94 protein-coding genes, 1 tRNA gene and 4 pseudogenes (2 of these 99 only partly in view) are annotated in these 115,343 nt (G+C 39.9%); 59 read left to right on the top strand and 40 right to left on the bottom strand.

The window, feature by feature from the left end:
• The 4 genes in view from wecB to GNP35_RS14950 are tightly spaced (at most 20 nt apart) and all read left to right on the top strand, a layout consistent with a single transcriptional unit that may run on beyond the window.
• A protein-coding gene (gene wecB, locus GNP35_RS14965; protein WP_155697080.1) for a non-hydrolyzing UDP-N-acetylglucosamine 2-epimerase crosses the window boundary here: on the top strand, window positions 1-607 show its 3' portion. It extends 518 nt beyond the left edge of the window; the window shows 607 of its 1,125 coding nt (coding positions 519-1,125); its start codon lies beyond the left edge, outside the window; the stop codon is at window positions 605-607.
• 1 nt (window position 608) lies between these two features.
• Window positions 609-1,859 (top strand): UDP-N-acetyl-D-mannosamine dehydrogenase, encoded by a 1,251-nt coding sequence (gene wecC / locus GNP35_RS14960; protein ID WP_155697079.1) that lies wholly within the window; start codon window positions 609-611, stop codon window positions 1,857-1,859.
• 20 nt (window positions 1,860-1,879) lie between these two features.
• A complete protein-coding gene (locus tag GNP35_RS14955; RefSeq protein ID WP_155697078.1) occupies window positions 1,880-2,923 on the top strand; it encodes a hypothetical protein in 1,044 nt (347 codons plus the stop codon).
• A gap of 4 nt (window positions 2,924-2,927) precedes the next feature.
• Complete coding sequence (locus GNP35_RS14950; RefSeq protein WP_155697077.1) at window positions 2,928-4,001, top strand: FemAB family XrtA/PEP-CTERM system-associated protein; 1,074 nt, start codon at window positions 2,928-2,930, stop codon at window positions 3,999-4,001.
• On the opposite strand, the gene GNP35_RS14945 is transcribed toward GNP35_RS14950, so the two are convergent.
• Window positions 3,993-4,856 carry a glycosyltransferase gene (locus GNP35_RS14945; protein ID WP_155697076.1) on the bottom strand — a complete coding sequence of 288 codons (864 nt, stop codon included), beginning with the start codon at window positions 4,854-4,856 and terminating at the stop codon, window positions 3,993-3,995. The genes GNP35_RS14950 and GNP35_RS14945 overlap by 9 nt on opposite strands.
• Before the next feature lie 421 nt (window positions 4,857-5,277).
• Between GNP35_RS14945 and GNP35_RS14940 the strand changes: the two genes are divergently transcribed.
• The 4 genes from GNP35_RS14940 to GNP35_RS15935 all read left to right on the top strand — a co-directional run bounded on the left by GNP35_RS14940 (window position 5,278) and on the right by GNP35_RS15935 (window position 10,293).
• Window positions 5,278-6,585 carry a GNAT family N-acetyltransferase gene (locus GNP35_RS14940; RefSeq protein ID WP_155697075.1) on the top strand — a complete coding sequence of 436 codons (1,308 nt, stop codon included), beginning with the start codon at window positions 5,278-5,280 and terminating at the stop codon, window positions 6,583-6,585.
• Between the two features lie 34 nt (window positions 6,586-6,619).
• Window positions 6,620-8,263 carry a tetratricopeptide repeat protein gene (locus tag GNP35_RS14935; protein WP_155697074.1) on the top strand — a complete coding sequence of 548 codons (1,644 nt, stop codon included), beginning with the start codon at window positions 6,620-6,622 and terminating at the stop codon, window positions 8,261-8,263.
• 10 nt (window positions 8,264-8,273) lie between these two features.
• The gene (locus GNP35_RS14930; protein WP_196492542.1) at window positions 8,274-9,260 is read left to right on the top strand and encodes a tetratricopeptide repeat protein; all 987 of its coding nucleotides are present in this window, start codon (window positions 8,274-8,276) and stop codon (window positions 9,258-9,260) included.
• A gap of 136 nt (window positions 9,261-9,396) precedes the next feature.
• Window positions 9,397-10,293, top strand: coding sequence for a PEP-CTERM sorting domain-containing protein (locus GNP35_RS15935; RefSeq protein WP_230961446.1), 897 nt, complete (start codon window positions 9,397-9,399; stop codon window positions 10,291-10,293).
• 88 nt (window positions 10,294-10,381) lie between these two features.
• Here the strand turns inward: GNP35_RS15935 and GNP35_RS14920 are convergent, their stop codons facing one another.
• Entirely contained in the window at window positions 10,382-12,025 is a 1,644-nt protein-coding gene (locus tag GNP35_RS14920; protein ID WP_155697072.1) for an FAD-binding oxidoreductase, read from the bottom strand.
• An 18-nt stretch (window positions 12,026-12,043) separates the two neighbouring features.
• Window positions 12,044-12,895, bottom strand: a complete 852-nt coding sequence (locus GNP35_RS14915) for a PEP-CTERM/exosortase system-associated acyltransferase (protein WP_330997843.1) — start codon at window positions 12,893-12,895, stop codon at window positions 12,044-12,046.
• Window positions 12,896-13,186: 291 nt separating this feature from the next.
• On the opposite strand from GNP35_RS14915, the gene GNP35_RS14910 reads away from it, so the two are divergent.
• Genes GNP35_RS14910 through prsR form a run of 7 tightly spaced genes read left to right on the top strand, consistent with a single transcriptional unit; the run spans window position 13,187 to window position 20,426 of the window.
• On the top strand, window positions 13,187-13,873 hold the full coding sequence (locus GNP35_RS14910) for a hypothetical protein (protein WP_155697071.1): 687 nt from the start codon (window positions 13,187-13,189) through the stop codon (window positions 13,871-13,873).
• Complete coding sequence (locus tag GNP35_RS14905) at window positions 13,867-14,127, top strand: hypothetical protein (protein WP_155697070.1); 261 nt, start codon at window positions 13,867-13,869, stop codon at window positions 14,125-14,127. The genes GNP35_RS14910 and GNP35_RS14905 overlap by 7 nt, the downstream gene beginning before the upstream one ends.
• Before the next feature lie 3 nt (window positions 14,128-14,130).
• The gene (locus GNP35_RS14900; RefSeq protein WP_155697069.1) at window positions 14,131-15,030 is read left to right on the top strand and encodes an HprK-related kinase A; all 900 of its coding nucleotides are present in this window, start codon (window positions 14,131-14,133) and stop codon (window positions 15,028-15,030) included.
• A complete protein-coding gene (locus GNP35_RS14895) occupies window positions 15,027-16,124 on the top strand; it encodes a nucleotidyltransferase family protein (RefSeq protein WP_155697068.1) in 1,098 nt (365 codons plus the stop codon). The genes GNP35_RS14900 and GNP35_RS14895 overlap by 4 nt, the downstream gene beginning before the upstream one ends.
• A complete protein-coding gene (locus GNP35_RS14890; protein ID WP_155697067.1) occupies window positions 16,108-16,998 on the top strand; it encodes a S1 family peptidase in 891 nt (296 codons plus the stop codon). Before GNP35_RS14895 ends, GNP35_RS14890 begins: the two co-directional genes overlap by 17 nt.
• An 18-nt stretch (window positions 16,999-17,016) precedes the next feature.
• Entirely contained in the window at window positions 17,017-19,068 is a 2,052-nt protein-coding gene (gene prsK, locus GNP35_RS14885) for an XrtA/PEP-CTERM system histidine kinase PrsK (RefSeq protein WP_155697066.1), read from the top strand.
• Window positions 19,068-20,426 carry a PEP-CTERM-box response regulator transcription factor gene (gene prsR, locus GNP35_RS14880; protein ID WP_155697065.1) on the top strand — a complete coding sequence of 453 codons (1,359 nt, stop codon included), beginning with the start codon at window positions 19,068-19,070 and terminating at the stop codon, window positions 20,424-20,426. The genes prsK and prsR overlap by 1 nt, the downstream gene beginning before the upstream one ends.
• Here prsR and GNP35_RS14875 read toward each other — a convergent pair.
• The 6 genes and pseudogenes from GNP35_RS14875 to GNP35_RS14845 form a co-directional block, all read right to left on the bottom strand.
• Window positions 20,423-20,644 carry a helix-turn-helix transcriptional regulator gene (locus GNP35_RS14875; protein WP_155697064.1) on the bottom strand — a complete coding sequence of 74 codons (222 nt, stop codon included), beginning with the start codon at window positions 20,642-20,644 and terminating at the stop codon, window positions 20,423-20,425. The two genes, prsR and GNP35_RS14875, sit on opposite strands and share 4 nt — an antisense overlap.
• Before the next feature lies 1 nt (window position 20,645).
• Window positions 20,646-21,068 (bottom strand): hypothetical protein, encoded by a 423-nt coding sequence (locus GNP35_RS14870; RefSeq protein WP_155697063.1) that lies wholly within the window; start codon window positions 21,066-21,068, stop codon window positions 20,646-20,648.
• 209 nt (window positions 21,069-21,277) lie between these two features.
• On the bottom strand, window positions 21,278-22,417 hold the full coding sequence (locus GNP35_RS14865; protein WP_155697062.1) for an XrtA/PEP-CTERM system-associated ATPase: 1,140 nt from the start codon (window positions 22,415-22,417) through the stop codon (window positions 21,278-21,280).
• An 84-nt stretch (window positions 22,418-22,501) separates the two neighbouring features.
• Window positions 22,502-25,284, bottom strand: a pseudogene (locus GNP35_RS14860) (efflux RND transporter permease subunit).
• The gene (locus tag GNP35_RS16155) at window positions 25,241-25,528 is read right to left on the bottom strand and encodes an efflux RND transporter permease subunit (RefSeq protein WP_155697059.1); all 288 of its coding nucleotides are present in this window, start codon (window positions 25,526-25,528) and stop codon (window positions 25,241-25,243) included. Before GNP35_RS16155 ends, GNP35_RS14860 begins: the two are co-directional and overlap by 44 nt.
• A gap of 7 nt (window positions 25,529-25,535) precedes the next feature.
• Window positions 25,536-26,483, bottom strand: coding sequence for an efflux RND transporter periplasmic adaptor subunit (locus GNP35_RS14845; RefSeq protein WP_155697058.1), 948 nt, complete (start codon window positions 26,481-26,483; stop codon window positions 25,536-25,538).
• A 243-nt stretch (window positions 26,484-26,726) separates the two neighbouring features.
• Here GNP35_RS14845 and rimK point away from each other — a divergent pair, with 243 nt between their 5' ends.
• The 5 genes from rimK (at window position 26,727) to GNP35_RS14820 (ending at window position 30,451) form a co-directional block, all read left to right on the top strand.
• The gene (gene rimK / locus GNP35_RS14840) at window positions 26,727-27,632 is read left to right on the top strand and encodes a 30S ribosomal protein S6--L-glutamate ligase (protein WP_155697057.1); all 906 of its coding nucleotides are present in this window, start codon (window positions 26,727-26,729) and stop codon (window positions 27,630-27,632) included.
• Window positions 27,632-28,663, top strand: a complete 1,032-nt coding sequence (locus tag GNP35_RS14835) for a succinylglutamate desuccinylase/aspartoacylase family protein (protein WP_155697056.1) — start codon at window positions 27,632-27,634, stop codon at window positions 28,661-28,663. Before rimK ends, GNP35_RS14835 begins: the two co-directional genes overlap by 1 nt.
• An 11-nt stretch (window positions 28,664-28,674) precedes the next feature.
• On the top strand, window positions 28,675-29,106 hold the full coding sequence (locus GNP35_RS14830; protein WP_155697055.1) for an ATP-dependent zinc protease family protein: 432 nt from the start codon (window positions 28,675-28,677) through the stop codon (window positions 29,104-29,106).
• 42 nt (window positions 29,107-29,148) lie between these two features.
• On the top strand, window positions 29,149-29,826 hold the full coding sequence (locus GNP35_RS14825) for a tetratricopeptide repeat protein (RefSeq protein ID WP_155697054.1): 678 nt from the start codon (window positions 29,149-29,151) through the stop codon (window positions 29,824-29,826).
• Between the two features lie 70 nt (window positions 29,827-29,896).
• Window positions 29,897-30,451: a hypothetical protein gene (locus GNP35_RS14820; RefSeq protein WP_155697053.1), complete on the top strand. Its 555-nt coding sequence runs from the start codon at window positions 29,897-29,899 to the stop codon at window positions 30,449-30,451.
• Between the two features lie 85 nt (window positions 30,452-30,536).
• Here the strand turns inward: GNP35_RS14820 and GNP35_RS16425 are convergent, their stop codons facing one another.
• The 4 genes from GNP35_RS16425 to GNP35_RS16420 form a co-directional block, all read right to left on the bottom strand.
• Window positions 30,537-30,797 carry a PepSY-associated TM helix domain-containing protein gene (locus GNP35_RS16425; RefSeq protein WP_330997842.1) on the bottom strand — a complete coding sequence of 87 codons (261 nt, stop codon included), beginning with the start codon at window positions 30,795-30,797 and terminating at the stop codon, window positions 30,537-30,539.
• Window positions 30,790-31,611 (bottom strand): PepSY-associated TM helix domain-containing protein, encoded by an 822-nt coding sequence (locus tag GNP35_RS14815; protein ID WP_330997841.1) that lies wholly within the window; start codon window positions 31,609-31,611, stop codon window positions 30,790-30,792. The genes GNP35_RS16425 and GNP35_RS14815 overlap by 8 nt, the downstream gene beginning before the upstream one ends.
• Before the next feature lie 67 nt (window positions 31,612-31,678).
• On the bottom strand, window positions 31,679-33,124 hold the full coding sequence (locus tag GNP35_RS14810) for a TonB-dependent siderophore receptor (RefSeq protein WP_330997840.1): 1,446 nt from the start codon (window positions 33,122-33,124) through the stop codon (window positions 31,679-31,681).
• A gap of 38 nt (window positions 33,125-33,162) precedes the next feature.
• Window positions 33,163-33,906, bottom strand: coding sequence for a TonB-dependent siderophore receptor (locus tag GNP35_RS16420; RefSeq protein ID WP_330997839.1), 744 nt, complete (start codon window positions 33,904-33,906; stop codon window positions 33,163-33,165).
• A gap of 196 nt (window positions 33,907-34,102) precedes the next feature.
• On the opposite strand from GNP35_RS16420, the gene GNP35_RS14805 reads away from it, so the two are divergent.
• Complete coding sequence (locus GNP35_RS14805; RefSeq protein WP_155697052.1) at window positions 34,103-34,534, top strand: organic hydroperoxide resistance protein; 432 nt, start codon at window positions 34,103-34,105, stop codon at window positions 34,532-34,534.
• Between the two features lie 122 nt (window positions 34,535-34,656).
• Here GNP35_RS14805 and GNP35_RS14800 read toward each other — a convergent pair whose 3' ends face one another.
• From GNP35_RS14800 to GNP35_RS14785, 4 genes are all read right to left on the bottom strand, one after another.
• Window positions 34,657-36,534, bottom strand: coding sequence for a cation:proton antiporter (locus GNP35_RS14800; RefSeq protein ID WP_155697051.1), 1,878 nt, complete (start codon window positions 36,532-36,534; stop codon window positions 34,657-34,659).
• Window positions 36,535-36,725: 191 nt separating this feature from the next.
• Window positions 36,726-38,165: a YdgA family protein gene (locus GNP35_RS14795; protein WP_155697050.1), complete on the bottom strand. Its 1,440-nt coding sequence runs from the start codon at window positions 38,163-38,165 to the stop codon at window positions 36,726-36,728.
• 49 nt (window positions 38,166-38,214) lie between these two features.
• Entirely contained in the window at window positions 38,215-46,074 is a 7,860-nt protein-coding gene (locus tag GNP35_RS14790; RefSeq protein WP_155697049.1) for a choice-of-anchor L domain-containing protein, read from the bottom strand.
• Window positions 46,075-46,410: 336 nt separating this feature from the next.
• Window positions 46,411-47,598, bottom strand: a complete 1,188-nt coding sequence (locus tag GNP35_RS14785; protein WP_155697048.1) for a BaiN/RdsA family NAD(P)/FAD-dependent oxidoreductase — start codon at window positions 47,596-47,598, stop codon at window positions 46,411-46,413.
• A gap of 233 nt (window positions 47,599-47,831) precedes the next feature.
• Here GNP35_RS14785 and GNP35_RS14780 point away from each other — a divergent pair, with 233 nt between their 5' ends.
• The 3 genes from GNP35_RS14780 to GNP35_RS14770 are packed head-to-tail and all read left to right on the top strand — an operon-like array spanning window position 47,832 to window position 49,402.
• Window positions 47,832-48,185, top strand: coding sequence for a DUF481 domain-containing protein (locus GNP35_RS14780; RefSeq protein WP_155697047.1), 354 nt, complete (start codon window positions 47,832-47,834; stop codon window positions 48,183-48,185).
• Complete coding sequence (locus tag GNP35_RS14775; RefSeq protein WP_330997859.1) at window positions 48,128-48,619, top strand: DUF481 domain-containing protein; 492 nt, start codon at window positions 48,128-48,130, stop codon at window positions 48,617-48,619. The genes GNP35_RS14780 and GNP35_RS14775 overlap by 58 nt, the downstream gene beginning before the upstream one ends.
• 42 nt (window positions 48,620-48,661) lie before the next feature.
• On the top strand, window positions 48,662-49,402 hold the full coding sequence (locus GNP35_RS14770) for a DUF481 domain-containing protein (protein ID WP_155697045.1): 741 nt from the start codon (window positions 48,662-48,664) through the stop codon (window positions 49,400-49,402).
• A gap of 35 nt (window positions 49,403-49,437) precedes the next feature.
• Here the strand turns inward: GNP35_RS14770 and GNP35_RS14765 are convergent, their stop codons facing one another.
• Both GNP35_RS14765 and GNP35_RS14760 read right to left on the bottom strand, forming a co-directional pair.
• Window positions 49,438-50,430 carry a diacylglycerol/lipid kinase family protein gene (locus GNP35_RS14765; RefSeq protein ID WP_155697044.1) on the bottom strand — a complete coding sequence of 331 codons (993 nt, stop codon included), beginning with the start codon at window positions 50,428-50,430 and terminating at the stop codon, window positions 49,438-49,440.
• A gap of 9 nt (window positions 50,431-50,439) precedes the next feature.
• Window positions 50,440-52,086 carry a DUF342 domain-containing protein gene (locus tag GNP35_RS14760; RefSeq protein ID WP_155697043.1) on the bottom strand — a complete coding sequence of 549 codons (1,647 nt, stop codon included), beginning with the start codon at window positions 52,084-52,086 and terminating at the stop codon, window positions 50,440-50,442.
• A gap of 151 nt (window positions 52,087-52,237) precedes the next feature.
• Between GNP35_RS14760 and GNP35_RS14755 the strand changes: the two genes are divergently transcribed.
• Window positions 52,238-54,979: a choice-of-anchor B family protein gene (locus tag GNP35_RS14755; RefSeq protein ID WP_155697042.1), complete on the top strand. Its 2,742-nt coding sequence runs from the start codon at window positions 52,238-52,240 to the stop codon at window positions 54,977-54,979.
• A gap of 75 nt (window positions 54,980-55,054) precedes the next feature.
• Window positions 55,055-55,131, top strand: a tRNA-Ile gene (locus GNP35_RS14750).
• A 102-nt stretch (window positions 55,132-55,233) separates the two neighbouring features.
• Here GNP35_RS14750 and GNP35_RS14745 read toward each other — a convergent pair.
• The gene (locus GNP35_RS14745; RefSeq protein WP_155697040.1) at window positions 55,234-55,995 is read right to left on the bottom strand and encodes a DUF6602 domain-containing protein; all 762 of its coding nucleotides are present in this window, start codon (window positions 55,993-55,995) and stop codon (window positions 55,234-55,236) included.
• A 149-nt stretch (window positions 55,996-56,144) separates the two neighbouring features.
• Here GNP35_RS14745 and GNP35_RS15340 point away from each other — a divergent pair, with 149 nt between their 5' ends.
• The 3 genes from GNP35_RS15340 to GNP35_RS14735 are packed head-to-tail and all read left to right on the top strand — an operon-like array spanning window position 56,145 to window position 57,898.
• Complete coding sequence (locus GNP35_RS15340) at window positions 56,145-56,498, top strand: HAD family hydrolase (RefSeq protein WP_196492539.1); 354 nt, start codon at window positions 56,145-56,147, stop codon at window positions 56,496-56,498.
• Between the two features lie 10 nt (window positions 56,499-56,508).
• Entirely contained in the window at window positions 56,509-57,015 is a 507-nt protein-coding gene (locus GNP35_RS15930; RefSeq protein WP_196492538.1) for an HAD family hydrolase, read from the top strand.
• A 46-nt stretch (window positions 57,016-57,061) separates the two neighbouring features.
• Window positions 57,062-57,898 carry an SH3 domain-containing protein gene (locus GNP35_RS14735; protein WP_155697039.1) on the top strand — a complete coding sequence of 279 codons (837 nt, stop codon included), beginning with the start codon at window positions 57,062-57,064 and terminating at the stop codon, window positions 57,896-57,898.
• Between the two features lie 109 nt (window positions 57,899-58,007).
• On the opposite strand, the gene GNP35_RS14730 is transcribed toward GNP35_RS14735, so the two are convergent.
• The 7 genes from GNP35_RS14730 to GNP35_RS14705 form a co-directional block, all read right to left on the bottom strand.
• Window positions 58,008-59,615 carry a DUF5906 domain-containing protein gene (locus GNP35_RS14730; RefSeq protein WP_155697037.1) on the bottom strand — a complete coding sequence of 536 codons (1,608 nt, stop codon included), beginning with the start codon at window positions 59,613-59,615 and terminating at the stop codon, window positions 58,008-58,010.
• A gap of 171 nt (window positions 59,616-59,786) precedes the next feature.
• Window positions 59,787-60,005 carry a helix-turn-helix transcriptional regulator gene (locus GNP35_RS14725; RefSeq protein ID WP_155697035.1) on the bottom strand — a complete coding sequence of 73 codons (219 nt, stop codon included), beginning with the start codon at window positions 60,003-60,005 and terminating at the stop codon, window positions 59,787-59,789.
• Between the two features lie 147 nt (window positions 60,006-60,152).
• Window positions 60,153-61,055 carry a hypothetical protein gene (locus tag GNP35_RS14720; RefSeq protein ID WP_155697033.1) on the bottom strand — a complete coding sequence of 301 codons (903 nt, stop codon included), beginning with the start codon at window positions 61,053-61,055 and terminating at the stop codon, window positions 60,153-60,155.
• 226 nt (window positions 61,056-61,281) lie between these two features.
• Window positions 61,282-62,196 (bottom strand): hypothetical protein, encoded by a 915-nt coding sequence (locus tag GNP35_RS14715; protein ID WP_155697031.1) that lies wholly within the window; start codon window positions 62,194-62,196, stop codon window positions 61,282-61,284.
• A gap of 44 nt (window positions 62,197-62,240) precedes the next feature.
• Window positions 62,241-63,248, bottom strand: a complete 1,008-nt coding sequence (locus tag GNP35_RS15925) for a tyrosine-type recombinase/integrase (protein WP_330997838.1) — start codon at window positions 63,246-63,248, stop codon at window positions 62,241-62,243.
• A complete protein-coding gene (locus tag GNP35_RS15920; RefSeq protein WP_230961445.1) occupies window positions 63,226-63,489 on the bottom strand; it encodes an Arm DNA-binding domain-containing protein in 264 nt (87 codons plus the stop codon). The genes GNP35_RS15925 and GNP35_RS15920 overlap by 23 nt, the downstream gene beginning before the upstream one ends.
• 679 nt (window positions 63,490-64,168) lie before the next feature.
• On the bottom strand, window positions 64,169-65,449 hold the full coding sequence (locus GNP35_RS14705) for a DEAD/DEAH box helicase (protein WP_155697028.1): 1,281 nt from the start codon (window positions 65,447-65,449) through the stop codon (window positions 64,169-64,171).
• A gap of 276 nt (window positions 65,450-65,725) precedes the next feature.
• On the opposite strand from GNP35_RS14705, the gene GNP35_RS14700 reads away from it, so the two are divergent.
• Window positions 65,726-66,241, top strand: coding sequence for a PEP-CTERM sorting domain-containing protein (locus tag GNP35_RS14700; protein ID WP_155697026.1), 516 nt, complete (start codon window positions 65,726-65,728; stop codon window positions 66,239-66,241).
• Between the two features lie 80 nt (window positions 66,242-66,321).
• Here GNP35_RS14700 and GNP35_RS14695 read toward each other — a convergent pair whose 3' ends face one another.
• Window positions 66,322-66,504 (bottom strand): hypothetical protein, encoded by a 183-nt coding sequence (locus GNP35_RS14695; RefSeq protein ID WP_155697024.1) that lies wholly within the window; start codon window positions 66,502-66,504, stop codon window positions 66,322-66,324.
• Between the two features lie 321 nt (window positions 66,505-66,825).
• On the opposite strand from GNP35_RS14695, the gene GNP35_RS14690 reads away from it, so the two are divergent.
• The 7 genes from GNP35_RS14690 (at window position 66,826) to GNP35_RS14665 (ending at window position 72,624) form a co-directional block, all read left to right on the top strand.
• The gene (locus GNP35_RS14690; protein WP_155697022.1) at window positions 66,826-67,383 is read left to right on the top strand and encodes a sigma-70 family RNA polymerase sigma factor; all 558 of its coding nucleotides are present in this window, start codon (window positions 66,826-66,828) and stop codon (window positions 67,381-67,383) included.
• The gene (locus tag GNP35_RS15915) at window positions 67,380-67,844 is read left to right on the top strand and encodes a hypothetical protein (protein ID WP_230961444.1); all 465 of its coding nucleotides are present in this window, start codon (window positions 67,380-67,382) and stop codon (window positions 67,842-67,844) included. Before GNP35_RS14690 ends, GNP35_RS15915 begins: the two co-directional genes overlap by 4 nt.
• Complete coding sequence (locus GNP35_RS15910; RefSeq protein WP_330997837.1) at window positions 67,844-68,149, top strand: anti-sigma factor; 306 nt, start codon at window positions 67,844-67,846, stop codon at window positions 68,147-68,149. Before GNP35_RS15915 ends, GNP35_RS15910 begins: the two co-directional genes overlap by 1 nt.
• Window positions 68,150-68,317: 168 nt before the next feature.
• Entirely contained in the window at window positions 68,318-69,910 is a 1,593-nt protein-coding gene (locus GNP35_RS14680) for a DUF4331 domain-containing protein (RefSeq protein WP_155697020.1), read from the top strand.
• 10 nt (window positions 69,911-69,920) lie between these two features.
• On the top strand, window positions 69,921-70,421 hold the full coding sequence (locus GNP35_RS14675; RefSeq protein WP_155697018.1) for an Ig-like domain-containing protein: 501 nt from the start codon (window positions 69,921-69,923) through the stop codon (window positions 70,419-70,421).
• Window positions 70,422-70,505: 84 nt separating this feature from the next.
• Window positions 70,506-71,525 carry a tetratricopeptide repeat protein gene (locus GNP35_RS14670; protein ID WP_155697016.1) on the top strand — a complete coding sequence of 340 codons (1,020 nt, stop codon included), beginning with the start codon at window positions 70,506-70,508 and terminating at the stop codon, window positions 71,523-71,525.
• The gene (locus GNP35_RS14665) at window positions 71,518-72,624 is read left to right on the top strand and encodes a HupE/UreJ family protein (RefSeq protein WP_155697014.1); all 1,107 of its coding nucleotides are present in this window, start codon (window positions 71,518-71,520) and stop codon (window positions 72,622-72,624) included. The genes GNP35_RS14670 and GNP35_RS14665 overlap by 8 nt, the downstream gene beginning before the upstream one ends.
• A 46-nt stretch (window positions 72,625-72,670) precedes the next feature.
• Here the strand turns inward: GNP35_RS14665 and GNP35_RS14660 are convergent, their stop codons facing one another.
• Genes GNP35_RS14660 through GNP35_RS14650 form a run of 3 tightly spaced genes read right to left on the bottom strand, consistent with a single transcriptional unit; the run spans window position 72,671 to window position 78,274 of the window.
• Window positions 72,671-74,155 (bottom strand): hypothetical protein, encoded by a 1,485-nt coding sequence (locus GNP35_RS14660; protein WP_155697012.1) that lies wholly within the window; start codon window positions 74,153-74,155, stop codon window positions 72,671-72,673.
• Window positions 74,156-74,211: 56 nt separating this feature from the next.
• On the bottom strand, window positions 74,212-77,100 hold the full coding sequence (locus GNP35_RS14655) for an ATP-binding protein (protein ID WP_155697010.1): 2,889 nt from the start codon (window positions 77,098-77,100) through the stop codon (window positions 74,212-74,214).
• The gene (locus GNP35_RS14650) at window positions 77,087-78,274 is read right to left on the bottom strand and encodes an ABC transporter substrate-binding protein (protein ID WP_155697007.1); all 1,188 of its coding nucleotides are present in this window, start codon (window positions 78,272-78,274) and stop codon (window positions 77,087-77,089) included. Before GNP35_RS14650 ends, GNP35_RS14655 begins: the two co-directional genes overlap by 14 nt.
• 208 nt (window positions 78,275-78,482) lie before the next feature.
• Between GNP35_RS14650 and GNP35_RS14645 the strand changes: the two genes are divergently transcribed.
• Entirely contained in the window at window positions 78,483-79,409 is a 927-nt protein-coding gene (locus GNP35_RS14645; RefSeq protein WP_155697005.1) for a GGDEF domain-containing response regulator, read from the top strand.
• 59 nt (window positions 79,410-79,468) lie between these two features.
• Window positions 79,469-80,098: an Hpt domain-containing protein gene (locus GNP35_RS14640; RefSeq protein ID WP_155697004.1), complete on the top strand. Its 630-nt coding sequence runs from the start codon at window positions 79,469-79,471 to the stop codon at window positions 80,096-80,098.
• A gap of 68 nt (window positions 80,099-80,166) precedes the next feature.
• On the opposite strand, the gene GNP35_RS16150 is transcribed toward GNP35_RS14640, so the two are convergent.
• From GNP35_RS16150 to GNP35_RS14630, 3 genes are all read right to left on the bottom strand, one after another.
• Complete coding sequence (locus GNP35_RS16150) at window positions 80,167-80,295, bottom strand: hypothetical protein (protein ID WP_269139953.1); 129 nt, start codon at window positions 80,293-80,295, stop codon at window positions 80,167-80,169.
• Window positions 80,296-80,369: 74 nt separating this feature from the next.
• Window positions 80,370-80,528: a hypothetical protein gene (locus GNP35_RS14635; RefSeq protein WP_155697002.1), complete on the bottom strand. Its 159-nt coding sequence runs from the start codon at window positions 80,526-80,528 to the stop codon at window positions 80,370-80,372.
• A gap of 13 nt (window positions 80,529-80,541) precedes the next feature.
• Window positions 80,542-80,796, bottom strand: coding sequence for a hypothetical protein (locus GNP35_RS14630; protein WP_155697000.1), 255 nt, complete (start codon window positions 80,794-80,796; stop codon window positions 80,542-80,544).
• A gap of 353 nt (window positions 80,797-81,149) precedes the next feature.
• Here GNP35_RS14630 and GNP35_RS14625 point away from each other — a divergent pair.
• Window positions 81,150-82,746: pseudogene (locus GNP35_RS14625) on the top strand (ABC-F family ATPase).
• A 661-nt stretch (window positions 82,747-83,407) separates the two neighbouring features.
• Here GNP35_RS14625 and GNP35_RS14620 read toward each other — a convergent pair.
• Window positions 83,408-85,438: a DEAD/DEAH box helicase gene (locus GNP35_RS14620; protein WP_155696998.1), complete on the bottom strand. Its 2,031-nt coding sequence runs from the start codon at window positions 85,436-85,438 to the stop codon at window positions 83,408-83,410.
• Between the two features lie 384 nt (window positions 85,439-85,822).
• Between GNP35_RS14620 and GNP35_RS14615 the strand changes: the two genes are divergently transcribed.
• From GNP35_RS14615 to GNP35_RS14605, 3 genes and pseudogenes are all read left to right on the top strand, one after another.
• Window positions 85,823-86,863, top strand: coding sequence for an efflux RND transporter periplasmic adaptor subunit (locus GNP35_RS14615; protein WP_330997836.1), 1,041 nt, complete (start codon window positions 85,823-85,825; stop codon window positions 86,861-86,863).
• 5 nt (window positions 86,864-86,868) lie between these two features.
• Window positions 86,869-90,067: pseudogene (locus GNP35_RS14610) on the top strand (efflux RND transporter permease subunit).
• Window positions 90,068-90,230: 163 nt separating this feature from the next.
• Entirely contained in the window at window positions 90,231-90,857 is a 627-nt protein-coding gene (locus GNP35_RS14605) for a LysE family translocator (protein WP_330997835.1), read from the top strand.
• 10 nt (window positions 90,858-90,867) lie between these two features.
• Here GNP35_RS14605 and GNP35_RS14600 read toward each other — a convergent pair whose 3' ends face one another.
• Complete coding sequence (locus tag GNP35_RS14600) at window positions 90,868-91,779, bottom strand: alpha/beta fold hydrolase (protein WP_155696996.1); 912 nt, start codon at window positions 91,777-91,779, stop codon at window positions 90,868-90,870.
• 124 nt (window positions 91,780-91,903) lie between these two features.
• Between GNP35_RS14600 and GNP35_RS14595 the strand changes: the two genes are divergently transcribed.
• The 15 genes and pseudogenes from GNP35_RS14595 to GNP35_RS14525 all read left to right on the top strand — a co-directional run bounded on the left by GNP35_RS14595 (window position 91,904) and on the right by GNP35_RS14525 (window position 108,983).
• Window positions 91,904-92,836: an AAA family ATPase gene (locus GNP35_RS14595; protein ID WP_155696994.1), complete on the top strand. Its 933-nt coding sequence runs from the start codon at window positions 91,904-91,906 to the stop codon at window positions 92,834-92,836.
• The gene (locus tag GNP35_RS14590) at window positions 92,823-93,305 is read left to right on the top strand and encodes a hypothetical protein (protein ID WP_155696992.1); all 483 of its coding nucleotides are present in this window, start codon (window positions 92,823-92,825) and stop codon (window positions 93,303-93,305) included. Before GNP35_RS14595 ends, GNP35_RS14590 begins: the two co-directional genes overlap by 14 nt.
• 68 nt (window positions 93,306-93,373) lie before the next feature.
• Complete coding sequence (locus GNP35_RS14585) at window positions 93,374-93,895, top strand: DUF58 domain-containing protein (RefSeq protein ID WP_155696990.1); 522 nt, start codon at window positions 93,374-93,376, stop codon at window positions 93,893-93,895.
• Window positions 93,892-96,171 (top strand): transglutaminase TgpA family protein, encoded by a 2,280-nt coding sequence (locus GNP35_RS14580; protein ID WP_155696988.1) that lies wholly within the window; start codon window positions 93,892-93,894, stop codon window positions 96,169-96,171. Before GNP35_RS14585 ends, GNP35_RS14580 begins: the two co-directional genes overlap by 4 nt.
• Before the next feature lie 217 nt (window positions 96,172-96,388).
• Complete coding sequence (locus GNP35_RS14575) at window positions 96,389-97,978, top strand: hypothetical protein (RefSeq protein WP_155696986.1); 1,590 nt, start codon at window positions 96,389-96,391, stop codon at window positions 97,976-97,978.
• Window positions 97,979-98,062: 84 nt separating this feature from the next.
• Window positions 98,063-100,747 (top strand): TonB-dependent receptor plug domain-containing protein, encoded by a 2,685-nt coding sequence (locus tag GNP35_RS14570; protein WP_155696984.1) that lies wholly within the window; start codon window positions 98,063-98,065, stop codon window positions 100,745-100,747.
• A gap of 156 nt (window positions 100,748-100,903) precedes the next feature.
• Window positions 100,904-102,208 (top strand): succinyl-diaminopimelate desuccinylase, encoded by a 1,305-nt coding sequence (dapE, locus tag GNP35_RS14565; RefSeq protein ID WP_155696982.1) that lies wholly within the window; start codon window positions 100,904-100,906, stop codon window positions 102,206-102,208.
• Window positions 102,209-102,311: 103 nt separating this feature from the next.
• Window positions 102,312-103,133, top strand: a complete 822-nt coding sequence (locus tag GNP35_RS14560; RefSeq protein ID WP_155696980.1) for a mechanosensitive ion channel family protein — start codon at window positions 102,312-102,314, stop codon at window positions 103,131-103,133.
• A 209-nt stretch (window positions 103,134-103,342) separates the two neighbouring features.
• On the top strand, window positions 103,343-104,101 hold the full coding sequence (locus GNP35_RS14555) for a DUF3450 domain-containing protein (protein WP_155696979.1): 759 nt from the start codon (window positions 103,343-103,345) through the stop codon (window positions 104,099-104,101).
• A gap of 35 nt (window positions 104,102-104,136) precedes the next feature.
• The gene (locus GNP35_RS14550) at window positions 104,137-105,549 is read left to right on the top strand and encodes a MotA/TolQ/ExbB proton channel family protein (protein WP_330997858.1); all 1,413 of its coding nucleotides are present in this window, start codon (window positions 104,137-104,139) and stop codon (window positions 105,547-105,549) included.
• Window positions 105,550-105,573: 24 nt separating this feature from the next.
• A complete protein-coding gene (locus tag GNP35_RS14545; protein WP_330997834.1) occupies window positions 105,574-106,101 on the top strand; it encodes a MotA/TolQ/ExbB proton channel family protein in 528 nt (175 codons plus the stop codon).
• Between the two features lie 28 nt (window positions 106,102-106,129).
• Window positions 106,130-106,541, top strand: a pseudogene (locus GNP35_RS14540) (ExbD/TolR family protein).
• An 11-nt stretch (window positions 106,542-106,552) separates the two neighbouring features.
• Entirely contained in the window at window positions 106,553-107,164 is a 612-nt protein-coding gene (locus tag GNP35_RS14535) for an energy transducer TonB (RefSeq protein WP_155696975.1), read from the top strand.
• A gap of 15 nt (window positions 107,165-107,179) precedes the next feature.
• On the top strand, window positions 107,180-108,472 hold the full coding sequence (locus GNP35_RS14530; RefSeq protein WP_330997833.1) for a tetratricopeptide repeat protein: 1,293 nt from the start codon (window positions 107,180-107,182) through the stop codon (window positions 108,470-108,472).
• Window positions 108,473-108,563: 91 nt separating this feature from the next.
• Complete coding sequence (locus tag GNP35_RS14525) at window positions 108,564-108,983, top strand: BLUF domain-containing protein (RefSeq protein WP_155696973.1); 420 nt, start codon at window positions 108,564-108,566, stop codon at window positions 108,981-108,983.
• Window positions 108,984-109,015: 32 nt separating this feature from the next.
• Here GNP35_RS14525 and lexA read toward each other — a convergent pair whose 3' ends face one another.
• Window positions 109,016-109,633 carry a transcriptional repressor LexA gene (gene lexA, locus GNP35_RS14520; RefSeq protein ID WP_155697155.1) on the bottom strand — a complete coding sequence of 206 codons (618 nt, stop codon included), beginning with the start codon at window positions 109,631-109,633 and terminating at the stop codon, window positions 109,016-109,018.
• Window positions 109,634-109,776: 143 nt separating this feature from the next.
• Here lexA and plsB point away from each other — a divergent pair, with 143 nt between their 5' ends.
• A complete protein-coding gene (gene plsB / locus GNP35_RS14515) occupies window positions 109,777-112,212 on the top strand; it encodes a glycerol-3-phosphate 1-O-acyltransferase PlsB (protein WP_155696972.1) in 2,436 nt (811 codons plus the stop codon).
• A 118-nt stretch (window positions 112,213-112,330) separates the two neighbouring features.
• Here plsB and tesB read toward each other — a convergent pair whose 3' ends face one another.
• The 3 genes in view from tesB to GNP35_RS14500 are tightly spaced (at most 15 nt apart) and all read right to left on the bottom strand, a layout consistent with a single transcriptional unit that may run on beyond the window.
• Complete coding sequence (gene tesB, locus GNP35_RS14510; protein WP_155696970.1) at window positions 112,331-113,203, bottom strand: acyl-CoA thioesterase II; 873 nt, start codon at window positions 113,201-113,203, stop codon at window positions 112,331-112,333.
• Between the two features lie 8 nt (window positions 113,204-113,211).
• On the bottom strand, window positions 113,212-114,288 hold the full coding sequence (locus GNP35_RS14505) for a potassium channel family protein (protein WP_414153704.1): 1,077 nt from the start codon (window positions 114,286-114,288) through the stop codon (window positions 113,212-113,214).
• 15 nt (window positions 114,289-114,303) lie between these two features.
• A protein-coding gene (locus GNP35_RS14500; protein ID WP_155696966.1) for a DUF885 domain-containing protein crosses the window boundary here: on the bottom strand, window positions 114,304-115,343 show its 3' portion. It continues 778 nt past the right edge of the window; 1,040 of the gene's 1,818 nt are visible here — the last part of the coding sequence; its start codon lies off the right edge, out of view; it ends in the stop codon at window positions 114,304-114,306.

Raw genomic sequence — 115,343 nt, 5'->3', positions numbered from 1 at the left:
CGTTATTGATGCGCTACTTTGGGTTAAAAACAAACTTGAAACAGACAGTCAATTACAAACACAGTTTGCTAAAAAGTTCGACTTTTTAGATGCGTCGAAAAAGTTGATTTTAGTGACTGGTCATCGCCGTGAAAGTTTTGGTGGTGGGTTTGAGCGAATTTGTGCTGCGCTTGCTGAAATTGCCGAACAACGTGAAGACGTACAAATTGTTTACCCAATGCATTTGAATCCAAACGTTAGAGAGCCAGTGAATCGCCTGCTGTCAAAACACAAAAACATTATTCTTATTGAGCCACAAGACTACTTACCGTTTGTTTACCTTATGAATCAGAGTTATTTGATTATTACGGACTCTGGTGGCGTGCAAGAAGAAGCACCATCGTTAGGTAAGCCTGTTTTAGTGATGCGCGATACCACTGAACGCCCTGAAGCGGTAGAAGCAGGAACCGTTAGATTAGTCGGTACCGACGTTCAAAAGATCACAGAAAATACATTCGAATTATTAAACGATGCCGCCGTGTATGAAGACATGGCTCGCGCCCATAACCCTTATGGTGATGGTGAAGCTTGTCAGCGCATTGTAAACACGCTTTTAGAGGAATTATAAAATGGAATTTAAAAAAGTTTCCGTTATTGGACTAGGTTACATAGGTTTACCAACGGCTGCGGTAATTGCTTCGCGCGGTATTAAAGTGGTGGGTGTTGAAATTAACCAAAAGGCGGTAGACACCATTAACGCCGGTAACATTCACATTGTTGAGCCTGATTTAGATATTGTTGTAAAAAGCGTTGTTTCCACTGGCAACCTTCGCGCTACCACACAAGTTGAACCTGCTGAAGCCTTTATGATTGCAGTGCCTACTCCGTTTAAACATGGCGAAGATGATTCCCACAGCCCTGATTTGAGTTACATAGAGTCGGCGGCTAAAGCCATTGCTCCGGTATTGGAAAAAGGCAATTTGGTTATTTTAGAATCGACGTCTCCCGTTGGTGCGACAGAAAAACTAGCGGGCTGGTTAAAAGAAGCGCGTCCAGACTTAACCTTCCCACAAGATGTTGGTGAGCAGGCCGATATTAATGTTGCCCATTGTCCAGAACGCGTACTACCAGGATATGTTTTACAGGAATTAGTATCGAACGACCGTGTTATTGGCGGCATTTCTCCAGCTTGCAGTGCTAAAGCCGTTGCGCTTTATCAAACTTTTGTTCGTGGCGAGTGCATTATTACTAATGCTCGTACCGCTGAAATGGCGAAGTTAACAGAAAACTCATTCAGAGACGTTAACATTGCCTTTGCCAATGAGCTTTCAACAATTTGTGATCAGTTACACATTAACGTGTGGGAATTGATTAAATTAGCGAATCGTCACCCTCGTGTGAATATTTTGAATCCAGGCCCTGGTGTTGGCGGTCATTGTATTGCCGTTGATCCTTGGTTTATTGTTGATAGTTGCCCAGAGCAAGCCAAACTAATCAAACAAGCTCGCTTAGTGAATGACAACAAACCTCATTATGTTATTGATCAAATAAAAGAAGCCGCTGACCAATTTAAAAAGCCTGTGATTGCTTGTTTAGGTTTAGCCTTTAAAGCGGACATTGACGACTTACGTGAAAGCCCTGCAGTACAGATTGTTGAGCACCTAGCAAACGACAATATTGGTGAATTATTAGCGGTTGAACCTAACATTAGTGAATTACCAGAGTCGATGACAAGCAAAGGCGTTGAGTTTGCTTCATTAACTCAAGCGTTAGAGCGCGCCAACGTGATTGTTGTATTGGTTGATCACAAAGAGTTTAAGTCTGCTGATAAAGCGGCCTTTGCGAAAAAAGTAGTGATTGATACACGCGGTATTCTTTAATTCAAAAAAGGAGGTTTAGTGTGACACTTCGTAATTTAACATCCATTGGTTTTGTTGGTTTACTGCTGTTATCTAACCTCTTTGCTGCTTACTCTTATGCTAAACAAGTGTTTGTAGATGGTCAGTCTTTTAGTTCATTAGCGGAAGCTAAACCGGCTATTAAAGACGGCAGTCGCATTTATTTAGAAAAAGGCATTTACACTCAAGGTGTGTACTTAACCGCTAGCAACATTTCAATTTTAGGCGAGCCTGGCGTTGTATTTGATGGTGCTACGGCCGATGGCAAAGCCGCATTAGTATTAACGGGCAACGATGTTGTTGTTGAGTCAATTGAATGCAAAAACATAGCGGTGCCCGATGGCAATGGCGCCTGTATTCGATTTGAAGGCGAGAACATTACCATTCGAGACTTGTATGCACACGACAGTCAGTCTGGTGTAAAAACAAGCCGCGTAAAAGGCTTTGTTCATATTGAGTTTTCTAAATTTGAACGTATTGGCAATCGCAATGGCTTTTCCCATAGCATGTATATTATTGCCGATGAATTAGTAGTGCGTTATAGCCAAATTTTAAGCACAAAAAGCCAAGGGTCTGGCATTAAGTCTCGTTCTAAAAAAGTGGTTGTTGAAAATAGCCTGTTGGCTTCCCTAGACGGTGTTGATAGTCGTTTAATCGACATGGCGGAATACGGCGAATTAATTGTTCGTGACAGTATTTTGCAGCAAGGCGATAACTCCTCAAACAGCCAACTCATTGCTTACGGACTTGAAAAGAAAGCCAGGAAGTTTGCCGTTAATCGCATTGAGCTGCGTAATAATTTAATATTTTTTGATCGTACTCGCCCAAATGTGCTTATTTCAAAACGTTTAGACGACGGTTTTGTAAGTAGCGGTAATATGTTTATTGGCGATTTAAATCACCCTGACCAAATGGTGCCTTACAATGAATGGTTTTTAAGCCGACAAGACGCCAAGTTAGAACCTTACCCTTATTTACCTAAAATATCGGAACGAGAGAAAGTAATGACTTTTGTTCGGGTAGCGGGATCACAGAAGAATTTATAATTAAATGGATATTTCAACATCACACTCAGCCGTTAGCGTATCGTTATTATCGCCTACCGACCATGACCTTTGGGATAAGTATGTACATACTAAACCTGAAGCAAGCATTTACCATCAAAGTAAATGGCTTACACTTATTGAGTCTTCTCTTAAACAAAACGGCTTTTATTTTATTGCAAAAGACGCAACCAATAACGTTGTGGGTATTTTGCCTATTATTAATTTGAAAAGTTGGCTGTTTGGCAATTACATGGTGTCCATGCCGTATTTTAATTACGGGGCTGCTATTGCAGATTCACCTGAAATTGAAGCGCAACTTATGCAAGCCGCCATTAAACAAGGCGAAACACTTGAGGTAAGCCACATACAGTTTCGTGCTTCTGAGCCTTTTGTATCATCGGCAACAACCGATGCGATGACGGTATCGACGCAAAAAGTAAATATGATTTTAGACTTACCTGAAACGCCAGAGTTGTTAGGCAAGGCGATAGGCTCTAAGCGTCGTTCGCAAATAAAAAGGCCAATTCGTGAAGGTGTGTCTCATAAGTTTGGTGGCGTGGAGTTACTTGAAGATTTTTACGAAGTGTTTTGCTTGAACATGCGCGACTTAGGTACACCGGTTTACAGCAAACTGTTTTTTAAGGAAATATTAGAAACCTTTGCCGACAATGCCCTGCTATGTGTTGTGTACTGGGAAGGCAAACCTGTGTCCACCGGCTTTTTACTGCACAATAATGGTCGTATGGAAATTCCATGGGCCAGCACAGTGCGTTACGCTAACCGAATTTCTGTGAATATGTATTTGTATTGGCAGATTTTAAGTTATGCCATTGAGAATGATTTTAAACAGTTTGATTTTGGTCGCTCAACCATTGACGCAGGCACTTACAAATTTAAAAAGCAGTGGGGCGCAGAACCTCAACAATGTTATTGGTATCACTGGGTTCCAGAAGGTGCACAAGCGCCCGACTTATCGCCGAGCAGTGGTAAATTTGATTTAGCGATTCAGGTTTGGCAGAAGTTACCGTTGTGGGTCACTAAGATGATAGGCCCACCAATTGTACGGAACTTACCGTAACTCTACTTGATATAACCCCAAGTAGGCATCGACCATTTTATCCATGCTGTAATTATCAAATACAAGTTGATGGGCAACACCGGTTTTTTGCAATCGTGCCTGCTCATCTAACAGTATGTTGTTTAGCGTTTCGGCATAGGATTCCACGTTTTTACTTTCAACAAACCAGGCATGACTTTCGTCGATAAACTTGGCAATACCGCCCACGTTTGTGGTGATTACCGGAACCTTTAATGCCATGGCTTCCAAAATGGTCATTGGCATGGCTTCATAATTTGATGACAGCGCAAATAAATCGGTTTTGGACAAAATGTCGGCCACATCAGATCTAAAACCTAAAAACTCAACATCTTTGGCGCTACTTAGTGAATTGTTGAAATCCACTAACTCTTGATAAATAGGTCCATTACCCGCCAGCTGAAGTTTTACATTTTCCCAATTAGGGTAGGTCTTTTTAGCCAAATCAAACGCCGACAATAGTAACTTTTGATTTTTAATTGGGTCTAACCGGCCAACCGTTGTGATCACAAACGGCGCATTGCCAGACGCGGAAGTGACAGAGGTTTGGTTTTCTGACGTTTGGTGTTCTGAGGTTTGGTTTTCTGAGGAACCGTTTGTCACGACTTGTTTTCCTGCAACTTGTTTAACAGCAACGTCTTTTTCAACTGTGACGCCATTAAAGATAAGTTGGACTTTGCTTTCGCTGATTTTTAAAGCTTCCGTCACCCATCTATATAAGTCATACGACACTACAATATAGTGGTCGATAAACTTGGAAATCAGTTGTCTGAAGCGATTGTTAAATTTGTTCTTACCTGCAGGGTCATCGCCGCCACGGCCATGGTCGCAATGCACAGTGACAGGAAACGCCCGCCAATTTTGCCGCTAGATGATATTCAATAGTGCCAAAGTTATAAGAGTGAAACGCCGCCGGCTTTATTCGTTTAAGTAATTTGAAGAGTTTGAGATGACTGAAAATGTCATTACCTGGCTGCTTGCCTAAACAATAAACTTCAACCGGTACGTTAATTTCTTTGGCGAGCTCAAAGTCTGTTGTTAGCGAAATGAGCACGTGTTTTACATTGTAATGCGCAGAATTATTTATGAGATTTACCACTACCTTTTCAAGGCCGCCGCAGCCAAAACTTGGCACAATATGCACGACTTTTTTCTTGTTCAGACAGTTATTTATAGGCTCTTTGTTCATATAATCATGGCATTAAATTAAGACTGACTTTACTATAACACCAGACTAATCAAAATTTCAGTAATCAAATTGTTAAATCCTACTATTCAGGTTATTCCGCTGTCGGATTACCCGCTAGACAAATTGGAGCAGGAATGGAACTCGCTGTTTAATCGCAGTGCTGACTGCTTTTTTCTGTCTTGGAATTGGATTGGCAGTTGGCTTTCTATTTTACCAACTTTTGATGACGTTTATGTTGTTCGCGCCGTCAACTGCAGTCACTCTAATACGAATATGAACGGCACAATTGTCAATAAGCCTCCATTCGATACTGGAGCTTTAAATGGTTATGCGTTGGATGATTTGCTTGGTTTTGGTATTTTCTGTGAAACTAAAGTTCGTCGCCACGGTTTTGTAAAATCAAAACAATGGCATTTACACCGCACCGGAAACGAAAAACTCGATCAAATTTGGATTGAGTATAATGATTTCCTGCTCGCAGAAACTTCAGCCGTTAATACCGAGACCATTTCCAGCATTAGTAACAAAAGCCTTTCCAGCCAACAAATTAGAACTTCTATGTGGCAATCGCTGTTAACATCTCAGCCACGTACACAAAATGTAGATGAATTTATAGTAAACGTAGCCCAAACCAAATGGTTTGAGCAGCTGCAGTCAGATTTAACATCCGGATCAACGACTGATTTAACCAATGATTTAGGCCGCTTCAAGTATTTAACATCATCGCGACAGCCTGGTTATAAGCACAACATTGAAGGAGACTTTAGTGAGCAGTACCCTAGTCTAATCTCTAAGTCTGCGTATAAAAACATTGCTAAAAGTCATGCTCTATTGAAAGGCCAGAGTAAAATAGAGTGCAAATTAATCAACGACATTGAGCAAGTAGCTCAGATTTTAGAAGAACAAAAGGGCTGGCACGTTGCCAAATGGCAAAACTCACTGACGCCTAGCGGTTTTGAAAATCGCTCGTTTCTAGACTTTCATCAGCAGTTAATTAAACAAAACGCTCAATATAAAACCACTCGCTGCCAGACTATGCTCAACGTTATGTACCTAAATGATGAAATAGTCGCCATCAATTATTTATTAGTTAATAACACTACGATGCACTTTTATTTGAGCTGTATAAAACCACTAAAAAACAATAAAATTAAAATCGGCTTGCTGCTACATCAGGAATCTGTTCGCTTGGCCAAGTCGGAAGGGCTATTATATTACGACTATATGGCTGGCGAAGCTCGCTATAAATCACAACTTGCAGAAGAACTTACGTCATTTGGTTTATTAACCATTCAAAAGCCTAAAATATCATTTTTTATTGAATCGACATTGTCTTGTGCGAAACATTTTTGGTTAGATATTAACCAGCGCAAATGATATAAATGACTCATATCGTTTTAAAGGAATAATTATGAACACTCTACACAAAATCGCAGTTGCGTCGCTAGTGATTGCCATGGCAGGCTGCGGTCAAAAAACCACAACAGAACACTTGTCTGATGCTAAACAACTCATTTCGGAAAAAAACTTCAGTGAAGCAACTATTGCCCTAAAAAACGCAGCTAAAAATGCACCGGAAGATGCCGATGTTCGTTTAGAGTTGGCGAGCGTATATTTAAAAATAGGGAATATAGAAGCGGCTGAAAAAGAACTGATGATGGCACTCGATAAAGGTGCAGATATTAATTTAGTCTTTCCAACGTTAGGTCACTTGTTGTTCCTTCAGAATAAACTTGAAGATCTGGAATCAATAGATTTAGAAGATGTAGATGTTAATCCTGAAGTTCGAGATCAAATTAAGTTTTACCAACTTTATACTCTAATAAATAGAAGCCTAATTGACGATGCGTTAACCCTCATAGCACAGCCAAACGCGAGCAACTCTGGTCATGCCCAGCTGATCGATGCATTAGCACTCTACTCAAAAGGCGATACTGACAAGTCTATTTCCCTGACAAACACACTATTAGAAGAAGATACGGATTTTAACGATGCAAGGCTAGTTTTGGTTAAATTGTACACTAGTAATAACGAAGCTGATAAAGCCGACAGTGTATTACGCGTTTACAACGAGAACGTACCTTATGATTATAGAAGCAAACTTCTTCATGCTCGTGTTTTAATTCAAATTAATAACTTAGATGATGCTAAAAAGAAGCTTACCACGCTTCAAAGTGGACGTTTATACAGTCCACTGCAAGATCAAATGCTTGCACAAATCCACTACCTAAAAGGTGATTTTGAGACGGCTGAGCTTAATATACAAAACGCATTAAAAAATGGCTTGTCCGATGATTTTACAAACTCTCTTGCTGGTGCCATTTTCTTAAAAACAAATAAACCGGAACAGGCGTTACAACGCTTATCTTCAGTTTCAGAGAAAGGCAAAACGGAAAACAACCAACAGCTTTTGATTATGGCGTTGGTTAATGTAGGTAAAGATAAAGAAGCTGCGCAGTTATTGTTAGAGCAAGAAAAAGTAGATGACAATATGGTATCTATGATGACCCTTTCAGCAAATAAGTTGGTGAACCAGGGGCAGTCAACTTTAGCACTAGAAACGTTATTAAAAGCAACGGCTGTAGAGGACTTGAACGTTACTAACGCTGTAAATTTAGGTCTACTTAAATTACGTCTAAACGACTTTAGCGGACTACAAGACCTTAAAACCATAGTTGAGGCGCACCCAAGTAAAGCAGAGTCTAGACTAGGTTACGTTTTAGGCCTAATGAAAGCCCGAAAAATTGATTCAGCAAAAGCTGAACTAAATCAGTGGCTAGCAACTCCTGGCATTTCCGTTAACGATGAATTATTAATCGCTAAACTGATGCTTAAAGTTAATGAACCAGATTCAGCGATTAAAACACTAACAAAGTTAACGACGGTAGATGCGGTATCTAGAGACGCTAAAATTGAGTTGGTTCGATTAAATAGAAAATCAGATTTATCACAAAACGTGAGGTTTCTCTCTGAAATTTTGGAACAGAACCCTACTGACAAGCTAGCATTACAGTACTTGGCCTCGAAACCGAGACTATCTAGCGCTGTTGGATGATGCTGAATCTTTGTTTATTGAAGCATCTGTAGCACAAGACCAACATCCTGAGTACGTGGTTTTGCACTCACTCTTTTTAATGCAGGAGCTTCAACCTAAAAAAGCATTACAGCTTTTAGAAAATATTAAAAACAGTCCTCAACTACCTGCTAACTATTGGCCTTTATTTGCTGAATTAAATTTAAAACTGGAAAACTTTAACGAAGCAATTGCAGGATATGAAAACTGGAGCGCAACCGAACAAAATGCATTGGCTAGTTTACGTTTAGTATATCTTTATCAGTACTCTAATAGGTTAGAAAAAGCGCTTGCAACGGCTAAATTGGGCACCCAACGATTTAATAATGTTGTGTTTAAGTACCTCACCGTTGATATGTTATTAAATAAGGCAAGTGTTCAAGAAGCTAAACAGGTGTTCAATTCAATTCAAGCTGGTAAATACGCTGAAATGCTTGAATGGCAAACTCTTAAAGGCCGATTTGCAGCAATCGATGGTGATTTTAAATTAGCCCTGAGTACTTTTAAAAAAGTTTATGATGAAACCCACAGCCCGCTGTTAGTTAAGTTTATTACTGGTGTTTACCGAATGACTAATAACTACCCTGCCGCCTCTGCATTTTTGGAATCGCACTTAGAAATGTATCCTGCTGATCTAAATACATGGCAAGTTAAATTTAATGTTGAAATTCAAAAGGACCCACTAAAAGCAGAATACGCAGCACTTAAAATTACTGAGTTGGCTCCTAACGATTCAATTGCCTTTAACAACTTAGCATGGTTCGAACTGCAAAATAACAAAATTGCTCTTGCGGCCAAACATATTGAAAAAGCAATTGAGCTCAATAATAAAAACCCTGAGCTTTTTGATACTGCTAGTCAAATAGCAATGAAGCAGGGCAACAAAACAAAAGCCATTGAATACATTAAAAGTGCAATTACCCTTGCACCTAACTCAGCTACTTACAGAGCAACTCTTAAAGAGATTGAGTCAAAGTAACTGTCATTTTTCTTTACAATGAACAAACGGAATCAAATAAAAAACAGCAAAAACAGCAAGTTAAATAGTGGCACGGTTACTGCTTAGTAGAGTAAGAAGTGTGAGATTACTTATTTTGCTTTTAAAGGATAACAAAATGAAAAAATTATTATTGATGGTACCAGTATTGTTGGCAAGCGCGTCAGCATCAGCTGGTGTTGTTTCAGCAGCAGGCGGTGTATCTTGGAACACTTTACCAAGTGAACCAAATTTCGGAACAGCGGTTGAATATACTCAGTGGTGGACAACTACCAACACAACAGGTATTTCTGACCACAATGTAGCGTTAGACGGTGCATCAATTGCCCCTACTCTTGCATCACTTGGTACTGCTATTGCGAATGGCGACAGCCCTGAACTTGTAGGTGTTGGTCAAGTTTTACTTGGTGGTGGTTTAGGTGAACCTAACTGTGGCAACTGTGAGCTAACGTTCTCATTTGGTGGCCTTTACTTTGACGGTATTCAAACTGTAGGTACTGGGGCATTTGCACCTGACGGCAACGGTGGTTTCGTAGAGATCATGGCCAACGTTCCGGTAATCAATTCACAAGACTCTTGGTTAAACATTTATATTGATTACCAAGCAAACGAATTTGATGAAGGCGTTGTCGTAGATCAGGCATCTGCAAATAGCGAAGGCGCAGAAGCAGTAGATGGTACTTTATGGTTATCTGCTCAAAACGAGAATTTCGAATTTACTCCTGATGGAAGTTCTGGTGCAGAGCCGCTTACTGTAGGTTCAAGTTCATTTGTATCAAACATTGTTGGTGGAATCGCTCAGTTTAACTTTGAGTCAAACTTCTTCCAAAACATGTATGACGTTTCTGCGTTTGGCTTAACATCTAGCTTTGTTAGACCTGACGGCACTATCTCTAACTACAGTGAACGTGGTACTGGTAACTTTACTGCTCAAACAGTATCTGAACCTGGTACAATGGCACTATTCGGCTTAGGTCTTTTAGGTCTAGCTGGTGTTGCACGTCGTAAAGCGTAAGCTTTATTACTAATAAAAAAACCAGCGTACGCTGGTTTTTTTATGCCTAAAATTTACCGTACTAATATAAGTAACTAGCTTGGTTTGTTTATGGATTATATCTATTAGGCGCTAATATATTGTGAGGGTCCATTGCTAGCTTTATCGCTTTAGCAGTTTTCCAATGGTTACTATCAGGCGCTAGCTTTGTTATTTGTTGCTCCACATTTAAACGATAAGGCACAAAGCCTAATTTCACACCTTCATCAAATAGTTCATTTACACAATCCTTCGCCGATTTCACAGCGTCAGTATTTTTTACATCAAAAACAATTGGTATAGTTGCATCAATACAGTCATGTTTTAAATTAGTGAAGGTAATTAATGGCTCAATATTATATTTAGGCGTGGTTTCCCTTATGAAGTTAACAAACTGATTAATTTTTGTTTTATTCATAGGGATAAGCGGTGCGTACCACAACAAACCACATTGATCAGAGTCAGGATTTAGTACATTAGCCTTGTTTGGAAGAACTCTCGGGTTTCTCCAATAAGCGAGTGGCAATGCGACTTGGTTGGGTTTCCCTTTAGCAATATTAATGCCTTCAAATAAAGAATCAATTTGTGACTTTATCCCTTTAGGTAACACCCAAGCTAAGTTGTCGCGAACCCATTTCCCTAATTGAATTTTGGCTCCATCTGAAAACAAAACTTCATCTGCAAATTTGCTACGTTGATTTAAGTAGGACTTAATCGCGTTCACAACTTTGCTTTTGCCACTAATGGACCCAACTATCATCCATTCTGGAATATCATTTGCTCGTTTTAATTCTTCTATTTGGCTATTCGACATATTTGTATGGCTTTCAGTGCCATTTGGATTTGCCGTTACCATTGATAATAAACGGCGTTTATCCATCAAGTTTGTTGCGCTCACAGAACCTTCAAAATCGCGTAAGCTATCTCGAATGAAGTCGACTGCATCATTCAGTTTATCAGCGTCTTTTATTTTTAGATAAAACATCACTGTCTTTTCCGGCTTTGGCGCTAACCTGATTGTTGCTGCTGTAACGATCCCCATTCCTGATTGAGTAAATAGTCCGTCGATATACGGACCTATATCCCACTTAAAAGAATGATGAATAAAGTCTTCATCGCTTTTATCCAATCCCTCTATGGCAGATTCAAATATATGTCCGTTAAGTTTATCGTCGAGATTCCAAAGCTCTGGGTTGGGTACAATTGTTCTTAAACGGTTTACCGCATAAAAGTGGTCTGTGCGTTCTGTTATGCCGTACCCTCTTTCCAGTGCATTGCTAAGAATACTACAAGAAGGCCCAGCGCCTGTAACTGGAGTGATGAACTGTAGGTTATTATCTTCTAAAAACTGCTTTAAAGCGCCCTGTGTTACACCCGGTTCAACAGAAATCAAACCAAGCTCTTTATCTATTACTTTTATGTTTTTTAAATGTTCAAGGCATACTAATACAATCTCTCGACCATCATCTGATGCAATGGATCCGTAACCCCAGTTTTTGCCGGAACTTATTGGTTGTAAAATAAAATTGTTATCTATTGCTAGTTGAATGAGAGCAACGATGTCTAACTCTGATTGGACGTAAATCGCAGAAGAGATTTTGATTTGTAGCGCTAATGTATTGTCGTGATATAAAGATGATGCAGTTGACGAATCTAAAAGCAATTCGTCACCGTAATTAGGGAATTTGTTCTTTAAACGTTCATAAATACTCATTTGAGATTTACCTTTTACCTATAAGTTGGGTATTTTTATTCCATCTAGTATTTCTGGATCACCGCAAACTTGAATATCTAACTCTTCCCTAACCTTCTCAAATAGCTTCTTAAAACCTGGCGTCAGTCCATCTAGTAACATTTGAGAGCTGATATAAAACGGCGCCCTTTTACCATGATAGTCTACTACTGGCCCAATTTGCTGAAATTCGATGCCAACAAATCGAAGACTACGAGCCAACCTTGGCTCCATCATCACAAATGCATGTTCAATTTCTTTGTTCATCGCAATACTCGCGGCTGACATGTATAAACCAATGGCTATAAAAGGAAAACATCTCAATTCTTTTTCAGAGTATTCATTTTCATTAATAGCACCAGTAGCTGCACCTTTAAACTTGTCGCTTTGTCTTCTTCTAAATTCATTTGGCACGGCTAATCTAGATATTTCGCAAATTTTATGACGAGGAAAATTAACCGGATTTAAAGTAGGGTGATCGATTGAGTCTAGGCAATACTTCTCTAATGGTAATTGTTGCTTGTCACCCAACGAATAAACAATCCGAACCGTACCTGCAAACCGCTTAGTACTTCTGTGTTGCATTACGCAATGAATAGAATGAATATCAAACTCGTCCTTCTCTTGCTTATCTTCATTGCACTCTTCAAAGCCGAGTTCTTCACAATAAACGTTATGCCTAATGCCAAAGGATTTTTCTTTCAAGTATTCGTTGTGGGCAATCACCGGTTGTAGATAAGCAGAAAAATGACTCGCTATTTTTTTAGCTTGAAAATTAGCAACTAACTTTATTATCACTTTTACAAAGACACCAATTATTGGTTGCTTAGACAACTTCTTTAACGTATTCACTTGAACTACCCTGAATTTATATCCGATTTGCTTACAACAGTGCCAATAATCGAAAAAAATGTAAATTTATATTTTCACTTATTTCATTAAAAACAGTAAGTTTTTATAATAGTCCACGGTTGCCATATCAACCAGTGTCAGTTTCTTTTACAACCACGCCTCGAAATATTAAATTAATCAATAAAAACATATACTTAAAATTAGGCTCGTTAATTGCAGATGCTTCTTTATAAATTTATTGAGTCTGGTTATAATTAGACCAATAGCGATTAATATTCTGGTGGTACAAATATGGATAAGCAGATCAAAGATTCCAAAACTGAATTACAGTCTTCAAGACGTAAGCTTTTAATTAAGAGCGCTAATATTGCGCCTGTAATTACAGCCGTGGCTGCAGCTCCAGTTTGGGCTACATCTAGCGCAACCTCTGGAAACCAGTCAGGTGCGATGTCTAGAAGCACTAATTTGACCAAATTTAATGGCTTTAGTCCTGGTTATTTTCACGAGCATAAAAGTAAGAAAAACAAGAAAAACAAAGCAAAAGGTTCTTCGTGGGCTTCTAATAGTCAAAGTGCCCAAGCTTCTAATGGATGTGAGTCAATAAGCGGAAGCAGCAAACTGCCTGACTATTATTATGATAAGTTTTATGGCGGTATTGGCGGCATTTTTCCAGGTTCAATGCTTGCAGCTCAAGTACGAGACGTACTAAGCCCTAGCAATTGGAGTGGTTCAGGTGAAACTGCAAACATTAACGGTCACTCTGTTACTCAGGTTGATAGATTTATGTTAACGGCTTATTTAAATGCTGACCCTTTGTATGGCGCTGTTGGTTACCCTTATACTCAAGACGAAATAAGAGCATTTTGTAAAGATTACGAGCAAGGAAGAGTTGCTTACAGAGACGCTAAACTTATTTTGGTAAATTTAGTACACGAAGGCCAGGGTGACTTGGGCTGGGAAGCTGATACAGTTTGCTAAAATTTAGATCAAATACCGTGACTCGAACTCATGAAGGTCACGGTACTTATATTTATAATATAAAACTTTCCGAAACATTGTTTATCCCTATAGATGTTGAAACCTTTTTTACAGCACTATCCTCTGGTGTTGAGAACAAATCAGAGCTAACTGAAGTTATTGTTCAAGACCTCGACTGCAGTGAAGAACACGCTATGTTAGCTGTCGATAATACGTTAAACTCTTTACAACAGAGAGCACTTATAGAGAGCTAGTAGTTGAAACTAAAGGATTTAGCTAAGTCAAAACTAGAGTCAGGAAAAACGCTAAAATTTGATGTTGGCCCGTTTTCTATCGCCGTCAAAAGCGACTTCCAAAATGTATATGAAGAAATTGCAAAAATATACAGCGAATTTGAAGTGTTATCTGATGAGCATTTTGTAGATTTTGAAATCACACTGAGAAATTCCCACTCCTTAATACGAAAATTTTTTCGAAAACAGTGCTTTTTCCAGCTAGGCGACCAGGAGCCATTTACTCCTATTCCTGCAAATCAAGCTTTCCCTATGTTTGAATGGGGCCTAAATTGGTGTATTTCTTCTAATGCACACCAATATCTTATGATCCACGCGGCCGTTGTCGAAAAAAATGGTATTTGTGTTGTATTGCCAGCGCCACCTGGTTCAGGTAAAAGCACCCTTACCGCACTTTTAGTTTTTTCTGGATGGCGCCTTTTGTCTGACGAGCTTACTTTAATTGAAACCAGTTCAGGCCTAATTCAGCCATTAGCGCGCCCCATTAACCTAAAAAACCAATCTATTTCTGTCATTAAACAAGCTTTCCCAAATGTGGCGCATTCAAATATTGTAAAAGATACTCACAAAGGTGACGTTTGCCTGTTTAAAGCTCCGGACGCTTCAGTGGCAAACATTGATCAAAAATCTAAAGCAACTCATATTATTCTGCCTAAATTTAGTAAAAACGAAGCCTTGTCAACGGACCCTATGTCACAAGATAGCGCTTTTTTTGAATTAATAGCCAACTCTTTTAACTACAATATTTTAGGGTTATCCGGATTCAATACTTTAACCGAATTTATTGATGGCACCTCAAGTTTTAATTTACGTTATGGCGACAACAAAGCCGCTTTAGAATGGTTTGAGGCCCTAACTTTATGAGCAATTTATTAATATCTTTATTTAATAACCCTGAGTTGGCCAACAAGTTATCTATGTATGATTGGTCAAAAGTGGTTTCCCATGGCCGTGACCAAAATATGCTTGGCCGTATTTGGTGGCGCTTACAGTCAAACAGCGTCGAAAAACATGTACCAGACAGAGTGGTTCCCCATTTCACGAGCTGTAACTTATTTGTAGAGCAGCAAGAGATCAATATTAATAGAGAGCTAGAAGATATATCTAACACTTTAGTAAGTAGAGGTATTGATACGACTGTATTGAAAGGTGCTGCGTACATCGCTGTTTCGTCTAACTGTAAACATGGCCGTATTTTTAACGACATTGATATACTTGTGGACCACTCAAAAATCCGTGATGCTGAAATTGCGTTGATGACACAGGGCTGGTTCCACAAAAAAGAAACTGACTACGACAAGCGTTACTTTAGAGAATGGATGCACGAAATACAGCCTTTAATTCACAAAGACCGTTTAACAACTATCGATTTACATCACAATATACTGCCGCTGACCAATAAAAAGCACTTCAATGCGGACAAGTTAAAAACAATCAAACTGAAACAAGTCCCACTGCTGACCTTTGACTTAGTTGATAGGTTTATTCATAGCGCTACACACCTATTTACCGAAGGTGAATTCCCCCATGCAATAAGGGACATAACCGATTTAATTATTCTTTACCAGGAGCTTGATGGTGAGGAAGAAACTGAGTCAGCGCATAAATTAATATTAGAAAGAAGTAAGGCACTTGGCTTAGATGATTATGTTCACCTCGCGTTGCTTTTTGTTTTAAAAAACTTGGACAAAGAATTGGAACATAAACAAGTAGAAAGCTTAGTTAGTAAAAACGCTATTACCTTCTATGTGACAGTTCCAGCATTTAAATTTGTGTTTACTGCAGACAGCATTGCTCAAGGCAATTTTATTAATAACGTTGGGCTGTTTTGGCTATATATGCGAAGCCATTTAATTAAGATGCCGCTTCATGTATTAATTCCACATATTTGTAGGAAATTCATACATAATATGAAAGAGAAGTTTAAAGAGGAGCCAGTCAATGGCGCTAACAAATAGAAAAGAATTTAATTCATTGATGTCAGACGTTAGTGTACGCGTTGGTTATTCAGCTGTTACTAAAATTGAGTCAGCTTTAACGTCAGCTAAATCAGCTGTTTATTTTGCGTTAATGCTTATTATTTCGTTAGTTATGTTTTCCTCTCCAAGTTTTGCTCAAGGCTCTAATTCCTTACCCGCGATTGCCGCACAAACTAAACCTTCAGTAGTTGGCGTTGGTGTTTACAATCCGCTAAGTGCACCGCGTTATCAGCTGCTTGGTACAGGGTTTGTGGTTCGTTCTTCGGCAACTAAGAGTATTATTGCCACTAATCATCATGTTGTTAACGGTAAGGCCTATGATCCCGACAAGGCTCAAATATCGGTGCATGTTGGTGAAGGTAAAAAAGCACGTTTTTATACTGCAAAGTTGATTGCTCAAGACGAACGTGCAGACGTGGCCATTATTGAAATTGATGCCGTATTGCCTGCTTTAACGTTAAGTGATAGTGATTATAACGCCCCTGCTGGCAGTCAAATCATGCTTTCTGGTTTGCCTATTGGTTCTGTTTTGGGACTATTTAAGGCGATACATATTGGTTATGTGTCTGCTTTTGTTCCGCAAGCTATACCACAGAAAAACGCCAGTCAGTTGTCGATTGAAATGATTAAACGCTTAAGAAATCCACTTTACGTGTATCAACTTGATGTTACTGCGTATCCTGGCAACAGTGGCAGCCCTGTTATTGAAACTGCTACGGGCAAGGTTGTCGCGATTATTAACAGTGTGTTGGTGAAATCAACACGGGAAAATGTATTATCAGATCCTAGTGGGATTAGTTACGCCATTCCTGTGTCGGAAATACATAAGTTACTTAAACAAACTAGACAATAAAAATAATAGGAACTAGTTTTGGAAATTGCATATTTTGTAGGCCTTTCGTTATGTTTGATTGGCTATTTATCAACCTCAGCACTATTGTTTGGTAGCAATGCAAAAGGGCCTCTTCGCGCGGTCTTTTTAATCACCTACGTCATGATGATTGTATGGTCTGTTGGTTATGCTCTCGGCGCTACCTTCTCTTCATCTCCATTCTTTATTTCTCCGTTTTTAGAGTCGTTACAAATTGGAATGTGGTCATTGTTATTGTTGTCTATTTTAGATAACCAGCCTATTTCTATGAGTAAAATGCTCAGAAGTAAGTATGTACTTACAATCATCTTTTTAATTGTAATTTTTAACTTTGCTATCTTCTCACCGTTTTTTGATGAAGCGATGGAGTTACGTTTAGTTATCGGTGGCGGTTTATTAGGCAGCATTATTCAGCTTATTTTGATTGAGCAAATATACCGAAGTGCCGGCGAGCAGAAGTGGGCCTACAAACCATTAGTGCTCGGTCTTGCTATGGTTAATATATTTCACCTAATCATGATGTCTAACGCGTTATTACTTAGTGCCGTTGATGTGAATTATCTGGCCTCTCGTCCGTATATTTATGCCATGTTAACGCCTCTTTTACTGCTTAGTATGAAGCGAGTATCAAGCTGGAACTTACGCGTATTTATTTCCCGAGATGTGGTTCTTAACAGTTCATTATTGCTGTTTTCTGGCGGTTATTTGTTAATCATGGCCATGACAGGGTATGTGATACAGCAAATTGGCGCCGCTTGGTCCGGTATTTTACAAATCGTTTTTGTTGCTGGAGCTTTAGTAGCGCTAGCGTATATTTTTATCTCTGAGTCTTTAAGAAAATACTTTAGAACCTATATTCAAAAGCACTTTTATGCCAACCAGTTTGATTATCGTGAAGAATGGCTCAAGTTAACCAATACTTTAAGTGAAACCGACGCCAACCAAGACTTTTATCAAACTAGTTTAAAAGGGGTATGTGGCTCTCTGCACTATTCCACTGGTGCTTATATTATGTTGCAACATGAGCATTTAGAGCTAGTTACCTCAGATGTATTTGGTTTGTCTCATAAAAGCTTATTAGAACTACACTGCTTAATTCCAAACCTAGAACAAAGCCATTGGATTATAGATTTGCCAGAGTTTCACCGTACTGAATACGAAACACACTTTAATGATTGTAAAGTAGCGGGTTTGTTGTCTGATGGTATTGAAATTATTTTGCCTATTTTTATCAGCAATAAATTACATGGATGCTTTTTATTATCGAGTAAAAATGCCGACCGCATTAAAGTTAACTGGGAAATAAAAGATTATCTCACCGCTGTATCGTCTCAAGTTGCTGGCTTTATAAAGTCTAATGAGGCAAAAGTAAGACTAGAAGAAAATGCGAAATTTGCAGCCTTCAATCGAATGTCAGCCTTTGTTGTTCATGACTTAAAAAATGTCATTGCTCAAATTGGAATGATCGTTAGTAACAGTAAAAAATATAGAAATAATCAAGAGTTTATCGATGACACTTTTGAAACTCTAGAGCATACCAAAGAGCGAATGGATAAAATGCTCTCACAGTTAAAAGAGAAGCAACAACAACGAAGTTCGGCGGCGCTCATTGAGCTAAACAAGACGTTATCGGAACTGGTTGGTGATTTCCAAGATAGAGCGCCTAGCCCTATTTATGTTGCACACCCAAATGAGCTGTCACTGGACTTGGACAAAGACAGGTTTAGTTCCGTTATCGGCCACCTCATTGATAATGCGCAACAAGCGACAGACGAAAACGGATCTGTGTTGGTGAAGCTAACGCTAGACAGTGCGAAACAAAATATAAAGATCATAATTTCGGATACAGGCATTGGAATGAGCAAAGATTTCATTAATAATCTACTCTTCAAGCCTTTTGAGACAACTAAAGGCAACGCAGGAATGGGCGTTGGCGTATATGAAGCCAAAACTTTTGCGTCTGAAAACGGCGGCATTCTCACTGTAAATAGCGATTTGGGCATAGGCACTACATTTGTAATGTGTTTACCTCTTGCAAGTAAGGAAAACTAATGGACAAGTTATTAATCGTTGAAGACGATTTAGGAATTCAAAAACAGCTAAAGTGGGGTTTGTCAGGATACGAACTGATTTTTGCTGAAGATCGCCAAAAAGCTATTTCCCAACTTCGCCGCCACGAGCCTAAAGTCGTGACTCTAGATTTAGGCTTACCGCCTGATCCAACTAATGCTTCTGAAGGCCTTGCTGTTTTAGCGGATATCATGAGCCTTGCACCCAATACTAAAGTTATTGTAGTCACCGGCAACTCTGATAAAACAAACGCATTAAAAGCCATAGAGCTTGGTGCATATGACTTTTATCAAAAACCTATCGACATGGATACCTTGTCTATTATTGTTGGTCGTGCGTTTAATTTAGCTAAACTAGAAGATGAACATCGTTCGTTGCAACAAAGCCACAATCCATTTGGTGGCATCATTGGTAACAGTCCAGACATTCAAAAGGCTTGTCGACTTGCTGAGAAAATTGCCAAAGCAGACATTACTACGCTTTTGCTTGGCGAAAGTGGTACTGGTAAAGAAGTATTTGCTAAAGCCATTCACGAATCTAGCCCAAGAAATAAAGGCCCTTTTGTTGCCATCAACTGTGCATCAATCCCAGACAACCTGCTTGAAAGTGAGCTTTTTGGTTATGAGAAAGGCGCATTTACAGGTGCCGCGAAAACCACTAAAGGTAAAGTTGAATTTGCCAACGGCGGTACTTTATTCTTAGATGAAATAGGTGATATGCCTTTAAATCTGCAGGCTAAAATGCTTCGTTTTTTACAAGAGCGAGTCATTGAGCGCGTAGGTGGACGAAATGAGATTTCAGTAAACGTAAGGGTTATTTGCGCTACACACAGAAACCTTCCGGAAATGTCTAAACGCGAAGAATTTCGTGAAGATTTATATTATCGCGTTGGTGAAGTGACTATTGAGATTCCGCCTTTGCGCGCTCGAAGTGGTGACGTGGTGGTATTAGCAAAACATTTCCTTCATATATTCAATCAAGAGTTCTCGCAGAATGTAAGAGGTTTCACCGAAGACGCGATACAAGCCATGTTGGCACATGATTGGTCGGGGAATATTCGTGAACTTCAGAATAAGCTAAAATCTGCGGTTATTATCTCTGATGCTAGTTTAATTTCAGCTGAAGACTTAGGCTTTTATAACGTTCAAACGAATAACGACGAAATCACTGAGCTAAACTTAAAAACAGTGAGAGAGAACGCTGAAAGTCAGGCTATTAGAATGGCGTTTGCACAGTCTAAACATAATATGTCGAGAACAGCCGAGTTACTTGGTGTTACCCGACCTACTCTTTATTCGTTAATTGAAAAGTACAATTTGAAAGACATAAAGCCAGATTAACTCTGGCCTTGCCAAGTAAAAACATCATCTAAGCCAACGCCAAATTCACGCGCGATCCTAAATGCAGTTTCCAAAGACGGTGAGTAACGGCGTTGTTCGATGGCAGCTACCGTTTGTCGAGTTACCCCGACTAATTCACCTAACTGCCCTTGCGTCATATTGTTGTGGCGCTCACGAAGCTCTTTCACGTTGTTATCAATTGGGAGAAGTTTCGCCATTTTAATAACCTCGGCGGTAAAGCATAATTTGCATTAAGTACTCAATTAATTGACTTATTATTAAGCTTCCAAAAATAATATAAAACAACATGCTTCCTTGATTAAAGGCTAGATAGTGAATTAATCCCGTTACTGCACCAAACCCTAAAACGTAACCTGACCAATGCCCAGCTTTAGTCTCAATGATTTTGTCACGCTCATCTGAGCCCGCATTTGCATCTTTAGGAGACGACAATGCAATCAGGGTTTGCCCAACAATAGACAAGACCACCAGAATAATGGTGTACATAATTAACTTTGGAACGGATGGCTCAATTAAATAGCCGAGGGCTGCAGATAAGTAATACACACTACTAAAATACAACCCTGTTGGAATAAGTAGGACGATAAACATAACCCAAGCCGATTTTTCGTTAAATGACATAATAATTTCCTTTTCAGCTAGTAAAAGCACGTATTGAATTCGGTGTTAAATATTTTTAACATCCGCCATCACAGGAATATAGTGTCATTTTTTAACCATGTCAAATATTTTTAACATCACTCAAGTATCTCGGTTGGGTATAACCTTTTACATTAACTACTAAGCTCACCTTTAATATAGCTTTTGGCTTTTGGCTTTGACCTTTTTCTTTAACTACTTGGCTTAGCTTTGTTGCTCTCGTTGCCGCCAGCACTTTTGCCTTCATTCTGAATTTTTAGCTCTTTCAAAATTTGGCTTTGAACAAGCAAAGAGCGACGATTCATCATTAGTAACGATTCCAATAATGTTTCGATTTTTTCACTATTAAAACCACCGTCCATCAGTGCTGAATTTAAATCAGCCAGTTCGGAGTCCGTAGGATTAAAATCTTTGTCGCCACCAGCAAGTTGTGCTTTAACACCACCGGCATTTGGGTTGGATGCTGTTGCGGGAACTTGATGACTTCTCATCATGTCGAGCCCATCGTCTACTTGATGGTTTAATTCGCTGGATACTTCTTTGATTACATCATTAATCACTTCAACATCGATTGCGTGTTTTTCTTCCATGTAGGTGAATAACAAAACGCGATCTAAAAAGGTATTAATTTTTCGTGGAATACCGTCGGTAAACTTATGGACTACAGATACCGCTTCCTCAGAAAACAGAGGTTCACCCTGCCAACCTGCTTTATTCATTCGAAAGTTAATGTAGTTAGAAAGCTCTTGTTCACTAAGTGGCGTTAAGCTTGCCGACGCAATGACACGTTGGCGAAATTGCTCCATGATAGGTGCACTTAAAATGCCTTCTAGTTCCGACTGCCCCAATAAAAAGCTTTGAATAATAGATTTACCGTCTACTTGAATGTTCGATAACATTCTTAGCTCTTCAATAGACTCTACCGGTAAGTTTTGCGCTTCATCAATGATTAGTAGCATTCTGCGACCCAGCGCGTTTAAACGCCTCATGTAGTCGGTCAGCTCTGCAATGTGAGCGGCTTTTGTATTGCCTTCAGGATGAAGCTTAAATAGCTTAGTGATAGCAACGATTAAGTCATCTGGTGATAAATTTGGCGTCACTAACTGACGTGCAACAATATTTTGTTCTTCAAGTTGTGAAATAAGGTGATTAGCGATAGTTGTTTTACCAGTACCTACGTTACCAGTAATAACAATAAAACCTTCGCTTTGAGTTAATCCATATTGCAAATAAGACAGCGCTTTTTGATGCCCTGTACTCGCGAAAAAAATCTCTGGATCTGGGGTCAACTGAAACGGCTTTCTTGATAACCCAAAAAACTCCTCGTACATTACTTTATTTCTCCATCGAAAGTAATTCTCTAAAATTAGAGTGCATGCTGCTTAAATTAACTAAAAGCTTACCATATAAGGCGGCTAGTTTTTACGCCTAGACAAAATTAGTGTGAACGCCGGAACCCATATTAATGAGGCCAACGTTGTGAAAGCTAAACCGGTAATAATCACTATTCCCATAGGTTGCCATAAGTCACCACCGTAAAGGGTAAGCGGCAGTAAACCTACAATCGTGGTTAACGACGTTAAAATCACCGGAGTGAATCGACTTGCCACCGACGACACCATGGCTTCTTTGGCTGAATTAAAGCGATATCGACCTCGATTAAAACCGTCAACAACAATAATTGCATCGTTTACCATAATACCTATTAAGCTAATTAAACCAATGAAGGCCATCATGGAAAAGCTGAGGTTTGTAGCAAACATACCAAACACAGCGCCAGCAAAAGCAATAGGTAACAAGCTAATAATTACTAACGGCTGGGCAAAGCTATTAAATTGAATGAACAGCAGTACAAAAATACTCACCACCACCACAATTAATATTTGTGATAGGCCGCCAAAGCTTTCTTTTCTGGCTTCTTCTTCACCACCAACTTTGTAACTTAAGCCATTTTTCCAGCTTAACTCATTCATGTAGCTTTCAATGTTTTGAGTAATTTTGGCAACGTTTCCAGGCTTAATTACGTCGGCTGAAACGCGCGCCATTCTTATACGTTGATAATGATAAAAAGCCGGTTTAAGTCTTGAAGCCTCTATTTTCGCAATAGACGAAAGCGGTATATCTAACCCCTGCCTATTTTTAATATACATTGACTCTAACGCGCCTACAGACTCTTGTTTGCTGCGAATGAGTACAGGGAAGGCTTGACCAAAGCGGTCGTTAATTTCAGCAGCAAATTCACCGTCTATTAACAGACTAACTTGTTGTTCCGCTGACTGCAGATCAACATCGCGTTGATGAGCTTTTATTTCATCGATTTTAATATCATATGCAAAACCCGACTCAGCGGTGATATTGCGCACATCAAAAGTATGTTCAAGGCTGGCAATGTATTTTTGTATTTGTGCGGCTCGTTGGCCTATTTGGTCTAAGTCATCGCCTAAAATACGAATGGTTATTGGTCTGTCAGTGACTGGACCTTGCTGGAATTCAAAGACGTTTACCTTGCCTAAACTAGAGCCTGAATACTTTTCTCGTATTGTATTGATCATGTTTTGGATTTTGTTTTTTTCATAATCGTCAGCAATGACTAACAGTTGAGCAAAGTTCGCACGGCCTCGGTCTGAGGTATGGTTATAGTAGATTCGTGGACTTGTTGCGCCCACCGTTGTAACTACACTTTTTACGTGTTTAAGCTTTTGTAGCTCTTCGCTTAATTGCAAAGCAGCGGTCTCGGTATATTTTAACGACGACTGCATTGGTGTTTCTAAATTAACCACCAGCATGCTTTTTTCAGCTTTTGGAAATAAACTCACGCCCACTTTAGACATTAAGCTTATGCAGCCAGCCACACCAATAACAAAGACTAAAAGTACCAGTGCAGGTCTTTTTAATAAGCGATTCAGAAGCCTTGAGAACCAGCCATCTGCAAACTTGTTTAACTTGTAAGCTAAGGTCCAACTGGACTCTTTTGATACGCCAAATACGCTCATTAATACTGGCAAAACAATTAACGCCACCACTAACGATACCAATAACGATATGGAAACAGACACTGGCAGTGCACGCATAAAGTCGCCGGTATCACTTTGAAGCAATAACAAAGGTAAAAACGCAAACACCGTTGTTAACGTACCGGAAACCAGAGGTAAGCCCACATCGGTAATCACCTGTTTAATCGCTTCCATTCGGTTGGACACTTTGTCTTGCACCTTAACAAACTGCTCAACCACCACTAGGGAGTTATCAACCAGCAAACCTAGTGCGACTATCAAGCCTGCAATGGTCATTTGCTGCATAACAAATCCCATTAAATTCATAATAGTGAGGGTGGCAAAAATAGTGATTGGTAATGCTAAAGATACCCAGAATGATTGTTTGAAACCCATGAAGAAAAATAAGCAAAGCAGTATTAGTAATAGGCCGCTGGCTAGGTCTCTTAAAAAGCCGTTAATACGATAATGAACACTGTCTTCTTGAGCAAATATGGTTTGAATTTGTAAGTCGCCATGGGCTTTTTCAAACTCTTGTAAAACACCTTCAACTTGCGAGCCTAGTTTGTATATGTTGGCGCCCATTCGTTGTTGTGCCGTCACAAATACCACAGGCTTGTCGGCTACAAAGGCAATGTTGTCTGGTTTATTAAAGTCTATTTCAACGTTAGCGACATCGGCTAAGGTTATTTGCGCCGCGTCGTGCATCTTAATCACAGTTTGTTTTAGTTGCTCAACGTTCTTATATTCCCCGACAGATTGATGGTAAAACGAACCTGCTTGTCATCTAAATATCCCGCATGACTCGCTTCACCTCGGTTGGCTACTGCTTGCATCACTTCTTGGATATTGACTTTATATTGAATGAGCTTGGCAGGGTCGACATTTACCGCGACCACTAATTGAGGCAGTCCCCATACTCCAGCTTCTTGCACATTGGGCAATGCTTGCAGTAGGTTTTTTAATTTGGTGGCACCACGTTTTATGGTTTGCCAGTCATTATCTGGATGTGAAACCGCTAATTGCAGTACATTTACCGTTGTTGGCGATGCTTTAAAGTAAACAATGTTTTGCACTGAGTCTGGCAACTCACCACGTATACGAGTCACGGCACGAACAATCTCATCAAAGCCATCTTGCGGGTTAGTACCATGAATAAACTTAATGAGTATGTTGACCGAAACCGTGCCTTGCGCGGGATTCAATAGTTTTAATATCTTCAACTAAATCAAGGGAGCGCTCTATTGGCTCAATAACTTGCGTTTCGATTAATGCCGGTGACATGCCTGGCGCTATAATTTCAACAATGCTAATAGGCAGCATGAATTGAGGATCTTCCGCTTTGGGCATATTCAACAGCGAATTACCGCCCAACAAAAAGACCATGGCTAAAAACAATCCTAATAAGCGAACGTTTTTAGACAAGTATTGATTTACCGAATGCAACATATTGGCATTAATCCATTTTTTCTATTTTTATAGCGGACTGAGAATCTGCCTTTATGTAAATAAGGTCAGGACTATGATCAATAACCTTCAGTCTTTTTGGTTTTGCTTTTTCTGTGCCGCTGTTCACCATTAATATAGCCGTTTGGTTAAAGTCGAGTTGCACATACTCCGCAGGAACCGGATACACCATATTCATCGATTGCGTTAACGTCACATTATATAAAGAGCCGACGCGGGTATTTTCGGTGTCAGTGACCATTATTTTCACAACAAACAGTCCTGTACTGGCGTCTGGCATTTGCGGTACGGTTTTAACTTCGCCAAGTAACTTTCCTTCTGTTGTTCTATTCTCCAACATTATTTTCTGGCCCACAGCCAAGTGAGTGAGAAGCTGATCTTGTACCGCTACTTCCACCACAAAATTCTCATTTATTGGTGCAATAGACAACACCGCTTGCCCAGCACTAACAAACTCTCCAGCATCAATGGGACGACTAATTACTACGCCATCAAAAGGCGCAACAATAAGCGCGGCATCAAGAAACTCTCGTGTACGAATGATTTGTGCTCTAAGTTGTGATGACAGTGAACGCTGTCGGTCGACATCACTTTGAGAAACGGCGTTCACTTTCTTTAATTTTTTAAGTCGTTCAATTTCTTTATTTACGAACGCTTTTTCAGCAATCAACTGATTTAACTCTGAAGAAAGATCGTCAGTGTCGACCTTGGCAAGTACATCCCCTTTTTTGAAGGTTTGACCTTCTTCAAGAGTAAGTTCGGTGACATTTCCGGCTGATTTGAAGGACTGTTGATAGGTTTTGAAAAAGGCTAATTGCCCTACCCGAGTATTGGTTTTAACATAAGGCTCAGCCTTTATTTCTAAGACTTCCGAGGCAAATGCCCATGATGAAAAACAGACAACCATGGTAAGTAAAATGACCACTCGAGATATCAATGCAGACTCCTTGTTATTTTGGGTTATTCAGCCTCTGTTATTCCTTGAGAGTCACTGAATTTTAAAGCTATCTCTTAATATAGTATGTGACCGACTTTTTTTTATCCATTAATGCGTTAATTATTTTTAAAAATAATGAAAAAAAAGTTCCGTTATTTGACGCTTTTGTTCTAGTCTTGAGTAACTAACGAGCACCTTTGCTCAACTAATTTTTCTTTATAAATTAATTTATTAAGGCTACTAATGAAAATCGCCATCTTGTCCCGTAATAAAAACCTGTACTCTACACGTCGCTTAAAAGAAGCGGGTGAAGCGTTAGGCCATGAAGTTGATATTATTGATACTTTACATTGTTACATGGACATTACTTCGAGCCGACCAACGGTTAGATATCATGGTAAAGAACTGCCTAAATACGATGCGGTTATTCCTCGTATTGGTGCGTCAGTAACGTTTTACGGTACAGCGGTAGTTCGCCAATTTGAAATGATGGGTACTTACTCTATTAATGAGTCGGTTGCGATTAGCCGCTCGCGTGACAAGTTACGTTCATTACAGTTGTTATCACGTAAGGGTATTGGCTTACCTCGCACTGGTTTTGCAAGTCGCCCAGACAAGATCAAAGATTTGATTAAAAACGTTGGTGGCGCACCACTGGTTATTAAGTTACTTGAAGGTACGCAAGGTATTGGCGTGGTTTTAGCCGATACGAACAAGGCGGCTGAAGCTATTATTGAAGCATTCATGGGCTTAGAAGCAAACATATTAGTGCAAGAGTTTGTTAAAGAAGCAGGCGGCGCAGACATTCGCTGTTTAGTGGTCGGCGGTAAAGTAGTTGCAGCCATGAAACGTCAGGGTGCTGAGGGTGAGTTCCGCTCTAACTTGCATCGCGGCGGTAGCGCAACCTTAGTGAAGCTAACAAAAGCAGAACGTGAAACTGCTGTAAATGCGGCTAAAGCGATGGGATTAAATTTCTGTGGTGTTGATTTACTGCAATCCTCTAATGGCCCTATGGTTATGGAAGTAAACTCTTCTCCGGGCCTTGAAGGTATTGAAACAGCAACCGGAAAAGACGTTGCATCTATGGTGTTTGAGTCCATTGCTAAAAACGCAAAACCAAACAACAACCGTACAAAAGGTAAAGGCTAATGGCACAAGCTCCGTTGGTTATTGACGGTAATGAAATTTTGCCGGGCACAAACGTTAAGTTTGAATTGCCAGTTGCAAAGTTATACACAGACTCTGATGTGTCATTGCCGATTCATGTTTTTCGCGCGAAAAAACCTGGCCCTACTATTTTTATTAGTGCGGCCATTCATGGCGACGAACTAAACGGCATTGAAATCATTAGACGTGTTATTTCAAATCCTAAATTTAAGGTACTTTGCGGAACGTTAATCGCGGTACCCATTGTGAATGTATATGGCGTGGTAAACCAAAGTCGTTACATGCCTGACCGACGTGACTTAAACCGAAGCTTTCCAGGCTCGGCAAAAGGTTCATTAGCATCACGAGTTGCGAACAAGTTTCTAACTGAAATTGTGAGCAAGTGTGATTACGGTATCGATTTGCATACGGGCGCTATTCATCGCTCAAACTTGCCTCAAATTAGAGCCAATTTAAAAGATGAAGAAACAAACCACTTAGCACAACTGTTTGGTGTTCCTGTGGTACTCAATGCGGACATTTTAGAAGGGTCGTTGCGTGAAGCAGCGAGTCATACTAAAACCAAAGTATTGTTGTATGAAGCAGGTGAAGCACTTCGTTTTGATGAGTTTTCAATACGAGCGGGTGTGAAGGGCGTTAAAAATATTTTGCGCCATTTTGGTATGTTGCGTAAAAATAAACAAAAGAACCCGTCATGTGCTGTTGCTAATAGCAGTAAATGGTACAGAGCAAACGCTAGCGGCATTTTTAATACAAAAGTGAAGTTGGGTGACAAGGTTGAAAAAGGCGATGTGCTAGCTGAAATTGGCAGCCCTTACGGTAACGTTATTAATAAAGTCATTGCCGAGAAAAATGGCATTATTATTGGTCAACAAAATATCCCTTTAGTACAAGAAGGTGAAGCTATGTTCCATATTGCCTTTTTCAGTGAAGAAGATGATGACATTGTTGAACATATTGAAAACGTACAAGAACAGCTGTTGCCAGAATTATCTGGTGGCTTAGATCAGTAATAGAGAACACCATGACAGATAAATTAATTATCGGAAATTTAGAAGTATGCCAACTCCCTGAGTTGGCTATTTCTGAACTTGAAGTGCGTGTAGATACGGGCGCAAAAACCTCGTCTTTACACGTTGATAACATTACGAAATGCAAAATTGATGGCAAACGTGCGGTTCAGTTTGATATTCATCCAGATATTCATAACGTAAGTAAGATAGTTACTTGTAAGGCTGAAATTCACGACTTACGTCGAATTAAGTCTTCAAACGGCACATCGGAGCAACGTTATGTAATTAAAACGCCCATGGTCATTGGTGGGTTAACGTTTGAAATTGAAATCACATTAACGGATCGCTCTGATATGAGTTATCTAATGTTATTAGGGCGAGAAGGGTTAAGCGATCGATTTTTGGTTGATCCATCGCAGGTATTTCTTTGTTCTGATAAATAAGCTAAGGTTAAAAAGTGTTTATTTATCAAACAAGGAATTAGTATGAAAGCACTTTTTTTAACTTTAATATTGGTTTTCTCCTTTCAGGCTCAAAGTGATAACTTTGAGATAATAGATTTTTGTAAGAGCGACTGCTCAGCTGAAAAAAATCAACTTAAACGACTTGCCAATGAAGGCTCTGCACTCGCTAAAGTTGCTTTAGGCATCATGTTTATTGACGGAACAGGCGAAGAGCCTGAAATAAAGAAAGGCTTAAACTATTTACGCTCTGCTCTAAGACAAAAAGAGCCTTCTGCAATTTTCCAAATGGGCCACTTTTACCACAGAGGCCTTTATGTTGAACAAGACACAGACTTAGCACTTAGGCTCTATAAAAAGGCTGTAAAATTAAAAGTTCCTGAAGCCAAGGAACAACTTAAAATTTTACAAGCCGAGTTATCGGAAAATCAGAGCTCTAAAGCCCCACATGCAAGCACGCAAATTAGCAGCGAAGATAAAAGTGCAATTGAAGCGCAGCCATCAAGCATAAAACAAAAACCAAGTGCTTATGGGCAAAGTAAAAAAATTCGTAAAATGGAACGTATTCGTATTTCAAAAAGAATATCTTTTGATCACGTTATTGACGCTGCAAACTCGCAAACCTGCACACCCGGAATGTCTTGTCCTTTCCCTTGGAGGTGGGTAAATATGCCACTTATTATTGAAGACGCAAAAAGTTAACAAAACCTTATTGCAAATGAGAATCATTACCATTAAGATAGGTTTATTGCTTACTTAATAGGAACCTCAAATGAAACTATTCAACCTTTCAGCTCTAGCTGCTGTGTTAGCTAGTAGTGTACTTTTATCTGCTTGTAATAGTGGAGAGTCTAATACTGATACACTAATCGCTGAAGCAGACTCCAGCATAAGCAACCCTGATCAGTGGCTAAAGTATGAAAACTTAGCCACGCAAATAAAACAAAACCACAACTCTGCTTCTTTTTCAGAGTTAGCCACTCAAGCTTCTAACTTAACGCGCCTTTCTACTGAGTTACTGCCTCAATTTATTGAGCAAAATGCTGAATGCAAAGAGTACCTAACGGTTGCTATGGATTCAGTGGAAACCATGTTTTCACTTACGTTAGAGCAAATTGAGTCTGATTATCACGCCGATGGCAAACTACCAGCGATGAACGACGTGAAATGTTATCACGCAAAAGACCTGCTAGTTCACCCCGCTACAGTTGCGGTTATTGCTAAAAAATTACCTGAGTCTACTGAATCAAGAGAAATGATTTTAGACGAAATTTCTGAAGTGCTTGAGCACTTAAAGCAGGTTCAACACGCTTCTGTTCAGAAGTAAGTCAACACTGTCTCCGTTGCACTTAAATTGAACATCAGGGCAGTTAATAACTGCCCTTTTTTTCTACTTTTTAACTAATTTTTTGCTAGCCAATTCGTCGACTTCTTACCAAGTATAAATACAAACCCGTAAAGCCTAGAATTAATGGGCTCAAACCAATCACGCACCAGATAATTTTAGACGTGAGTCCGCCAAAATAACCAAAGTGCAGCTTCCTAAAACTATCTACAATGACGTGTAATGTTGGACTTGAACGTACATCGCCCACATGAAGCAACTTGCCGTTTTGCGGATCGTAAGTCAGTGTACTTGCATATTCACTATGCAAAGGATTTGCGCTATCCACTTGGCCATAGAAGGTGATATTTAGGCCAGGTTTCGTATGGTAAAACCATGTATGTCGCCTTAAAATTACTAAGATGCTGAGTTTGATCATCAAGCATGCCTTGCAGTGACAGGTCAGTATTGTGCAGTGGAGCTTCAATCAAATAGTGTTCTTCAAAGGCATGTTCCGTTACTTCGTGGATACTTTCTGCAATATTCCAGTAACCACCTGTAAACGCTAATATTAGAATGATTGGCGAACTAATAATACCCGTAAATTTATGTATATCGCTATACAGGATTCGTTTTGCTTTGCCCCAGCGTAAGGTGAAAAAGTTCTTCCAAAAGTTACGGTATAAAACAATTCCTGAAATGCCTAGAAACAAAAACAAAATGCTAATAACCGCACCAACGATTGCTCCCGTTGTGCCTAATAAAAATCGATAATGTAAGTCTAATAACCAGTCGGTGAAATAATGTGAAACATCAACCGGTGCAGCTAAAACCTCACCTGTATATTGGTTTATATACATTTTATGCCATTGATCAGTGCCGTGTTTAATAACATAAATAGCATCAGCTCGGTGCTGGTTATCAAATAGCTCCCAACTTCCAATGGCAAAGCCTGGGTGCGTATTTTGCGCCGATTCAATTAGCTCATCTATTGGTAATCGCTGTGCAGACGGCTCTACTTTTACTGTAGATTTTTCTGGCATTAAGAGGTGATCAATCTCTACTTTAAAAACCAACAAACTGCCGGTAATTGAAATTACAAACAGTGGAACCATGGCCACAAGTGCAAACCATGAATGCCATTTAAATAGTGTCTTTCTCATTTTAAAATCCTCACGAAAAAAGGCACGACACAGAAAACCATGTCGCGCCCTACTTTATTTTTTTTATTTAGAAAGACAGACTAACTGTCGCCGAGTAATTAGCCGGCGCACCGTAATAACCTTGCGCCCAGTACAAGCTGTTTATGTACTTTTCATCGGTTACATTGTTGGCGTTTAATGAAACACTGACTGTGTCGTTAATTTCATAGTTGGCCATTAGGTTAACTAACGCATAAGCATCTTGCTCTGTCACAATTACCGAGCCAATAGCATCGCCTGCCGTAGTTACGCCTTGAACACGGCTTGTGGCACTTTGATAATTGACGTTTGCGCCAATTGTTAAACCATCAACGGCCTCTAAATCATGAGTAATTGCCAATTTAACAAGCGTCTCTGGTGTGTAGTCTTGTACTTCTTCATCGCCTTCAATTTCAAAGTCGGTAAAACCAAAGCTGACTTGAGTGGAGTCGCCAATTTGACCGGCCAGTTCAATTTCATAGCCTGTACTGCTGATCCCATCAGTGCCAATATGACGCTGTAATTCAGGACCTAAGTTAGCTGTTAAAGGGTCTAGTTTCGCAACGTTGACTTGCTCTACGTCAAAGTAAGCTGCAGAGGCAATAAGACGACCATCAAACAACTCAGCTTTAGCACCAATCTCAGCACTTTCACCCGTAATTGGGTCTAGAATATTGTTGTTAATGTCCATTTCAGTTTGAGACAAGAAGGTTTCTGTATAACTTGCATAAGCCGACACTTCTGGGGTTACTTGATAAACAGCACCTACATATGGAATAAATACGTTGTCACCACGATCTTGAACCACACCGTAACTTGAACCTTCTACGTTCCAGTCGTTAAATCGCCCACCAATAATGGTGTGAAAACCTTCTGCTAAGTTGAGTCGAGCAGTAAAGTACGCCGCCTTTTGAGTCGTTTTAATATCAGCGCCTGTTTTAGCGTCTAAAAATGTTGGTTTAGGCGTGTTGCCATCCCAAGTCGGTAACGCTGGCATCACAGGGAAACCGTATGGCGTTGAGTAGTCGTATAAAGACAGATCTGAATAATCCATGTTTGCATAGCTCAAACCAAACACAACTTGGTGCTGTAGGCCAAATGCATCAAAGTGACCAGTTGTATATACATCTAACAAGTCATGTTCATCATCATGATCATATTCACTTGCGTAACCTAGCAGACCAAGCTCTGTGGTGCTGTCAGGAGAGCCATATACATAAAAAAGTTGTGAGTCTTCATCGGTCTTCTTTCTAGAATAAGTGGCGCGCACATCCCAGTTTTCATTAATGAAATGAGTCAACTCTGCCACGGTATTGCTTTTTTTAACGTCCCACATTGACCAATCTGCTGACGTATTTGTACCTACATCATAATTAGTTGCGGTACCATCAGTGTAAAATAACGGGTTTGCACCCCAGGTATTGCCTGTTGCGTCATTGTCATTAATTACATGACTTAAAGATAACTGCGTGTCGTCAGATACTTTGATATCCACAAAACCATAAACTACGGTTTTATCTTGGCTGTAGCGATCTAAATACGAGTCATTTTTTGCTTTACCGCGACAAACCTAACGCCAACATCTTTTGTCACTGCCGTGGAATAATCCGCTTCTATTCTAGATTTACCCCAAGACCCTGCCGTTAGATCTAAATCAAACTCTGTCGTTTTTGTTGGACGCTTTCTAATAAAGTTAACGGTTGCTGATGGATTACCAACACCTGTCATTAATCCATTCGCACCGCGAATAACTTCAACACGGTCATAAATAGCAGTATCTTCATCGGCGTGGTTATTACCTGAAATCAGCGGTAAACCAATACCATCGATTTGGAAGTTTGTAATATCAAAGCCGCGTGCCGTGTAATAAGTACGGTCGGTTTCAATTCGTTCCACACGCACACCAGTCGCGGTGTCTAAGGCAGCATTAATGTCATTAAGTTGGAAATCTTTTATTTGCGCTGAACTAATTACCGATACTGATTGTGGTATTTCTACCATTTTTAAGTTCAGTCTTGATGCGCCGTTTACATCTTCTTCGCCGTAACCTTCAATGTAACTACCAGTGACCTGTATGGTTTCTATTTGTCCCGAAGCTGCATTTTTTTCAACGGCTTTGTTTTCTTGCGACTCAGACGTTGATTCTGATTGCGCCTTTGATTCAGCGCCTACCTGTGAGCCGGCTGGGTTACTTGAACTGTTATTGAATGCCTGTGCAGTGCCAGACATTGCTAAAATCGTCGCAGCAAATACCGCACTGATTTTAAACGTACGCATTGGATTTCCTTTTAAATTAGTTAATTAAATGCCAAAAGCTTCGGCCTATCCGAGCAGGTGCAAAAGCATAAACAAGTTTAACCCTCTTGTAAATGCAAATGATAACAATTCTCATTAAGATTAATAATTTTAGATCCAATCACGCAAAATCACCGTAAGTTGCTACAGTAAGGTATTAAGTAATCAAGGAGATTTTATGAGCGACTTACAAAAAGTGTTATACACAGCCCACACTCACACCACTGGCGGACGCGATGGTGGCACTGCAAAGTCAGATGATGGAAAATTGGATGTATCGTTAAGCGCACCAAGAGCCTTAGGCGGAAATGACGGCGATGGTACGAATCCAGAGCAGCTTTTCGCGGCAGGTTATTCAGCTTGCTTTATTGGCGCTCTAAAAGCCGTAGCAGCTGGCGACAAACAATCGCTACCTGAAGATACTTTTATTAATGCCAGTGTTTCTATAGGGCCAATTGAGCATGGTTTTGGTATTGAAGCCGAGTTAAATGTGTCTCTTGGTGACATGGACAAAGATGACGCCAAAGCTTTAGTAGAAAAAGCGCATCAGGTTTGCCCATATTCAAATGCAACCCGCGGCAATGTTAACGTAACGATTAACGTTTTATAATAATCAGCCTGCCTGATTTGAATTTTGAATTTTGAATTTTGAATTTTGAATTTTGAATTTTGAATTTTGAGAACGCCCTTATTAAAAGGGCGTTTTTATTGTCTAAATATACTCGCTAAAGTCTATTTTTCTGGTTCAGGATCCGACGGCAACGCGCCATCTTTAATGCTACCCGCAGCCTTTGCAGCTTCTAGCTTTTTCTCTGATGCCACTTTTGCTGGATTAAGAATTAAACTAACAATTTTCCAACCGGCTTTTGGCTCTGTCTTTTTGTCAGACTTAAATACACCTACTTTTTTACCGCTAATACTTATCAACGGAATTAACTCTCTGTCGTATTTATTAAGATAGTCTTGGAAAGTAAAGTCTTCACTAATATTAGTGGTTTTGATGATTGCGCCTTTTTTCATTGCGCTAGCCAAATAACCATAAGTCACACTCTCACCAAAAAGCGTTAATTTCTTCGCAAAGCCTTCTGATATTTGATGGCTTTCCATGCTGGCAGTATCACTTGTAGCCAAACCTAGTATCGTTGCTTCATGGCCAAACTCATGCTCAAAGTGTGTCATTACCATTGGGTTTAACTGTCGGTAAGGCGAAAGAACTAGTAAGTTACCAATACCCGTTAAATCTAAACGACGTGATGCATGATCTGAAATTGGATTACCAAAATACGTCCGCACACTCTCCATTCGAGCTTTTTTAATTGCATCCCAGTTAGGATCCGCAATGGTCGATGAAATATTGTTATTATTTAACTCTTTAGCCAGTGCTCTTGTGAAATCACTTGCGCCAAATAATAAGAAACCATTTGGCTCCGGCTCTCTAAGGTCTAGATATTCCGCCACTTTAGTCGACGTTAAGCTTTGCAACACAACGGTGGTGATAATCACCAAAAATACCACAGGTACTAGCACACTCGCTTGTTCATAACCTTGCTCTTCAAGCTTTAGTGAAAACAGCGCTGATACCGCAGCTGCAACAATGCCTCGTGGTGCAATCCAGCTTAATAACGCAAGCTCTTTGAATGACAATCCAGTGCCAAAAGAAGAAAGGAAAACACCTAACGGTCGAGCGATAAATATAATACCGACAATAACCACAATCGCGCCAAAACCAACGGCTTGAATTTCCGCAAAATCGATTCGACTTGCCAGTAATATAAACAGTCCAGAGATCAACAATACGCTTAACGTTTCTTTGAATTCTAGAATATCGTCTACGTTGACGTTTTTCATATTGGCTAAAATCATGCCTGCCACGGTAACCGTAAGCAATCCAGATTCATGTGCCGCCGCGTTTGATAAAGCAAATACACCCAATACAATGGTTAATACCGCTGTATTTTGTAAATAATGAGGGAACCAATTGCCACGTATTGCGCGACCTAAGAAATAACCAACCGCTGCACCAAAGCCCAAACCCGACAAGACCGTTTGACCAAAAGCCCAAAGTGTATGGGTAAAAGCGTCTTGTTGTGTCATTAAGAATTCAAACACTAGTACCGCAAATAAAGCGCCAATAGGATCAATAACAATGCCTTCCCAGCGAAGAATATTTGCTACGTTACCTTTTGGTCTGACCGTTCTTAACATAGGCACGATAACTGTAGGGCCAGTTACCGTAACAATCGCAGCAAAGAGCGCCGCCAAGCCTAGTGGTATATCTAAGCCAATATAAGCTAATGGCGTGACAACAAGCCAGGTCACCAATACACCTATGCTACAGAGATTTCTCACCATGGCGCCATGACCGCCAATATCGGCTATTTTAAGCGTTAAAGCACCTTCAAATAGAATAATAGCAACCGAAAGCGACACTACAGGGAATAGTAAATCGCCAAATAAATCGTCTGCATTAATGACACCAGTAACCGGGCCTACAAATATTCCCGCCACCAGCAAAAACAAAATAGCAGGGAGTTTTACTTTGTGAGCGGTAAACTGACAAGCAATTGAAATTATTCCAACTAGCGCCAGCGCTAGAGTTAAATCTGACATATTAATTCCGGTCCATGAGGATTGTTACCCTCGACAATAACGAACTGTTGATTGTAGAGCAATAATAAAAGAATAGGTAAAAACTAACGAAGTTTCATTCAATTAGGATCAAAAATATAACTATTGGCTGACAGATACAAAAAAACCTAACGTAATTAGTTAGGCTTTAGCTTTAAACGCACTATTTTAGATTAATAAGGCAAAGGAATTTGCTGGTCATTAACTAAAAGTTGCAAATCTTTCAGGCTAATTTTTGATTCGAACTGACTTTCAAGTTCTATAATCATGCCTTGTTGAATAAGAGTATTTAATAACGTACCTGACTGGGCCGTTGCAATCTCTTGAATTTGCTCTTCTGGCATACCTTGAGCCTGTGGGTTTTTACGTATTTGCGACGCAATCATCATTTCTGCAAAGTAACTCGCCAATGGCTTATCCACCAGAAACTTACCATCTGCCTGAGTATGCGTTAACCAAAATTTAGGATCTGCAATCAAGTCAGGCATAGCTTCAATATTTACTAATTCTGAGTTTAAGTTACCCGTGAAACTACCTTGCGTTAGCGTACCGTTAAACTTAGTTAAGTTCATGTGAGGGTTCGCTTTAACCAAAGCTAAAACGTGCGTGTTCATAAACTCACTTTGTATGCGGTCGACTTCAGATAGCTCTGCATCTGCTTTAGCAAGCTGATTTAAGAACTTTTCATACTCATTTAAAAAGTTGTTGTCGATATTGGTAAATTCAAACTCAATATCAAAGTCTTTACCTTCAACTTCGCCGTCAGTGAACGACTCTAGCTCGTAACCTACAACCATAGTTGCCAGTTCTTTTTCACTGTCTAGTTTCGTATCTGTGCTAATGCCAATGCCTTTAAACTCAACGCTGTCAGTCTCGCCAACCTTTGTAAAGTTAACGCTATTTAAAACAATTTTTGCATTAGAGTTATACAAACCCATTGAAAATAGTTGCTCTAAAGGAACTTCACCCGCAAAGTCCATTTTAAGTTCGCCAAGTTTAAGCTCACCATTGGTCATATTGAATAAGGTATTTCCGCCCATTCCTTTATAAACCATATTGTTACTAGACACTTCACCCTTGCCTTGGTAACCATCATAGGTGATTTTTATTGGTTGCTCACAGTCACTACAATCAAAAACAAGCGGCGCTATATTGTCTTGAAATGCGTGAGAACCAAACAATGTCATGTGGTTTTGTAAGGTATAAAAGGCTTGATTGTTTTCAGTAACAATATGATCAGAGATAGACTTTCCGTCTACGCTTGCCGTTAATGACAACCAACCTAAAGTAGCAATGTCGTTAAATAAAAGTGGGCCATGCTGAGCACTTAAATCGATAACGGTATGAATTGACTCTAACGCATCTTGATCATCAGCGGCTGTATTAACCGACGACGTTTCTAAATCTAACGTTAAGCTCACTTTAGCTGAAGTAGAAAACCACGATGATTCAAAATCCGTAAGTTCTGCGTTATAGCCAGCGGTTTCGTTAAGCTTTTCAACTTGTGCTTTTAATGTTGACTCAAGCTGAGAACCAACAACTTTTGGGCCAATTACTGCAGCACCAATCACGGCTACTGCAACAACAGACAAACCAAGTGTAAATTTTTTCATGAAACATCCTTGTTAAGGCAAAATTAAAAATCATCCCTGATTATGCCTGTTATTTGCCATCAAATCGATAGCCAATAATCAATGCTGTTACACGTGCATCCTTATCGCTTCTCATGTGTTCTGCTCGCAAGAACCAATTATCTGAAAAATTCCAATGTCCACCTAACCCCATTCGAATCTGGGTAGACTCAATTTGTTCATGGTGTTCAGGTAAATTGGCGTCTGTTTGAATGAAGCCCATTCCGAACTTTACATAAGCATTCCAATCTTTGCTGCGTTCACGAAAATAATAACCAGCATCGGCGGAAAAACCTTTATATGACACCTCTAAGTCTTCTTTAAGGCTAGGGTTTTGGCTATACAAACTCGCCTCCCCTAGATCCGCATAACTGATTTCCGCAAACCAATGTTGATTAAATTCATAACCTAACGAAAGCTCGTAAGCTTGATGTCCATTATCGTAGACTTTCCATATCGTATTATTTCTATCTGGATAGACGTAAGCTTGTCCAAAAGATAACGCTACATAGGTGCAGGATAGTGGATCATCGGTATTATCAAGTCGACGACAGTCATCTTTTTCAAAATGATCGTCAGCACTAACCGTTAACGATGTTGCCATTAACGACAGTGTCGCAAGGATTACTAGTTTGCGGGCCGCCAACCCTTTGCGGCGAATAAGTGCAAACAGCATTAATAGTGTCGCCATCAAAATATTCATGCTACCACTACCTGTGTACGTAGATTCCACTTTGCCAAAGGCTTGTAGTCGGTCGTTAATACCATCGTTATTAAAGTCTCCGTTTTCTTGATTGTCGGCAATGCCATCGTTGTCGGCATCTAATTCTTTAGAGTCTAAAATGCCATCTCCATCTGAGTCTCTAGTGCCTTCATTGATGTCTGAAATTCCGTCACCGTCAGAGTCCAGGTCTAAATAATCCGGAATGCCGTCATTATCAGTATCAGCATTTCCTTCCAAGGCATCTGGAATACCATCATTGTCGGAATCATCATCAACATCATCACGAATACCGTCGCCATCGCTATCACCACGACCTTCTTGCGAATCTTCTATTCCATCACCATCACTGTCGAGGTCACGATAATTGAGCAAGCCATCACCATCGGCATCTAATGTGTTAATAAGATCATCATCTATTCCGTCACGATTCAAATCACGACCATTAGTATAGGTAACATCTATTGCGTCATCGATGCCATCTTCATCTTCATCACGATTAAGAAGTGGCACTGCTGCTTGCTCTTCCGTATCAGATAAACCGTCATTGTCACTATCAGTATCTAGATAGTCTGGAATACCATCACCGTCCGTATCTGGAATTGCGAATATGTCATCCACACCATCTTGGTCTAAATCTACACCCATGGTTGCGTCTACATCATAGGCATCGTCGATTCCATCAAAGTCGCTGTCTAATCCTGAAATAGGTGGACGATCTGTTTCGATATAATCAGCAATACCGTCGTTATCGCTGTCCGCATCGCGACTGTCAATGACTCTGTCACCGTCTGAATCGACATTGCCTTCCTTGATATCCGAGATACCGTCATTATCGTCATCATTATCAATAGCGTTTACAGCACCATCTAAATCGACATCGTTATTACCACCAGTACCTCTAAGCGTTAGGTCACTGTCAACACGATCTTCAATACCGTCGTTATCTACATCGGCCATGAAGTCAATTCGACCATCACCATCGGCATCAAAAGCTTGTTCTGGCGTATTCGCAATATCAAAAGTGCCATCACCGTTACTGTCTAAATCTCTGAAATCAAAGATTCCATCATTATCAGTGTCCGTCGGCTCTGTCACTAAAGGTTCGTTGCTATTCGCTATACCATCTTTGTTCGCATCCAGAGTCGGCGCTTCTAAAGAATCTAAACGACCATCGTTATCAGAATCCAGGTCAAACATATCGATAACGCCATCACCATCAATGTCAACTTGAACAGAATCAACAATACCATCGTTGTTGTCATCCCTATCTAGCACAAAGTCGGCGTCGTAAGCATCATCTACACTATCTCCATCAACATCCATAAAACTCGAATTAGCTTCCACACTATCAGCGATACCGTCGTTATCGCTATCAGGATCTCGATAGTCTGGCAATGCATCACCATCGGCATTGGCCGTCACAATAGTTAAGTCGTCTAAACCATCGTCATTTACATCAATTCCACCAGTAATAGCTGCGTCAAACGAATCGTCTATCCCGTTGTTATTGGTATCAGCTCCAAGTGTAAAGTCCGCATCGTAAACATCATAAATGCCGTCACTATCTGAATCTATTTGCAATGCTACAGATTCAATCGCATCAGGGATTCCATCGTTATCTGAGTCAACCTCTTTATAGTCTGAAATACCATCGGCATCGCTATCTAAGCCGCTAACCGTGTCATCAATTCCATCATTATTAGCATCAGTACCGCCTGTTATGTCCGCATCAAGCAAGTCATCAATGCCATCGTTATCTGAATCAAACCCTGACAATGCGAATTCTGTACCGTCAGCGAGTCCGTCGTTGTCACTGTCTGGGTCTAAGAAGTCTGGAATACTATCAGAATCAGCATCACCTATACCTTCAATGATATCTGGTATACCATCACCATCTTCATCGATTGATGTGTCTAAATAATCAGGTGTGCCGTCTAAGTCACTGTCACCGTTACCTTCTATTTGATCACTAATTCCGTCGTTGTCAGAATCTGTATCTAGACGATCTGGAATTCCGTCACCGTCAGAGTCACCTAGTTGTTCTTCGGAATCTAAAATGCCGTCATTGTCTGAGTCTGTGTCATTAAAGTTGGGTAGACCGTCACCGTCAGGGTCAGAGTTACCTTCTTCTAAGTCTGATAAGCCGTCGCCATCTGTATCAACGTTGCTGTCTAAATAGTCAGAAACACCATCGTCATCGCTATCGGCAAAGACAATATTGTCGTCAACACCATCATTATTAACATCCACGCCACCGGTTACATCGACATCAAATGCGTCATCAATTCCGTCGTTATCGCTATCAATGCCCGTCGCCATCGCTTCAGTACCATCTGGAATTCCGTCGCCGTCACTATCTGTGTCTTGGAAATCAGGTACCATATCAAAGTCAGTTTGATTATTACCTTCAATCGCATCTGGCAAGAAATCACCATCACTGTCTCTATCTTTGAAATCTGGCTGGCCGTCGTTATCAGTATCAATTAACACAAATGCATCATCAATTCCGTCATTGTTGGCGTCTGCTCCGCCTGTGGCATCGGTATCAAGAGTATCTGGAATGCCATCATTATCTGTGTCAGTTGCAGCAATACCAGCTTCAATACCATCAGCAATGCCATCATTATCGCTATCTGGATCTAAATAGTTTGGTATTCCATCACCATCAAAATCTTGATTACTAGGTGCTAACGCATCATCAATACCATCGTTGTTTGCATCGGTACCGCCTGTTGTATCGACGTCAAAGGCATCGTCAATACCATCATTGTCTGAATCAACACCTGAGCTGCCCATTTCAAGGAAGTCTGGCAAGCCATCATTGTCGCTATCAGGATCTTGGAAGTCAGGAATACCATCGTTGTCGGTATCGGCTAACAATGCATGTGTATCATCATCAACACCGTCGCCATTTAGATCGAGGCCACCCGTTTGATCGACGTCAAATACATCTAAAATACCGTCATTATCGGTATCAACCATTGACACTCCGGCTTCTACTGCATCAGGAATACCGTCGTTATCACTATCTAAATCAACACTATCGTTCGCCGTGTCTTGGTCACTATTAGCTGCTGCAACATTGTCATCAATACCGTCGCCATTAACGTCTGTTCCTAGAGTTTGATTTACGTCGAACTTATCATCGATAAGATCACCATCGGTATCGACAAACACACTGCCGGATTCGAAGTAATCAGGGATACCATCTCCGTCACTATCAACATTAATGTAGTCTGCTGGCGTTCCTGAGTCGAAATTATTTGCTGCAACTAAATCGTCTACACCATCATTGTTTGCGTCGAGGCCACCCGTTGCGTCAACATCAATTGAGTCAACAATGCCATCATTGTCAGAGTCTAAAATAGACGCACCTGCTTCTATAGAGTCAGTAATATTGTCTGCATCAGAATCCGTATCTAAATAGTTCGGGATACCATCGCCGTCAGTATCAGTTGGTTGAGTCGTCGGATTATTGTCTAAATCTAGGTTTGCATCTTCTTTTGCCGTTGCAATACCATCGTTATCATCGTCTGGATCAAGTGCGTCAATTACCCCATCATTATCTGAATCAACTGGGTTATTTTGATCAACCACTTCAACGCCATCGTTAATGCCGTCTCCGTCAGAGTCCGGATTATTAGGATCGGTTCCTAATGTTGCTTCAACATTATTTGTTAGCCCATCACCATCAGTGTCGTAGCTGATAAACACCGAATCTCCGATATTGTTATTTGAGAAATCATCAACACTTGTCGAATTCGCGACTGATACATCAATATTGCCGTTACCATCTGGCACAATATCGGCGGTATATTGATCTAGTGAGACTTGGATGAAGTTTGTAGCCGAGCCGTTTACCACCACAATATCTGAAACTACAAAACCGGTTACATTTTCTGAGAAATTAAATTCTAATGGAATTGGCGCTAATGTAAGAACCTCTGCTGGCGCATTATCAATAGATAGAGTAGGCGCGGCAGTATCTTTATCACCGGTTTGTTGCATTGCTAAACCTATGTTACCAACCGCATCCGTTTGATTGGCATTCGCGATTACAACACCCGTTCCGTCTAAAATATTAGTGACGTTTGTAGTCGCAGACCAAGTTCCACCACCAGAACAAACAACCGATTGTGAGCTTAAGTTTGCACCGGTTACATTAACTGTAACGTTGCCATCTCCCACCGTACATGAGCCTGATAATGGATAGCTAGCTTGATTAGCTAAATTCGCATTTGCCAATGCATTTATCGCGACTACCGGCGCAACGGAATCTTTATTCGCCTGCTGAACTGCGGCGCTGCCAGTATTTGAGAAAGCATCTGTTTGACTCGCGGTTACCGATACGGCATTTGAGCTGTTGGCAATAGGCGAAACGTCAAACGTTGTGCTCCAAGTGCCACCACTACATGCTACAGATTTACTAGAGGGTGCCGCCGCTCCACTGATGCCAACAGTGACATTGCCATCCGCTGTCATACATGTTCCAGAAACTGGGTAGCTCGCTTGATTGGCTTGCGTCGCAGTTGGAGGTGTGTTTGTAGTCACCACTGGTAAGGCTGCGTCTTTATCCCCAGCTTGTTGAGCAGCGGTTCCGACATTGCCAACCGCATCAGTTTGTGTTGCATTTGCTTCAATCGCATCGGTTCCATCTGTAATTGAAGTTATATTAAATGTTGCACTCCAAGTGCCGCCACCACTACAAGCTATTGGTGCATTCGTTGGGGTTAGGCCAGACGGTGAATTGTCTTTATCATCAACCGTTACTGTTAAGTTACCGTCTCCAACAGTACAAGTACCTGTCACATTATAAGAAGCCTGATTAGAGTCATTACCGTTTGCTAACGCATCAATAGCTACACTCGGTGCCACTGTATCCTTTTTCGCGGTATCGTTAACTGTGCTTAAGTTGCCATTGGTATCCGTTTGTTCTAAATAAACTTCAACCGCATCATCACCTTCTGCAACTGCAGTTACATCTGTCGTCGCACTCCACATACCAACATTACAAGTGACTCTTTGGCGCTCTGGTGTAGCATTAGGAATATAAACTGATACCTCGCTTGCTCCACTTTCACACATTCCAGTCACGGTATAACTAGCTTGATTAGACTGAGTGGCGGCAGGAGGTGTATCGAGTGTAAGCGCTGGACCCGTTGTATCTTTATCTGCCGTTTTTTGAGTCGCAGAACCAGACGTATCAAACGCATTGGCAATAATGGCACCCGAACCATCAGCAATACTGCTAACATCAAACGTTGACTGATAAGTGTTATTTACACAAGCCGCTGTTTGCGCGGGCAAACCGGTAACCGTAATTGTGACATCGGTATTTGCATCTAAGCAGCTGCCGGTAATTTTATAACCATATTGATTCGCAGCTGACACAAGCACGAGGTCATCAATCGCAATAGCTAAGGCGCTTTTGTCTGCCGTTTTCTGCACTGCATTACCCGTATTGCCATTTTTATCGGTTTGAGATGCATCAATTATGATGGTGTCAGCGCCATCAGAAAAGCCAGTCACATCAAAGGTTGCTGCCCAGGTCCCACTTGAGCTACACGCGATTGGCGCATTAGTTGGTGCCTGGTCTATTGGTGTTCCATCTGCATCATCAATTAATACAGTTACGTCACCATCACCAACGTTACAGGTACCCGTAACATTGTATGTATTCTGATTTGCTACGTTTGCTCCTACTGGATCATCAATTACAACATCAGGAGCGGTTGAGTCTGCCGAACCTGAGATGGTAAAGCGATAATCTTCTACTTCACCCGTTGATTTAGAGCCGCCGAAGTCGTTAGCGCTAAATGCGGTATTGGCAATTCGAATTCGAATATACGTATCTCCAATTACTCGCCCCGCAGGAATTGAAGTCCAGTTAATTTCAATCTCTTCGTTATATGTACCTGCGTTAATTAAGTCGTTTACTTCATCAACAGAGGCACTAGCACCGATATTCGCTATTTCACTAGTGAATTCGTCAGCTTCAAACGTGCCGTTGCCATCAAAGTCGATCCATGCGCCAATGTATGCATCAGATCCATTAATAGACGTTACTTTTGCCCGAACAGTGTAAGTAGTTTGAATGTCATCAAGTTGGTCAAAAGTTGCAACCCCATCGTCCACATCGTCAGAAGCATTGCCGCTACTATCGTCAAAACCATCGGAGAAACCATCAACGTCGCCAGAAGGCGTTAACCCTAGAGATACACCCTCAACAATAGTGTGACTGGGGCCTGAAGAAGATAATAAAGTTTGATAGGTATCTGGGGCATCCCCTAAATCACCGCCAGGTTCAGAACGCAAGCTTCTTGCTTTAAAGAATGCCCATGAATCCAAAGTTGCGTCAAAGTCATCAATTATACCTACAGCCACGGTGGCAGTTTGATTTTCAACAACTGACGCACGGCACGTCACTCTTTTTGTAAAACCATTCATTTCAGTATCATAAATGGAGTTATTGGCATTTCCGTCGTTAGTATCCTCAGGATCATTATTTATGTAGAGCTGACTGTTTACATTTGCGTTAACCGTTTCTATTGAGAATATTTGATTGTCTGGTGTCAGCGCACAGTTTGCATAAACACCCGCGCCTGAACCGTCTTTATCGACCATGATTTTAAATTTATCATTAATGCCACCCGTTATGTATTGAGTGTACTCATCGGAGCCAAACGTAAAATCAATAATCAAAGTATCGAATGTTGGTAGCACTTCAAACTTAAGTTTAGCTATATTGTGGCCAGTTTCACCTAAGTCACTGTCAGCTGTTCCACTGCCAACGCCTTGCCCTCCATCACCATAGGTTTCGCTTGTTGTATTACTATTGGTTGCAGCGGTAGAAATCACATCCTCTACTCGGCCACTGCTTATGATTACACCTGAGTCGAATCCTTCAATCCCATCTGGGTTGAATAAAAAATCAAACCCTTCAAACAATCCAAATTGAAACGCACCAACGCCAGAAATTGATTCATTTGAGATAGTTAAACCTTCCCCCGCTAAATTATTTATCAGAACGGACGCATCATTAACTGTGGTAACTTTTTCGCCATTTACCCCAGTCGTTTCAGCAAATGCCAAATAACTAGGCGCCATAAATGTTGCGACTATAAGTGTCGGTAAGAGACGTTTGGAGGATTTCGACTTTTGATTCATGCACGCTACCTTTCAAGAACTTAGGTTAAATGACGTCCATGTCGATAATTTAACGAAGTTAAATTCCTACTAAGAGTAAGCGTAGATGAAGATATAAAAAGTTGGTAAATTTAAATGTAGGTGATTTCTGGGTAAGTTTAGCAAGATAACTAGTGGCGTATCATACTGCATTAGATATAGGAAATATCCTGGTATAAATACAGGAAATTCCCTACCAATATAAATAGGCGATATTCCCAAAACTCTATTGAAGCAGTCGTAGATAAACGCTATTAAAGTGCTAAAGTCGTTGTAGCGATATCCAATTGTCTCAATCTATAATCCGAGCCTACAAAATTAACACTCTTGCCCAGCAGCCCAGCCACTTGCCCAAGCCCATTGGAAATTATAGCCGCCTAACCAACCACTTACGTCCACAACTTCACCAACAAAGTAGAGTCCTTGAACGGTTTTGCACATCATTGATTTAGACGATATCGCATTGGTGTCCACGCCGCCTAAGGTAACTTCTGCTGTTCGGTAACCTTCCGTGCCGTTTGGTTTTATTTGCCAAGCACTTAAGGTTTGTACCACGGCATCAAACTCTTTGTGTTGCAGTTGCTTTAGAGGCTTGTCGGCAAGCTTTTGCTCGGCTAATAATACTTCAACAAAACGTTTAGGCAGCCATTGCGCTAAGGTGTTTTTAAGACTTTGATTTGGCGACTTTTGTTTTTGTTCCGTTAGGCTTTGTTCAACGTCCATGCTTGGCAATAAATCTATGTTTAATGCTTCGCCCGGTAACCAGTAGTTAGAAATTTGTAAAACAACCGGTCCAGATAAACCACGGTGAGTAAATAACATGTCTGCCGCAAAGGACGTTTGGTCTTTAGACTCGATTCGCACTGGCAAACTTACACCAGAGAGCTCTGACAAAGCGTCTTTATCTGACTGATGTAACGTCACCGGAACTAAGCCAGCTTTTGTTGGTAAAACGGGCAGGCCAAACTGCTCAGCAACTTGATAACCAAAGGGTGTTGCACCTAACTTAGGCATGGATAAACCACCCGTGGCAACAACCACGCTTTCCACTTGGTATTTAACCGAAGGTGTTTCAACAACAAACCCTGAATCTACTTTTTCTACGCTTTTGATATCGGTACGGAGTCTAACGGTGGCGTTGGCGCCTTGGCATTCTGACATTAATATACGAACAATTTCTTTGGCGCTGTCATCACAAAATAGCTGACCAAAATCGCGTTCGTGGTATGCCACATTGTATTTCGCAATGAGCCCCAAAAAATCCCACTGGGTATAACGAGATAACGCCGATTTTACGAAATGAGGGTTACTACAAAGGTAGTTATTTGGCTCAACGTCCATATTGGTAAAATTACATCGGCCACCGCCTGATATTAAGATTTTTTTGCCCGCTTGCTTGGCATGATCAAGTACCAAAACCTTACGGCCACGGTAACCCGCTTGCGCTGCACACATCAAACCTGCAGCACCTGCACCTATTACGATCACATCAAAATCTTTATTCATTATTACCAACTATGCCAAACTCTATTTAATGCGCCAATTGTACTTACTAAACTAGTACGAATCCAAAAGGTCACCGTTATCAAAACAGCGCGCATTTTCCTTGATTCCCTCACTAATCACAACTTCTTAAATAAAAGAATAAAAAGTAAACAACTAAGTCACTCAAACTGTAGAGTATTTAGCCTAACTCCATTATAATCGCCGCCGTTATTAGGTCTTTTTTTTGGTGAGTCATGTTTCGGTCATTTTTCAGTGTTATTTTAGTTATTTGCGTGTGCTTACCCACATTTACGAACGCAAAAACCTTATTGCGTGATGACGATGACTTTGAATTGGAACCTATGTTTAGAGATAAAACATGGGATATGTCTGCGGAACTTGGCGTTCTTATTACTTCTGGCAGCACACAGTCAACGTCTTTTTTAGCGAAAGCAAATGCCAATCATGAATGGCAAAATTGGCGAATGAAGTATTCATTTAACGCGCTTTATAAAAAAGATGACGTTTACGATGAAGAGCAACAAAAGAAATTTTTAAGACCAGCGCCGAACAGTATATTTTTAATATCCAAGCCGATTACGAGCTAACGGAAACCGATGCTGTATTTGGTTTTTACAGTTACACCGACGACCGATTTGGGGCTTATGTAGAATACGCTACCATTGTAACCGGTTACAGTTTTAGAGCCGTAAATGACGATGATATGGTGCTTGATTTAAACCTTGGTCCTGGTTATGCCAAAGGGCTTACCTTTGAAGGCGAAAGTGAACAAGGTTTTATACTACGTGGCTCCGCTGCGTTTAAGTGGGACTTTACCGACTATGCTCGGTTTATTCAGAATGTCTCGGTAGAAACAGCAGGATTTAACACCCGTACCATTTCTGAAACATCGTTAAATACAAGACTGACTAGTTCTATGCAAATGAAAGTCGGTTTTAAAGCAACACACAATACAGAAGTAGAAGGTGATCAACCTAAGCTTTCTACTGAAACCTCATTAACATTAGTAGTAAATATTTAAACTTGGTCTCATTGGACTAAAAGATTACAAAAAGGATTCAAAATGAAAAAATTATTACCTCTTAGCATGCTTACCGCTGCAATCTTAGCGCCTTCAGCATTTGCAGAAGATGAAGTTAAGCCTCTTGAAGTTTCTGCAGAAGCAGGTGTTTTAATCACGACTGGTAACACAGAGTCTTCTTCTTATTTTGGTAACGTTACTGTTGTTCAAAATCTTGATGAGTGGAAAAACACATTCACTTTCGACATTCTGAAAAAAGAAAACGAAACTGAAAATGCAGCTGGCGACACAGTGACAGAAACAACGGACGACCGTTATACTCTTTCTGCACAAGGCGACTATAAAATTGGTCCTAAGTCAGCACTATTCGTTTTTGGTAGCTATACAAACGATGAGTTTGGCGCCTACGAAAAATACTCTACAGTTGCTGCTGGTTATAGCTTCCGCGCTTTACAAAAAGACAACATGTACTTAGACGTTAACGTAGGTCCTGGTTACACATCAGCTGAAACCCAAGACGGCGAAACTGAAGACGGTTTTGTTGGTCGTGCGTCTGGTGCATTCCAATGGAAAGTTTCTAAGTCAGCTACATTTGTTCAAAACGTTAGCTTAGAGTATGCAGACTTTAATACTCGTACTATCACTGAAACAGCGTTAAAAACAACGTTGACTGACATGATGAAAATGAAAGTAAGCTACAAAACAATCACTAACTCAGACGTAGCGCCTGGCTTAGACAAAACAGATACAGAAACAGCGGTAACATTGGTTGTTAACTTCTAATATTGATTAATTAGAAGCTGTATATACATTTCATCTCATACTTTTAAGTTAATCGTATGAGATGAAACTTTTACCTTACATGGTGTTTCACCAATATACTCTCCGTCGGCCTCTATCTCTAGACCAGACGTGGTAATTTCTGCTTCATCTTCTTTTTGCATCTTGTCATGAAAAACACCTTTAGAAGATAAATGCCTGCCTTTTGTTAATTTAAGCAACAACATCACTTTAGGAATAACCGACAACTTTGGCGCTCGAATAACCGTTAAAGACTCAGTTCGACCATCTTGATTAGGTGCAATTGGCAACCCACCACCAAAGTACTGGCTGTTGGCAAAAGCCGTTATGAGATTTCGATATTTTGTGGTTTTTCCTTTAAGCACAAGTTCGCACTTGGGCTCTTGGTAAAAAGGAATGTGCCGTAAAGCCGCGACTAAATAACTTAGTGACCTAAACAAAGACTTTTGATGGGCAAGTTGTTTCGCAATCACAGCATCAAAACCTACGCCTAAAACGTTATTAAAATACCGAACTTTATTATCGTAGTGACATTCACCTAAATACAGTGTTTGCACTTGATTACCCAATACAATATTAATTAGGTCCTGTTGTGAATGACCTTTCTGCTTTGCTTTATTAAACCATTGCTTGGAAAAATCATTGCCTGTGCCGGCTGGTAACAACCCAACATTTATTTTATGACTTATATTTTGGTGCAACTGGGCGTCAACTATACAATTGACCACCACATTGAATGTGCCATCACCGCCTAATATCACCACGTCGGTATACTCTTTCAAGTGTGCTCTAAAGTAGTACTGATTAGCCGTTAAATTAGCTTCTGTAGGATATAAGGTGTAATTAAGCGATCGATGTTTAAGTTCGCTAATTAACAGAGCCAATAGCTTTTGTCTTTTAGCACTTTGAACCGGATTAAATACCACTAAGTAGCGAATTGCTGTTTGAGCCTCAGGCTCCATATTTTGCGCTTCTGGCATTGTTACTTCAGGCATTTGCACTACTGGCATTTACAGGCGTTATTTAGGTTCAATTTCAATTTGTTGCTCATTAAGACGAATAATTGATGGGCCGCGCTGACGGTCATTCACTTTGTTTTTACCGCCAAATTCGACAACCGTGCCGGCGTATAAGGTATGGTTTACATGAATTTCAATCACATCCATGTAATCTCGACGACGCTGAATAATTCTTTTTCGTTGGTAACTTAGCTTGTCCGCTAGTTTTGATGTTTTGGCAATGTTGCGTTTGAGATCTTGTTTTTGCTCTTCAGACATCAGCATTTTTAGTTTGTCTTTAAGCGTTTCTTGCTCTTCCATAATAGGTTGGAGCTTTTCCCAAATTTGATTTTCTTTTTGCTTAAATACCTTAAATGTGCGATTCATTGAAATTTTTGTATCGGCACCCGCTGGAGCGCCCATATGTCCAACTTCAATACCTTTGCTCACTTCAATGTTACCGCCAATTAACTTACCGTTAGCTTTAATGCCTTGGCCAACTCTTAGCGACGCTGCAATTAAGTTACAGTGCGATAGTTGTTTATGCACAAATACATCTCGCTTTGAGCGAATATCAATTTGATTAGCAAAGGCGATGTTTACTCGGTTTCCAGCCTCTAAAAGACAATTGTACTGACGACCTTCTACTTCAGGCTCTAGTAGTTTTCCGGACGCTCCTGCGATTACCGTGATTTCACCTTGGCAACGAATTGAGGCTGACTCAACAAAACCTCCAACCACTACGTCACCCGTTGCTACCACTCGCATATCAGGTGAAACATCACCGCTAATGATCACAGTACCATTAAATTTGATATGGCCTTGCTTAGGCGTAAGCTCACTCACGGTATATACATTATCTACTTCCATACGGTCGTCTATAACTCGCGCTAATCCTTCACGACTCGCCACTAAAACATTTGGATCTGAATCATCAACAATCGTGCCTTGTGATAATTCTAAGTTTGCGTCTTTTCCTGGAGTGGGAGGCAAATCATCGCCTAAAACATTACGACCAGGCTTGCCGTCCGTTGGTGGGATCTTTTGATAAATTTTTTGACCGGGTTTTACCGTTTCAATATCGCCCAAATCTCTAAGGTCGACTTTGCCGCCCTCTTTTTCTGCTGGTTTTCTTAGCTTGTCAGAAAACAATTCAATTAGAGGTTTAAATCGCGCATTTTTTCCATGTTTAGGATCAAGACCAAAAGCAATGTCACCCTCAAAAATTTCACCCGGCGCGGCATCAAATCCCTTTTCTAATAGCTTTTCAATTTTTGAACGTTTGAGCCCAAATCGAACGCCTTGGGCTTTGCAGGTTTCTTTTACATCGTCTAATGAAGGCATTTCGCCGCCATAAGCACTGACAATTTTCAGTTTTGCAGTCATTTTGTCAGGACTAATCGTCACTAACAGCTCTGCGTCCCTAATTTCGGCAATTTGATGGCCAATGTCTGCCGTCTCGTATTCGCCTTTCTCTATATTTTCAATTTTTTCGTTAGCAAGCTCAGTAAAATTAATAACTTCTTCAGTTAATAGGTAAGCATCATAAACAGCCGACTCTGAAAAGGCGTCCATTACGTCTTTTTCGCGGACAGCTTTAGTATCTCTGTCACAATGGAGAGAGATAAACGTGTCTTTGCCTTCCTGCGAAAATTTAAAATTACTCACAATACTTCCTATTACTGCTCAAATACATTTTGTTGCCGAATTTGATTGTACCCAAGTTTCGTGCCGAAATGCATTATCTTTTATACTAAATTTGTGGATTAATTGAACATTTGCAGTCCATAATAAGATATTGAAACAAGGAGCTTTTGCAATGTTGAAACTTATATCGGCCACAATACTCATTTTCATTAGCTTTGTTGTGTTTTCTCATGCAGAACACGACAAACCTAGATATGTTGCAAATAGTGGCGTAGACCAGGGGCGATGCGATAAAGTCACCACGCCATGTAAAACCATTGGTTATGCTGCCGAGCAATCCAATAAAGGTGACGTTGTTTATGTTGCTTCAGGTGACTATTACATTGAATCCGCATCGGATATTTTTTATATCACTAGCTCACTTGTTAAGGTGAAAGGTGGTTATTCCACTTCCGACGGCTTTAAGTCTCAAAACACTAAGGTAAACGTCACACTTGTGCACGGCGTAGCACCTAAATATCATCAAGTTTTTGTCGAAAAAGGCTTAGTTCCAAACGCTGATTCTAAAGCCATGAGTAAAGAGAAACAAGCTGAGCTCAATTCACAAATTTCAGCCGCTTCAGCATTAACCAAACAACAGCAAAACTTAACCTGTATTGATGGCGTAGCTGGTGACTTTGAATGTAATAACATGAGTTTAGTTTCACATGTTCCACTAGAAAACATGTCTGAAAAACCAACTTCTGCAAATGATGTATGGGGTCACGTAGATTTAAACACCAACAAGGAATACGCCATTATTGGAGTTAAAAATGGCACTGTCGTTTTTGATATATCTGAGCCTTCTGAGCCTGTTGAAGTTGGTTATATTGTCAGTCAATTAGCTTCATGGCGTGATATTAAGGTTTATCAATACTACGACGAGGGCGCCAATAGATGGTTTGCCTATGCATTTGTTTCTACTGACGGTGCTAACGATGGTATTGCGATTATTGATTTAAACAAGTTACCTGAATCTGCTGAGCTTATTGAAAAAAATTACACAAATAGCAGTGCACATAATATATATATTTCAAACGTAGATTATTCTACGGGCGTACCTATTAATGACTATATTCCAAGGTTACATGTATTAGGATCGTCTGATTACGGTGGCGCACACCGAAGCCATTCATTAGAAAATGTTCTTGCACTAAACCCTGAATATATCCCTAGAGACAAAACGCGTTCTGACTATTCTCATGACGGCACCTCTATGATAATTACCGGAGACCGCGTGCAAGATCAATGTGATCGTTCCGGTGCATTCTGTGATGTTTTTATCGACTTTAATGAAAATGAATTACGCTTATGGGACCAAACTGTACCTAGCGAAACCAAAGAATTAGGCCATGCAACTTATACCGATGCACAGTATGTGCATTCAGGATGGTGGAGTGAAGACAAACAGTACATTTTCCTGCACGATGAGCAGGACGAACAATACAATGGCATCAACACAACCTTGTACGTGTTTAATGTTAAAGATGTGAGAACCCCAAAACTTGTCGGTCGATGGACAGGCCCTACCGGAGCAATAGACCATAATGGGTATGTTCGTGGTAACCGTTATTACATGTCTAACTATGAAAAAGGCATCACTGTATTAGATATTACGGACCCGGAAGAGCCTGTGCAGATAGGCTTCTTTGATACTTTCCCAATTCGTAACAATACTAGTTTTAATGGCGCTTGGGGTGTTTATCCGTTTTTACCTAGCGGACTAATATTAGCAAGTGATATTAACTCAGGGTTATACATTTTAACCGACGACACTCGTAACGTGAGTCAAGGAAAAGTACAGTTTGCCGAAGCTTCGTACGGTGCTGAAGAAGGTGAATCAGTTACATTTGTTGTGGAACGAGTTGATGGCTCTACCGGCAACGTCAGTGTAGATTATAGAAGTTTACAAATGTCTGCCAATGGTTCCGACTTCACAGAGTCTACTGGTACCTTAACTTGGGAAGCTGGGAATTCAGAGCCTAAAGAAATTTCAGTATTAACAACATTAGATACAGAGCTAGAAACTAAAGAGAGCTTTATGATGACGTTATTTAATGTTCAAGGTGGCTTAACATTAGGTCAGCATCGTTCATCAGAAGGGGTTATAGATGGTTCGGCTTATGTTGGTTCATTTGCCTTTGAGAGCTCAACACTAGAGCTTTATGAAGGTATTGATGCAGTAAATGGGCAAACTGAAAAGCAAATTAAATTAACACGTTCGCTACAGGACTCTGGGCCAGTTTCAATTACCATTGGCATAGACTCGTCAACAGCAGAAAATGCACAAAACGAGATAATACTCATTGAAGATACCGTTACCTGGGAAGATGGGGAACTTGGCGATAAGTTTATAACCATCTCACTTGCAGACGACAACGACTCTGAGTCTATAAAAGAAGTTGTTTTATCAATTGAGTCATATACACCTAGCGACTTAATTGCTGATACAAAAATGACAATCACGGTTTTTGACGATGAATCAAACCAAGCTCCTAACTTTGATACTGTTGAATTTTCTGCCGAGCTCTTTTCAATGTATAACATGGCTGCACGCATTAAAAACCTGACAGATGAACAATCAAATAGACTGTCATACCGATGGGAAATTCTATCAGGGCCAAGCTCAGCTTACCTAAGGTCTGAGAATATACTGCAAGCCTTATTCAATGCTGACGAAGTAGGTAGCTATGAAGTTAGACTCACTGTCACTGACATTTTTGGCTTATCAACATCAAAAATCCTGAAATTAAACGTCGTGGCACAGGCCACAGATAATGGAACCGTTAGCGGTACCGTGTCTGCAAGTCTGTTAACACTCGTGCTAGGCCTGGTATTTATACGCCGAACACGTCAAAACCTGATTAAACATTAAGCAATCAATTAAAATGAGGTAAATCAGGGAGTGACAAGCAATTTAACTTTGCTTATACTTCCTGAGCTTCATTAAGCCCCCTTAGCTCAGTTGGTTAGAGCATCCGACTCATAATCGGCAGGTCCCCTGTTCAAGTCAGGGAGGGGGCACCATTTTACAAGACTCTCCCAGTAAGTATCCACTTACAAAGATATCAAAAACTGTATTTGTAGCAGGTTTGTAGCATTTTATTCATACATTTTATTTCTATTAATTTAAAATCTTACTTGAGACAGGTATCTTTGAAAGTTTAAAGGTTTCATTTGAGCTTGATTTAATATGACACTAATAATCGAATAGAATAGAAATAGTGGTTTTTTAGTATGAGACACAGCCAGAATTGTACTCGGTCCAGGTAACGCTGATAGTTGCCCATCTATGTCTTGATTTAAAAACACACCCTTCTTTAAAATGCAAATACTATCAATTCTTTGATGGATTTGACTATTGGAGTGCAGCTCCAGAAACGACTCTTCCAATGATTCCAATCCAATTGAATCAAAAGCGAAAACAAAATGAGCAACTGGCCAATTTTCCCAACAACGACCATATAAATTGTGAGTAGATTGGATTTCACTATTTGAATTAAAATAAGCAGTTTTTTCTAACTTTTTAACGCTCAACATATTTTCATATGATTTTTTTAGCTCACTTTTATTTAACATTGACTTAACTTCTATTACTGCATAAATGCACTCTATTGGTAAAACTTTCAGATCCGCAGTTTGAAAAAAAACAGGGGTTTTTAATTCATCATAAATAATTATATCCAACTGCTTAGAGCTTGCTCCATTTGAGTCTATTGCTTGGCCACTCGTAATACCTAGACCTTTTGGCAAGTATTGAATTAGAAAATTTTTAACTATTTCCTCGTTTGATGCTCCTTTGGAGCCTGAGTGTTTTAGGCTCGTTTTTGTAGACTCAAAATCGACTAACATACGTTGAGAAACTTGATTGAATAGCTCATTTAAATCCATTAAAACCACCTATTATTGTTTATTTACTATTAACTAATTTATAATGTCGCACTAAAAAATATCTAACTCAATGTTAAAACTATACTTATATTCAAACCATAAGAGTGTAATGTGTAATGATATAATCAGCTTTAATCTTGGAGGACACTTTGGAAAAACGTACTAAGAAATCCGTGTTAATTACAGATATTGATAATACACTATTCGATTGGTTTGAAATTTGGTGTGCAACTTTTAAAACACTACTGCATAAAACTTCAGAGATAAGTGGGATTCCTCTAAAGCAGCTTATCAGTGAAATTAGACCTATTCATCAAAAGCACGGTACAGCCGAGTATGCTTTTGTATTAGAAGAAATACCTAGTCTATTAGACAAGTATGGGACAGCAAAAGGAATCAATCATGCATTAAATGAAGCTATTCATGCAGCGCGTAGTAATAGAATGAATCATTTGAAATTGTATAAAGGCGTTTATGACACCCTGTCTACATTGAGAAACTAAAAGGGTTAGGGTGATTGCCTATACCGAATCCAAACAATGGTATACTAAGTATCGATTACAGAGATTAGGGTTAGACTACTTCATCGAAGCTGTCTATTCACCCAGCGATCACTCTACGCTACCAATTGATGAGAGTGAACGAACTGATATTACTTTTAATAATACAAAATTTTTACATACGCCAGAAGGTGAACTTAAACCTAATCCCAAAATTTTATTAGACATTATCGATAACGCAAATGTTATGCCTGCAGATTGTGTCTATATTGGTGACTCTGAAATAAAAGATATTGATATGGCCCGCGAGGCAGGGGTAACTTCAGTATTTGCAAAGTATGGTAATTTACATTTTGACACTAGACCAGAAGACTACAACCTATTAAGGTCAGTAACTCATTGGACAGATAAAGACGTAGCTCGAGAAAAACAATTGAAAGAAAATGCAGCCCACCATAAAGCAGATTTTGAAATTGACGAATTTAGCCAGTTAATTGACCTATTTGACTTTAGACGTTGAACCTTACCTTACTCGAACAATCGGTAATTTAGTCAAGGAAGCTTAAATGAGAGTACCGTCAAGTATACAGCCACATGAAAGAGCAACTTTGCTTGTGGAAATTTGGAAACAATCAACTCAAGTTCAGCAACACTTTAATGATGTATCCATGAAAGTGCGAAAGTTTGCAATTGTAATATTTTCTGCCGTTCTAACCGGTATCGGCCTATCTATTCACAAAAGTGTTTTTCTACAAATATTTAGTTTTGAAATAAGTGCGGCAGTTTTGTTTGCGTTTGCTGGAGCTTTTGTTACTCAATTAATTCATTTTATGGACACATACTGGTACCACATATTTTTGAAGTCGGCTGTAGATGAAACTCTGAAAATTGAAAACAAAATTAAGCCCTTATTAAAGATAGAAAAATTATCTGATGGGATAAGTAAAGCAAGTCAAAGTGTTCAAGTAATTTCACTTTTAGGCCTTATACATTTGCCAATTGGCTATAAAGAAATGTTTATAAAAATTCGTCTAAATTGGTTATTTAAAGCCAAAAATGTTGACAGTTCTACAAGACATGCAATTTTCTATCGATGGCTTATTATGCTTATGATTTTAGCGGGTCTTTTAAGTGCTTTTATTGAACCTCAAGCTACCCAAAATCCTTCAAATAAATTTCTTCACTCAGGTAATGTACCAGAGGTATATTTTGTATCCGGTAATAATGTCAGGCTTAGGGAAGGAAACTCACAAAACTCAGCAATTAGAGCAATAATTCAAAATGGACAGAGAATCCAAGTATTACTCGACGATGGCACAACTTGGATTAAAGTACGTATTCTCATTAATAATCAATCTAAAGTTGGCTATATTCATAGAGACTTTATTGATAACCTAAAATAAATCTAAGTACCGTTATTTACAGAGGTCCATGATAAAGCAAACACTAAAAACCTATCAAACCTATACCACCTCACCCAATTATTGATTAGGTGGTATAGGTAGTTTAGGTTTAATCAAATACTTCCTCCAATTTGCACCCCAATAAATTAGCAAACTTCAGCTTTAATTCTTTCGGTGTATCTAGCTCGTAATAACCACCTCGATCTGATCGGCCCAGTCGTTTTACCTTCATGTTCTTTAGAAGTTTTCCTAGTGAACTTCGTATAGATGGCAAAGCCATTGGGTAACCATTCTTTTCACACCAATCAAAACAAGCTTTTGTAAATTCTGAACAATCAACCCTTACGGCTCCTTCAAATGGATTAGATAAGTTTAACTCCTCATACATCCATTGCTGAACTGGTGATAAGCTCGAGAGTTTTTCTTCTACCAAAGCTTGAGTTAATGGTGCCCGACGTGGATCGAAGTCTTTTAGATCATAATTTAATAAGTAGTGCATCAAATGTGCAGACCCATCGTTGTTGATCCATTGCCATAACACATCAAAATAGCCTTTATCTTGTGCTATCGAAGAGTCTGGTTCCAAAACCAAATAACGCCGTTCTTTAGAACCTGCTTTGAGTACAAAGTCGTGATTACTAGCAAATATAAAACGTGCGCTATTTTGAACTTGAATTGGATCGATGCCTTTTCTTTCTAATGTCGCTCTTGGTTCACTTATCAAGCCTTTCATTTTATCTGCCGTTCGTGGATCTCTTAAATCCACTTCATCCGCAAACACTAACAGTTTGGAGTCTACTATTCCGTTAAATCGACCAGTAAGTTGATAACCACCATTAACCTGCACAGCCAACGTCCCTAGTATTCTTTTTATTGGCTCAAAAAATGTTCCTTTACCTGTGCCTTCAACTGACTTAAGTAAAATTGCTACACTTGGCTTTTCTTCTGGGCGTTGTAAAAGATGCGCTAAAAACCCTATTACGTATTTGGCTGCTTTTATATCACCGTTACAAAGCACTTTTTCTATGTGATCTAAGAAAGGACTCACATCACCGGCGTTCGGTTCAGATTTGAATCCTCTAAAAGTATTAAAAACGGTTTTGGGGCATAACTTAGGGTTAGGATAAAAGTTTATACCATCTGGTTTATAATTTTTTCCTTTCCACGATAACCAAGCATCGCCCACATTTAGCCCATTTATTAGATCTTCATCTAAAAAGTTGTTCTTAAATTCGTGTAGACTTTCAAGATTTAAGCTATTTCCATCAACAGGGCAAGGAACATAGCTAACGACCTTATGTTTTCCAGCAACATTAACGTGCGTGTATTTTTCATTTAGCTTTTCTAATCTTTGTAGGTCGTCTTTTTTAAGTGGCTTACCCTTAATAGAGTACTCCGCCTCATTTTGGTTAATTGACCCGTTTTTATTCGCATCGATTCGTCTTGTTCCGTTAACGTCTTTAACACCCGCACCTGTCCGGATGCATTCGTTAATAAACTGTAAATTTTCGTCCGTCTTTGTAATGTTGCCAATTGCACCGTTAACGAGTTCATTATTTCCGTTTTTGTCCACTTCATTTCGATCTGTTCCGTTATCGGAATGGCACAAATCATCCCGATTTATTTCAACATAACTCGGATTTTCGATTTCAGTCTCTGAAAATATTGCATCTTCATATGCGTCTAACGGCGGCGTATCATAGAAATGTTGTTCCATATTACAGTCCCTCCTTTAGAGCGAAACGGCTAGCGAATTCGCATAGCAGTTTGCCTATTGGTTTTGCTATAGGAAGCGAAATTTTGCTTATTGTTTTGCTACCATTTCGCTTACTTTCGGCAGTGGTTTCGCTTGTGTTCGCTTTGATTTTGCTATTTTTGCTAGTTAGGTTCATTTCATACCCTCCAAACCATGAGTTTGTTTAGCAAAACTGTTAAGCCAGTTGTCTAGGTCTTCTTTTAAATAGCGAACCGCACGACCAACTTTAATAAACGGAGGTGCCGGAGTTCTGTTATCACGGTTGCCGTCCATACGAGATTGACGGAGGAAGGAACGAGACATACCGATGTATTCGGATACCTCTTTTTCTGTATAAGAGCGTTTATTCATGTTGGATGTACCTTGTATAAGTTTGCCCCTTATGAGCGGTATTGCTCAAAGGGAATGCTCAAAGTACAACTATGAAAATGCCAATTTCGGTTTTTGGTTCAATAGTTTATGCAAAGTGTTCAACTGTTCATGATAGTGTTCATAATTTCACTTTTTATTTAAACCTAGTACTTTCCTAATCCTACTATTGTGTTGCCCGACTGTTGATTTTCCTATTGTTTTTGGTTCGCCGTTATGTTTTATATAAACTAGCTCGTTGTTGGTGACATCCGTTAGAATATTTTCAGTATCAAATTCTCGATCTTCTTTTTCAAAGTCGGTAATCAAATAGCGAAAAATAACTTCTAAAGAAGGGTTGTTTTTTGTGGTAATAATTCGAGCAAGCACTCTATCGAGATTATCTGTCATTAAGCTAATTTTCTCAGTATATTTAGAACGAACATTTAGAGAAGCCGCTGATGGTGGTCTTGAAGTCTTTTGTTTTTCGATGATGCCTAAACGCATTAAATCTTTGTTGTAAATGATCAAATCGTTTAAATCATATTTATATAAGGTTTGAGAAAAGTGTAATTTAGTATTTTTACATTCGTGTCCACTTACAAACTCATCTTTCGGTAATGTTTCATCAGTTTCAATCCTTGTTTTTGTCAGGTTTTCCATTGCGAAATAACTATCTATATTTATGTCAATTTCGAATTTAGACTCCCAATTTTTAAAAAACATATTTGGGGGAACTAAGGCTGTAGGGCATTCACTTTCAACAATATCTAATCGATCTAATTCTAATAACGAACAGTAGCCAAATTCTAGGAAGTTATTTTCTATGAAGCATTCATCGAGTGTATGATCAAGCTCAACTAAACCAGAATAAAATGCATAACAATGTCCTGTGAATGAGAAGGGATCTCCTTTACCAAGGATAAATAAACTGTCTAATCTAAAAAATATAAGTGGTAATTCTCTTCTTTCAAGAAAGTAATGAACGTCCTCGTCCGTTAATGTCCCTAACTTTTTTAATTCGCTTAATTTGTAATATTCCTTGTTTAACATTTTCTTTCCATTCTTTATTTGACTGCCATTGTAATTTTCTGAGTTTAAATTTATGTGGTTGTGAAAACTTTAAATAAGTTAAAGTTAAAACGCGTTTTAACTCGTGTTCAAAGAATTACAACTTTAAGTGCTTTAAACTTACAGTTTTAATTTCACGATGATTTCACTAGGTTTTTTATTTTTAACAGATGATTAAACAAGTTAAACTTTATGAGTAATCTAACGATTAAGATGGATTGATTATTTTGCTTTTAAATTTGTTTTCAATTTCATCATCTCCTAAATCTGCAATTATTCTGTCTACTAGATATTTTTCAAACTCTTCAAGCTTTTTATCCGGTAAACTTTTCAATAGCGGATCCAAAGCCATTACAGGAGTCCAACCACCAAAGTTCTTATGTGAAAATTGCCCTGCACTCTGCATAACCTCAAGAAAAGAATAAAATACTAAATGAAAAATAGATTTAACTTCCTTTTTACCCTCTCTGTTAACATGTATAAGAATGTCTTGATCTATATGCACGCCAAAAGACTCTCCTACCTTCGACAAAAACTCTAAAGGCAGTACTTCACTAAAAGGGTCTACCCCTTTATCCATTTCATTAATAAAACCGACCACATAATTATGAACCTCTTTGACATTATTACGGATTTTTTCAGTTACAATATCATTTGGCGCTGACATATCTTGATAATCAATTTTATTAAGTGGAAATACAATTTTGTATAGACGATCTGGGTCATTAATGCTAACAAACGTATTGTAGGGGTGTCTAAACTTAAGTGATTCTAAGTAAGTAAAGAAATGCATGCGATGCTCAAAATATTGGTTAAAAGTCATATTTTGTAGCATTAACCGGTTTGATTCCGCTCGTTGGTAAGAGCTATGAAATCTATTTATGACTACAGTAAATGGAACAGCTAAAGATGCGATGAAAATTGGAAAACCTTGTGTTTTTAAAATTTCATCATAATTAGCAGTATTTGGCCAACATAAACACCATGTTGGAAAGCTTAAAATTAAAGCCCAAGGAACAAACAGTAAAATTGGTGCCCAAAATATATAATGTTTATGGAGCGGTTTGTTTCGGTTGATTTCCCAAAACGTTTTAAGTTTGTTAATCCGTGTTTTATTTTTCATTACTTTATTCCACTTCCTTGTTGTATCTTCGAAAAATGAACATTTTAATCCAATAAGTCAATAGCTGCCGCTTTATGATCAGGTGCCAAATGAGCATATCGTAAAGTCATTTCAATTGTCGAGTGACCTAACAGTTCTCGAACAGTATTCAAGTCGACGCTTTTCATCACAAGCATACTTGCAAAGTGATGGCGTAAATCGTGAAACCTAAAATTGTTTATGTCTGCATCTTTTAACAGGTTCATCCAAGCCTTTTTGAAGTCGGCCAATGGTCTATTAGGCTCATTCTCAAATACGAATTCAACGGTGTCGCCTTCTTTTTTCCATGTTTTTAACATTTTTAAAACAATCGCGTTTGTTGGTATATGTCTGCGCTTCCCTGACTTGGCGTTTTCTGGCTGGACGGTAATCGTTTTGTTTTTAAGGTCTACATCGTTCCACTTAAGACTTAAAATTTCGCCTTTTCGCATTCCGGTATACATAGCCAAATGAACAATTGGTGTTAGGTGATCAACATAAGTACGTTTTTTTAATTCAGGCAACGTGGGTTTGTTTCGCATAACACGATGAAGGTTCGCATTATCACGTTCTTTTTTAATTCTGGCTGTACGTTCTTCTAAAGCTGTTTTTAATCGTACTTGTTCGTCATCATTTAAAAAGCGAATACGTTTATTGTCGCTTCTTAGTTTTTTAATGTTTTCTAAATTGTTCTTTTCAATAAAGCCCCATTCGACTGCCCGATTTAGTAGAGCTTTAAGAGTCGAAACATATCCATTAATTGTTGCTTCTTTCATGCCCGACTTTCGTTTTTCATTTCGCCAAACTTCAATTTGGCTTGCTGAAATATCAGCTAACTGCTTTTCTAATAAGTGAGGAAATCCGGCTTTTATCGATTTAATAATTCGTTCGGCTGTTTTGGGGTTGCGGGCTTCTTGATAAGGTAAATACGTTTTTTCTAAAAATATAGAAAGTTTAGTTAATTTATTACGCTCAGTTTGTTCACGCTTTTCTTTTTTCTCCGCTTGAACGTCAACACCGTTTCGCCACCTCACCCAACTTTTGTTTTGCTAAGTCTCTGGCTTGTTGCGGTGTGATTTGTGGATGAGAACCAAGTTTAAAATTTACCTGCCTTCCATCTAGTCGATAAAACACGTAATAAGCAATTTTCCCTTTTGGAGAAACTCTAAAATGGAACCCCGATATCACTGAATCATTGACCCTCCGAATTTCTGGATCGAGGTCCTTGATGCAAACGTTATTGATTCTTTCTTTAATCGAGTTCCGTTGAGTCATTTTTAGCACCAAATAAAATATGTAGCATATTTGTAGCAGGTTAAATGAACCTCAATGAAAAAGCAAAGATTTCAAAGAACAAAAGCAGCACAACTAACAAATCAATAAATACAACAACTTACAAACAAAACCTGTTCATTATTGTTTACTGAAACTCATCAAAAAACACTGAAAAACAGGGTTTGAATTTTTCTCATAATCGGCAGGTCCCCTGTTCAAGTCAGGGAGGGGGCACCATTTCTTCCTCTAGTAACGTCCAGTAAAATCCACTAAAAAGTATTAAGCTCTGTATTTGTAGCAGATGTATAGCAATCTATTTAGATTCGGCGTATTGAATACCTGATCAAGCTCTGAAGCTTACTCCCAAAACCTACTTTCGCCAAAGCGCCAATACACTGCCTTTCAGAACCAAGACAATGCACAATTAGTAGTCGTATTGTAAAAACCGTGTAAAAGCCTCGTACTTGTGTAAGCAGAGAGTAATTAAAAACTGTAAGAAGAATGGCTAGTTGAGGATATGTTTTGAGGTATTTAGTAAAGCCTAAATTAAAAAGACCTGCTTCCGATAGATTATCAAAAGGCAGGCCTTTGCAGTCGCTAAGCAATGTTTTTAGCTTCGCTCTGTGTTGAAAGTTAGTATTTCAATCTGAAAATATAACTCTCACAGTATTGTGTAACTTTATTTACGCTCTAATCGCCACGTTGGACGTTCAAGCTTGATGTCTTTACCAACCGCTTTGATGATCAAAGGCACTAGGCGTTCTTGATCTGGGCCAACGAGTGAGAAAACATGACCATTGATATCGTTTCGACTAATGACATTTTGCTCTTCAGGCGCCGAGCTAAAGTTAGACTTGTTTTCATCAACAATTTGCTTAGACAACGTTTGTTGCATTTCTTTGGTTGCCATCGCTTTTTTCGTAGCTAGCTTATTAGTTTTGGTTCTTGCCGTACGACCTACTCTGTGAAGATAGTCGTTATTGTTAACTGGTAAATCGAAGTTAACCACATAATACAAGTCGTCAATATCGATACCACGCGAAACAATGTCGGTTGCCACTAGGTAGTTAAACTCGCCTGTTTTAAAACCTTCTAGTCGTTGCTGACGTTTTTTCTGTGAAATATCGTTATGGATACCCGTTGTTACAAAACCTTGCTCATTAAGTAACTTATTGAGGTAATTCACTTCGTGTTTGCTATGAGCAAAAATCAATACGCGCGCGCTGTCTAGGCGTTTTAACAATGCATATAAATGCTCGTGTTTCTCTTCACGACGTACGCGATACATAGTATGAACAATCTGATCGAGAGCAGGTTGAATGTCACCGCCTTTAATCAGTTTCACGCGATTTTGGTACTCTTTACTAAATTTGTTAAGTGCTTTTGAATCCGTAGCCGAAAACAGAACTTTTTGCGCCTTAGCAGGCATTAACGCCATCATATGTTTAAGTTCGCTATGAATGCCCATGCTAACTAAACGGTCTGCTTCATCCATTACGAAAAACTGAATTTTTTCAAGTGAGATGGTTTTTACTTTTAGCATGTCCATTAAGCGTTTTGGGGTCGCAACTAAAATGTCGGTTCCGCGCTTAAAACGATTAGCTTGCGATTGCATTCTAACGCCGCCAAAAATACTAATAGTACGAAGGCCAAGATCTTTACCATATAAGCCAATCGACTCTTCTACTTGCAAGGCCAGCTCACGAGTTGGCACCAAGAACAATGCTCGGATAGGTCTGACTTGCTCTGCGCTGTAATCAACCTGACTTAACTCTTGTAAAATCGGCAATAAATAAGCCGCCGTTTTGCCCGTTCCTGTTGGTGCAATCGCATAGGTGTCTGTACCTGATAGAACAGCGCCAATAGCTTTTTCTTGGATATAAGTAGGCTTACTATATCCTAATGTTTTAGTGTTTTTTTGAAGGGTTTTGTTAAGTCCGAGTTTTGCGAAAGATGCCATGATGCTCAATTGTTGACGAATAATGCTTTTATTATACCTCAAGTCTGCCGATTTGGTGTGCAAATTGCGCACGTAAATTTTAAACCGCGAATTTAGCTTAATGAGATGGTTACAGGCCATCTCATTAACACTGTCAGCATTTTTTACATAAAATACCTCGATACGCCTGATAAAAATCCAACTCATTGTATTATATAGATTTTATCAATAGGCACGCTTTTTGTATATTTTTCAAATATATACTAAATAATAATAACAATATCCTAGGATAACGACATGTCATCAAAGTTTATAAAAATCGGACTTACTTCACTGATTTTACTTTTTACTACTGTTACTAACGCAAGTGTAATTACAGACCCACTTGAAGATAAGATTGTAACGGTCAATAATTTAGACTGGGTTTGGGCATCACCATGTGCAGGTGGCTGTTCTCAATTGGTAAGTAATTGGGAATACGCGGGCGGATTGTACACAGATACATTAAATACTCAGTTGGACGTATCAATCTGGCGTTTTGCGAACCAATTTGAGTGGGCTATGGTTCCTGCGCCTGCTTTATTTCAGAACCCTGAGAAATGTGCGTCATCAGCATTTGATATAAGACATACCCATTGTGACTTTTCCGACACCCGAGTAAGCGAAATTGATTTTTCATATGCTGAGACTATGCTAGTGCGCACCAACAATGTCAGTAGCAACGTAAATGCTGTTTCAGAGCCATCAACATTAGCATTATTTGGTCTTAGTATCTTAGGATTAGCATCACGCAGATTTAAAAAGCAGGCGTAATTAAAACTGCTTCCTTAATTAATGCTCGGCGTTAATTTAAATTAAAAAAACACCAACCATCAGCGTTGGTGTTTTTTTGTTTAACGACGATCATTTAAGTTACTTTTCTCGTCAGTAAAAAAGTTAGGACTTCCTTCAAACAAGTCTTTGTCCATTTCCCTATTAAATTGTTTTGCATCCATGTCAAACTGGCTAAATCCTAGATGAGTCAGTTTATATACTTCGGTATACGCATCGTTCACTATATCAAAAAGACCACGCATGGCTTTCTCCTCGGGCTTTGCTTATCAAGTTAATAGTTACAACTTAAGTGATACTTCTACTAATAAACTAAGAAAGAAACATACCAGTTTGTTTAAAATTTGTAGTGCTCTGTTTTACAAAGAGTTGTTGTTTTTAGTTGGTTTTGGAATCGTTTGTTTTTGCACCAATTTGATCTGTGATGCACTGTTATGGCACCAAATTGTAATTTATTACTACGTGTTTTGAGCCTGTCCCTGTTAGGGTAGAAAAAAGTTTCCCGTTTTTGCATCCAATTCACAATTAGATACGTTACGGATATACCACATAACAGTAGGTCAAATATGGAACATGATGAGTTATTACCTCTTCTCAGTGCAACTGCGAAAGGTGACAAAAAGGCGTTTGCTGAGTTGTATAGTGCAACCAGTGGAAAGTTATATGCTATCAGCCTGAAAATGCTAAAAAATACCGCTCAAGCAGAAGAAGCTTTGCAAGATGCTTTTATTAAAATTTGGCATAACGCCAGTGATTATCAGTCAAACAAAGGCGTGGTTATCTCATGGATGATCAGCATTGTTCGGTATCGTAGTTTAGATTTAATTAGACACAATAAAGTAAGAAAAGAGCAAGAGTTTACTAATGAGCATAGCGCTGATTTAGAAAGTGTTGAAGTTAATGATGAAACTGATTTAACCATTGAGTATGAATCGGGCAACGACAATAAGTTAGTAGACTGTATTGAACAATTAGATCAGCAGCAGCGCCAAGCTATTCATTTAGCTTATTACAAAGGTCTAACCCATTACGAGTTAGTTGATCATGTGTCATCACCTCTAGGTACTGTAAAAAGTTGGATTAGACGTGGCTTACAACAATTACAAAGGTGTTTAACGTTATGAATTATGAAAATCAAAAACTCATAGACATGTTGGCAGCAGAGTATGTGTTGGGAACGTTAGTGGGTTCAGCGCGAGATCGCTATTCGAGACTTATGTTAACGTCAAACCGAGCTCGTGAAGCAACTTGGAAATGGGAGCAGCATTTAAATCGGCTAGCGAGCTCAATTGAAGCCGTTGCACCAGATCAACAAGTCTGGGAAAAAATTAGTCAGCGTATCGATAACAATGTTGTTGCTCTGAATATCCAAACCCGCGCCAGTAATGATGAAGATAATAAGCCTGAAGATGCAGTGAAAAAGCCGAAAAGCAGACTTTTGCAAGCTTGGTCATTGGCTGCCACGGTTGCCTGTATTGCCCTTGCTGCTATTGTTTGGCAATCTAAAACGCCATTGCCTATTGATACATTTGAAAGTAGTCAGTTAGCGGTCTTTAAAATGAATCTAAAGCGCCATTGTGGTTAGTGGATGTTCAAGACCAAAACTTAATTGTTAGGGCGAGTTCGTCACTTGAAGCTAGAACGGACAAAGATTACGAATTATGGATGATATTGAAAGGCCAAGACGCGCCAATTTCATTAGGTTTATTACCTAAAGATGGTATGAAAACATTGTTGAAAAACAGCCAGTTTAATGCGCAAGAGATTGCGTTATTAGCGGTCAGTTTGGAGCCTTTAGGTGGCTCACCGACTGGTTCACCTACTGAAGTTTCTTTATACAACCGACCTAATTGTGCTTTAAAGCATAGACCATTTACCTACGTTGGTTAATGGTTAATGGTTAATTAAACAAGGTCCGTGTTACAAAACCAGGCTTGAAATAGAGTCTGGTTTTTTTATGCCTAAAAATTAGTTTCATTTATTTTTCACTATTCTGCATCCAGTTTGAAACCTTACGCGTTTTCTTCATGACTTCTTAATAAAACAAAGGATAAAGTCATGAAATTGTTAACTCCATCTTTAGTCGCTCTGGCTGTATGCAGTACTCTTTTCAGCACGGCAAGTGATGCCTCGAGTCATAGAGAAGCACCAAACATTGCTCGATTTGCAGCATTAGACTCAACAGATTTTTACGCATTTAATAGTTACGAAGAAGGCCGTGGTGAATATGTCACACTAATCGCAAACTATATCCCTCTTCAAGACGCTTACGGCGGCCCAAATTATTTTGCGATGGATCCCGATGCAACATACAGCATACATATAGACAGCGATGGCGACGCCATTGAAGATATGACCTTCGCATTTAATTTTAAAAGCATGCTAGCGCAAGACAATGAAGGCATTGCTCTGACCGTTGGTCCTGAAGGTAATCAAAGAACCGTCGCAGTACCTTTAAAGAACATTGGTGGAATCGCGCCAGGCAACAACGCCGCAGTTAATTTTAGCGAAAGCTACTCAATGTCTGTTATTGCGGGCCCACAGCGCACTGGTACAAAAACTATGCTAACAAATCCAATGACCAATACTAATGAGTTTGGTAAGCCATTGGACTACGTAGGTAATAAAACATTCTCATCAATGGCGAACTACCAAGCCTACGCCGACCAATTTGTCTATCAAGTGTCTATTCCTGGCTGTGACAGCATGGCAAAAGTATTTGTTGGTCAACGTAAAGACCCATTTGTTGTAAACCTTGGTAAAACTTTTGATTTGGTTAACTATGTGCCTGTTGAAGGTGACAGCGCTCCAGGCGCCGGTGATGGCGAAGGTTTTCCTGGTGGGATTACGCAAGATGATAGCAATGATGACTTAGCGGATAAAAACGTAACCTCTATTGCAGTTGAAGTTCCAAAAGCCTGCATAACAGGCGAAGGCAATGGCACTATTGGCACATGGACAACGGCGAGTCTACCTCAGGCACGTATTTTAAATCCAAACGCGACTTTTGAAAAACCAAGTGTAAGTGGTGGCGCATTAACTCAAGTGTCACGTTTGGGTAACCCTCTAGTAAACGAGTTAGTTATTGGTTTAAAAGACAAAGATTCGTTTTCTTCATCTCACCCACAAAATGACGGCCAGTTCATCGACTACGTTACTCACCCATCATTACCAGAGCTTCTAAACATTCTGTTTAAAGACGCAGTAAACACAACGTTAGGCACAAACATGGAAACGTTAGCACCAACTAACTTCCCACGTAACGACTTAGTTACTGCCTTTTTAACTGGCTTCCCTGGTGTGAACCAGCAAGCAACCGTAACAGGTGCAGAAATGCTTCGTTTAAATACAGGTATCGCTGCCACAGCTCAAGCAGATCAATCTGCATTTGGTGTTGCGGGCAATGACTTAGCGGGATTCCCAAATGGCCGTAGACCTGGTGATGACGTTGTAGATATCGCACTTCGTGTTGTTATGGGTCGCTTATGTCACCCAGTTCCAGTTAATGGCACTGATACAGACTTAGGCTTATGTGCTCCAGAAGATGCTAATACAGGTTTAGTACCATTTACTGATGGCGCGCCTCTAGATGCAACTATGATGGACGCATCGTTTCCATATTTAGCAACCCCTTTAGCGGGTTCAAAATAGGAGCATTAGCATGAATAACATGAACTTACTCCGAATCAGTGTATTGGCATCGGTATTGGTCATTTCAGCTTGTAACAACAGTAAAAATGACAAGCCTAAAATTAACTACAAGCCGCAAGTTAGTAACGCAACCGTGGTCACTCAAACCGAAGTTGCAGTTACTGATATGTTGGTAGCAAGTGACAAAGAAAATGACCCGCTAACTTTCTCATTAATCACTGAACCCAAGCTGGGTAATGTGACAATTGAAACGAACGGCAACTATGTTTATACGCCCAAGCTTGAAGCTACCGGTGAAGACAGCTTTGAGTTTACCGTTTCCGATGGCGTGAACACGTCTGTTGTTGGCATGGTGAATATCACCATTGAAGCGCTGAACGTTGATTTTTCGACTCAAGTTAACAAAGCCTTTAGTCAAAGTCCTTCGGACATGCCACTTAGTGTTAATGGCCGACATTACCTTAACACTGAAGTTGAAACGGATTTTGATGAGTTGCTTGTCGATTTTTAAGTTATTTATTTAAAAAATCGAGTTCACTTTACATAGCCAAGGACGGCTCTTTTTAATCAACACAGTTTAAACAAAGGACAAATTATGAAGACATTAGCGACGGCTCTTTTGCTGACAATTAGCGTTTCTGCTAGTGCCGAGTCTCATATTCCAAAACCGGACTATGTGGTTTCAAAAACGACAATTCATTATGACAAAAATCTATCTATTTTTGAGTTAGAGAAGTTAGTTTTACGCAGTCAAAACGCTGGCGAAACAGAAGTTAACCAAGGGTTTCTTAAAACCGAGTTAGCCAAACGATATCAAGACAAACCCACCGCAAAAGTAGGTTATTTGTATGCACGAGTATTACAAAGAGAGCACCTATTTGACGATGCAATCAACGTTATTGATAACGTTTTAGAAACTACTCCCAACGATGTTAACTCACGGTTATTAAAGGCGAACATGTTACAAGTAAAAGGTAAGTTTGACTCGGCGAAGGCGGAGTGTTTGAGATTATTAGGTTTAGCTAGTGTAGAAACAGTAAGTACCTGTGCTCTTGATGCGGAAAGTCAAAACGGTAAACTGGAAGCCAGTTATAAGAGCTTGTTATCCATCTCAAGTGACAAACCAACAAGCCAAGCCACACAACATGTTTTGGCTGAAATGGCTTTTAGACTAAACCAACCACAACAAACTCTTAAGCACCTGTCTCAAGTTAACTTAGATGAAGCGCCTGTGAGTATTTTGGTTTTATGGTCTGATGCACAACTTGAGTTAACAAATTACAAGCCGGTTATAGACACTATTGGAAACTTAGTCTCAGAAGCTAATAATCTTGAAGATGCTTTACTACTTCGACTTGCTCAAGCCGAAAAACAAGATAAACAGACCCGAGATACTCGCTGGCAAAACTTATTGTCAAAACGCATTGAGCTAAGAGAACGTCGCCAAGATAACTTTCACGCAGCTGACCTCGCCTTGTACTATTTAACGGTTGAAGACAACAGTGATAAAGCCTTGTATTGGGCCACAATTAATTGGCAACAAGCAAAACTTGAGTCTGACAAAACGCTACTTGCTAAAGCAAGCGCAAGGTTCAAGGAGTTAGAAAATGAGTAACTTAAAAAGCACGTTTACCTTAATATTCGTTCTTCTATTTGCTACCTTTTCATCTTTTGGCCACCAGCTTAGCACCAGTTATCTCACGGTAACGTCAGAATCTGAGGCGACACAAAACTTATTGGGCGAATGGCAAGTTGAAATAAAAGACTTAGAACAAGTCATCGACTTCGATATAAACAAAGATGGCAACATTACTTGGCAAGAAATCACGTTTCAGCAATCTGCCATTTCACAGTTCGTGAAAAGTACCGTATTTTTTAGTCAAAACGAACGGCAATGCATCGTTTCAAGCCAAGGCTCACTTAAGTTAGATAGCCACTTTAACCAACCGTATTTAAACATCCCCATTGCAGTTCAATGCTCTAGCCCAGGTACAATGGAAATCCAGTACGATGGCTTTTTTGACTTTGATTCAAACCACAAGGCTTTAATCTCTATAAACGGTACGAGTCTTGTGTACAGCGCGTCTGATCGTAATAAAACGATAAAGCTAGATCAAATTACTGCATTTTCGACAGCTGTTGAATATTTATATCAAGGTGTTTTGCATATTTGGATGGGTCTTGATCATATTCTATTTTTAATTGCACTATTGCTAACTTGTGTGTTGATACGTGAACAAAGGAAATGGCAAGCGAGTCCATCAAAAGTACAAATTTTAAAACAAACAGCCTGGATTGTTACCGCGTTTACTATTGCTCACTCTATAACACTAACCGCTACTGCTATGGGTGTTATTGCACCAAGTAGCAAGTGGGTAGAAATAGGTATTGCCATATCTGTAGTTTTTGCGGCACTCAATAATATTTGGCCTGTGGTTATAAGACTCGGCTGGGTTACATTTGGCTTTGGGTTATTGCATGGAATGGGCTTTGCCGGTGTACTTGGCGAGCTGGGCTTATCAAATCAATTTCAATTATTAAGCGTGCTGACATTTAACCTCGGTGTGGAAATTGGTCAGTTGGCTATTTTAGCGGTGGCATTACCATTGTTAATAATGATCAGAAATTACGCTTGGTATCAAAAGTGGATAATGCCCACTGGCTCGTTGGCCATTGCTGTTATTGCAATGCAGTGGACGTTTGAGCGCCTTTAAGTTTGTAAAAGGCGCTTCGTGCTTAAGGTCTATCTAATAATTATTATTAGCCTTCACAGCTTGTCCAGTTTTCACCGTCAGCGCTACACTCATAAACTGTTGTGCCATCGCTCTGTGTGGTGGCGCGAGTCCAGTCTGTGCCGTTTTCAACATCAAGCTGTACGTTGCCTTGGTCTTTACGCTTGCGCCACAATGAGGTGTCTATTGATACTTCATCATCCCATCGATAAGGCATAAGCTTTAATACATCAATCATCTCAGACGAGTCCAAGTCGGTTTTGTTTTCCACATCAACCCACTCTGCTAATTCGGTAAATCGGCTTTGTGCTTCTCTGAAAAAGAAAACGCCAAAATAATAAGTAGAGTCGATGTCATAAGAAATTCTAAAACTTCTTTCATATGGATCATCAAGACTATCATTCACACACTCTTCAAATGTATCAAAAGTTAAGCTACCAAATGAGTTTGAAAGTTCGTATCTTATGTCATTCTCTTTAAACTCTATTCGCTCAATATTGCTGCATCTATATTCGCCATTTGGGTCTCGATATACGTCTTTACGGACAGAAAGCTCACCGTTTAAGGCCTGGTCGTTCCAAGCTTTGTCTGTTCGGTCTAAGTGTGTCAGAACATAATCCACTTCATTCAGTTGCTCGTCACTAACTAACTTAACGTCTTCTGAAAAGTAACCCGTATCATGAAATACCACTACGTCTCTGTACCAACCATCTTCTACATTAAAGTATTCATCTTTCTCTTGGTCTCTAGATACAAAAACTCGAACTTCACCTTCTGGGTATTCAGCCCTAAGCTCAGTTTTAAGTTTATAAGCAGCCTTTAAGCCCTTAACAATATCCTGCGCAATATGAAACGCATCGGAGTCTTTGTCAGCGATAAAGTCAGCGTACATCTGCTCTGCAGATAAATTGTAATACGAAACTAACCCTCTGAGCGTATCTTCTATTTCAGTTTTTAGTTCTGTAACGGCTTCATTGTGCTCTTTAAGATAATCACAGTGTTTTTCTTCAATTTCACGAGGGTAGTTTTGCTCTATTGCTTGCCATATAACAGTAGTTAAAGGAGAAATGTTACGAACTAAGCCATTGGTAAAGTCAGCTTCAGTTATAGGCTCAAAGGTAGGTTGTAATACAATTTGATAAGGGTCTGTAACTTCATGTCGAGCAACGCCTTCTTCTTCCGAGCCTTCATCTATCGCACCAACGGGTACGTCAACAATGATGGCTGAATACGCTAAGCAAGCCGCATCTTTTTCTGGTACGTCAAAAAGGTAATCCCCACCTTCTTCGGTAATTTTTTGTGGCTCGCTAGCATCTGCGATCCCATTGCCATTAATATCTAAAAATACGGTGCCGCCTACGATATATCCATCAATTGCCTTACCGCTTACCGCGACAGACTTGTCTTCCGTAACAATAACTATTTGCTCATCTGAACTTTTTGAGCTTTTAGAGCAGCCGGTCAATACTGACAGCGTTAATAAACAGGCAATACTAAGTTTTGTTTTGTTCACAATAAATTCCTTTTAAACTATTGTGGCAAGTATGAACTTTATTGTTTGTTAATCAATCACTCAGGTTTAATTTTATGTTGCCATTTTGTAAGCAAATTTTGCAGTAGACTCAAATCAATTGGTTTTGACATATAGTCATCCATTCCAGCGGCAAAACACTTTTCTTTGTCTCCTTTCATGGCATTTGCTGTCATCGCAATGATAGGGATATCCAAATATTGATTACCACCGTCACCATTACGAATAGCTTGAGTTGCGTCATATCCGTCTAATATTGGCATATGGCAATCCATGAAAATCACATCAAATTCTTTATCTGTATTCGCTATCAAGCGCTCTAATGCTTTCGCTCCATTAATGGCAACTTCTATTTCAACGCCACTTTCGGATAGCATCTTTTTAGCGACCATTTGATTAATCATATTGTCTTCAACAAGCAAAGCTCGCATGTTGACTCGCTCAAACGGTTTAGGCTCTTCCAATTTAGTAAATAAAATATTATGCGCATTGTCACTCAAGCCTAGCTGAGCTGAAAATGAGAAGGTACTGCCCTTACCAAGATCACTTTGAATTGTTATATCACCACCCATTAGCTGGCACAGTTGCTTAGAAATAGACAAACCTAAACCTGTACCACCAAACTCTCTTGTTGTTGACGAGTCAGCTTGCGTAAAAGACTCAAAAATAGACTTAAGGCGGCTTTTCTTAATACCAATACCGGTATCGGTAACATGCCAAGTACAAATAACAATGCCATCGCTGTTACTTGATTCAGTTTCAACTGCAACGCTCACTTCGCCTTCTGTGGTGAATTTAAGTGCGTTACCAATGATGTTGTTCATGACTTGTCTTAATCGACCACCATCACCTATTAAAAAGGCTTCTTTGACACCTGACAGGTCAATGTTAAACGTCAACTTTTTCGCTTCTGCTTCAGATTTAAACGCTCGGTAGACCGACCGCGTAAGTGATTCAATATCCAGCTCGTGCTTTTCAATTCCTAATTTACCGGCTTCAATTTTAGAGAAGTCGAGGATGTCGTTAATAAGAGACAATAGTGACTGCGCACTATCTTTTGCGACAGTTGCATACTCGCGTTGTTGCTCACCTAGCTCTTCATTTAACATTAAGCTTAGAGTGCCTATTACGCCATTCATTGGCGTTCTAATTTCGTGGCTCATACTAGCCAAAAATTCAGATTTCATTTGTGCAGACTGCACCGCTTTGTTTTTTGCCTGCTTTAAATAACTCGCAGCTCGCTGTAATTCAGTAACATCATGTAAAAACCCAATATAATGCGTCACTAACCCGGCGTCGTTAACGATAGGACTGAGAGTTAAACTATTTGAGAAAGGCGTTTTGTCTTTGCGGTAATTAATTAACGTTATTTCCAATGATTCTCTATTGGAGATTGCTTTACGCATCAAGTCTACTTTGACGGGGCTTGTTTTTGGGCCTTGTAAAAAGCGACAGTTTTGCCCCATCACTTCTTCTGAGTCATAACCCGTTAACCTAAAAAACGCTCTATTTGCATAAACAATAGGCTGATCACCATTTAGCATGTCACTAATAATGATAGCGGTACTAGCTTCATCAATGGCTTTGTTTTTCATTTTTAATTCAAACAATAAGTCTTTTTGTTTGGTTAAGTCTGACGCCACTAATACATAGCCAATTTCCTGGCCATCACTGATATATTTATTTAACAACCATTCCAATATTAATGGTTTGACAGTAAGCGTACCGTACATTGAGTAATCTATTTCAACTTTATTGTGCGCAGCTAAGTCTTGCCAGGTTTCTTGAGGAAAAATAAGGTTAATATCGTCAGGCATGCTAACGCGATACTCTTTTGCAAAGTTAGTCATGGATTTATTTTGAAGTACCGCATTAAAGTTGTGATCAAGTACCAATAAAGGTTCAGACATTGAATCAATTACACTCTCAAAGCGATCTCGTGATAAAGATGTGCTTAAGAGATCATGTAGTAAGAAGTTCACTGACGCTTTAATCGCAACTACTTCACTGGGTTCTCTTTTTGATACTGGCTGATTAATTGGGCTACGACCCTTACTGGCTTCACTGATGCTGTCACGAAGTGCTTTTAAAGCTTGGCTGGCAATTTTGGCTGATATTCTCGCACTATAGTTAGTCGCAAAAATAACAACCATAAGTAAAAAAAACACCATAACAAACAGCTGTAAAACATCTTGATAAGCCGTTGTTAATGACTCTACGCTAAACGCTCGCCACCAGCGGCCATCTGACTTTACAGAAAAAGTGCCCGATAATTTTTTTTCACTAATATAAGTGCCAACAGGGAGTTGTTCTGGCTGAGAACTGAACATAACTTCATATTCATCATTTACCAATACCTGAACGCCTAAACTAGATGAGTAGGAGATGACATCTTGCAAAGACTTTACATAAACTACGATGGCACCTTCAGCCATATCGCCATACATAACTGGCGCAGCGATTAAAATACCCTGCTTGGTAACATCAACATTTGTTTTGCCTTGCTCAAAGACTTCTGGCTTCCAACTAAATGCGTCACTATTTATTTCAAATAAGGTCCAGTTTTTAACTACGATTGGTTCAGCATTAAAATTTAGAAAACCAATGGCGATATCGGAACTGTCGGTAATTTTGAGTGACTGAAAAAAAACAGATAGATAGCTTTCACGTTGCTCATAGTCAATTAAGCTATTTATGATGAGATCGTTTTTTGCGAGATTTTCTACTTGAACCGTAATGTTGTCGATATTATTGACGGCAATTTTTTCTATTTGCTCCAACTGAGCCCGGTGCTTGTTGTTCACCTGATCTTGAATAAATAGAAAGAAACTAACAAACAAAACAACGCTTACCAATAGAGCCATTGACATGACTTTGGGCATTGCCTGTTTTACTAATATTTTATAAAGCGGCTTATTTCTCTTCATGAGTTTTTGGTACTAAAAATCCTGACTCGTTATATTTAGCCATAAAATAATCATGTGACATGAGCGCGTCGTGATTAGCTGGAGAAAATGGCGGCTTATATTCCTTCACTAAACCTTTAAATGATTTAATGTTTTCTAAACTTGTTTGTATGTTAGCAGATTCAACTGAATTGCCTAGCTCTACTGCTGCTGCCAATAAATGAATTAAATCATAGGAATGCGCTACACCAGGCGCGCTAATTATGCTTTCGGCGGTCACGCTTTTATCAAATTTTTTGGCATAACTGCGCAACACTTTATTATTTAATAATGGGTTTGTGGGCGTAATAAAACTATAAGTTTGTAATACCGACAAATTCACCGTTAGTAACTCTTCAGGCTTAAAGCTTTCGGTAAATTGACCACTAGCAATGCCCCAGTGCGAGTAAACTGTCAGCGCTTTAAATTCAGGCGACTTAAGAATCTCTTTAACAATTGTTGCGCCCTCTGGTGCGTTAGCCACGAGCATAATAGCTGTAGCACCACTTTCTTTAATTCTGGTAAGCTCATTTTTCATGGATTTCTGACGCCAATTAAACCAGGAAACATGCGTTACGTTTATCCCTTGTTCAAGGCTCGCTTTTAAAATGGAGTCTTGATTTGAACGTCCCCAACCAGTTTGCTCTAAAAGCAATGCCACTTTCTGGTGACCTTCCGCTTTCGCTTCCTTTACTAATACAGAACCAGCTTGTTCATCGCGAATAGAAAGTCGAAATACATAATTAGGCTCAAAACCATTGTCTATAATTGGCGTTCCTGCAGCCCATGGAATTAAAAATGGGATTTTGTATTGATTGATTAATTCTAGTTCTTGTAGAACTACAGGCGTGTGCACGCCACCGAGTATGGCAATTAGATTAGGCGTCGCCGCAAATGCTTTTATATTGTGTTTACCGCGAGCAGGATTACCTCTGTGGTCTTTGCTCACTAATTTTAATGGTCTACCCAGCACGCCGCCTTGCGCGTTAATTTCTTCTATCGCTATTTGCGCTCCTCTTTGAATTGCAATACCGCCATCTTTTGCAACCGCTGAAAGGTCAGCATCTAAACCAATAATGTAGGGATCTTTCGCGTAGGAATGAGGGCTAATTATCAGTAATAAATACGAAATAAGCGTTATGAATAAAAATCGCATACAAGGCCCTAGTTTATTTTCTTAAATTGAAATTGCGCAGACGCAAAATTAACGTTAGCTTTAACTCCCGACTATCTTAATACCTTATTACGTTTCGAGATATTACTAACTAACATTAAATATCATAACTTTACTTTGTTTTATACTGTTGCAATACAATTGAACAAACCGTATTCTGACTAAAAGTCGTAGCCCAAAGCAAATAAAAATGATAAATAAAAATAGTGCAAAAATACTTATTGTTGATGACGATCCAAATCAAATTCAGGTGGTTATTAGTCATTTACAGCACTTTGATTACGAGCTTTTTATTGCTAAAAACAGCGCTGATACCTGTAAGGTATTAGCCAACCAACATATTGATTTGGTGCTTCTTGATATAAATCTACCCGATGGCAACGGTATCGATCTTTGCCGTGAAATTCGTTCTAACCATGAGTTTAACGACAATTTAAGTATTGTCTTTATGACCAGCCATCACTCAAATGAACAAGAGGCAAAAGGTTTATCTATAGGTGCCAACGACTACATTTATAAGCCGGTGAATGCCGATGTATTAGCGGCTAGAATTAACGTTCAATTGCAACAACTTCGTAAAACAAAACTTCTTTCTCATTACGCAAATGTAGACGCCTTAACAGAACTTGGCAATCGACGCGCATTTGATAACCAACTGCAGCTTGAGTTAAAACGTGGAGAACGAGAAGGCGTACCTGTTTCATTGCTCACCTTAGATATCGACTTCTTTAAAGCATATAACGACAATTATGGCCACCCTCAAGGGGACACCTGTTTACGTGATGTAGCGGCAGCAATAAAGTCGGAGTGTCGACGTCCATCTGATTTTGCATTTAGAGTGGGCGGTGAAGAGTTTTCCATCATTTTATATAATACGCCGGCTAGCGGTGCGTTATTGTTTGCCGATAAACTACGTGTCGCTTTAATCGATAAGGCAATTCCACATGAGTACTCAGAAGTGTCTAACTTAGTCACGATGAGCGTTGGCATTAGCGACACTTTAAGTGGCTCGTACAATATAGTAGAGCTGATAGCGAGCGCAGACGACATGCTTTACAAAGCTAAACAAAGTGGTCGCAATAACGCGATGTCTAATGATTGGTTCGCGGCGATTTAGAAAAATACTGCTACAATTAGATTAGTTTCTATTATAGGTTTCTTTTTAGGTTTCTACCCATGAACACACACCAAACTTCTAATATTGGCGCCAATAATGTCGCGCCTATTATTTACCCAGATCTTTTAAACGTTCTTCAACCTGGTTTAGCAAGCATTAATGAACTTGGTCAGCCAGAGACATATCTACTAATTTTGGAAATGTTTGTTCAACAATATGAGTCTTTTAACGACGAATTAAAAACAGCCATCAAAATCAATAACGGCCCTGAGGTTCATGCGTTAATCCATACGTTAAAAGGATCCTCTGGCGCACTTGGGTTACAACGTTTAAACGAGATTAGCACTGAACTTGATTTGCAAATCACCCAAAGAATAGACATTGAAACTCTGTCGTTTGAACCTCTATATAAATGTGTAAGCTCGAGTATTACGGATTGTATTCAGGTTTTAAGCTTGAATCAAAAAAAGCAAAATGAAGTGCCTGCAACTGTGGATGGAGATTTGTCTGAAATGCTGGTTTCTTTGAGAGCTAAATTGCATAACCATGAACTCATTACTCAACCCTTTATTAATTTGCTTATTTCTATTTTGAATGAAAAAAATTGCCGTAAGTACGATCAGATTGTGGATCTAGTAAAAGAATTTGAGTACTCAAAAGCGTATCAATCACTCATTGACTTAGATTAGGATGGCAACCAATAAATAACTCGCACTGGTCGGTTTACCCCAACTAAAGTGCGAGTCATTGTTTAACTTTATTCAGCTTCGCATTTATTAACTTGTTTTAAGTTTATATTGTTGTCTGCAGCCTGCTCTATAATATCAATGTCTTCTAAAAACATCATAAAGCCTTCAGACTCATCTGTTTGTAAAAACAAATCCACTTCTAGCTCTGAAAATTTATCTAAATTACCAAAACAATTGTTATCAAGAGATATTCCAAAAGAACCTGTGCCTTTTACATCATTGGCTTTATATTTTTTGCAAGGTCTAACAGATCTTGCATATTTTTGGCGTCCTCATTAGACAACTTTAAAATAGTTACCCGTTCACGGTCCTCAATTCCATCTAATAAAATAGGTGCAAAGTCAGCTTTGATATCATGTAGCGCAATCACGTTTATTTTATAATCAATGTTGACCGGTTTCCATTGTGTCACTGCCCTCAGAAACATAACTCATGTTTACTTTAGCGGCGCCATTTTTTACTTCTATTGCTTCGTTTGTCCTTATGGCTACTCGCATTGCTGCTGGTTTCATGTCGGCTAGTGAAAATTGGGACATTTTATACATAGTAGAAATAGGCATGCTCATACAGCCACCTAATAACACGCTGATTGATAGTGAAAAGGCTAATAGCGCTTTTTTTGAAACTGGGTTTTTCATGGTCTTCCTTGCTGGCTTAACTAATAGATTTGAAGTGGTTTTAGATTGTTAATCTGTTTATACACATGTGCGGAGCAAACTTATAGGTGTATAAATTAACGCTACAATGTGAATAACTAACTTTGAATAGACTAATCAATTGTTTAAAAGTTCACCAGTATTATTTATCTTCACCGTACAAATAAAATAAGCCCGTAAATCTTGGTTATTCGCACGCTAGACTGGAAAAATTGACGAAATTTTGTTTAAATCGCGCCCCTAAATTAATACTAATGTAACAGCCATGTATTAATAATTATTTTACGGCGCTTTTTAAGCACCAATTAAGCACGATCCAAGAGGAACTCAATAACGTGATTACTACTGCAAACATCACAATGCAATTTGGCGCGAAGCCATTGTTCGAAAATATCTCGGTTAAATTTGGTAACGGTAACCGCTACGGTTTAATTGGCGCAAATGGATGTGGTAAGTCAACGTTTATGAAAATCCTTGGCGATGAACTAGCGCCTTCAGGTGGTAATGTAAGTTACGGTGAAGGTGAGCGTTTAGGTAAGCTTCGCCAGGATCAGTTTGGTTTTGAAGAATATTCAGTGCTAGACACCGTTATCATGGGCCACCAAGAGTTATGGGACGTTAAACAAGAACGTGACCGTATTTACTCTTTACCTGAAATGTCTGAAGAAGACGGCATGAAAGTAGCGGACTTAGAAACTGAATTTGCAGAAATGGGCGGTTATGAAGCTGAATCATCTGCAGGCGAATTACTGCTAGGTGTTGGCATTGGTACTGAGTTGCATTACGGATTAATGAGCGAAGTTGCGCCTGGCTTTAAATTACGTGTTTTACTTGCTCAGGCGCTGTTTTCAGAACCAGACTTTTTATTGCTCGACGAACCAACCAACAACTTGGACATCGACACAATTCGCTGGTTAGAAGACATTCTTAACCAACGTAACTCAACCATGATCATCATTTCGCATGACCGTCACTTCTTAAACTCAGTATGTACTCACATGGCTGACTTAGACTACGGTGAGCTTCGCGTTTACCCAGGTAACTATGACGAATACATGTTAGCGGCCACACAAGCTCGTGCTCGTATGATCAATGATAACGCTAAGAAAAAAGCCCAAATTGATGAGTTAAAATCCTTTGTTGCACGTTTCTCTGCTAACGCTTCAAAAGCGCGCCAAGCTACCTCTCGTCAAAAACAAATGGAAAAGATCAAGTTAGATGAAGTAAAAGCTTCTAGTCGTGTGAATCCATTTATTCGTTTTGAGCAAGAGAAAAAACTTTATCGTCAAGCTGTTGAAATTGAAGGTTTATCAAAAGGTTTTGATGAAGGTCCTTTATTTGAAAACTTTAACCTTATGGTTGATGTTGGTGAGCGCATTGCCATTATTGGTGAAAACGGCGCGGGTAAAACAACGCTGTTACGTACATTACAAGGCGATCTTGAGCCTGACGCTGGTTTTGTTAAATGGTCAGAGAAACGTGAAAATGGGTTATTACGCACAGGATCACGCGGCTGACTTTGAAACTGACATGAATTTATTTGACTGGATGAGTCAATGGCGTCGTCCAAATGACGATGAGCAAAGCATACGTAGCTTCTTAGGTCGTATGTTGTTCTCATCTGACGATATTAAAAAGTCGGTAACAGTTTTATCTGGTGGTGAGCAGGGTCGTATGTTGTTTGGTAAAATGATGATGGCAACACCTAACGTTTTATTACTCGATGAACCAACTAACCACATGGATATGGAATCTATTGAGTCTTTAAACATGGCACTTGAGAACTACGAAGGCACGTTAATCTTTGTTTCTCACGACCGTCAGTTTGTTTCTTCATTGGCAAACCGTATTCTAGAAATCAAAGGCAACAAGATCATTGATTTCCGCGGTAGCTACGATGACTACTTGAAGTCTAAAGGTGTTGACCACTAGGTCACTCTCTCGCTTCGACAGATAAAGGCTCTAATTCATTTAGGGCCTTTTTAGTTTTTAGTTTTTAGTTTTTAGTTCGGATTAGAGCAGCGGTATAACTGTATCCATAAATACCAGAAAATATAATACTGGGTGCTACGGTTAGCCAAAGGTTAGGTGTTTGGTTTATGACATTCACCTGCGTAACTAAGCCACTTTGAATTAACAACGGCAGTAAAGGTGCTAATAATGCCCCCGGAAGCTTTTGCCCTTCAAAAAATCGAGCTGATTCATTTAATCCGTGTGATAGTGCTTTTTTATTGCTTGATTTTGCGTTGACGTTGAATGAAATTTACAAAGTATTGGCATCATAAACGCTAGTGAAAAACAGTGACCGTGAAATTTAGATACAGAATGTTCTAGCAGCCAAGTAAATAATAGTGTCATTAAGCCACTATACGAACCTTGTACAAAGGCAGCTTGAATAGTGGTACTCATTGGTATGGCGTCACTTAAATTAGCCCAATACGCCCACGTAAAATAAAAGCTAAAGGCCACCAGCGCTGAAATAAAAAGCCTCACGTTCGAACTATTCAATTTACTAACCCTTTAATCATTCTTTAAACACCCTTTAATGATAGTGAAGTTTATATTGCCATTGGTAATGGTAATGGTATTGAAGTTAGAGTTCATTAGCGGTTCGGTATTTACCTTTGTAATCAAAGATTTTCTCTTGAACTTGCCAAACTATATGCGTCTTTGACTTTCGTTTTGGGTCTTTTTTGGCAATAACAAAATCTGGGATAATAAATCCCTGTGACTCTTTTAAGACCTCATTCAGCGACAAAAAATTTCGCGGCTCACTAGAGTTCCTAAATCGTCTACCAAACTGTAAATTGAAAACAGTCCGTTGCTTTTCGGAACTCAAATCAAAAAACTCTTTTAGCTCTGTGCCATCTTCATCATAGTAAACGATTTTTAACGCACCATTATGTTCCGAAAACGTCATGCCACTACATCTAATCACCATTCGATTACTGAGTTTTAACGCTTCTTTAAGCTTTTCATCGGGATCGACAAGCTGATTTTTGCAATCGTGGCATTCACGCGCAGCAATATCATTTTGAGCATTACACGTAGGACATTCTTTAAACCGGAAGCGGTAGTCACAGGGCATAACCTCATTGTCTTGCAAGTTTGCTGACATTGATCCTTCCAACATTGAGTCATCTAGCACTTCATCTTCTGGCATTTCAAGAATGCCTTGGCAAGCTCTGCCATAGTGCTCAAGCACTTTTCCGTCGTTGTCTGTTATGCCCCAAAATGTATTGGCAAAACCGCATGATGGACAAAAAACTTGAACCAACTCACTTCTAGAGTCCGGTTTTTTCTCGCCCACTTCAGGATGAAAAATGTTTATTCCGTTTCCAGCATAGTCAATCACTAAACAGTCTTGTTTGCCTTCCGCTAAGCGCAAACCTCGCCCTACAATTTGCTGATATAAACTCACAGACTGCGTAGGCCTAAGAATCGCAATTAGGTCTACATGTGGCGCATCAAAACCCGTTGTTAACACCGATACGTTAACTAAGTACTTTATTTTCTGGGCTTTAAAGTCACTGATCAATTGCGCTCGTTCATCGTTTTTTGTTTTGGCAGTGATCAAGGCAACTTTTGAAACATCATCGAGAATTTGTTCTTCGGTTTGTTCTTTAATTTGTTTTTTGCTTTTGCTACTGGCTAGCCCAGCAGTTTCGTTTTTAGATTCAAGGTATCCAACAATTTCTTTGGCATGTTTAACTGTGGCGGCAAAAATCATTACGCCTTTACGCTCTAATTCGTTTTCATTACCCGCTGCCAGCATTTGAATTTGCTCCACAATCCCTTCTGTAACTCGAGGGTATTTACCTAATAACTCATTCACCTCTGCGTCATCAAATTCGCCAAACTTATTGGATTGCAATGCAGAAAAGTCATATTGCTCAACCGCGGCGTCAATTAATTTAGGTGGCGTTAAAAAGCCATTTTTGATCATGTAAGACAAGGGTAATTCGTAAATGCATTTTTTAAACGGCGTTGCTTGTGAAGATCTCACAAAACCGTGGTAATGATGTTGATAAATCCAACCAAGTCCCAAACGAAAAGGGGTCGCGGTTAACCCTAGAATTTTAAGCTCGGGGTTATATGACTTCAATTGACTCACAATTTGACTGTATTGATTACCTGACTTTTCTTTAACTGGTGTTTCATTAGCTAACGTTTCACTAGTTGGTTTCTCATCAACTGACTTTTCACTTGCTGACTCTGCATTTGTTTTTGACTGCTCTTCAAAGTGGCTGACGCGATGACACTCATCAATCACGACAAGTGAGTATTCATGAGCAAACTGCTCTAGATTTCTTGCGACGGACTGTACGCTGGCAAAAGTGACTTGGTGTTCGGTTTCTTTTCTATTGAGGCCGGCAGAAAATACACCACTTTTGATTCCAGCTTGTTCAGCGTAGTCATGAAATTTTTGGTGATTTTGTTCAACTAGCTCTTTTACGTGCGTTAATACCAATATTTTCCGACGAGCAATTCGTGCTATTTCGGCTATTACTAAACTTTTACCTGCGCCCGTTGGCAACACAATAACTGCAGGGTCATTTGTATTTCTAAAGTGTGTAACTGTTGATTCAACCGCTTCTGATTGATATTGACGGAGTTTATACATTAAGTTTCGTTTTTAGTAATAGGTAATATTGAACTTTGCAGGTTATTATTACATCAATTAAGTTTAAGATTTGTCATAACTTTCCTTGACAGACAAGGAAATTTTCACACATTTTATTACAATTAGAAACGGCAACATTGCCTTTGTAATGTTTTAATATACTACATAAGTATGGTTTTTAATTGATAACAACCAACACATAAATTAAATGGATTGAGTCATGAGCAAAAAATGGTTAAAAGTTGCAGCCCCTGTAGTTTTATTGTTAGCAGGAATTGGTGCATTTGTTCTAGTACAAAGTAACGGCCCTAAGCCACCAGAAAAAAAGAAGTTGATACCCGTCCTACTATTACAGTTAAGCAAGTTAACCCAGAATTTCACCAAGTGAGAGTCAAGGGTTATGGCGCGGTAACGCCATTAGAAAAAACCATGATATCGGCTCAAGTTTCTGGCGAAGTTGTTAAATGGCATCCTAATTTTGTGCAAGGTGGATTAGTTAAACGTGGCGAAGTGTTGTTTGAAATAGAATCGGACAACTATGAAGTTGCTCTATTGCAAGCAGAGTCGTTATTAAAAACAGCACAAGCACAACTTATTGAAGAGCGTGGCCGAGCTGAAGTTGCAAAACGTGAAGCGAAATCAATGCCAGACGCTAGAGTTAGCGACCTGTACCTTCGTAAGCCGCAAGTAATGAGCGCGGAAGCATCGGTAAAATCAGCGGAAGCATCAGTAAAGCTTGCCACTCGTGATTTAGACAACTGTAAAGTGGTTGCCCCTTACGATGCATTGATAGTAAAACGTGATTTAGGTACCGGCCAATTTGTTAACAAGGGCACTAACGTTGGTGAGTTATATAACGTTGAAAAAGCCGAAATCGTATTCCCAATTGCAGGATTTGATCGTACCTTCCTTCCAAATACTCTATTAAACCTTCCAGCTGAAGTGTCTACTCGTGAAAAGTTCTCGAGTGTACGTTCAGGCACTATTGTTAGAGACACGGGCATCGTTGACCAAGCAACTCGCATGGGTAACATTGTTGTTGAAGTTAACGACCCTTACGGATTAAAAGACGACTTACCACGTTTAATGTTTGGCACATACGTTGAAGTTAGCTTTAACGGCCAAGGTTTAAACAACATAGTTAAATTGTCGCAAGACCTAGTAACCAATAACAAAGTTTGGGTATTAGGAGACGACAATACCATTACTCAAAAAGTTGTTGATGTGGTTAAAGAAGAAGGCAAACTATTCTTAATTGGTGGCGGCTTAAACAGCGACGATAAGATAGTAGAGACAATTCCTGAGTATGCTCAAGATGGCATGAAAATTAAATTGGCAAGCGATACTAAAGAAGGTGATGATAAATCATCGGACGACGCTAATGTGATCTCCACATCGGTTGCTCAAAGCAATAAGGACGCATAACTCTCATGTCTGACGTTCAACAAAAAAAAGAAACGGGTTTAATCGCGTTTTTTGCGAATAACTCAGTGGCCGCTAATTTAATGATGATATTTATTATCGTCATGGGTTTAATTAGCTACTTTACTATTCAGCGCCAAATGTTCCCGAATATTGAGATTAACTATATTCAGGTGAGTGCGGCTTATCGTGGTGCTTCTCCTCAAGAAATTGAAGAAAGCATATTGATAAAAATTGAAGAATCATTAAAAGACGTGACTGAGATTGAAGAGATGTACACCAATGCATTTCGAAACTCAGGTAGAGTTACCTTAGAAATAGATCCAGACAAAGATTTGGCCGAAGTATTAGACAAGGTCAAAATGCGAGTTGATAGTATCGCTACCTTCCCCGCGGCCATGGAGCCCGTTAATGTTCGGCAAATAGAGTTTAATCAGCAAGTAATAGAAATGTCGCTAGTTGGTGACATGACCGTTGAAGAGCTAAAGCCTGTTGCCAAACAAATTGAAGACGAGCTACTGCAGCTTAATAACGTGTCCTTGGTTACGGTTAACGCACCTGCTGAAGAAATTGCCATTGAAATTCAGCCCGACCAATTACGGAAATACAATTTAACGCTGGCGGATATCACACAGGCTATTAGCCGTTATTCCGCTAACTACTCTGCTGGTCAATTGCGCACCGATGCTGGATTAATTGCCGTTAGAATAGAAAACCAGTACTACAACGGTGATGAGTTTAAACTTATTCCAATTAAAATTGGTAACAACGGCTCTAGAGTACTTTTAGAAGATGTGGCGATTATAAAAGATGGATTCACTGAAGGTGTCAGATATAACAAATTTTCTGGCCAAAACTCGGTTTATATTCAAGTTAACGCCACTAAAGACCAAAACTCTATTGCCGTCTCTAACTCAGTTAAAAGCTATTTAGAACAACGTAACCCAACGTTGCCAGCGGGAATGGAATTAAAGGTATTAGTTGATATGACTTATTACCTTAAAGCCAGATTGAACATGATGTTATCAAACCTATTCCAAGGTTCGATTTTAGTGGCACTCATGTTAACCATATTCCTGCGCTTTAGATTAGCGTTTCTGGGTAATGATCGGTTTACCGGTTTGCTTTTTAGGAGCGGTGATGATGATGCCAGTATTTGGCGTTAGCATTAACGTATTATCACTTTTCGCATTTATTATGGTGCTAGGGATTGTGGTGGACGATGCCATTGTCATTGGCGAAAGTTCCTATACCGAAATTGAAAAACACGGCGGCGGCATAGAAAACGTGGTTCGTGGTGCTAAAAAAGTGGCAACACCAGCGACCTTTGGCGTACTGACTACCATTGCGGTATTCGCACCATTCTTAGCCTCTAGTGGGCCACAAGGTTCATTCTTTTATAACATTGCAACAGTGGTCGTGTTTTGCTTAATTTTCAGCTTGGTAGAATCTAAGCTTATTTTGCCAGCCCATTTAGCGCACACAAAATTTAGTCCAGTAAAAGAAAACAGCTTAAGAGCTCGTTTTAACAAACGTTTTAATAACTTTGTTAACGTTAAATACAAAGGCTTTTTGAGCAAATGTGTTGAATGGCGTTGGGCGGTAATGGCCGCGTTCTTTGGTATGCTTTTAATCAGTATTGCCATGATTGCAGGCAGCCACGTACGTTTTGTGCCACAGCCTAAAGTGCCGCACGACTTCCCAGATATTCAAATTGAGATGAATCAAACGGTTTCTGACCAGCAAACTATTGATGCGATTCAAAAAATTGAAGCTATGGTTCAACGTATTGACCGTGAAATTGAACAAGAAACTGGTCAAAAAATGGTCCGTGATATTCTAGCGTTTAACCAAGATAGAAGCTCTGGCCGTGTAGTTATTCCTCTTGTTGATGAAGAGTTACGTCCATACGACACATTTGAAGTGGCTCGACGTTGGCGTGAAGCAATGCCTACTATACCTGGTGTAAAATCCATTACGGTTCAAGACCAATTGTTGGGCGGTGGCGGTGGCGGCCAAGGTGGTGGTGACTTTGGTTACTTGCTATATGGCCCAAGCTTAGAGCAACTTAACGTTGCTGGCCGTGAATTTATAAAAATGTTGTCTCAAGAACCTGGTTTATTCGACATCAGCTCGACAATTGACCCGGCGAGTAAAGAGATCCAACTTGATTTGAAACCAGTGGCTTACGATCTTGGATTATCTTTACAATCTATCGCTGGTCAAATTGGCGCGAGTTTCTTTGGTGGAGAAGCTCAACGAGTATTACGTGATGGCGAAGAAATTCGAGTCATGGTTCGTTACCCGCAAATGACGCGAGAGCAGTTTAGCGAATTGAAATACGCAATTGTTACTACACCTTCTGGTAAAGAAGTAATGTTAGGTGATGTTGTTACACTAACTGAAAAACCTGGTATCAGTTACATTCGTCGCGAAAATGGATTCCGTAGTGTTTACATTTATGGCTCCATTGACGAAGTGGTTGTACAACCTAACGAAGTAGTTAAGCGCATTAAGGATGACTTACTGCCACAACTAACGGAAAACTTCCCTGGCGTTAAAACGCAACTAGGTGGCTCAATTGAAGAAGAGCAAGCTCAGCAAAACGAACAAATCATGTTCTTTGTTGCAGGCCTTCTAATGATTTACATTTTGTTAGCCGTGCCCCTTAAGAGTTATGCACAACCTTTAATCATCATGTCGGTTATTCCATACGGCTTTGTTGGTGCAGTTTGGGGTCACTACTTATTTGGTATGGACTTAAGCATGATGTCTACTTTTGGACTGATTGCCGCAGCCGGTGTTGTTATCAATGACAGCTTGGTCATGACAGATTATGTTAACCAAGTACGCAAACAAGGTCAGTCGGTTATTCAAGCCGTGACAGATGCAGGTTGTGTAAGATTTAGAGCAATTACGCTTACCTCTATCACTACGTTTGTTGGTGTACTACCAATCATGTTTGAAACTAGCTTACAGGCACGAATTGTAGTGCCAATGGCGGTTGCATTAGGCTTTGCAGTATTATTTGCGACCTTGGTTACGCTAATTCTTGTCCCTTGTATGTATATGGGTTTAGAAGACTTTAAAGGCATGTTCCGTCGTAAAAGAAAGTATAAAACAACGTCTGCAACTTCAGATGACTCATCTAATATAACGGGTGGCAATGTTGATGCTTATGGCGGTGCCGCTAGATCATCAGATTAGCATTTTGAAAAAGCCTAACCGCTAAATAGAACAACTTAGGTTGTAACCTAGAACCCCCTTGAAGCCTGATACTCAAGGGGGTTTTTATTTGCCATTTTGATTTGAACTCACTACTCTAGCGTTTTCATTTGTAGCCAAACAATAACCCACACGGAGCTTTTTTGTGGTCGACTTAACCTTACTCGCCGTTTTTATTCCTACCTTTTTTATCGTCAGTGTTACGCCAGGCATGTGCATGACCTTAGCAATGACGCTTGGCATGACAATTGGCGTTAAGCGCACGTTATGGATGATGTTAGGCGAAGTTATTGGCGTAGCTATAGTGGCGGTTGCTGCGGTTTTAGGCGTTGCGGCATTGATGCTTAAATTTCCATCGGTATTTACCGTTCTAAAACTGGTTGGCGCAGGTTATCTAGCTTGGATAGCTATTCAAATGTGGCGCAGCAAAGGAAAAATGGCAATATCTGATAACCCTCAACAAACGGTTATTCATTCAAATGCGGGCTTATTTAATCAAGGTTTAGTTACCGCTTTGGCAAACCCGAAAGGCTGGGCATTTCAAATTTCATTGTTGCCGCCATTTATCAATCCAGACTTAGAGCTCCCAATTCAGTTAACGGTACTAGTGCTTATTATTATGTGTTCTGAGTTTGTTTGTATGATGTTATACGCCACGGGCGGAAAAACCATTGGCCGCGTATTAACAAAAAGTCAAAACGTACAGAGACTCAATAAAGTCTCCGGTACGCTGATGATGATGGTTGCGATTTGGCTCGCGTTAGGAAATTAGTCGCTTGGTATTAGTCATGTTCATTTAAGAACGCTAAGACCTCAGGAAAGTGGTCGTTTACCGCTTCAGGCGCAGTAAGAATATCAATATGATCGTAATCGAGTGCATTGCCATTTTGTTTTGATAACAAACTAAATTTTGCCTTTGCATTGCTACATTCGTCCATAAATAACTTCACGTCAGTTTGATGCCCTAATGAATAGTCACTTACACCCGTTAAGTGCCAAGTAGGAGGCCAATCTGTGCTTTTCGCCTTTTCTGCATAATCAAACGCATCAACGGGATCAACCCACACGCTCTTTTTCACCCACTCAATGCTTTCTAATAATGCTTGGCGAGGTTCAGAATCTGCCCCCACTTTCATTTTTTTTGCGTCTAAGTAACCGGCTTTTTTGGTGTACCAAGGTGCAAACCACTTCCAAAATAGGTCAACTTTTAGCAAACGTTCAATATTCATCACGGACACTTGTCTTTTAGTGCCAAACTTAACCATCGACTTAACTTTGCTTTGCAATTCTGGAAAACGAACGTAAGCACTTGCAAACATAACACCGCCCCAAGAGTGGCAGATTACGTGACAGGCTTGATTTGTTTGTTGGTAAACATAGTCAACTAAGGTTGGAATATCTTCCGTTGTCACTGAATGATATCCATGATCATTTTTTTCTTTTACCGAAGGTGTGCTTTCACCTCTGCCACGATAATCTGCGACAAATACATCAAACCCTTGTTTCGCTAAAAAGCCCGCGAGCCCTTTACCTGACTTAGTGTAAAAAATTCGTCCATTTTCTATGGAGCCATGCAACATTAGAATAGGAGTGCGCTTTTTTGACTCGTCTTCCGTATGGATTCGACGAACGTGTAATTGATGTTCGTTACAGGTAACAAACTGAGATGATTGAATAATATTGGCTGAATGCAAAATAAAAACTCTAGTGGTCCGATGACATAAGCTTAATCATAAATAAAAGAATTACAATGTGTTTGCACGTTTACTTTTTGCCTTTCATCGCAGACACTTAGTTTTGGTACAAAAAAGGATCGCCATGACGTTATCACATTCACAATTAAAGTTAGACCAAGCGTTTAATTACCTTGAACAGGTTTTATTAGGCAAACAAGACAAAATTAAATTAGCGGTTACCTGTTTATTAGCCAATGGTCATTTACTCATTGAGGATTTGCCTGGCATGGGAAAAACAACGCTTTCTCACGCACTGGCCGATGTATTTGGATTAAATTATCAACGTAGCCAGTTCACTTCGGACATGCTGCCAGCAGACGTCATTGGCGTGTCTATTTTTGACCAGTCTAAACAGTCCTTCACTTTTCATCAGGGACCTATTTTTTCACAGCTATTATTGGCCGATGAGATAAACAGAGCCAACCCTAAAACCCAAAGTGCCTTGTTAGAAGCAATGGAAGAACGCCAAGTCAGCGTAGACGGAACAACATATCCGCTGCCTAGCCCCCATTTTGTTATAGCGACACAAAATCCAACGCATCAAAGCGGTACCTATCCGCTTCCAGAGTCGCAGTTAGATCGATTTTTAATGTGTTTAGAAATTGGATATCCACCAGCAGAAGCTGAGTATAAATTACTGAAAGGAGCAAGCTCGCGAGAAACAAAAATTCAACAGCCATTGCTGTCCATTGACGATTTGCTCGACCTGCAAAAAACCGTTCACAATATCCATAAATCCGATGAAGTAATTCACTACGTTATGAGGTTACTCGCCTATTCTCGTTCTGAAGGACAGTTTCCTAATGCTCTTTCACCTAGGGCAGGCGTAGCGCTTATGACAGCAGCACAAGCTTTTGCACTAGTTTCCAACCGAGACTTTGTGACTCCAGAAGACGTGCAGGCTGTATTCCCTTATGTTGCCGAGCATAGACTGAGAGCCGGACGAGGTACATTGTTAAACAGTACCTTTAGTCAGAAAATATTAGAGACCGTAGCTGTACATGGCGATATTTGAGAATCGGCTAAAAGCTTGGATACAAAGGCGGTTTGAGCCCTCCAACACATTAAAGCTTGGTCATAAAAAAATTTTTATCTTGCCAAACATTGCTGGCATCTGGGTACTGCTGTGCCTGTTGATTTTATTTGTGTTGGGCACAAATTATCAAAACAATCCCATTTTACTGCTTTGCTTTTTTTTACTGAGCTTTGTTATTTACATCATTCATAGTGGTTTTAATAACTTAAATGGCCTTTCAATCAAGCTACTGCCGGTCTCTAATATTTATGTAAACCAGGAGCTGCTACTTAGGTTTGAAATCAAAAGCGCTAGTACCAATACCAGTCCTAATACCCGTATCAGTACTAAAAGCAATATCAACGCAACTTCTAGTGCTACTTCTAATTCAAATGCCAGTGCCAGTGCCAGTGCCAGTGCCAAAGGTAACCACCTCAACGCAGTAATTGATAAAAAGTTTATCGCCTAAAAAGAGAAAGTAATAACAGTAACATTTGGATCCTTGCCTTAAAGCCTGAGCAGCGAGGGCGATATACATTGCCTTTGATTCAATTAAGATCAGAATATCCATTTGGCCTTATTAAAGCTTGGAGTTATTTTAGAGCCGAGCGCTCTTATTTGGTGTACCCAAACCCCATTGCCTCAAACTGGCAATTAGAACAAAAAGAAGTTAACGACACTGGCGATGCAGAGATCGAAAGTAGTAGTCCAACGTTAGGTGAGCGAAACTTTGATGGAATTAAGCCTTATGTGCCAGGTGCGCCACTTTCAAACGTAGCCTGGAAACAAGTTGCCAAACAACCAGATTCCCCTTTACTGCTCAAGTCTTTTGAAACGCCTGTCACCGTACCCGTCAGTTTGTCTTTTGATTCTGTACCAGCACAAATAGCAGAAACCGCGATTAGTCAGCTAACCTCGGCGTGCCTAGAACTGCATGATGACAGTAGGCCATTTGGCTTAGATTTGTCTCGTGGCAGTCATATTTCTTCTCGTATTGACGTTGGCTCTGGTAAAGAGCACCTAAAACTTTGCCTTGAAGCTTTGGCTACCTGCAAATGAGTCGCTTTTATCGCTTTCCAACATTAGCACTGGCCATATTCGGCTGTAATTTAATTCTTTGTATTGTGTTATTAAATGAAGCGTTACTGTGGCAAACCATTTCACTTGCCGGTTTATTGTTAGTAGTTAAAACCGTATTCCTTAGTTATGCGCCTTCTAAAGTAGAGAGCCTTCACTCAAATTGGATTAAAAACATTGGCGCAATATTATTGGCACTGGTGGTTTTGCCCGAACTAGGCTCGGCAGGCCTACTCAACAGCATGGTAAATTTATTGTTTTCTGGTGCAGTGATGTGGTGGTTTACCGCCAACCATCACCGCACAGCTTGGGGCACTCAGTTACTTGTTGGAATAACCCTTCTGGCTTCCGTATCACTAATTTACCAACAGTCACTAGAATATGCGCTGCTGGTTTTTATAACGATTTCAGCCAGTATTGTTGGCTTGTATCAAATTCAGCAATTTGAATATCGCTCAATAAATAATTCACCAAATCACGTAATAAACAACCCAGCAAATAGCCAAACAAGCCACCCAATAAACTACTCAGCAAACAGCTTCGAAAAAAACGATGCAGGTATTTCCACCAGCGGCTCGTCTAGTAATACGAGCAAGCAGGAGAACGCTTACTTGCCGCCACACTTTTTCACTATGATAGTAGCTTGTTTACTTGGCGCTACAGTGATGTTTGTTGTTATGCCTTCGTTAAGTCCATTCTGGAAATTACCACAACAGAAAGTCACGCCAACCGGTATTAGTGACTCCATGACGCCCGGCGATATTGCTAATGTTGCTAAGTCGTCAAGACTCGCTTTTAGAGCCGAGTTTAGCCCAGTATTAAAAGAACAGTCTGACGAAGAACTGAACAAAGGGCTAAATAAAGAACTAAACAAAGAATTTAGCGAAGCCAAAAAACCTCCTCACGCAGAATTATATTGGCGCGTATTAACCATGGAAGAGTTTAACGGTAAAACTTGGCGGCAAAGTGACTCTAAAAAGTGGACTCAAAATAAACAGGCTAAGACTCTTAACAGCTTTTTAGTTAATACCCGTACACAAGCTTGGAGCGAAAAAGCAACTCTAGGCAACTACTCTATTGTAGCGGAGCCTAACCAACAACCATGGTTATATAGCCTTGGAACAAGTACTAGTGATGACTCCAACATATACCTTACTCGTGATAATCGACTAATTAGAAATACCAAAGTCACTCAGCGCATTAAATACTCAGCCACTCAATATTCACAATACAATAAAAATGCTTTAGCTCTGACACAAACAGATATTGCCAACAATATTAAGCTTCCATCTTTTGGCCTAAGCCGAACACAAGTATTGTCTGATGAGCTTTGGCAACAAGCCAATGGCGATGCGGAACGTTATAACCGCGTTATTCTTGAGTATTTGGCCACATCTGGTTTTCAGTATTCACTTAGTCCACCAACTTTATCCGGCGATCATATTGATAACTTTTTATTTGATGTAAAAGTCGGTTTTTGTGCTCATTTTGCTAGCGCACATGCCGTATTGTTAAGGTTAAAAAACATTCCTGCTCGAATCGTCACTGGCTACCATGGTGGCGAATACAATCCGAATGGTAACTATTTTAATATTTATGACAGTAGTGCGCACGCTTGGGTAGAGTTTTCATCGGACAATAAACAGTGGCAACACGCGGATCCCACGTCTGTGGTATCGCCGCTGAGGATCAGTGAAGGTTTAGAACAAGCGCTCAACGTTTTTGATGAAACCACTGATTCCAATATGAATATTGTTAAACAAACGCCTTGGTTAAATACGCTAAGGCAACATCTGCAGTCGTTAGATTACTATTGGACCGTATTTGTTTTGGACTTTGACCAACAGAAGCGTGACAATTTAATTTCATCTCTAGTGGCTAAACTTTCCTTTATGAAAGTAGCAATACTCGTCGTCACAATCGGCGTTTTATTAGGTAGTTGGTACTTATTCATTACCATTAAAAACAAACCCAAACTGCCCACCTCACAAAAACTATTAAAACGCCTTTACCTGCGCTTGGCTCGTTCAGAGTCTCGGACAGCTTTTAACAAAAATGCCAATACTAAAGATAATTATAGAAATTGGTATGCCAACCAAAACTTAACGCTGGCTCAACACCAAGCTTTACTCCAAAGTTTATATCCACATCGCTCGGAAGACGTTGTCAGCATTATAAAAATAATCAGTATTTTTCTTTATTCCAAAAATTCTTCAGGAAGTTACAAGGATGTCTGTAACAAAATTGACTTAATTTGATCAAGTCAGTGTTTATGCGACATTAAGCTCTACCAATAAGATTAAAAACTCCACTTTTAGCTCTCATTTATGCTCCAAAACCTGAGTTCTGTAACCAAAGCGTCATCTTGCTTTCTTAAATCTGTCATTTTGTTTCAGTAGATTGTGCCGCAGTTATTACAGATTAACCCATAAAAAACCTAATTTTAATAATACAGTTCGACTTTCGGAGAGCAAAATGGAACTTAAAAACATCTTTCGCATTTCACTAGTAGCAGCAGCCGTTTCTTTAACCGCTTGTGGTGGCGACATTAACATTACCCCTACAGTAAACGACAACAGCACAATAACTGACAACAGCGTAAATGACTCAAATAATGTTGCGGCTCCTGAGCCAGTTGTTGAAGTAGAATGTGCAAGTTACGAATCATCAGTTGGCACCGTAGAAGGTGTTCAGTCAGGTGATGACTGTGTTTACAACGACTCTTTTGCAAGCAAAAATATTTCTATCACTTCAAACATTACTTTTGAAGCACTACCAAATGACGGTGTTCACGTATTTGATAACGCACTTCAAATTGGTGAAGATGGCGATACAACAACAGGTTTCAGCGTTCCGGCAAACGGCCCAACAATGACAGTTAAACCTGGTGCCACATTAGCGTTCAAATCAGGTGAAGCAATTATTCGTATTGCTCGTGGTGCTAAAATCCAAGCAATTGGTACTATCGATGCGCCTATCGTATTTACTTCTGCTAATGCTTTCCCTCGCTTAGACGATGCAGGCCAAGGCGCACAGTTTGCAGACTGGGGCGGAATCATTATTAACGGTAACGGTATCACTGACCAATGTACTGATGCAGAGCGCGCTGCGGTAACTTGTAATGTAGCCTCAGAGGGCATTACTTCTTACTTTGGCGGTAATGACAACACTGACTCAAGCGGCTCTATAAAGTATGCAAAAGTTTGGTATGCCGGCTCAGGTCCTCGTGTAGGTGGCCCTGGTGATGACTTAAACTCGTTAACACTTAATGCGGTTGGTTCGGGCTCTTCTTTTGATTACATTCACATTCACCAAGGTTTTGATGACGGCATCGAGATTTTTGGTGGCGCAACAACACTGTCACACGTTGCTGTAACAGATACTCAGGATGATTCATTTGATTTTGATGCAGGTTGGCAAGGTTCTGCTGAATTCTTATTTGTTAAACACGGCACAGTAAATACTCGTGACGGACAAGTTGCAAATATGGGTAACAACGGTTTTGAAACGGATGGCGAAAAAGGCGATACGTCGGCTGAAGCACCAGTAACAAACCCAACTATTTCTAACGTGACAATTATCACAACAGACGCTAACTCAGTACGTGATGATGACCCGTCGCAAGCATTTACATTCGATGATTCAATTAAATCTATGTACAAAAATGTATTAATCGTTAAAGAAGTTGGTGCGAATTCATCATGTGTTAAACACAAGGCTGACGGTGAGAAAAATGCCGATGCTATCACATTTAGTGGTTCTGTAATGGCTTGTGCGTCTGAATTTGAGGGTGAAGCAACATTTGGTGCAAGCGCACCTGCAGCACTGCAAGGCACAGCTAAAACAGTTTGGTTTGATAACGGTGGTGTTAACCAACGTATCGCAGCAAGCTCAGACGTATTAGCGGCTGATGGTTTTGCAACAAACACGAGCTCAACGGCTATTACAGTAGCAGCGGATGCAACTGGCGCAGCAAACTTCATTGGTGCGGTATCAGACCAAGACACAACATCTAATTGGTACAAGTGGGTTGAAATGGCAGTAACCGCTGCTTCTAACGACTAATCACTTGATTAATTAAATGGGCGCCTTGGGAACGGAAATCTTCTACAGGCGCCTTTTTGTTGATGACCCAATTAGGATTCAAACATGTTAAATCGACGCAAGCTCAAAACCATCAGTGCAGCGGTCACGCTTGGTTTATTGGCACAAGCCAATATAGCCATCGCAGCCGATGAGGATGAAATAGAAGAGGTTGTTGCCGTTGGTACTCGTCTACAAGGCAGTGCAGCAGCAGTAATCGAAGAACGACGTGGACAAGCATTTGTAGCCGATATTTTAGGTGCGGAGCAATTATCTCGCACTGGCGATAGTGACGCTGCTTCTGCTCTTCGCCGAGTAACAGGCCTTACACTCGTAGACGGTAAATTTATTTATGTTCGAGGACTAGGTGAACGTTATTCAAACGCACGTTTAAATGGCGCGACTATTCCGTCGCCAGACTTAACCAGAAACGTAGTACCACTAGATATTTTCCCATCTAGTATTATTGAAAGCCTTTCGGTTCAAAAAGCCTATTCGCCATCTATGCCAGCGGCATTTGGTGGTGGTGCGATAAATATTAGAACTAAAACGGTACCAAAAGAATTTACCGCCGGCATTGAAGTTGGTGCTAGCTACGATTCATCAGCGGATAATGGATTTACTTACAACCGTGATGAATCAGGTATATCTGGCAATCTAAAAGAAGCCATTTCTTTTTACCGTGGTGACTTTGATACCGCTTCAATCGTAAATAAAAACGGTTTGGTTTCTGACGATACAAGTTCTGCTGGTCAAAAAGCCAACTTGATTAACCAGGAACTATTAAAGTCTCTACCAAGAGAGATGGGCTTGACTAAGTCTTCGCTTGATCCTGCCTACAACATTAAAGGTCATATTGGTAATAGCTTTGTTTTAGAAGACTATGACGTTGAATTGGGCTTCCTAGCTTCAGTTGCCTATGACACAACTTGGGATGCATCGGAAAAACGCACAGCGGTTCTTTCAAAAGATTTTGCTGATAACTGTGCTAAAGAACTAAATACCTCTGATGACACTCAAAACTCTTGCTTTGAGACGATGAAAGACTCTGTTGAAACTACTGAGTCGGAGCGCATGAATGCGGTTCTTAATTTTGGTATCAAGTACGATGCGCATAGTATGTCATTGTCTAATTTACTGTTAACAGACAGCGAAGATGAAACTGATGTTTCAATACAGCAAAGCCCAGGCGGCAGTTCAGTCTTTTCTATTGCGGGTGATGGTCGTGCAAACCGAAGCCATGACTTTAAGTATGAAGAACGTGAACTAAAAGTAACTCAGCTTGTTGGCCAACATACATTTGTAGATATGAGCGGAATAGGTTTTGATTGGCAATATACGCGTTCAAAAGCCACCACAGATATTCCGGTAAATGCGACGTATCGCTATAGAGATAACTACGAAGGCGGCGAATATGCCAACTCTATTATCACTGGCGACCAAAACAGAGCCGTTTATTCGTACACTGATATGGAAGACAGAGTAACGTCTTACGGCGGCAACTTTACCTTGCCTGTTTATGCTGGTGATTTTGAACTTGAATTTAAGGCCGGTTACGACTTCAGCGACCGCGCTAGAATTTATGAAACCTCTAGCTTTGCTGTTAATAACAACTCTGGTGTTGCCATTGAAATTAACGACGGTTCACAAGACCCATTAACTAACAGCGAATACCTAACGGATGACTTTCTTGATGGACAAAGCATTTTACTGTCCTTTAATGAGCCAACCGCGCCTGATGCCGATGATTACTTAGCAGCTCAAAAGATTGATGCTGGTTATGGCGCTTTTGATATGATTTATCAAAATGCGTGGCGTGTTAGTGGTGGATTACGCTGGGAAGAATTCAAACAAAGTTCAATTGGTACTTCATCTCTAATTTTCACTCAAGAAGACTTAAATATCTTTTATGAAGATCAGAAAATTGCCGATGGTACTATTCAAGAAGATGACATATTCCCTGCACTTTCATTTACTTACATGGGCGGTCAAAACTACCAAGTTCGCTTAGGTTATGGCGAAACTATTGTTCGTCCAGACTTACGTGAAGTTGTACCCGTGTCTTACTTTGACCCATTAACGGATATCCGAACTTTTGGTCGAGTTGGCTTGCAAAGCAGCCCAATCAAAAACCTAGATTTACGTTATGAATACTATGGCGATGCCGGTGATAACTTCTCAATTGCTGCTTTTTATAAAGACATAGAAGCGCCAATTGAAACCGTGTTAAGAATTGGTGATGACGACTATTCAGCAACGTTCACAAACGGTGAAACTGCCGAGGTTTATGGTATTGAAGCAGAATGGTTATACGACTTAACGTCATTGTCTGACGGTTTATTTACCTCTGGTAACGTTACTTTGTCAGATTCTGAAGCTGAAATTGATCCTGCCTTTGCTGGCAACTTAACAAATCCCGTTAAGCGCATGACAGGTCATTCAGAGTATGTTGTTAACTTGCAGTTAAACTATGACTCTTCTGACGGCAACCACAGTGGTTCATTAGTATATAACGTGTTTGGTGAGCGAATCTTGGCAGCAGGTGTGGCGGGCCGTGATGATGCTTATGAGCAGCCATTCCATTCACTAGATATGGTCTATACCTACTACCCAGACTTTAACTCTAAAATAAAATTTAAAGTTAAAAACTTACTAAACGAAGATCAAGAAGTGACGCAGTCAGACATTGTGATCCGTGAAAAGGAAGTGGGTATGGGCATCAGTATTTCTTATACTTATGAATTTGATTAATGACGCTTTGAAGTTCAACTTTTAACGTTATGAAAGCCACCTTACGGTGGCTTTTTTGTTGTCATATTATCGTCATAATACATTCACTTAGCAGTAACCTTTATGTCACATTAAGCCGCTTTAATTAGTTAACTTTAAATTAATAATATGTAGATCATGCAGACTTCTTCTCAGACCCGCGCAACTAACGCACCAGCTCGTTCTAATATTGAACCTAAGGTGGCCGTCGATGCCGCTTTGCATTCTGATCAATCTGTTGAACTTCAACAAGCACTCACACATTTGACGCAGTTGGTCCACCGACCTTCTGTGACACCTAATGATGCCGGTTGCCAACAATACATAACTAGAATATTGCAACAAATTGGCTTTTCGATTGAATCATTTGAGAAACAAGGTGTTAGCAATCTCATAGCTAAAATAGGTAGTGGCCCGATAAGAGTAGCGTTTTCTGGCCATACCGACGTTGTGCCAGCACCTTACCCAGAAAACTGGTCGTCTGATCCTTTCACATTAGCAATTGATGGTGAAAAAATCACAGGTCGCGGCGTAGCAGACATGAAAGGCGGAGTTGCAGCAATGCTAGCCGCCTTTGAAATGGTGGTTGCACACTTAGACTTTGACCAATTTACTTTTTATTTTTTAATAACAAGTGATGAAGAAGGCGAAGCGGAGTTCGGCACTCAAGAAATCATCGACAAATTAGAAAACCGTGGCGAGTTACCGCATTTATGTATTGTTGGAGAGCCAAGCAGTCAAACGGTGGTTGGCGATGTATTAAAAATAGGGCGTCGAGGTTCATTATCTGGGGAAATTACCATTCATGGCCAGCAAGGTCATGTTGCGTATCCAACCAATGCGAATAACGCAGCTCACAAGGCAATGACGTTAGGTAGCTGGTTAAGCAGTTTGTCATGGGATGAAGGCACTAAGGATTTTCCTGGCACTCATCTACAAATTACCGCCATTAATACCGGCGAATGGACAGACAATATAATCCCTGGTCGATGTACATTGCAGTTTAATGTTCGTTATAGTCATAAAGTCAGCCAAGAAGACATTGTGAAACGTATAAACGATGGCTTAATGCAATTAAAACAACTCACTAGCGATATCAATATCGAATGGTCCAGACCATGTTTGCCTTACTTAACTAGCGCAGAAAATATTGAGTCGCATCACTTTTCCAACGACATTGAGTCGACCAAATTACTGCAAGGTTTTGACTTAATTGTGGAAGCGGAAAAAGCTATCTTCAGTGAAGTGAGCATATTTCCTAGACTGTCAGTTTCGGGTGGTACTTCCGATGGCCGGTTTATTTCGAATAAAGGCGCACAGGTGGTTGAACTTGGATTGCCAAATCATAGTATCCATAAAACTAATGAACACATTCATAAACAAGACCTATTGAGCTTAACTAAAATTTATAAGCGCTTGTTATTAAATATGATGACAAAATAATCTAGCATTGCTAGGGTTAACAGCGATCTAAACCTTTGCAGTTCGCTTTTGGCGGTAAAGTTGTTAGCATCTCATTTAATAACAATAACTTAGGAAAAACACCATGCAACTTAATACCGAGCTTGTAAATAAAGCGATCGATATGGGCTTTGAATATGCCCCAAAACTAGGTTCAGCTATTTTAGTTTTAATCATTGGCCTGTTTGTCGTTAAACTATTGAGCAAGGGCTTTGAAAGCATGCTTAATAAAGGCAATACCGATGCGTCACTAAAACCATTCTTATGTGGCATCGTAAACATGCTACTCAAAGTGATGCTGTTTATTACTGTGCTTGGCATGATTGGCATCGAGATGACGTCCTTTATCGCTATTTTAGGTGCGGTTGGTTTAGCTGTTGGTATGGCGTTGTCCGGTACTCTGCAAAACTTTGCAGGCGGCGTAATGATTTTAATTTTCAAGCCATACAAAGTAGGCGACTTCATTGAAGCTCAAGGTTACACAGGTACTGTTTCTCAAATTCAAATTTTCAACACGATTTTAAGAACGGGCGATTTCAAAACAATCATTATCCCAAATGGTTCACTAAACAACTCGTCAATGATTAACTACTCAAAAGAGCCTCGTAGACGTGTAGATTGGACGTTTGGTATTGCCTATGGCGATGATGCTGACGTTGCAAAACGTGTATTAAAAGAATTATGTGACGCTGATGATCGTATTTTAAAAGATCCTGAAGTTTTCATCGCACTTCATACACTAGCTGATAGCTCAGTTAACTTTGTTGTACGTGCATGGGTAGATGCTGCAAATTACTGGCCTGTATACTTCGCGATGAACGAAAGCGTTTATAAAACCTTCCCTAAAGAAAACCTTAACATTCCATTTCCACAAATGGATGTACACGTTCATAAAACAGATGCGTAGTTAAATCTAGGTTCTTGTATAGACAAGTAGAGGTTAACATTAGTAACGCATTAACCCACTAATAACTAGACAAAAAGCGGCCCTTGGGTCGCTTTTTACATTTTTGTTACAACCACATTACACCTGACATAAAACTTTAACACTCCTGTCGTCTAACTGACATTTACTCTCAATAGAATTGCTGCATCTTGATTTGATGGAGTAGTTTAATGAAACGGTTCACTTTAGCAGTAATTACAGGCGCTTTAGCCTTAAACGCTGCCTTTGCTGCCCAAGCAGACAACCTTAAGCCGGTAATAAAAGCTGGAAAAGAGATATCTAAGCTAGCAGTGTCTTCTCAACAAAAAATTAATGGCATTGCCGAGCAAACTCAAACAAAGTTTCAGCAATACCAAATGGTCAATAAAGAAATTGAAGGCCTAAACATTTATAACGCACAGCTTCAAAAGCAGCTTCAAAGTCAGTATGACGAAATGAAGTCTCTGAATGCCGATATCGACCGCGTTTCTGTTATTGAGCGCCAAATTACACCTCTCATGATTCGTATGATTGATGGCTTACAACAGTTTGTAGAACTTGATGTGCCTTTCCTTCCAACCGAACGCGCTGAGCGTGTTGCTAATTTAAAAAACATGATGGACAGAGCCGATGTTGCGGTTTCAGAAAAGTTTCGTCGTGTATTAGAAGCCTACCAAGTTGAAATGGGATACGGCCGTAGTATAGAAGCGTACTCAGGCTTAATTAACGTTGAAGGCCAGGAACGTGATGTCGACTTCTTACGAATTGGTCGTGTAGCACTTATGTACATCACTCGTGACGGTTCAGTTGCTGGTGTATGGGACAACGAAGCAAAAAACTGGCAACCAGCTGAAGATGAGTTTCGTATGCACATCACTAAAGGCCTAAGAATGGCTAAAAAACAACTAGCTCCTGATTTATTGGTTATGCCAATAAAAGCAGCGCCATAACCACATAGTAAAATTAGAAAGGTTTATACAAAATGATTAACTTATTTAAACCAACTTTGTTGGCTATATTAGGCGCCGGATTAGCCTTTTCAGTAAGTGCTCAAGCTGCACCAGCGGCTTTAAATTTAGATCAACTATTACAACAACTTGAGAAAGGTAAGCTAAACCAAACTCAAGAAAACAAAAACCGCGAAGCGCGCTTTAATGCAGAAAAAGAGGCGCAAACTGGTTTACTAAATCAAGCAAATAAAGAGAAAAACGATGCATTAGCATTGTCTGAAAAGCTTGAAACAGAATTTGAACAAAATGAATTTAAGCTGGCTGATGTTTCTGAAGCACTGAATAAACGCATGGGCTCTCTTAAAGAGTTGTTTGGTGTGTTACAGCAAGTGTCTGGCGATACTGCAGGAAAACTAAAGAGCTCTAACGTTTCTGCTCAATTCCCAGGTAGAGATGTCTTTTTTGAAGAGCTAGCTCAAAGCATGGGTGGCTCTTCAAAGCTAGCCTCTATTGAGCAAATTGAACAAGTATGGTTTGAACTTCAAAAAGAAATGACAGAACAAGGCAAAGTGGTTCGCTTTGAAACGGATGTTGTTGAAGCTGGCGGCGCTAAAGTATCTAAAGAAGTGGTTCGTGTTGGTGCTTTTGCTCTAGTTGCTGACGGTAAATACCTCACGGTTTCACCAACAACAGGCACAGTTGCAGAGCTTGTTCGCCAACCAACAGGACGCTTTACTGATACCGCAGCTGAACTGCAATCTTCAAACAACGAAGTCGTTCCTTTTGCACTAGACCCTACCGGTGGTTCAATACTAAACCTTTTAGTTCAAGCGCCTAGCACTAAAGAACGTGTAGACCAAGGCGGTACCGTTGGTTATATCATTATTGGTATTGGTTTAATCGCTTTCTTAATTGCATTTGAGCGTTTTGTGTCACTTAGCCTAATCAGCGCAAAAGTTAAACGCCAAATGAAAACCGATACACCTAAAGATGACAATCCACTGGGCCGTATCTTAAAAGTTAAAGATCAATATCCGCATGTTTCATTCGATACCTTAGAGCTTAAATTGAGCGAAGCTATTCTGCGCGAGATGCCAAAGATCACTCGTAACCTTACCTTGGTAAAAATCGTTTCAGTTATTGCTCCGTTGTTAGGTCTACTAGGTACAGTAACCGGCATGATTAAAACATTCCAAGCAATCACTTTGTTTGGTACTGGCGACCCGAAATTAATGGCTGGCGGTATCTCAACAGCGCTTATGACGACTGTACTCGGCCTTGTTGTTGCTATCCCAACGGTTGTTTTATCTACCATGTTGAATACGCGCAGTAAAAGTATCTTGTTTGTACTACAAGAACAGAGTGCTGGCATTATTGCTGAGCGTTCTGAAAAGCAATCTAACGCTGAGTCTAAGCCGTCTACTTCATCGACGAGTGACAAACTGTAACGTATCGCAACCAAGGAGTGCACTGTGTTGTTTTTCACAGAGACCTTAGAAGCAATTAGAGAGTTTATGGACACGGGTGGCGTTGTTCTCAGCACCATCGCAGCAATGATTTTTGTTATGTGGTTGTTAATTTTAGAACGCGTTTTATACACGCTTAGCGGTTACAAACAATATCAAGGCGAATTAGTTCGTCGCTGGAAAACTCGAAGCGAAAGAGACTCATGGAATGCTGAGCAAATTAGACAAGCTTACATTGCCAGAGCAAAACAGAAATTAACGGTTAACTTGCCACTCATAGCAACGCTAGTTGCACTGTGTCCGCTAATGGGCTTGCTAGGCACGGTAACCGGAATGATTGAAGTATTTGATGTAATGGCGATTAGTGGCAGCGGCAACGCACGCTCAATGGCAAGTGGCGTATCAAAGGCCACGATTCCAACAATGGCTGGCATGGTTGGAGCATTATCAGGGGTTTTTGCTAACACATGGGTGCAACGCAAAACCAAACGTGAAATTGAACTATTAGAAGACCATTTGCCGATGGACCATTAAGGGTCCAGGCATTTGTTAGGAGATTAAAATGAGAGCGCCATTAGCCAACTTAATGCAAGAAGAAGAACAAGAGAACATTGATTTAACACCTATGCTAGATGTGGTTTTTATCATGTTGATTTTCTTCATTGTTACCGCGTCTTTTGTAAAAGAAGCGGGTATTGACGTTAACCGACCTGAAGCCGCAACAGCTGTGAAGAAAGAAAGAGCCAGTATTTTGGTCGCCATTTCTGACAAAGGTGAAATTTGGATTAACAAACGACAAGTGGATGTTTCGTGCTGTTCAAGCAAACATTGAACGCCTAAAAGCGGAAAACCCACAAGGTTCGGTGGTAATTCAAGCGGATAAAAAGGCCACTACTGAAACGTTAATTAAGGTTATGGATGCCTCTAGAGCTGCCGGCGCATATGACGTCTCTATCGCGGCATTAGAAAGCTAGGAAAAGGTATTATGTTCATTCGTTTATTAACAGCCGTTGTGATTGCAGGAATTATTACAACCGCTTTATTTTACGGTATGCAGGCGCTTATTAAGTCTGGTGATTCGGCTATCACCGACCCAGCACAAGGCAGCGTTTTGGACTTTATTCGATTAAAGCCTGAAGAAACCGTACAAAAGAAAGATCGTAAACCGAAAAAGCCACCTCAACCGCAAGAGCCACCACCGCCAATGGAGCAACCTCAAATGTCTCCTGATATTGCCGATGCGGGCGATGCTGGTTTTGATTTTAGTGCAGATGTTGGTGGCGACATGGCTTTACAAAGTGGATTAGCGCTTGAGTCAGGTGACGGTGAATATTTACCAATTGTTAAAGTATCGCCTGTATACCCTCGCAGAGCTTTGCAGCGCGGTATTGAAGGTTACGTTATTGTTGAATTTGTAGTTGATAAAACCGGCGCAGTTAAGTCACCGACTGTGATAGAAGCAAACCCAGAGGGCCTGTTCAATCGAGCGGCACTAGACGCAGCCCTTAAGTTTAAATATAAGCCTCGTGTAGTAAATGGCGAAGCAACTGAAGTAAGTGGCGTACAAAACCGCATTACTTTTGAAATTAACGGATAATTCGGAGCAGATACTGTGAAAACACTTATTACGTCCTCTCTCATCGCGACTAGTTTGCTTTTAGGCAGCTCATTTGTTGGTGTTGTACCTAATGTTGATTTTGCCAAAGCGCACGCCGAGCAAAAGCGAAAGCGCACACCATCATTGAACTCACGAGTATATAGTCAGTTAGCAAGGGCACAACAACTTGCTGATGGTGGTGACGTCAAAGGTGGATTAGAGGTATTAGACTCAGTAAAAGCTAAATCCGGCAGTTTGAATAGCTACGAAACCGCTATGATGTATAACTTTTACGGGTTTATCTATTACAACGCAGAACAAATGACCGAGGCAATGGCAGCTTTTGAACAAGTTGTCGCGCAAGATCCAATTCCAGAGTCATTAGAAAAAAGTACGCTATTCTCGTTAGCACAACTTGCCATGGCCAACGAAGAGTACTCTAAAACCATCTCATTTTTAGAACGATGGGAAAGGATTAACGAAGGTGACATCCCTGTTAAGAACAATGTACTTAAAGCGCAGGCAAGTTATCAAGGCAAAGATTATCAAAACGCAGCTCAATATATTGACCTGGCATTAGCTGAAGCAAAAGAACAGGAAGTTGAGCCAAAAGAAAACTGGTTTGTGCTGCAACGCGCCGCATATTTCGAATTAAAACAGCCGAAAAAAGTAGCCTCAATTTTAGAAGAAATGGTACGCCGTTTTAACAAGCCTGAATACTGGGTACAGTTGGCTGGAATGTATGGTGAGATTGGCGCTGAAGATAAACAACTGGCGGTATTAGAAGCTGCGTATCAACAGGGCTATATTTCTAAGCAATCGGACTTTAGAAATCTTGCTCAAATATATTACTTCAACGGCCTTCCATATAAAGCTGCATCAGTAATGGAGCAAGGTATTGATCAAAAAGTACTTACAAAGAACGTTAAAAACGTTAAGTTCTTATCGCAAGCCTGGATAACCGCAAAAGAACTCGACAAGGCCGTTGATACGTTGGAAGTGCTTTCTACATTGGAAAATAACGGTACCGCCCACCAGCAAATAGCGGAAATCAGACTTCAACAGGGTAAATACAAAGATGTGATCGAAGCTGCATTTGAGGCTGAAAAGCGTGGTGATTTACCAAATCCTGGTAATTTGTATCTAGCTTTGGGTATGGCGCACTTTAACTTAAAAGAGTTTGAAGCTGCCATTGAAGCATTGAACATGGCCAGTGAATACAAAAACGTACAACGAATGGCAACGCAATGGTTAAAGTTTGTTGAGAAAGAAAAATCAACAATGGAACAGCTGGCCTTCAATTACTAGCCCTAAAAACCGGTAATTTACCAAGCGTTACTCACTAAAATTTCATTCTAACCTATACTGAATATTTAATTTTTCAGTATAGGTTTTATCTATGTCACTCTATCAACTTGTTTATATTAGCCGTGCTACTCAGCCTTTTTCCAATGAAGAGTTAACTGACTTATTAGTGAACGCTAAGAACAATAACTCAAGCCAAGATATTACCGGCAATTTGATTTACAACGGTGGAATGTTTTTACAGGTACTGGAAGGTGATAAAAAAAGTGTTCAGGCACTTTATGACAAAATAGCGCTAGACAGCAGGCACACTAAAGTACGAAATATCTATTTTGAGCCAGCTGAATATAGACTGTTTAGCCGCTGGTCTATGAATATGGTGAATTTAGAATGCGATAAGCCTAAAAACATTCAAACCATTAAAGACATTATTGATGCCATTGATGAAGATAAGCTTGTGGACGGCATGTCACCGCCCGTGAAGCTTTTAAAAGAGTTTTCGACGATTCGTTAATGCAAACAAAGAAAAGCCGACTTGGATATTCGTTACATTAACGACGAATTACGAATAACGCCTACCGCTAATCCTTCAATGGCAAAGTCTTGGTAGTTTAGGTCTACGTTAATTGGTGAGAACTCAGGGTTTTCAGCATGCAATATAACCTTGCTACCTTTACGCTCAAGTCTTTTAACCGTAACGTCTTCTTCCACTCTTGCAACTACAACCTGACCATCTCTGGCGGTTTGAGTTTTATGAACAGCTAATAAATCGCCGTCTAAAATACCAATATCCTTCATACTTTCACCTTCAACTTTCAACAAAAAGTCGGCCATTGGTGAAAACATAGCTGGATCAATATTTACATGACGGTCAACGTGCTCCATTGCTAATATTGGCGAGCCGGCTGCAACTTTACCAACAAGCGGTAAACCTGGATCGTCGTTAGCGACTTCTTCTGTTAGACGAATGCCTCTAGAGGTGCCAGGTAACATTTCTATGAAACCTTTTTTAGCCAGTGCTTTTAAGTGATCTTCAGCGGCATTAGCCGACCTAAAGCCCAACGTTTTAGCAATTTCAGCTCGAGTTGGTGGCATACCTGTTGAGGTAATTGAATCTCTAATTAGATCTAATATTTCTGATTGTCTAGCAGTAAGTGGTCGCATCATCTGTTTTTCCATACAGTAACATAACTGTCAGTATATACAGGCGTCGAGGTTGTGCAACATAAAATTTAATAAGAATGATGGGTTTTTAGCTAACCTTTGTTAAAATCCCCTGCTGCATTCATTTTTGTATTAAGGTTTTTATGTCCATTTTAAATGTTTTAATGTATTGGTTAACTCGTCCTTTCATTCGCACTCAACTAGTTACTGACGAGAAAAATAGCGAAAGCGGTATAGATTCGTCTAAGCCAATTTCCTACGTATTGATGACAGATTCATACACAGATAAGCTTGCTTTAAAGCAAGCGGCCAAGCGTCTTAACTTACCATCACCTTTTGGCTCTATTGATTTAGACAGCGACTCAGTTAAAAGAACGATTGGTGTTAAGCCGGTAGATTCTATCTTTTTGAACAAAGACCATCACGCTAAAAAAACCGTAAAAACGGGCCAAGCGATGCTGGAATTAGTAGAGCGTACGGGCAAAGATATACAGTTTGTACCGGTTATGATTTGCTGGGGTCGTAACCCAGGTGTCGAAAAAGACACAAATCGCAAAACTCGCTTAATGGACATTATCACACAAACTTTACAAGCATCTCCGTTTCGTAAGTTCATGATTGTATTGCTTTATGGTCGCAGCAGTTTTATCAGAATTAGTAAGCCAGTTTCATTGCAAAAAATGGTTAATGACTATGGCCCATCTGAAGAAACAGCACACAAGTTAGTGCGTGTTGCTCGTATTCATTTTGAACGCCAACGCATAGTTGCAACTGGCCCTAAAGTGATGGAACGTCAGGCTTTTTTCAATAGTATGCTAGCCAGCCCCGCACTTAAAAAAGCGCTGCACGAAGAAATGGAATCTAAAGATATTTCCCTGGAAGAAGCAAAAGCAAACGCTAAAAAGCTTCTTGAAGAAATTGCAGGCGACTACAACGAAAACTACATTCGAATGGGCTCTCGTATCCTGACTTGGGTATGGAACAAAATTTATAACGGTATTCGTGTTCACAATGCTGACAAGTTAAGAGACTTAGCACAAAAAGGTCATGAGATTGTTTATGTGCCGTGCCATCGCAGCCACATGGATTATCTTTTACTAACCTACGTTATTTATCATGAAGGCTTAGTGCCGCCACATATTGCTGCCGGTATTAATTTAAACTTCTGGCCTGCGGGTCCTGTATTCCGTAAAGCTGGTGCATTTTTCTTACGCCGAAGCTTCAAAGGCAACAAGTTGTATTCTGCAGTATTTCGTGAGTACCTTTCGCAGTTGTTCATTAAAGGTTACCCAGTTAAGTATTACACCGAAGGTGGCCGTTCTAGAACGGGTAGATTGTTATCACCTAAAACTGGCATGTTAGCCATGACGATACAGTCAATGCTTCGTGGCGTAGATCGCCCAATTACCCTTGTGCCTGTTTACATTGGTTACGAACATGTAATGGAAGTAAATACCTATCTAAGTGAATTAAAAGGCAAAAGCAAAGAAAGTGAATCGATTTTTGGTATTTTTAAGGCAATCAAGAATCTTAAAAACTATGGCCACGGTGACGTGAATTTTGGCGAGCCAATTAGCCTAAACGAAATAATGAACGAACAAGCACCAGATTGGCGTTCGTTAATTAATCCGGTGGATGTGGTGAAACCAAATTGGTTAACGCCAGTTGTTAATCATACAGCCAATAAAGTCATGGGCTCTATTAATGATGCCGCGGTTTTAAACACGGTTAACTTGTCGGCATTGGCGCTACTAACCTCTGACAGCCATGCTTTACCACGAGTAGAAATGGAAGCGTTAATTGAGTTTTATATTGGCTTACAGACTTCGGTCCCTTATTCAAACTTAGTGAAAACGCCAACAGAGTCAGCCTCTGCCATTATTGATGAAGCCATTTTACTAGAGAAAGTAGACTCTGATAGTGACGAATACGGCACGATTATTAAGCTTGATGACAAAAATGCTATTTTGATGAGTTACTACCGAAACAACGTGGTTCATTTGTTTGCTATTGCCGCTATTGTTGCAGCTGAGTTAACACACTCTAGTAAAACATCGTCAGATAAAATTAAACAAAAAGTGACAAACATTTTACCGCTACTTAAAAACGAAATGTTTATTACCACAGAAGATGTAGACGGTTATGTTGATAAAATAATAGGTTACTTTGCTCAAAACGATATTATTGAAGTAAGCGATGACACCTTGTCTATTCGTAATCGCTCTTCGTTAGGCAGCCTACAATTAAGCCTACTGGCGAAAATAATGAAAGACACATTGCAACGTTATGCATTGGCGTTTAATCGTATACAACAAGTTCACGGCATACAGCGCAGTGAATTAGAAAGCGACTGCTTAAAATTAGCCAAGCGTCTTCTTACTTTGCACGACATTAAAGCGCCAGAGTATTTTGACAAGAAGATCACCTCAAGCTTTGTATCTTGTATCAAAGAACAAAAGTATGTTGAGACGGACGAAGCTGGCTTGATGCACTTAACGGACGCGGGTAAAGCCACTGCTGAAGATATTAACTCTCTGCTAGAGTCAGATATTTTGCAGTCATTGCAATCACTGGGCTAGGTTCAGGTTCAGGTTCAGGTTCAGGTTCAGGTTCAGGTTCAGGTTCAGAAAAGCATAAAAAAACCTTGTTGAAAAACAAGGTTTTTTTAAGAAATCAGTGTATACAAATTATGCGGTACTACGATTTTGGAAACGCCTTGTAGTCTCGAATCACGCCTTCTTGCATTGCCGACGCAACTAACTCACCTTGCTGGTTAAAGAACTGCCCTTTAACCAATCCACGGCCTCCGCTTGCGCTTGTGCTGTCCATATCAAACAATATCCACTCATCCATTCTAAATGGGCGATGGAACCACATAGAGTGGTCAAGCGTCGCCACTTGCATGTCTCTTAGGATGTGGCTGCGGCCATGTGGAAACAATGCCGTTGGTAAAAAGTTAAAATCCGATGCATATGCCAACAAATAACGATGGATACGCTCATCGTCAGGAAGGCTCCCATTCGACTTTATCCACACTTGACGACGACCTGGCATTTTTTCAGGTGCGAAAGGGTCATTAACTTGTACGTGACGAATTTCTATTGGTTTTTCACCGGCAATAATAGAACGCAGCGTGCCCGGTATTTTATCAATGTTTTCTTGGAAAAACTCATGCTCAGACTTTAAGCCTTCAGGGCCAACAACATTTGGCATTTCTGGGCTATGTTCGTAACCTACTTCTTCCGTTTGAAACGACGCCGTCATATAAAAAACTGGCTTACCATACTGCAATGCTCTTACACGACGAGTACTAAAAGAGCGACCATCACGAATATTTTCTACGTCATATACAATTGGTTTTTGATCGTCACCAGGGCGCAAAAAATAACTATGGAACGAGTGAACAAAACGGTCTTCAACAGTTTCTTTTGCTGCACTTAGCGCTTGGCCAATAACCTGACCACCAAAAACACGCCCAAAACCTAAGTTTTGACTTTGACCTCGGAACAAACCTTCTTCAATTTTTTCCAATGCCAAATGGCCCAACAAATCTTCTAAAACTTTACTCATTTCAACCCTTATTTAATCACGTACTTGCTTACTGCTTGCCAATTGACTTCATTAGCTATGATGCGTTGTTTGGAAATATAGTGGATGACACACCCTGGTTTGATCACATAATCGTTACCCGGGTTAAGCTTCATTTCCATACCAATCCTATCTTTGGCAACCGCCAACAGAATTGCATCGTGGTTTTGCTTTAAATAATAAAACAACTGCCCAAATTGACTTGATGGCGCACCCTTTGGTATTTCAGTAGAAAACTGAGTAACACCACGAAGTGTAGACATCATTTCTTCTAATAGCTTGCTGCTACCTGGATCTTGCATTGATCTTACTAGCATTTCTGCAGTTCTAGACGAGTTTGCTTCAACATTGGTCGTGTAGTTTTTTAGCATTTCTACTTTTTCGTCTTCATCAAAATACGCAGAAATATGGCAATCATCAGCAATGATTTTGCTCAACTTTAATGCGGTGGTGAAAGTCATGTCGTCGTTTTCACAGTCCACAATAACTCTATCCGCCTTTTTAGCAGCAATTCGCTCTAGCTCTTCATTATCTGTAAACGAACGTAACCTAGCGAATTCCACCATGCCATTTTCATAAAACGGATGCTCCATCTCTTGTGTTACACACAGCAATATTTTTCGCTGTTGCCGCTTGTCGTCGCCTAAGATGTGCTCAATAATTTTTCCAGTACGGCGTTCATGCCAACCAAAAATTAAAATGTGTGTATCTAAATAACGAAAATCTTTTTCACCCGTCATAACTTGCCTCAAAACCTTTCCAACCGATTGACCCATCTTGCCAAGGAGCGCACCAAAAATAGCGAGCCCTAATGGAATTTGAATTAGCGCAACAATGTATTTGCCCGCTTCACTTGTAGGACTCAGGTCGCCATAACCAACCGTACTTGTTGTCACTACGTAATAATAGAGATACTCATGAAAATCTAGTAAGGCGAGTTCACCAGCCCATCTCAACAACACCCAGCTTAAGGTTGAATGTAATACCAACAAGGTGACAAGAGCAGGCCAGGTAATCTGACTAAATTGTTTCCATAAGAATCGGGTAAATTTGTTTACCACCAAAATGGATTCCTTTATTTTTTAATTAGTTGAATCTTGTAACTTCTGTTTTTGTAACCTTTCATCAATATAACGCTGAATTTGGCGTTCTAACTGAGATAAGGTTACCGAGCCGTTTTTCAATACTTGGTTGTGAAACTCTCTGACGTCAAAGTCGTTTCCTAACATTGATTCTGCCTTTTTTCTCAAGCGCTTAATAGTAATCTCACCTATTTTATAAGACAACGCTTGTGCAGGCCAAGAAATGTATCGGTCTACTTCTGTTTGGATGTTATGAGCCGACAACGCGCTATTTTCTGTCATTAAATCAATAGCCTGCTGTCTAGTCCAGCCTTTCATATGCATGCCAGTATCAACCACCAGCCTTAATGCACGCCACATTTCATAAGTTAATCGACCAAAGTTTGAATAAGGATCTTGATAAAACCCAACTTCAAGCCCTAGCCACTCAGAATACAGCCCCCAACCTTCGCCAAATGCGGAAATATAATATGACGAACGATATTTAGGCGTGTCTTTTAACTCTTGCGTAAGTGAGATTTGTAAATGATGTCCTGGTACTGATTCATGCAAAGTTAATGCTTCAAGCTCATAAAGAGGTCGTCGATCTAATGCGTAGGTATTAACCCAATAATATCCAGCGTCTGTATCGCTAGAAGCAGAAATGTATCGGCCTGTTGTGTATTTGGGTGCAATGTGTACCGGCACTGGAGCAACACCATAAGGCGTTCGTGGTAACACATTAAATAGCTTAGGTAATTGCGCATCCATTTTTTTAGCGATAAAGCTCGCTTCCATTAATAACTGCTTTGGAGTGGTTGCGTAGAATGTAGGATCAGTTCGTAAATACGATAAGAAGTCTGAAAAGCTTCCGTCAAAGCCTGTTTTAGCAATCACTTTTTCCATTTCAGCTCTTATACGCGCGACCTCACTCAGACCAAGCTGATGGATCTCATCAACGGACATATCGGTTGTGGTGTAATGCTTAACTCGGTTTTTATAGAACTCAATACCATTAGGAACCGTTTTAAACGCAATATCGTTTTTGGCCGCAGGTATAT

Source organism: Psychrosphaera haliotis, from assembly GCF_009728465.1.
In the GTDB taxonomy this organism is placed as follows: Bacteria; Pseudomonadota; Gammaproteobacteria; order Enterobacterales; family Alteromonadaceae; genus Psychrosphaera; species Psychrosphaera haliotis.
Note: the sequence above shows the minus strand (reverse complement) of the source record. Positions and strands in the feature narration are given on the sequence as shown.

Coding starts and splice junctions, on each gene's coding strand:
- tesB (WP_155696970.1), bottom strand. CDS start 113,203: ATGAGTAAAGTTTTAGAAGATTTGTTGGGCCATTTGGCATTGGAAAAA.
- GNP35_RS14725 (WP_155697035.1), bottom strand. CDS start 60,005: ATGAATAAACGCTCTTATACAGAAAAAGAGGTATCCGAATACATCGGT.
- GNP35_RS14535 (WP_155696975.1), top strand. CDS start 106,553: ATGTTCATTCGTTTATTAACAGCCGTTGTGATTGCAGGAATTATTACA.
- wecC (WP_155697079.1), top strand. CDS start 609: ATGGAATTTAAAAAAGTTTCCGTTATTGGACTAGGTTACATAGGTTTA.
- GNP35_RS14800 (WP_155697051.1), bottom strand. CDS start 36,534: ATGTCAGATTTAACTCTAGCGCTGGCGCTAGTTGGAATAATTTCAATT.
- GNP35_RS14765 (WP_155697044.1), bottom strand. CDS start 50,430: ATGCCAGTAGTGCAAATGCCTGAAGTAACAATGCCAGAAGCGCAAAAT.
- GNP35_RS14705 (WP_155697028.1), bottom strand. CDS start 65,449: ATGGCATCTTTCGCAAAACTCGGACTTAACAAAACCCTTCAAAAAAAC.
- GNP35_RS14950 (WP_155697077.1), top strand. CDS start 2,928: ATGGATATTTCAACATCACACTCAGCCGTTAGCGTATCGTTATTATCG.
- GNP35_RS14560 (WP_155696980.1), top strand. CDS start 102,312: ATGCAACTTAATACCGAGCTTGTAAATAAAGCGATCGATATGGGCTTT.
- GNP35_RS14695 (WP_155697024.1), bottom strand. CDS start 66,504: ATGCGTGGTCTTTTTGATATAGTGAACGATGCGTATACCGAAGTATAT.
- GNP35_RS14640 (WP_155697004.1), top strand. CDS start 79,469: ATGAACACACACCAAACTTCTAATATTGGCGCCAATAATGTCGCGCCT.
- GNP35_RS14655 (WP_155697010.1), bottom strand. CDS start 77,100: ATGAAGAGAAATAAGCCGCTTTATAAAATATTAGTAAAACAGGCAATG.
- GNP35_RS14590 (WP_155696992.1), top strand. CDS start 92,823: ATGGCGATATTTGAGAATCGGCTAAAAGCTTGGATACAAAGGCGGTTT.
- GNP35_RS14735 (WP_155697039.1), top strand. CDS start 57,062: ATGAGAGTACCGTCAAGTATACAGCCACATGAAAGAGCAACTTTGCTT.
- GNP35_RS14645 (WP_155697005.1), top strand. CDS start 78,483: ATGATAAATAAAAATAGTGCAAAAATACTTATTGTTGATGACGATCCA.
- GNP35_RS14870 (WP_155697063.1), bottom strand. CDS start 21,068: ATGTCATTTAACGAAAAATCGGCTTGGGTTATGTTTATCGTCCTACTT.
- GNP35_RS14665 (WP_155697014.1), top strand. CDS start 71,518: ATGAGTAACTTAAAAAGCACGTTTACCTTAATATTCGTTCTTCTATTT.
- GNP35_RS14700 (WP_155697026.1), top strand. CDS start 65,726: ATGTCATCAAAGTTTATAAAAATCGGACTTACTTCACTGATTTTACTT.
- GNP35_RS14910 (WP_155697071.1), top strand. CDS start 13,187: ATGGATAAGCAGATCAAAGATTCCAAAACTGAATTACAGTCTTCAAGA.
- GNP35_RS14820 (WP_155697053.1), top strand. CDS start 29,897: ATGAAACTATTCAACCTTTCAGCTCTAGCTGCTGTGTTAGCTAGTAGT.
- GNP35_RS14830 (WP_155697055.1), top strand. CDS start 28,675: ATGACAGATAAATTAATTATCGGAAATTTAGAAGTATGCCAACTCCCT.
- GNP35_RS15915 (WP_230961444.1), top strand. CDS start 67,380: ATGAATTATGAAAATCAAAAACTCATAGACATGTTGGCAGCAGAGTAT.
- GNP35_RS14650 (WP_155697007.1), bottom strand. CDS start 78,274: ATGCGATTTTTATTCATAACGCTTATTTCGTATTTATTACTGATAATT.
- GNP35_RS14575 (WP_155696986.1), top strand. CDS start 96,389: ATGGAACTTAAAAACATCTTTCGCATTTCACTAGTAGCAGCAGCCGTT.
- GNP35_RS14790 (WP_155697049.1), bottom strand. CDS start 46,074: ATGAATCAAAAGTCGAAATCCTCCAAACGTCTCTTACCGACACTTATA.
- GNP35_RS14865 (WP_155697062.1), bottom strand. CDS start 22,417: ATGTACGAGGAGTTTTTTGGGTTATCAAGAAAGCCGTTTCAGTTGACC.
- GNP35_RS15935 (WP_230961446.1), top strand. CDS start 9,397: ATGAAAAAATTATTATTGATGGTACCAGTATTGTTGGCAAGCGCGTCA.
- GNP35_RS14555 (WP_155696979.1), top strand. CDS start 103,343: ATGAAACGGTTCACTTTAGCAGTAATTACAGGCGCTTTAGCCTTAAAC.
- GNP35_RS15920 (WP_230961445.1), bottom strand. CDS start 63,489: ATGACTCAACGGAACTCGATTAAAGAAAGAATCAATAACGTTTGCATC.
- GNP35_RS14525 (WP_155696973.1), top strand. CDS start 108,564: ATGTCACTCTATCAACTTGTTTATATTAGCCGTGCTACTCAGCCTTTT.
- GNP35_RS14755 (WP_155697042.1), top strand. CDS start 52,238: ATGTTGAAACTTATATCGGCCACAATACTCATTTTCATTAGCTTTGTT.
- GNP35_RS14890 (WP_155697067.1), top strand. CDS start 16,108: ATGGCGCTAACAAATAGAAAAGAATTTAATTCATTGATGTCAGACGTT.
- GNP35_RS14730 (WP_155697037.1), bottom strand. CDS start 59,615: ATGGAACAACATTTCTATGATACGCCGCCGTTAGACGCATATGAAGAT.
- GNP35_RS14875 (WP_155697064.1), bottom strand. CDS start 20,644: ATGGCGAAACTTCTCCCAATTGATAACAACGTGAAAGAGCTTCGTGAG.
- GNP35_RS14675 (WP_155697018.1), top strand. CDS start 69,921: ATGAATAACATGAACTTACTCCGAATCAGTGTATTGGCATCGGTATTG.
- GNP35_RS14570 (WP_155696984.1), top strand. CDS start 98,063: ATGTTAAATCGACGCAAGCTCAAAACCATCAGTGCAGCGGTCACGCTT.
- GNP35_RS14715 (WP_155697031.1), bottom strand. CDS start 62,196: ATGAAAAATAAAACACGGATTAACAAACTTAAAACGTTTTGGGAAATC.
- GNP35_RS14780 (WP_155697047.1), top strand. CDS start 47,832: ATGTTTCGGTCATTTTTCAGTGTTATTTTAGTTATTTGCGTGTGCTTA.
- GNP35_RS14835 (WP_155697056.1), top strand. CDS start 27,632: ATGGCACAAGCTCCGTTGGTTATTGACGGTAATGAAATTTTGCCGGGC.
- lexA (WP_155697155.1), bottom strand. CDS start 109,633: ATGCGACCACTTACTGCTAGACAATCAGAAATATTAGATCTAATTAGA.
- GNP35_RS14690 (WP_155697022.1), top strand. CDS start 66,826: ATGGAACATGATGAGTTATTACCTCTTCTCAGTGCAACTGCGAAAGGT.
- GNP35_RS14720 (WP_155697033.1), bottom strand. CDS start 61,055: ATGTTAAACAAGGAATATTACAAATTAAGCGAATTAAAAAAGTTAGGG.
- GNP35_RS14785 (WP_155697048.1), bottom strand. CDS start 47,598: ATGAATAAAGATTTTGATGTGATCGTAATAGGTGCAGGTGCTGCAGGT.
- GNP35_RS14825 (WP_155697054.1), top strand. CDS start 29,149: ATGAAAGCACTTTTTTTAACTTTAATATTGGTTTTCTCCTTTCAGGCT.
- GNP35_RS14895 (WP_155697068.1), top strand. CDS start 15,027: ATGAGCAATTTATTAATATCTTTATTTAATAACCCTGAGTTGGCCAAC.
- GNP35_RS14770 (WP_155697045.1), top strand. CDS start 48,662: ATGAAAAAATTATTACCTCTTAGCATGCTTACCGCTGCAATCTTAGCG.
- rimK (WP_155697057.1), top strand. CDS start 26,727: ATGAAAATCGCCATCTTGTCCCGTAATAAAAACCTGTACTCTACACGT.
- GNP35_RS14580 (WP_155696988.1), top strand. CDS start 93,892: ATGAGTCGCTTTTATCGCTTTCCAACATTAGCACTGGCCATATTCGGC.
- GNP35_RS14935 (WP_155697074.1), top strand. CDS start 6,620: ATGAACACTCTACACAAAATCGCAGTTGCGTCGCTAGTGATTGCCATG.
- dapE (WP_155696982.1), top strand. CDS start 100,904: ATGCAGACTTCTTCTCAGACCCGCGCAACTAACGCACCAGCTCGTTCT.
- GNP35_RS14815 (WP_330997841.1), bottom strand. CDS start 31,611: ATGAGAAAGACACTATTTAAATGGCATTCATGGTTTGCACTTGTGGCC.
- GNP35_RS14670 (WP_155697016.1), top strand. CDS start 70,506: ATGAAGACATTAGCGACGGCTCTTTTGCTGACAATTAGCGTTTCTGCT.
- GNP35_RS14920 (WP_155697072.1), bottom strand. CDS start 12,025: ATGAGTATTTATGAACGTTTAAAGAACAAATTCCCTAATTACGGTGAC.
- GNP35_RS14795 (WP_155697050.1), bottom strand. CDS start 38,165: ATGAAAAAATTTACACTTGGTTTGTCTGTTGTTGCAGTAGCCGTGATT.
- GNP35_RS16155 (WP_155697059.1), bottom strand. CDS start 25,528: ATGTTGCATTCGGTAAATCAATACTTGTCTAAAAACGTTCGCTTATTA.
- plsB (WP_155696972.1), top strand. CDS start 109,777: ATGTCCATTTTAAATGTTTTAATGTATTGGTTAACTCGTCCTTTCATT.
- GNP35_RS14630 (WP_155697000.1), bottom strand. CDS start 80,796: ATGAAAAACCCAGTTTCAAAAAAAGCGCTATTAGCCTTTTCACTATCA.
- GNP35_RS14745 (WP_155697040.1), bottom strand. CDS start 55,995: ATGGATTTAAATGAGCTATTCAATCAAGTTTCTCAACGTATGTTAGTC.
- prsR (WP_155697065.1), top strand. CDS start 19,068: ATGGACAAGTTATTAATCGTTGAAGACGATTTAGGAATTCAAAAACAG.
- GNP35_RS14595 (WP_155696994.1), top strand. CDS start 91,904: ATGACGTTATCACATTCACAATTAAAGTTAGACCAAGCGTTTAATTAC.
- GNP35_RS14680 (WP_155697020.1), top strand. CDS start 68,318: ATGAAATTGTTAACTCCATCTTTAGTCGCTCTGGCTGTATGCAGTACT.
- GNP35_RS14805 (WP_155697052.1), top strand. CDS start 34,103: ATGAGCGACTTACAAAAAGTGTTATACACAGCCCACACTCACACCACT.
- GNP35_RS14620 (WP_155696998.1), bottom strand. CDS start 85,438: ATGTATAAACTCCGTCAATATCAATCAGAAGCGGTTGAATCAACAGTT.
- GNP35_RS16420 (WP_330997839.1), bottom strand. CDS start 33,906: ATGCGTACGTTTAAAATCAGTGCGGTATTTGCTGCGACGATTTTAGCA.